The sequence below is a fragment of the Streptomyces sp. NPDC059092 genome, from assembly GCF_042756365.1.
GTDB lineage: Bacteria > Actinomycetota > Actinomycetes > Streptomycetales > Streptomycetaceae > Streptomyces.
Genome location: NZ_JBHZEJ010000002.1, coordinates 57,672 through 173,014, shown reverse-complemented (window position 1 = coordinate 173,014; position 115,343 = coordinate 57,672). Strand labels below are relative to the sequence as shown.

The 115,343-nt window shown below is 71.6% G+C and carries 93 protein-coding genes and 2 pseudogenes (2 of these 95 cut by a window edge); 49 read left to right on the top strand and 46 right to left on the bottom strand.

Going from position 1 to position 115,343, the window contains the following annotated elements:
* On the top strand, positions 1-81 hold the final stretch of the coding sequence (locus tag ACFXPL_RS02220) for an ABC transporter ATP-binding protein (protein ID WP_384911029.1). 843 nt of this gene lie to the left of the window's left edge; 81 of the gene's 924 nt are visible here — the last part of the coding sequence; the start codon falls outside the window, past its left edge; its stop codon occupies positions 79-81.
* A complete protein-coding gene (locus ACFXPL_RS02215; protein WP_384911026.1) occupies positions 41-922 on the top strand; it encodes an ABC transporter permease in 882 nt (293 codons plus the stop codon). Before ACFXPL_RS02220 ends, ACFXPL_RS02215 begins: the two co-directional genes overlap by 41 nt.
* 96 nt (positions 923-1,018) lie before the next feature.
* Here the strand turns inward: ACFXPL_RS02215 and ACFXPL_RS02210 are convergent, their stop codons facing one another.
* Entirely contained in the window at positions 1,019-1,654 is a 636-nt protein-coding gene (locus ACFXPL_RS02210; RefSeq protein WP_384911023.1) for a TetR/AcrR family transcriptional regulator, read from the bottom strand.
* Between the two features lie 164 nt (positions 1,655-1,818).
* Between ACFXPL_RS02210 and ACFXPL_RS02205 the strand changes: the two genes are divergently transcribed.
* The 4 genes from ACFXPL_RS02205 to ACFXPL_RS02190 all read left to right on the top strand — a co-directional run bounded on the left by ACFXPL_RS02205 (position 1,819) and on the right by ACFXPL_RS02190 (position 6,169).
* Entirely contained in the window at positions 1,819-2,802 is a 984-nt protein-coding gene (locus ACFXPL_RS02205; protein WP_384911020.1) for a tetratricopeptide repeat protein, read from the top strand.
* Between the two features lie 650 nt (positions 2,803-3,452).
* The gene (locus tag ACFXPL_RS02200) at positions 3,453-4,088 is read left to right on the top strand and encodes a DUF6230 family protein (RefSeq protein ID WP_384911017.1); all 636 of its coding nucleotides are present in this window, start codon (positions 3,453-3,455) and stop codon (positions 4,086-4,088) included.
* Between the two features lie 97 nt (positions 4,089-4,185).
* Positions 4,186-4,764, top strand: coding sequence for a DUF6114 domain-containing protein (locus tag ACFXPL_RS02195; RefSeq protein ID WP_384911014.1), 579 nt, complete (start codon positions 4,186-4,188; stop codon positions 4,762-4,764).
* Entirely contained in the window at positions 4,754-6,169 is a 1,416-nt protein-coding gene (locus tag ACFXPL_RS02190; protein ID WP_384911011.1) for a hypothetical protein, read from the top strand. Before ACFXPL_RS02195 ends, ACFXPL_RS02190 begins: the two co-directional genes overlap by 11 nt.
* A 96-nt stretch (positions 6,170-6,265) precedes the next feature.
* On the opposite strand, the gene pyk is transcribed toward ACFXPL_RS02190, so the two are convergent.
* From pyk to pta, 3 genes are all read right to left on the bottom strand, one after another.
* Positions 6,266-7,693 carry a pyruvate kinase gene (gene pyk, locus ACFXPL_RS02185; protein WP_384911008.1) on the bottom strand — a complete coding sequence of 476 codons (1,428 nt, stop codon included), beginning with the start codon at positions 7,691-7,693 and terminating at the stop codon, positions 6,266-6,268.
* A 99-nt stretch (positions 7,694-7,792) separates the two neighbouring features.
* Positions 7,793-9,034: an acetate kinase gene (locus tag ACFXPL_RS02180; RefSeq protein WP_384911005.1), complete on the bottom strand. Its 1,242-nt coding sequence runs from the start codon at positions 9,032-9,034 to the stop codon at positions 7,793-7,795.
* A 50-nt stretch (positions 9,035-9,084) separates the two neighbouring features.
* The gene (gene pta / locus ACFXPL_RS02175; RefSeq protein ID WP_384911002.1) at positions 9,085-11,214 is read right to left on the bottom strand and encodes a phosphate acetyltransferase; all 2,130 of its coding nucleotides are present in this window, start codon (positions 11,212-11,214) and stop codon (positions 9,085-9,087) included.
* Positions 11,215-11,765: 551 nt separating this feature from the next.
* Between pta and ACFXPL_RS02170 the strand changes: the two genes are divergently transcribed.
* Positions 11,766-12,791 carry an ATP-dependent 6-phosphofructokinase gene (locus ACFXPL_RS02170; RefSeq protein ID WP_384910999.1) on the top strand — a complete coding sequence of 342 codons (1,026 nt, stop codon included), beginning with the start codon at positions 11,766-11,768 and terminating at the stop codon, positions 12,789-12,791.
* A gap of 30 nt (positions 12,792-12,821) precedes the next feature.
* Here ACFXPL_RS02170 and ACFXPL_RS02165 read toward each other — a convergent pair whose 3' ends face one another.
* From ACFXPL_RS02165 to ACFXPL_RS02145, 5 genes are all read right to left on the bottom strand, one after another.
* Positions 12,822-13,685 (bottom strand): carbohydrate ABC transporter permease, encoded by an 864-nt coding sequence (locus ACFXPL_RS02165; RefSeq protein ID WP_384910996.1) that lies wholly within the window; start codon positions 13,683-13,685, stop codon positions 12,822-12,824.
* Between the two features lie 92 nt (positions 13,686-13,777).
* A complete protein-coding gene (locus ACFXPL_RS02160; RefSeq protein ID WP_384910993.1) occupies positions 13,778-14,719 on the bottom strand; it encodes a carbohydrate ABC transporter permease in 942 nt (313 codons plus the stop codon).
* Positions 14,716-16,101: an ABC transporter substrate-binding protein gene (locus ACFXPL_RS02155; RefSeq protein ID WP_384910991.1), complete on the bottom strand. Its 1,386-nt coding sequence runs from the start codon at positions 16,099-16,101 to the stop codon at positions 14,716-14,718. The genes ACFXPL_RS02160 and ACFXPL_RS02155 overlap by 4 nt, the downstream gene beginning before the upstream one ends.
* Before the next feature lie 197 nt (positions 16,102-16,298).
* A complete protein-coding gene (locus ACFXPL_RS02150; RefSeq protein WP_384910988.1) occupies positions 16,299-17,009 on the bottom strand; it encodes a response regulator in 711 nt (236 codons plus the stop codon).
* The gene (locus tag ACFXPL_RS02145; protein WP_384910985.1) at positions 17,006-18,661 is read right to left on the bottom strand and encodes an ATP-binding protein; all 1,656 of its coding nucleotides are present in this window, start codon (positions 18,659-18,661) and stop codon (positions 17,006-17,008) included. Before ACFXPL_RS02145 ends, ACFXPL_RS02150 begins: the two co-directional genes overlap by 4 nt.
* A gap of 134 nt (positions 18,662-18,795) precedes the next feature.
* On the opposite strand from ACFXPL_RS02145, the gene ACFXPL_RS02140 reads away from it, so the two are divergent.
* Positions 18,796-20,196, top strand: coding sequence for a cation:dicarboxylate symporter family transporter (locus tag ACFXPL_RS02140; RefSeq protein WP_384910982.1), 1,401 nt, complete (start codon positions 18,796-18,798; stop codon positions 20,194-20,196).
* A gap of 173 nt (positions 20,197-20,369) precedes the next feature.
* Here the strand turns inward: ACFXPL_RS02140 and ACFXPL_RS02135 are convergent, their stop codons facing one another.
* Positions 20,370-21,917: an FAD-dependent monooxygenase gene (locus ACFXPL_RS02135; RefSeq protein WP_384910980.1), complete on the bottom strand. Its 1,548-nt coding sequence runs from the start codon at positions 21,915-21,917 to the stop codon at positions 20,370-20,372.
* A 57-nt stretch (positions 21,918-21,974) separates the two neighbouring features.
* Here ACFXPL_RS02135 and ACFXPL_RS02130 point away from each other — a divergent pair, with 57 nt between their 5' ends.
* Complete coding sequence (locus tag ACFXPL_RS02130) at positions 21,975-22,619, top strand: TetR/AcrR family transcriptional regulator C-terminal domain-containing protein (RefSeq protein ID WP_384910977.1); 645 nt, start codon at positions 21,975-21,977, stop codon at positions 22,617-22,619.
* Positions 22,620-22,684: 65 nt separating this feature from the next.
* Here ACFXPL_RS02130 and ACFXPL_RS02125 read toward each other — a convergent pair whose 3' ends face one another.
* Positions 22,685-23,899, bottom strand: coding sequence for a cytochrome P450 (locus tag ACFXPL_RS02125; RefSeq protein WP_384910974.1), 1,215 nt, complete (start codon positions 23,897-23,899; stop codon positions 22,685-22,687).
* 237 nt (positions 23,900-24,136) lie between these two features.
* Between ACFXPL_RS02125 and ACFXPL_RS02120 the strand changes: the two genes are divergently transcribed.
* The 3 genes from ACFXPL_RS02120 to ACFXPL_RS02110 all read left to right on the top strand — a co-directional run bounded on the left by ACFXPL_RS02120 (position 24,137) and on the right by ACFXPL_RS02110 (position 27,409).
* Positions 24,137-25,177 carry an NAD(P)/FAD-dependent oxidoreductase gene (locus ACFXPL_RS02120; RefSeq protein ID WP_384911253.1) on the top strand — a complete coding sequence of 347 codons (1,041 nt, stop codon included), beginning with the start codon at positions 24,137-24,139 and terminating at the stop codon, positions 25,175-25,177.
* 71 nt (positions 25,178-25,248) lie between these two features.
* Positions 25,249-25,905: an SAM-dependent methyltransferase gene (locus ACFXPL_RS02115; RefSeq protein WP_384910971.1), complete on the top strand. Its 657-nt coding sequence runs from the start codon at positions 25,249-25,251 to the stop codon at positions 25,903-25,905.
* Between the two features lie 268 nt (positions 25,906-26,173).
* A complete protein-coding gene (locus ACFXPL_RS02110; protein WP_384910969.1) occupies positions 26,174-27,409 on the top strand; it encodes a protein-L-isoaspartate(D-aspartate) O-methyltransferase in 1,236 nt (411 codons plus the stop codon).
* Here the strand turns inward: ACFXPL_RS02110 and ACFXPL_RS02105 are convergent.
* Positions 27,374-28,594 carry a Cmx/CmrA family chloramphenicol efflux MFS transporter gene (locus ACFXPL_RS02105; RefSeq protein ID WP_384910966.1) on the bottom strand — a complete coding sequence of 407 codons (1,221 nt, stop codon included), beginning with the start codon at positions 28,592-28,594 and terminating at the stop codon, positions 27,374-27,376. The genes ACFXPL_RS02110 and ACFXPL_RS02105 overlap by 36 nt on opposite strands.
* 349 nt (positions 28,595-28,943) lie before the next feature.
* Between ACFXPL_RS02105 and ACFXPL_RS02100 the strand changes: the two genes are divergently transcribed.
* Complete coding sequence (locus tag ACFXPL_RS02100) at positions 28,944-29,264, top strand: hypothetical protein (protein WP_384910963.1); 321 nt, start codon at positions 28,944-28,946, stop codon at positions 29,262-29,264.
* An 81-nt stretch (positions 29,265-29,345) separates the two neighbouring features.
* Positions 29,346-30,392 (top strand): zinc-dependent alcohol dehydrogenase family protein, encoded by a 1,047-nt coding sequence (locus ACFXPL_RS02095; RefSeq protein ID WP_384910960.1) that lies wholly within the window; start codon positions 29,346-29,348, stop codon positions 30,390-30,392.
* 32 nt (positions 30,393-30,424) lie between these two features.
* Here the strand turns inward: ACFXPL_RS02095 and ACFXPL_RS02090 are convergent, their stop codons facing one another.
* Complete coding sequence (locus tag ACFXPL_RS02090; RefSeq protein WP_384910957.1) at positions 30,425-30,997, bottom strand: TetR family transcriptional regulator; 573 nt, start codon at positions 30,995-30,997, stop codon at positions 30,425-30,427.
* A 115-nt stretch (positions 30,998-31,112) separates the two neighbouring features.
* On the opposite strand from ACFXPL_RS02090, the gene ACFXPL_RS02085 reads away from it, so the two are divergent.
* On the top strand, positions 31,113-32,141 hold the full coding sequence (locus tag ACFXPL_RS02085) for an NAD(P)-dependent alcohol dehydrogenase (RefSeq protein WP_384910954.1): 1,029 nt from the start codon (positions 31,113-31,115) through the stop codon (positions 32,139-32,141).
* Positions 32,142-32,472: 331 nt separating this feature from the next.
* Here the strand turns inward: ACFXPL_RS02085 and ACFXPL_RS02080 are convergent, their stop codons facing one another.
* A complete protein-coding gene (locus tag ACFXPL_RS02080) occupies positions 32,473-32,946 on the bottom strand; it encodes a hypothetical protein (RefSeq protein WP_384910951.1) in 474 nt (157 codons plus the stop codon).
* On the bottom strand, positions 32,943-33,386 hold the full coding sequence (locus ACFXPL_RS02075; RefSeq protein WP_384910949.1) for an ATP-binding protein: 444 nt from the start codon (positions 33,384-33,386) through the stop codon (positions 32,943-32,945). The genes ACFXPL_RS02080 and ACFXPL_RS02075 overlap by 4 nt, the downstream gene beginning before the upstream one ends.
* 260 nt (positions 33,387-33,646) lie before the next feature.
* On the opposite strand from ACFXPL_RS02075, the gene ACFXPL_RS02070 reads away from it, so the two are divergent.
* From ACFXPL_RS02070 to ACFXPL_RS02060, 3 genes are read left to right on the top strand one after another with little or no spacing between them, the layout of a single operon-like run.
* Positions 33,647-34,522 carry a helix-turn-helix domain-containing protein gene (locus ACFXPL_RS02070; RefSeq protein WP_384910946.1) on the top strand — a complete coding sequence of 292 codons (876 nt, stop codon included), beginning with the start codon at positions 33,647-33,649 and terminating at the stop codon, positions 34,520-34,522.
* The gene (locus tag ACFXPL_RS02065; RefSeq protein ID WP_384910944.1) at positions 34,519-34,734 is read left to right on the top strand and encodes a DUF397 domain-containing protein; all 216 of its coding nucleotides are present in this window, start codon (positions 34,519-34,521) and stop codon (positions 34,732-34,734) included. The genes ACFXPL_RS02070 and ACFXPL_RS02065 overlap by 4 nt, the downstream gene beginning before the upstream one ends.
* Positions 34,735-34,783: 49 nt before the next feature.
* The gene (locus ACFXPL_RS02060; protein ID WP_384910941.1) at positions 34,784-36,442 is read left to right on the top strand and encodes a protein kinase; all 1,659 of its coding nucleotides are present in this window, start codon (positions 34,784-34,786) and stop codon (positions 36,440-36,442) included.
* 105 nt (positions 36,443-36,547) lie between these two features.
* Here the strand turns inward: ACFXPL_RS02060 and ACFXPL_RS02055 are convergent, their stop codons facing one another.
* Positions 36,548-37,399 (bottom strand): helix-turn-helix domain-containing protein, encoded by an 852-nt coding sequence (locus ACFXPL_RS02055; RefSeq protein ID WP_384910938.1) that lies wholly within the window; start codon positions 37,397-37,399, stop codon positions 36,548-36,550.
* A 367-nt stretch (positions 37,400-37,766) separates the two neighbouring features.
* Here ACFXPL_RS02055 and ACFXPL_RS02050 point away from each other — a divergent pair, with 367 nt between their 5' ends.
* From ACFXPL_RS02050 to ACFXPL_RS02040, 3 genes are all read left to right on the top strand, one after another.
* Positions 37,767-38,186 (top strand): cupin domain-containing protein, encoded by a 420-nt coding sequence (locus ACFXPL_RS02050; protein ID WP_384910935.1) that lies wholly within the window; start codon positions 37,767-37,769, stop codon positions 38,184-38,186.
* Between the two features lie 29 nt (positions 38,187-38,215).
* Positions 38,216-39,202 (top strand): zinc-binding alcohol dehydrogenase family protein, encoded by a 987-nt coding sequence (locus tag ACFXPL_RS02045; RefSeq protein WP_384910932.1) that lies wholly within the window; start codon positions 38,216-38,218, stop codon positions 39,200-39,202.
* A gap of 98 nt (positions 39,203-39,300) precedes the next feature.
* Positions 39,301-40,335 carry an alcohol dehydrogenase catalytic domain-containing protein gene (locus ACFXPL_RS02040; protein ID WP_384910929.1) on the top strand — a complete coding sequence of 345 codons (1,035 nt, stop codon included), beginning with the start codon at positions 39,301-39,303 and terminating at the stop codon, positions 40,333-40,335.
* A 196-nt stretch (positions 40,336-40,531) separates the two neighbouring features.
* On the opposite strand, the gene ACFXPL_RS02035 is transcribed toward ACFXPL_RS02040, so the two are convergent.
* Positions 40,532-42,001: a glycoside hydrolase family 16 protein gene (locus tag ACFXPL_RS02035; protein WP_384910927.1), complete on the bottom strand. Its 1,470-nt coding sequence runs from the start codon at positions 41,999-42,001 to the stop codon at positions 40,532-40,534.
* 211 nt (positions 42,002-42,212) lie between these two features.
* On the opposite strand from ACFXPL_RS02035, the gene ACFXPL_RS02030 reads away from it, so the two are divergent.
* On the top strand, positions 42,213-42,677 hold the full coding sequence (locus ACFXPL_RS02030) for a MerR family transcriptional regulator (protein WP_384910924.1): 465 nt from the start codon (positions 42,213-42,215) through the stop codon (positions 42,675-42,677).
* A 23-nt stretch (positions 42,678-42,700) separates the two neighbouring features.
* Entirely contained in the window at positions 42,701-43,057 is a 357-nt protein-coding gene (locus ACFXPL_RS02025) for a thioredoxin family protein (RefSeq protein ID WP_384910922.1), read from the top strand.
* A 160-nt stretch (positions 43,058-43,217) separates the two neighbouring features.
* On the opposite strand, the gene ACFXPL_RS02020 is transcribed toward ACFXPL_RS02025, so the two are convergent.
* The gene (locus ACFXPL_RS02020) at positions 43,218-44,045 is read right to left on the bottom strand and encodes a hypothetical protein (RefSeq protein WP_384910919.1); all 828 of its coding nucleotides are present in this window, start codon (positions 44,043-44,045) and stop codon (positions 43,218-43,220) included.
* 371 nt (positions 44,046-44,416) lie between these two features.
* Between ACFXPL_RS02020 and ACFXPL_RS02015 the strand changes: the two genes are divergently transcribed.
* From ACFXPL_RS02015 to ACFXPL_RS01995, 5 genes are all read left to right on the top strand, one after another.
* Complete coding sequence (locus ACFXPL_RS02015) at positions 44,417-45,181, top strand: DeoR/GlpR family DNA-binding transcription regulator (protein WP_384910916.1); 765 nt, start codon at positions 44,417-44,419, stop codon at positions 45,179-45,181.
* Between the two features lie 121 nt (positions 45,182-45,302).
* A complete protein-coding gene (locus ACFXPL_RS02010) occupies positions 45,303-47,141 on the top strand; it encodes an amino acid permease (RefSeq protein WP_384910913.1) in 1,839 nt (612 codons plus the stop codon).
* Positions 47,138-48,580, top strand: coding sequence for an FGGY family carbohydrate kinase (locus ACFXPL_RS02005; protein WP_384910911.1), 1,443 nt, complete (start codon positions 47,138-47,140; stop codon positions 48,578-48,580). The genes ACFXPL_RS02010 and ACFXPL_RS02005 overlap by 4 nt, the downstream gene beginning before the upstream one ends.
* Positions 48,577-50,223 carry an FAD-dependent oxidoreductase gene (locus ACFXPL_RS02000; protein ID WP_384910908.1) on the top strand — a complete coding sequence of 549 codons (1,647 nt, stop codon included), beginning with the start codon at positions 48,577-48,579 and terminating at the stop codon, positions 50,221-50,223. Before ACFXPL_RS02005 ends, ACFXPL_RS02000 begins: the two co-directional genes overlap by 4 nt.
* Positions 50,220-51,533 carry an FAD-dependent oxidoreductase gene (locus ACFXPL_RS01995; RefSeq protein WP_384910907.1) on the top strand — a complete coding sequence of 438 codons (1,314 nt, stop codon included), beginning with the start codon at positions 50,220-50,222 and terminating at the stop codon, positions 51,531-51,533. The genes ACFXPL_RS02000 and ACFXPL_RS01995 overlap by 4 nt, the downstream gene beginning before the upstream one ends.
* 221 nt (positions 51,534-51,754) lie before the next feature.
* Here ACFXPL_RS01995 and ACFXPL_RS01990 read toward each other — a convergent pair whose 3' ends face one another.
* Together ACFXPL_RS01990 and ACFXPL_RS01985 are read right to left on the bottom strand one after the other, a co-directional pair.
* Positions 51,755-52,270, bottom strand: coding sequence for a hypothetical protein (locus ACFXPL_RS01990; protein ID WP_384910904.1), 516 nt, complete (start codon positions 52,268-52,270; stop codon positions 51,755-51,757).
* Between the two features lie 190 nt (positions 52,271-52,460).
* Positions 52,461-53,186 carry a response regulator transcription factor gene (locus tag ACFXPL_RS01985; protein WP_384910901.1) on the bottom strand — a complete coding sequence of 242 codons (726 nt, stop codon included), beginning with the start codon at positions 53,184-53,186 and terminating at the stop codon, positions 52,461-52,463.
* Positions 53,187-53,479: 293 nt separating this feature from the next.
* Between ACFXPL_RS01985 and ACFXPL_RS01980 the strand changes: the two genes are divergently transcribed.
* On the top strand, positions 53,480-55,894 hold the full coding sequence (locus ACFXPL_RS01980) for a HelD family protein (RefSeq protein ID WP_384910898.1): 2,415 nt from the start codon (positions 53,480-53,482) through the stop codon (positions 55,892-55,894).
* 111 nt (positions 55,895-56,005) lie between these two features.
* Here the strand turns inward: ACFXPL_RS01980 and ACFXPL_RS01975 are convergent, their stop codons facing one another.
* The 6 genes from ACFXPL_RS01975 to ACFXPL_RS01950 all read right to left on the bottom strand — a co-directional run bounded on the left by ACFXPL_RS01975 (position 56,006) and on the right by ACFXPL_RS01950 (position 67,506).
* On the bottom strand, positions 56,006-57,910 hold the full coding sequence (locus ACFXPL_RS01975; RefSeq protein WP_384910894.1) for a glycoside hydrolase family 97 catalytic domain-containing protein: 1,905 nt from the start codon (positions 57,908-57,910) through the stop codon (positions 56,006-56,008).
* A 178-nt stretch (positions 57,911-58,088) separates the two neighbouring features.
* Positions 58,089-58,919, bottom strand: a complete 831-nt coding sequence (locus tag ACFXPL_RS01970) for a Tat pathway signal sequence domain protein (protein WP_384910891.1) — start codon at positions 58,917-58,919, stop codon at positions 58,089-58,091.
* A 447-nt stretch (positions 58,920-59,366) separates the two neighbouring features.
* Positions 59,367-61,541: a 1,4-alpha-glucan branching enzyme gene (glgB, locus tag ACFXPL_RS01965; RefSeq protein ID WP_384911250.1), complete on the bottom strand. Its 2,175-nt coding sequence runs from the start codon at positions 61,539-61,541 to the stop codon at positions 59,367-59,369.
* A gap of 393 nt (positions 61,542-61,934) precedes the next feature.
* Positions 61,935-63,374, bottom strand: coding sequence for a phosphotransferase (locus ACFXPL_RS01960; RefSeq protein ID WP_384911247.1), 1,440 nt, complete (start codon positions 63,372-63,374; stop codon positions 61,935-61,937).
* Between the two features lie 392 nt (positions 63,375-63,766).
* Complete coding sequence (gene treS, locus ACFXPL_RS01955) at positions 63,767-65,503, bottom strand: maltose alpha-D-glucosyltransferase (RefSeq protein WP_384910889.1); 1,737 nt, start codon at positions 65,501-65,503, stop codon at positions 63,767-63,769.
* Entirely contained in the window at positions 65,500-67,506 is a 2,007-nt protein-coding gene (locus ACFXPL_RS01950) for an alpha-1,4-glucan--maltose-1-phosphate maltosyltransferase (RefSeq protein WP_384911244.1), read from the bottom strand. The genes treS and ACFXPL_RS01950 overlap by 4 nt, the downstream gene beginning before the upstream one ends.
* A 608-nt stretch (positions 67,507-68,114) precedes the next feature.
* On the opposite strand from ACFXPL_RS01950, the gene glgP reads away from it, so the two are divergent.
* Both glgP and ACFXPL_RS01940 read left to right on the top strand, forming a co-directional pair.
* Positions 68,115-70,802: an alpha-glucan family phosphorylase gene (gene glgP / locus ACFXPL_RS01945; protein ID WP_384910886.1), complete on the top strand. Its 2,688-nt coding sequence runs from the start codon at positions 68,115-68,117 to the stop codon at positions 70,800-70,802.
* Positions 70,803-71,137: 335 nt separating this feature from the next.
* On the top strand, positions 71,138-72,367 hold the full coding sequence (locus ACFXPL_RS01940) for an alginate lyase family protein (RefSeq protein ID WP_384910883.1): 1,230 nt from the start codon (positions 71,138-71,140) through the stop codon (positions 72,365-72,367).
* 181 nt (positions 72,368-72,548) lie between these two features.
* On the opposite strand, the gene ACFXPL_RS01935 is transcribed toward ACFXPL_RS01940, so the two are convergent.
* Positions 72,549-73,529, bottom strand: a complete 981-nt coding sequence (locus ACFXPL_RS01935) for a threonine/serine dehydratase (protein WP_384910880.1) — start codon at positions 73,527-73,529, stop codon at positions 72,549-72,551.
* 52 nt (positions 73,530-73,581) lie between these two features.
* Here ACFXPL_RS01935 and ACFXPL_RS01930 point away from each other — a divergent pair, with 52 nt between their 5' ends.
* Positions 73,582-74,235: a TetR/AcrR family transcriptional regulator gene (locus ACFXPL_RS01930; protein ID WP_384910877.1), complete on the top strand. Its 654-nt coding sequence runs from the start codon at positions 73,582-73,584 to the stop codon at positions 74,233-74,235.
* 79 nt (positions 74,236-74,314) lie between these two features.
* On the opposite strand, the gene ACFXPL_RS01925 is transcribed toward ACFXPL_RS01930, so the two are convergent.
* The 4 genes from ACFXPL_RS01925 to ACFXPL_RS01910 form a co-directional block, all read right to left on the bottom strand.
* Positions 74,315-76,345, bottom strand: coding sequence for a M4 family metallopeptidase (locus ACFXPL_RS01925; RefSeq protein WP_384910874.1), 2,031 nt, complete (start codon positions 76,343-76,345; stop codon positions 74,315-74,317).
* Positions 76,346-76,728: 383 nt separating this feature from the next.
* A complete protein-coding gene (locus ACFXPL_RS01920) occupies positions 76,729-77,814 on the bottom strand; it encodes a bile acid:sodium symporter family protein (protein WP_384910871.1) in 1,086 nt (361 codons plus the stop codon).
* The gene (locus ACFXPL_RS01915; RefSeq protein WP_384910868.1) at positions 77,807-78,427 is read right to left on the bottom strand and encodes a hypothetical protein; all 621 of its coding nucleotides are present in this window, start codon (positions 78,425-78,427) and stop codon (positions 77,807-77,809) included. Before ACFXPL_RS01915 ends, ACFXPL_RS01920 begins: the two co-directional genes overlap by 8 nt.
* An 18-nt stretch (positions 78,428-78,445) precedes the next feature.
* Positions 78,446-79,321: an oxaloacetate decarboxylase gene (locus ACFXPL_RS01910; protein WP_384910865.1), complete on the bottom strand. Its 876-nt coding sequence runs from the start codon at positions 79,319-79,321 to the stop codon at positions 78,446-78,448.
* 360 nt (positions 79,322-79,681) lie between these two features.
* Here ACFXPL_RS01910 and ACFXPL_RS01905 point away from each other — a divergent pair, with 360 nt between their 5' ends.
* Entirely contained in the window at positions 79,682-80,125 is a 444-nt protein-coding gene (locus ACFXPL_RS01905; RefSeq protein ID WP_384910863.1) for a hypothetical protein, read from the top strand.
* 235 nt (positions 80,126-80,360) lie between these two features.
* On the opposite strand, the gene ACFXPL_RS01900 is transcribed toward ACFXPL_RS01905, so the two are convergent.
* Both ACFXPL_RS01900 and ACFXPL_RS01895 read right to left on the bottom strand, forming a co-directional pair.
* Entirely contained in the window at positions 80,361-82,352 is a 1,992-nt protein-coding gene (locus tag ACFXPL_RS01900; protein WP_384910860.1) for an ABC transporter ATP-binding protein, read from the bottom strand.
* Positions 82,349-84,190 carry an ABC transporter ATP-binding protein gene (locus tag ACFXPL_RS01895; RefSeq protein WP_384910857.1) on the bottom strand — a complete coding sequence of 614 codons (1,842 nt, stop codon included), beginning with the start codon at positions 84,188-84,190 and terminating at the stop codon, positions 82,349-82,351. Before ACFXPL_RS01895 ends, ACFXPL_RS01900 begins: the two co-directional genes overlap by 4 nt.
* 152 nt (positions 84,191-84,342) lie before the next feature.
* Between ACFXPL_RS01895 and ACFXPL_RS01890 the strand changes: the two are divergent.
* A pseudogene (locus tag ACFXPL_RS01890) lies at positions 84,343-84,492 on the top strand (ATP-binding cassette domain-containing protein); the annotation flags it as partial.
* A gap of 192 nt (positions 84,493-84,684) precedes the next feature.
* Here ACFXPL_RS01890 and glgX read toward each other — a convergent pair.
* Complete coding sequence (gene glgX, locus ACFXPL_RS01885) at positions 84,685-87,009, bottom strand: glycogen debranching protein GlgX (RefSeq protein WP_384910853.1); 2,325 nt, start codon at positions 87,007-87,009, stop codon at positions 84,685-84,687.
* A 151-nt stretch (positions 87,010-87,160) separates the two neighbouring features.
* Between glgX and ACFXPL_RS01880 the strand changes: the two genes are divergently transcribed.
* The 8 genes from ACFXPL_RS01880 (at position 87,161) to ACFXPL_RS01845 (ending at position 95,718) form a co-directional block, all read left to right on the top strand.
* A complete protein-coding gene (locus ACFXPL_RS01880) occupies positions 87,161-88,393 on the top strand; it encodes an Ig-like domain-containing protein (RefSeq protein ID WP_384910850.1) in 1,233 nt (410 codons plus the stop codon).
* A 310-nt stretch (positions 88,394-88,703) separates the two neighbouring features.
* A complete protein-coding gene (locus ACFXPL_RS01875; protein WP_384911242.1) occupies positions 88,704-89,963 on the top strand; it encodes an Ig-like domain-containing protein in 1,260 nt (419 codons plus the stop codon).
* Positions 89,964-90,074: 111 nt separating this feature from the next.
* A complete protein-coding gene (locus tag ACFXPL_RS01870) occupies positions 90,075-90,845 on the top strand; it encodes an enoyl-CoA hydratase/isomerase family protein (protein ID WP_384910847.1) in 771 nt (256 codons plus the stop codon).
* A gap of 251 nt (positions 90,846-91,096) precedes the next feature.
* Entirely contained in the window at positions 91,097-91,621 is a 525-nt protein-coding gene (locus ACFXPL_RS01865) for an ATP-binding protein (RefSeq protein WP_384910844.1), read from the top strand.
* A 163-nt stretch (positions 91,622-91,784) separates the two neighbouring features.
* Positions 91,785-92,597, top strand: coding sequence for a polysaccharide deacetylase family protein (locus ACFXPL_RS01860; RefSeq protein WP_384910842.1), 813 nt, complete (start codon positions 91,785-91,787; stop codon positions 92,595-92,597).
* Positions 92,597-93,802, top strand: a complete 1,206-nt coding sequence (locus tag ACFXPL_RS01855) for a hypothetical protein (RefSeq protein ID WP_384910839.1) — start codon at positions 92,597-92,599, stop codon at positions 93,800-93,802. Before ACFXPL_RS01860 ends, ACFXPL_RS01855 begins: the two co-directional genes overlap by 1 nt.
* Positions 93,803-93,909: 107 nt before the next feature.
* Positions 93,910-94,614 (top strand): ADP-ribosyltransferase, encoded by a 705-nt coding sequence (locus ACFXPL_RS01850; RefSeq protein ID WP_384910836.1) that lies wholly within the window; start codon positions 93,910-93,912, stop codon positions 94,612-94,614.
* A gap of 90 nt (positions 94,615-94,704) precedes the next feature.
* The gene (locus ACFXPL_RS01845) at positions 94,705-95,718 is read left to right on the top strand and encodes a CopD family protein (RefSeq protein WP_384910833.1); all 1,014 of its coding nucleotides are present in this window, start codon (positions 94,705-94,707) and stop codon (positions 95,716-95,718) included.
* 24 nt (positions 95,719-95,742) lie between these two features.
* Here ACFXPL_RS01845 and ACFXPL_RS01840 read toward each other — a convergent pair whose 3' ends face one another.
* Positions 95,743-96,786, bottom strand: a complete 1,044-nt coding sequence (locus ACFXPL_RS01840) for a L,D-transpeptidase (RefSeq protein ID WP_384910830.1) — start codon at positions 96,784-96,786, stop codon at positions 95,743-95,745.
* Positions 96,787-97,053: 267 nt separating this feature from the next.
* On the opposite strand from ACFXPL_RS01840, the gene ACFXPL_RS01835 reads away from it, so the two are divergent.
* Entirely contained in the window at positions 97,054-97,929 is an 876-nt protein-coding gene (locus ACFXPL_RS01835; RefSeq protein WP_384910827.1) for a family 16 glycosylhydrolase, read from the top strand.
* Between the two features lie 40 nt (positions 97,930-97,969).
* Here ACFXPL_RS01835 and ACFXPL_RS01830 read toward each other — a convergent pair whose 3' ends face one another.
* The 8 genes from ACFXPL_RS01830 to ACFXPL_RS01795 all read right to left on the bottom strand — a co-directional run bounded on the left by ACFXPL_RS01830 (position 97,970) and on the right by ACFXPL_RS01795 (position 106,814).
* Positions 97,970-99,175: a condensation domain-containing protein gene (locus tag ACFXPL_RS01830; RefSeq protein WP_384910824.1), complete on the bottom strand. Its 1,206-nt coding sequence runs from the start codon at positions 99,173-99,175 to the stop codon at positions 97,970-97,972.
* A 254-nt stretch (positions 99,176-99,429) separates the two neighbouring features.
* The gene (locus ACFXPL_RS01825) at positions 99,430-100,500 is read right to left on the bottom strand and encodes a hypothetical protein (protein WP_384910821.1); all 1,071 of its coding nucleotides are present in this window, start codon (positions 100,498-100,500) and stop codon (positions 99,430-99,432) included.
* On the bottom strand, positions 100,497-101,552 hold the full coding sequence (locus tag ACFXPL_RS01820) for a phosphotransferase family protein (RefSeq protein ID WP_384910818.1): 1,056 nt from the start codon (positions 101,550-101,552) through the stop codon (positions 100,497-100,499). Before ACFXPL_RS01820 ends, ACFXPL_RS01825 begins: the two co-directional genes overlap by 4 nt.
* Positions 101,549-102,547 (bottom strand): Gfo/Idh/MocA family protein, encoded by a 999-nt coding sequence (locus ACFXPL_RS01815; RefSeq protein WP_384910815.1) that lies wholly within the window; start codon positions 102,545-102,547, stop codon positions 101,549-101,551. Before ACFXPL_RS01815 ends, ACFXPL_RS01820 begins: the two co-directional genes overlap by 4 nt.
* Positions 102,537-103,955: a hypothetical protein gene (locus tag ACFXPL_RS01810; protein ID WP_384910812.1), complete on the bottom strand. Its 1,419-nt coding sequence runs from the start codon at positions 103,953-103,955 to the stop codon at positions 102,537-102,539. Before ACFXPL_RS01810 ends, ACFXPL_RS01815 begins: the two co-directional genes overlap by 11 nt.
* Positions 103,952-104,221, bottom strand: coding sequence for an acyl carrier protein (locus ACFXPL_RS01805; protein WP_384910810.1), 270 nt, complete (start codon positions 104,219-104,221; stop codon positions 103,952-103,954). Before ACFXPL_RS01805 ends, ACFXPL_RS01810 begins: the two co-directional genes overlap by 4 nt.
* A gap of 8 nt (positions 104,222-104,229) precedes the next feature.
* Complete coding sequence (locus ACFXPL_RS01800; RefSeq protein WP_384910807.1) at positions 104,230-105,405, bottom strand: radical SAM protein; 1,176 nt, start codon at positions 105,403-105,405, stop codon at positions 104,230-104,232.
* An 11-nt stretch (positions 105,406-105,416) separates the two neighbouring features.
* Positions 105,417-106,814, bottom strand: coding sequence for an MFS transporter (locus tag ACFXPL_RS01795; RefSeq protein WP_384910805.1), 1,398 nt, complete (start codon positions 106,812-106,814; stop codon positions 105,417-105,419).
* 198 nt (positions 106,815-107,012) lie between these two features.
* On the opposite strand from ACFXPL_RS01795, the gene ACFXPL_RS01790 reads away from it, so the two are divergent.
* From ACFXPL_RS01790 to ACFXPL_RS01775, 4 genes and pseudogenes are all read left to right on the top strand, one after another.
* Positions 107,013-108,179: a hypothetical protein gene (locus tag ACFXPL_RS01790; protein WP_384910803.1), complete on the top strand. Its 1,167-nt coding sequence runs from the start codon at positions 107,013-107,015 to the stop codon at positions 108,177-108,179.
* Positions 108,180-108,392: 213 nt separating this feature from the next.
* On the top strand, positions 108,393-108,839 hold the full coding sequence (locus tag ACFXPL_RS01785; protein ID WP_384910800.1) for an Asp23/Gls24 family envelope stress response protein: 447 nt from the start codon (positions 108,393-108,395) through the stop codon (positions 108,837-108,839).
* 89 nt (positions 108,840-108,928) lie between these two features.
* On the top strand, positions 108,929-109,474 hold the full coding sequence (locus ACFXPL_RS01780; protein WP_384910796.1) for a hypothetical protein: 546 nt from the start codon (positions 108,929-108,931) through the stop codon (positions 109,472-109,474).
* Positions 109,475-109,480: 6 nt separating this feature from the next.
* Positions 109,481-110,380: pseudogene (locus ACFXPL_RS01775) on the top strand (SRPBCC family protein); the annotation flags it as partial.
* Positions 110,381-110,527: 147 nt separating this feature from the next.
* Here ACFXPL_RS01775 and ACFXPL_RS01770 read toward each other — a convergent pair.
* Complete coding sequence (locus tag ACFXPL_RS01770; RefSeq protein ID WP_384910793.1) at positions 110,528-111,856, bottom strand: NtaA/DmoA family FMN-dependent monooxygenase; 1,329 nt, start codon at positions 111,854-111,856, stop codon at positions 110,528-110,530.
* 191 nt (positions 111,857-112,047) lie between these two features.
* The gene (locus tag ACFXPL_RS01765) at positions 112,048-112,497 is read right to left on the bottom strand and encodes a flavin reductase family protein (protein ID WP_384910790.1); all 450 of its coding nucleotides are present in this window, start codon (positions 112,495-112,497) and stop codon (positions 112,048-112,050) included.
* 24 nt (positions 112,498-112,521) lie between these two features.
* Here ACFXPL_RS01765 and ACFXPL_RS01760 point away from each other — a divergent pair, with 24 nt between their 5' ends.
* Together ACFXPL_RS01760 and ACFXPL_RS01755 are read left to right on the top strand one after the other, a co-directional pair.
* Positions 112,522-113,115 (top strand): TetR/AcrR family transcriptional regulator, encoded by a 594-nt coding sequence (locus ACFXPL_RS01760; protein WP_384910787.1) that lies wholly within the window; start codon positions 112,522-112,524, stop codon positions 113,113-113,115.
* Positions 113,116-113,238: 123 nt separating this feature from the next.
* Complete coding sequence (locus ACFXPL_RS01755) at positions 113,239-113,991, top strand: NADPH-dependent F420 reductase (protein ID WP_384910784.1); 753 nt, start codon at positions 113,239-113,241, stop codon at positions 113,989-113,991.
* 160 nt (positions 113,992-114,151) lie between these two features.
* Here ACFXPL_RS01755 and ACFXPL_RS01750 read toward each other — a convergent pair whose 3' ends face one another.
* Positions 114,152-115,343, bottom strand: the 3' portion of a protein-coding gene (locus ACFXPL_RS01750; RefSeq protein ID WP_384910781.1) for an MFS transporter. 347 nt of this gene lie beyond the right edge of the window; the window shows 1,192 of its 1,539 coding nt (coding positions 348-1,539); its start codon lies beyond the right edge, outside the window; its stop codon occupies positions 114,152-114,154.

Below are 115,343 nucleotides of genomic sequence, written 5' to 3'. Positions count from 1 at the left end.
GCCGGCAGCGGTCTGGACGAAGAGGGAGGCGACTTCCGTGATGTCAGGTCCACCCGCCGCACCGCGTCCCGCGTCGGCTGAGACGGCCAGCGGCCGAGGCACGGGCCCCGGCCCCGAGCGGTTCGCCCTGCTGCTGTCCCCGCCGCACGCCCGTACCGGCTGGCGCGTCCTGCCGGCCCGGGTCCTCGCGATGTGCGCCGTGGAGCTGCAGAAGCTGCGCCACGACCGCACGGAGCTGTACACCCGGGCCGTTCAGCCGGCCCTCTGGCTGCTGATCTTCGGCGAGACGTTCACCCGGATCAAGGCCATCCCGACCGGCGGCATCCCGTACATCGACTTTCTCGCGCCCGGCATCATCGCCCAGTCCGCGATGTTCATCGCGATCTTCTACGGCATCATGATCATCTGGGAGCGTGATGCCGGCATCCTGACCAAACTGCTCGTCACACCCACCCCGAGAGCCGCGCTGATCAGCGGCAAGGCGTTCGCGTCCGGGGTGAAGGCGCTGATCCAGGCGGTCGTGGTGATCGTCATCGCGGCGGCCCTCGGGGTGGGGATGACCTGGAACCCGCTGCGGCTGCTCGGTGTGGCCGTCGCGGTGGTCCTCGGCTCGGCCTTCTTCTCCTGCCTGTCCATGACGATCGCGGGCATCGTGCTGACCCGCGACCGGCTGATGGGCATCGGCCAGGCCATCACGATGCCGCTCTTCTTCGCCTCGAACGCCCTCTACCCGGTGGCGATCATGCCCGGCTGGCTCCAGACGGTCAGCCGGATCAACCCACTGAGCTACCAGGTGGACGCCCTGCGCGGGCTGCTGCTCGGCACACCGTCCCATCTCGCCCTGGACTACGGGGTGCTGCTGCTGGCGGCGGTGCTGGGCATCGCGGCGGCCTCGTCGCTGCTCGGCCGACTGGCGAGATGACGCCGGGGGCGGGGCCTCGGGGGCCCGGGGTCCTCCGGGGCGCCAGGGCGGCCACCGGGCGGGCTTCCCGGCTCGATCCGGAGCGCCCCGCCGGGGTCACCTCGGGCTCAGGCCGCCCAGCAGCAGTTCCGTGAACGCGCGGGCCCACTCCTCGTCCACCGGCTCCGCGCTCACCAGCGTGCGGTTGACGACCGCGCCGGCGATCACGTCGAAGATCAGGTCCGCCGTGCGGGCCGCCGCCGCGGCGTCCGGCTCGTACGGGAGTTCGCCGCGGGCCTGGGCGCGCTCGCGGCCCAGCAGTACCAGCCGTTTCTGGCGGTCGACGATGGAGACCCTGATCCGCCGGCGCAGCGCGTCGTCCCGGGTGGACTCCGCGATCACCGCCATGAGCGCGGTCTTGGTCTCCGGCCGCTCCAGCAGCGCCGCGAACTGGAGGACGGCGCTCGCGACGTCGGCCGCCAGACTGCCCAGGTCGGCCAGTTCCATCGAGTCGAAGGGGGCCGCGACGGCGTCCACGACCAGCTCGCTCTTGGACGGCCAGCGCCGGTACAGCGTCGTCTTGGCGACGCCCGCGCGGGCCGCCACGTCGCCCATCGTCAACTTCGTCCACCCCAGCTCACCCAGGGCCGCCCTGGTCGCCTCCAGGATCGCGGCGTCGGCCTCGGCGCTGCGGGGGCGTCCGCGCGGCCCGGAGCGGCTGTCACGGGTGCCGGGGCGGCTGTCGCTGCGCATGCCCGCGACCATACCGGCCGGTAGGCGTGTGAGCCGGCTCACCGGGGGAGTCTGTACACGTCACTCACGCGACAGTTACGCTACGACCCGTAGCGGAAGCGGTGTGCGGCCGGAGCGGGCCCACCGCTTTTCTCAAGTGCGCGCCGAGGGGGGAGGATGTACTCATGCAGCCTAGGAACATGTCCATGAGCGGCGTCGTCGACCTCGCCGCGGTGAAGGCGGCCGGTGAGGCCAAGGCGAAGGCGGAGCAGGCCCGTGCCGAGACCGCCCGGCAGGGCGGCACCGGTGCCGTACCCCCGTCCAGCCTGGTGATCGACGTCGACGAAGCCGGCTTCGAGCGCGATGTCCTCCAGCGTTCCACCGAGGTACCGGTCGTCATCGACTTCTGGGCCGAGTGGTGCGAGCCGTGCAAGCAGCTGAGCCCCGTACTGGAGCGGCTGGCCCGTGAGTACAACGGCCGGTTCGTTCTCGCCAAGATCGATGTCGACGCCAACCAGATGCTGATGCAGCAGTTCGGGATCCAGGGCATCCCCGCGGTCTTCGCGGTGGTGGCGGGGCAGGCGCTGCCGCTCTTCCAGGGCGCCGCCCCGGAGACCCAGATCCGCGAGACGCTGGACCAGCTCATCCAGGTCGGTGAGGAGCGCTTCGGGCTCACCGGGATCGCGGTCGACGCGGGCGCCGAGGGCGCGGATGACGACTCCGCGGAGCAGGAGGCCGCCGTACCGGAAGGGCCGTACGACGCCCTGCTGGAGGCGGCCGTACAGGCGCTGGACGCCAATGACTTCCCCGCCGCGGCCGAGGCGTACCGCAGTGTGCTCGCCGACGACCCCGGCAACACCGAGGCCAAGCTCGGCCTCGCCCAGGCCGAACTGCTCGCGCGGGTCCAGGGGATGGACCAGGCGCAGGTGCGCAAGGACGCGGCGGACCGGCCGGCCGATGTGGCGGCGCAGATCGCCGCGGCCGACCTGGATCTGGTCGGCGGGCACGTGGAGGACGCGTTCGGCCGGCTCGTGGAGGCCGTACGCCGTACCGCCGGTGACGACAGGGAGGCGGCGCGGCTCCGGCTGCTGGAACTGTTCGAGGTGATCGGCGGTGACGACCCGCGGGTGACCGCGGCGCGGTCGGCGCTGGCCCGGGTCCTCTTCTGATTCCGGGCGTTTGACGAGGCGTCCGTCGTGCCGGCGAACCGGGGGACCGGTGAGTGGTGTGCGCCGGCACGGCCGACTCCGCGGTCACCTTGCGGATTTGGCGACTTGACGCCAACAGAACCGCGTTTTACCAAAACTTGGTAAAAGCGATTACTGTTACCCGCAGTAAATCAACTCCCTTGGTCTGTCCCGCTATGGGGGGCAATCACCGCTTCTGACGCATCGGCACGCCCCACCCTGTGTGGTCGCGCGATATCACCTGGTCGTATACCGGTTATCTGGCCGTTACCAGCGAGTAACGAACCCCTTGTGTCAACAGCGCGAATGCACCACGATCGGCGACGCTCGGTCCATTTCCGTATCAGCACGGCAGCCAGTCGCGCCCTCGGTCCGTGGGTCCCCACCGAGCGGTCCGGCGGCGCTGCCGCCGGCCCGGACAGGGGGGTTCCTGCCCACCCGGCAGGGCCTGTCCAGAGGTTGCGCGAACGCGTGGCCAGTGGTTTGTCGCTCGGGGGTGATCGCCGGTGATTTCGGACGCGGTTGGCGCCTCCGGAGGCAGGCGCTCTCCTTCCCGAGGACGTAGCACTTCTCCCATCCCAGGACGGGCTCCCACCCGATCCGGAGATGTACGTCCGAGAAGGAGGACATTCATGGAGTCCCAAGTTCGTGGCGGGACCAGATGGAGGCGGTTCGCCGTCGTCATGGTGCCCAGTGTGGCCGCGACGGCGGCGATAGGTGTCGCGCTGGCACAGGGCGCGCTCGCCGCCTCGTTCAGCGTGTCGGGCCAGAGCTTCAAGGTCAGCGCGGACCAACTGGTCGGTTACGACTTCATTCAGTACGGCAGCATCGACACGGGGACGGACCTCAAGGGGAACAAGACCGCCAACCCGGTCGCCGTCTCCGGGTTCAGCCGGGCCACGATCACCAACATGTGCCAGTCGGTGGTCACGCCGAACGTGCCGGTCTTCGGCTCCGTCAGCCTGGAGCTACGGGCTGGTACGAAAGCGGACAAGCCGGTCAAGGCGACCAACATCTACATCGACATCGCCCAGTTGGACGCCGACGCCGAGTTCGAGAAGATCGACATCGGTGTGGCGGCCGGCGACAAGAACAACAAGACCGGCATCAACCCGGGTGACCAGGCCAACGAGTTCGGCTTCGCGCAGCGTGCCGAGAAGGCCACGCTCACCAACGTGGAGCAGACGGCATGGGCTACCACGGCCGGCACCTTCACGCTGAGCAATCTGAGCCTGAAGCTGCACAAGGGCGTCAAGGAGTGCTACTAGGCACCGCCCGGGCGGGCGGGTTCCGTTACGGCACGGGCCCGTCCGCCCACTCCGAACTCTTTCTCACAGCAACACCGGTACCAGGGAGCTGTTTTCCATGAGCGCCGAGTCTTCAGATCTCCGAGGCTCCTCGGATTCCCCCGGTTCTCCCGGCCCATTCACGTACTGGCGGCTGCGCTTCCGGGCCTGGCGCGGTACCCGGCCCTTCTGGGCGGGGCTGTTCACACTGCTCAGCGGATTCCCGATCGCGTACTTCCCCTACGCGGAAGTGAAGATCGGGGGACTCACCCTCGCGATGGCGACCACGGCCGGCGCCGGGTCGCTGATCATCGGCGTCCTGCTGGTCACGCTCGGCCTGACGATGTGGTTCCACTCGATCGTCAGGGTGTTCGCGGGCGTCGCCACGATCCTGCTGGCGCTGGTGTCGATCCCGGTCTCCAACCTCGGCGGCTTCCTCATCGGCTTCCTGCTCGCCCTGATCGGCGGCGCGCTCTCGATCTCCTGGATGCCCGGCGTACCGGCCGCACCCGGCCCCGAGGGCCGCACACCGCACGAGGCTCCGGGGCCCGACGGCGCCGGTGACCGCCTCCCCTTCCCCGGTTCACGGGACGGGGAGGACCCGAACGTGACGGATACGAAGGCCCACGCCAACGGCGGGAGGAACAGTGCGGGGTGACGACGCACAGCGCAGCGCGGCGGGTGGCGATGGCCCCAGGGTGAGAAAAGGGCCGCGGCACGCGGCCCCGAAGAAGTCCCTTCTGACGAAGCTCCAGATACCCGCCGGCAAGGCGATGGCGCTGGCGGCGATGCCGACGGCGGTCTTCGTGGGGATGGGGCTCACGCCGCGCCTCGCGATGGCCGCGGGCGGCGACGACATACCCTTCGCGCCCGGCCCGTGCGTGACCCGCTCGGACGAGCCGTCCGCGTCGGCCTCGGAGTCGCCGTCACCCTCGGCGTCCGCGACGAAGCCGGGTACGGGTACGGAGACGGAGGAGCCCGGCACGTCCCCGTCGCCCTCGGCCTCGGAGACCACGCGGCCCGAGCCGTCGGAGTCAGGCTCCGACTCGGGGTCAGGACCCGACTCGGGGTCAGGACCCGACTCGGGGTCAGGCTCCGGCTCCGGCTCCGGGGCGGACGACGCGCAGAAGCCCGTCGACCCGGACCCCACCTCCACCGAAACCTCCGGCCCGACCCCCACCCCCACGAAGTCCACGAACCCGCTGGACCCGCTGGGGCTGGGTGACGCGCTGGACGACCTCCTCGGCGTACCGGGCAAGGACGCGACGAGCAGTCCCGCGCCGGGCTCCAGCGCCTCCGCCACGGAGAAGCGGGACGAGGCGAAAAAGGACAAGGCGAAAAAGGACGAGGCGGGGAAGGACGAGGCGGGGAAGGGCGACGGGAAGCCGTCCGCCGGCGAGGACACCTCGGACGGCGACAAGGGGGCCGAGGACGACCCGGCCGCCGAGAAGGCCAAGGAGGCGATCGAGGAAGCGGCCCGGAAGGCCGGCGCCGAGGTCGAGGAACTCGACGACGACGCCAAGGGGCTCAAGACCCGCGAGGACGACGACATTCCGGCGGGCGCGCGGGGCAAGGAACCGTACCCCTGCCCGACGGCCGACCCCGACGCCCTCGCCGCGGCCACGGAGGAGCAGGGCCTTCCGCTGCTCCCCGACGACCCCTGGACCCTGCACAGTTCGCTGCTGACGCTGAACGGCCTCGACTACAAGGGCATCGTCGAGGTACGGACCTACAGCGGCAAGGTCAAGAAGGTCCTCAAGTTCACGGCCTCGTCCCTGGACATCAGGGACCTGGACCAGACCGTCGTCTACCCCCAGGGCCGGACGGCCCATGTGGAGGCGCGCAAGGGCTCCACGTCCACGATCCGCGAAGGCGAGGTGACGATGTACACGGAGGAGCTGAAGGGCAACCTCTTCGGCCTGATCCCGATCACCTTCAGCCCGCAGACCCCGCCCCCGCTGAACATCCCCTTCGCCTTCTTCACGGACGTCAAGGTCGTCCAGGCGGGTCAGTTCGGCGGCACCCTGACCATCCCGGGCCTCCACAACTACATCACCGGCTGACCCCGGGCCTCTCGTGCGGATCCCGCCCGGCGCTCGCGCCTCGCGCCACGGCCCCGCCGGCAGAGCGCCGACGGGGCCACGGGAACAGCGGGTGGGTCAGGCGGAAGCGCCGCCCAGGTGGTGGACGCGGACCATGTTCGTCGTACCGGGGACGCCGGGAGGCGAGCCCGCGGTGATGATCATGGAGTCGCCCTCGCTGTAGCGCTGGAGCTTCAGCAGCTCCTCGTCCACCAGGTCGACCATCTCGTCCGTGCTGTGCACCCAGCGGACGATGAAGGACTCCACGCCCCAGCTCAGCGTGAGCTGGTTACGGGTCGACTCGTCCGTCGTGAACGCCAGGATCGGCTGCTCCGCGCGGTAGCGGGAGAGCCGGCGGGCCGTGTCGCCGGACTGGGTGAAGGCGATCAGCGCCTTGCCGCCCAGGAAGTCCGCGATCTCGCACGCCGCGCGGGCCACGGAACCGCCCTGTGTACGCGGCTTCTTGCCCGGGACCAGCGGCTGGAGGCCCTTGGAGAGCAACTCCTCCTCCGCCGCGACCACGATCTTCGACATCGTCTTGACGGTCTCGATCGGGTACGCGCCCACCGACGACTCGGCGGAGAGCATGACCGCGTCCGCGCCGTCCAGGATCGCGTTCGCGACGTCGGACGCCTCGGCGCGCGTCGGACGGGAGTTGGTGATCATCGACTCCATCATCTGGGTCGCCACGATCACCGGCTTGGCGTTGCGGCGGCACAGCTCGATGAGGCGCTTCTGCACCATCGGGACCTTTTCGAGCGGGTACTCGACGGCCAGGTCACCGCGGGCCACCATGACGCTGTCGAAGGCCGCGACGACGGCCTCCATGTTGGCGACCGCCTGGGGCTTCTCGACCTTGGCGATGACGGGGACCCGGCGGCCCTCCTCGTCCATGATCTTGTGGACGTCCAGCACGTCGTGCGCGTCGCGGACGAACGACAGCGCGACCATGTCGCACCCCATCCGCAGCCCGAAGCGCAGGTCGTCGATGTCCTTCTCGGAGAGGGCCGGGACGTTGACCGCCGCGCCGGGCAGGTTGATGCCCTTGTGGTCGGAGATCACACCGCCCTCGATGACGATGGACCTGACCTCGGGGCCCTCGATTTCGACGACCCGCAGCTCGACGTTGCCGTCGTTGATGAGGATCTGGTCGCCCTTGGAGACGTCGCCGGGCAGGCCCTTGTAGGTGGTGCCGCAGATCGACTTGTCGCCGGCGACGTCCTCGGTGGTGATGGTGAACTCGTCACCGCGCACCAGCTCGACCGGTCCCTCGGCGAAGGTCTCCAGGCGGATCTTGGGGCCCTGGAGGTCGACGAGCACGCCGACCGCGCGGCCGGTGTCCTCCGCGGCCTTGCGGACGCGGTGGTACCGCTCCTCGTGCTCCGGGTGGCTCCCGTGGCTCATGTTCAGACGGGCCACATTCATGCCGGCCTCGATGAGCGACTTCAACTGCTCGTACGAGTCGACGGCTGGGCCCAGGGTGCAGACGATTTTGGAACGGCGCATGAGGCGGATCCTATCGGTTTGTTTCGATGCGGAATATTCCGTCTGGTGGAAAGTACAAATGGGCGGGTGTGCGCTCAGGCGATAAGCGTTCGAGTCGGTTCACGTGGCGGACACCCGGTCGCCGTCCGCCTGCCCCACCAGGGCGAAGGTCCCCCGCGCGATCTCCAGCTCCTCGTCGGTCGGCACCACGGCCACCACCACCCGGGCACCGTCCGGAGAGATGACGCGCGGTTCGTCGGAACGTACGGTATTGCGCTCGGCGTCCACCGCCAGGCCCAGGTTCTCCAGGCCCGCCACCGCAGCTTCCCGTACCGCCGCCGCGTTTTCACCGACACCCGCCGTGAACACCACCGCGTCCACCCGGCCGAGTACCGCCGTGTACGCGCCGATGTACTTCTTCAACCGGTGGATGTAGACGTCGAAGGCGAGCCGCGCCCGCTCGTCGCCCTCTTCCACCCTGCGGCGGATCTCGCGCATGTCGTTGTCCCCGCAGAGACCGACCAGACCGCTCTTCTTGTTCAGAAGTTCATCGATCTCGTCCACGGACATGCCCGCCACCCGCTTGAGATGGAACGTGACCGCCGGATCGATGTCCCCGGAGCGCGTCCCCATCACCAGCCCCTCCAGCGGCGTCAGCCCCATCGACGTGTCCACGCAGCGGCCCCCCTCGACCGCCGACGCGGAGGCGCCGTTGCCGAGGTGCAGCACGATGACGTTGACCTCGGCCGGGTCCTTGCCCAGCAGCTCGGCCGTCCTGCGCGAGACGTACGCGTGCGACGTGCCGTGGAAGCCGTAGCGGCGGATACGGTGCGCGTCGGCCGTCGCCGTGTCGATCGCGTACCGCGCGGCGTACTCCGGCATCGTCGTGTGGAACGCGGTGTCGAAGACGGCGACCTGCGGCAGGTCGGGGCGGAGCCGCTGGGCGGTACGGATCCCGGTGAGGTTGGCCGGGTTGTGCAGCGGCGCGACCGGCACCAGCCGCTCGATCTCCTCCAGTACGCCGTCGTCCACGACCGTCGGCGCGCTGAACTTCAGCCCGCCGTGCACGACCCGGTGGCCGATCGCCGCCAGCTCGGGGGAGTCCAGGCCGAGCCCGTCCCGCGCCAGCTCCACCGCGACGGCCTCCAGCGCCTCGGCGTGGTCGGCGACCCTGTCCGTACGCTCGCGCTTCCCGCCGAGGCCGGACCCCAGCGGGGTGTGCACCAGGCGGGAGTTCTCCTCGCCGATGCGCTCGACCAGCCCGACGGCGAGCCGGGAGCCGTCCGCCATGTCCAGGAGCTGGTACTTCAAGGACGAGGAACCGGAGTTGAGGACGAGGACACGGGTGGCGCGGGGAGTCACTGGCTGCTGGCCTTCTGCTGGACGGGGAGGGGACGGGGAGTGCGGCGCGGTCATACGGGGGCGTCCTGCGCCTGTATCGCGGTGATGGCGACGGTGTTCACGATGTCCTGCACCAGCGCGCCGCGCGACAGGTCGTTGACCGGCTTGCGCAAGCCCTGGAGGACCGGGCCCACGGCCACGGCGCCCGCCGAGCGCTGCACGGCCTTGTAGGTGTTGTTGCCGGTGTTCAGGTCCGGGAAGATCAGCACGGTCGCCTGCCCGGCCACCTCCGAGTCCGGCAGCTTGGTCGCGGCGACGGACGGCTCGACCGCCGCGTCGTACTGGATCGGGCCCTCGATGCGCAGCTCGGGGCGGGCCTCGCGCACCAGCTTCGTCGCCTCGCGCACCTTGTCGACGTCCGCGCCCGAGCCGGACGTGCCCGTCGAGTACGAGAGCATCGCGATCCGCGGCTCGACCCCGAACCGGGCGGCGGTGACGGCGGACTGGACGGCGATGTCCGCGAGCTGCTCCGCGTTCGGGTCCGGGTTGACCGCGCAGTCCCCGTACACCAGCACCTTGTCGGCGAGGCACATGAAGAAGACCGACGAGACGATGGACGCCTCGGGCTTGGCCCTCCCGTCGCCCGCCGCCACCCTGTCCGACGCGCTCCGCGCGGAAGCCTTTGTTCTGATGATCTCGAAGGCCGGGCGGATCGTCGCGGCCGTCGAGTGGACCGAGCCCGAGACCATGCCGTCCGCGAGGCCCTGCTCGACCATGAGCGTGCCGAAGTAGTTCGGGTCGGCCACCACGTCGTACGCCAGCTCCACGGTGACGCCCTTGTGTGCGCGCAGCTCCGCGTACCGCTCCGCGAAGTCCTGCCGAAGCTCGGAGACGGCCGGGTCGATGAGCTGGGTCGCCGACAGGTCGATGCCGAGGTCGGCGGCCTTCTTGCGCAGGACGTCGACGTCGCCGAGCAGCGTCAGGTCGCACACGTCGCGGCGCAGCAGGACATCGGCGGCGCGCAGCACCCGCTCCTCGGTGCCCTCGGGCAGCACGACACGGCGGCGCAGGGAGCGCGCCTGCTCCAGCAGATCGTGCTCGAACATCATCGGCGTGACATGGCCGCTGCGGGCCACCGACATCCGCGCCAGCAGATCGGCGGTGTCCACGTGGCGCTCGAAGAGGCCGAGCGCGGTCTCCGCCTTGCGGGGCGTCGCCGCGTTCAGCTTCCCCTCCATGCCGAAGAGTTCGGTGGCGGTGGGGAAGGAGCGGCCCGGTACGGAGACCACCGGGGTGCCGGGCGCGAGCCGGGCGGCCAGGGTGAGGACCGTGTCGTCGGGCCGCTCGTCGAGGGTGAGCAGGACGCCCGCGATGGGCGGGGTGCCGGCCGAGTGCGCGGCGAGCGCGCCGACCACCAGATCGGCCCGGTCGCCGGGGGTGACCACCATGCAGCCGGGGGTGAGGGCGCCCAGGAAGTTGGGCAGCATGGCGCCGCCGAAGACGAAGTCCAGCGCGTTCCGCGCCAGCCCCGAGTCGTCGCCGAGCAGCACGGTGCCGCCCAGCGCCTGGGTGATCTGGGCGACGGTCGGGGCGGCGAGCGCGGGCTCGTCGGGCAGGACGTGGCAGGGCACCGGGAGCTGCGCGGCCAGGCCCTCGGCGATGGCCGCCCGGTCCTCGGCGGCGACCCGGTTGACGACCACGGTCAGTACGTCGCAGCCGAGCACCTCGTAGGCGCGGTGCGCGTTGCGCGCCTCGGCGCGTACGGACTCGGCGCTCTGGCCCTTGCCGCCGACGACGCCGATCACGGAGGCGCCGAACTCGTTGGCCAGCCGCGCGTTGAGCGACAGTTCGTCGGGGAGCTGGGTGGCCGCGAAGTCCGTGCCCAGGACGAGGACGACCTCGTACCCCCGCGCCACCCCGTGGAACCGCTCCACCAGCCGCGAGACCAGCTCGTCGGTGCCCCGCTCGGCCTGGAGCGCGGCGGCCTCGTGGTAGTCGAGGCCGTAGACGGAGGACGGGTCCTGCGACAGCCGGTAGCGGGCCCGCAGCAGGTCGAAGAGGCGGTCGGGGCCGTCGTGGACCAGCGGCCGGAAGACCCCCACCCGGTCCACCTGGCGGGTCAGGAGCTCCATGACTCCCAGCTCGACGACCTGGCGGCCGTCCCCGCGATCGATCCCGGTCACGTACACGCTGCGCGTCACGCGTGCTCTCCCGTTCCTGCTCATGGTCCGCCCCGCGGCGCGCCGGTCGGGGGATCGTCCCCGTGGCCCGCGGGATGCGTCCCGGTCCGTGTGGAACCACCGGGGGAGTTCGCGCCCCCGGTGCCTGGCGCATGAATGGCGCGATCCCGTTGGGGTGGCCATGTCCTCTTGACAATACCTCCGGGGGTCGTTAAAGCACCCGGGCAAGTCCCGGGGCATACGGTGGTTCCGCGGCGGGAAAAGCCCAGGTAGGAGCGTTTCTGCCGACCACTGGAGGGGCGTGGAGCGGCTACCCCGGCACCCCCGTACGAAACGAACAGTGACGCGGTCAACAAGGCGGATGGCCGGTACGTGGCCCCGATCACCCGTGGGAGGATCGGAGGTGCAGGAGGATGCGCTCGAAGGCGCGCGCGACGGCGCGTACGAAGAGGGCGCGTACGAAGAGGCGCGTACGGACAGATGCGTACGAAGAAGCGCGTACGAAGAGGTGCGTGCACCAGGCGGGCCCGACGCGGCATGCGGCACGACGAGCGAGCAGGAGACACAGCACGATGCGTATCGGAGTTCTCACGGCAGGCGGCGACTGCCCCGGCCTGAACGCGGTGATCCGTTCGGTCGTGCACCGCGCCATGACCGGCCACGGCGACGAGGTCATCGGTTTCGAGGACGGCTTCAAGGGGCTGCTCGACGGCCACTACCGCCCCCTCGACCTCAACGAGGTCAGCGGCATCCTCGCGCGCGGCGGCACGATCCTCGGCTCGGCCCGGCTGGAGCGCGGACGGCTGCGCGAGGCCGCCGAGAACTGCGCCGAGCTGGCCCGTCAGTACGGCATAGACGCCCTCATCCCGATCGGCGGCGAGGGCACGCTGACCGCGGCCCGGCTGCTCTCCGACGCGGGGATGCCGGTCGTCGGCGTACCGAAGACCATCGACAACGACATCCACTCCACGGACCGCACCTTCGGCTTCGACACCGCCGTCACGGTCGCCACGGAGGCCATCGACCGCCTCAAGACCACCGCCGAGTCCCACCAGCGGGTGATGGTCGTCGAGGTCATGGGGCGCCACGCGGGGTGGATCGCGCTGGAGTCCGGGATGGCGGGCGGCGCGCACGGGATCTGTCTGCCGGAGCGGCCCTTCGAGGTCGACAGCCTGGTGAAGATGGTCGAGGCGCGCTTCTCGCGGGGCAAGAAGTTCGCGGTGATCTGCGTCGCGGAGGGCGCGCACCCCGCCGAAGGCTCCATGGAGTACGGCAAGGGCGAGATCGACCAGTTCGGGCACGAGCGGTTCCGCGGTATCGGCAATGTCCTCGCGTCGGAGCTGGAGCGCCGGCTGGGCAAGGAGGCCAGGCCGGTCATCCTGGGCCACGTCCAGCGCGGCGGCACCCCGACGGCGTACGACCGGGTGCTCGCGACGCGGTTCGGCTGGCACGCGGTGGAGGCGGCGCACCGCGGCGAGTTCGGCCGGATGACGGCGCTGCGCGGCACGGCGATCGAGATGGTGCCGCTGGCGGAGGCGGTCACGCAGCTCAAGACCGTGCCGGAGGACCGGATGTTCGAGGCGGAGTCGGTCTTCTGACCGGTCTTCCGGTCCTGCGGCGGGGAGGCTTCAGCCTTTCACCGCGCCGCCGAGGGTGAAGCCGCCGCCGAGCTTGCGCGAGATCAGGACGTAGAGCGCCAGCACCGGCACCGAGTAGAGGACGGAGAAGGCCGCGAGCTGCCCGTAGATCACCGAGCCGTAGTTGCCGAAGAAGGTGAAGATCGATACGGACGCGGGCAGTTGCTCCGGGGTGAGCAGCAGCATGAACGGGACGAAGAAGTTCCCCCAGAGCTGGATGAACGTGTAGATCGTCACCACGGTCAGCCCCTGGCCCATCAGCGGCAGCACCACCCGGGTCAGCGTCTGGAGGTTCGACGCCCCGTCCGTCCACGCGGCCTCCTCCAGGACGACCGGGACACCGTCCATGAAGTTCTTCATCAGCCAGATGGAGAAAGGAAGTTGGGAGGTGGCCAGGAAGAGCGCGGTGCCGTGCAGGGTGTCGATCAGATCGACCTGCACGAAGAGCCCGTACACCGGCACCATGATCGCGGTGATCGGCAGACACGTCGTGAACAGGATCGTCAGCAGGTACGGGCGGTTGAAGCGCGAGCGGTAGCGGGAGAGCGGATACGCCGCGAGCGCCGCGCAGACCACCGTCAGCAGGGTCGCGCTCCCGCACAGCAGCACACTGTTGACCATGGGTGTGAAGGTGATCTCGTCGGTGAGGACCGCGTCGAAGTTCTCCGCCGTGGGCGCGGCCGGGACCCGTACGCGCAGGTCGGCCTCCGTGTCCACGGACGCCAGGACCAGCCAGACGAGGGGGAGCGCGAAGGCCGCCGCCGTCAGCAACAGGGCAGCGTCGGCGGCCAGCCGGCGGCGCGTACGGAGCGAGGGCGCGCGTCCCGTCCGCGGCGCGCGTCCCGTCCGGCGCACGGGCGGTACTCCGGTACCGCGCGCGGGCGGTACCCCCGTACGTGCCGCCGGCGCACCTTCCGTACGCCCCGCACGACCGGCCCGTAGCCGCATCACACCTCCACCTTCATCAGCCTCAGATAGACCACCGAGAAGAGCGCCCCGACCAGCAGCAGGAGCAGCGCGACCGCCGTGCCGTAGCCGATCAGGCTCTTCAGGAACGCCTGGTCGTACATGAACACCGGCAGGGTCTGGCTGCGGTTGCCCGGGCCGCCGCGGGTCATCGCCCAGATCAGCCCGAAGACGGAGAGCGTGGAGAGGGTGTTGAGCATCAGGTTGGTGCCGATGGAGCGGCGGATCATCGGCAGCGTGATGTGCCACAGCCGCCGCACCCCGCTCGCGCCGTCGACCTGCGCCGCCTCCGTCACGTCCTGCGGGATCTCGGCGAGCGCCGCCGAGTAGATCAGCATCGAGAACGCCGTGCCGCGCCAGACGTTGGCGAACGACACCGCCAGGATGGGCAGGGTGAACAGCCAGTTCTGGGCGGGGAGATGGAGCGCGTCCAGAATCGCGTTCAGGGTGCCCTCGCGGCGGAAGAAGGCGTAGAGCAGAAACGCGGCGACGATCTCGGGCAGCACCCACGCCGCGATCACCAGCGCGCCGGTGAGGGTACGGACCGGGCGCGACGCGGCGCGCATCAGCCCCGCGAGCGCCAGCCCCAGGGTGTTCTGGCCGAGGACGGCCGAGACGATCGTGAAGACGAGTGTGAGCCACACGGCGTTGCGGAACGCGTCGTCCGCGAAGGCCCGGCGGAAGTTCGCGAGTCCGACGAAGTCCGAGGACGCCGAGCCCGTCAACTGAGTGTCGGTGAAGGCGATCCAGGCGCAGTAGCCGATCGGACCGGCGAGGAAGAGCAGCAGGAGGGTGGTGGCCGGGGCGAGCGGCAGCCACCGCCACACCCCTCCCCGCCGCCGTTCCCTGCGGAGGACCGCGGGCGCCCGACCGACGGCCCCGTCCGGTGCCCGGTCACCGGCCCGGAGCCCCGCCGTACTCACTCGCCGGTCACCGCGCTGCCGCCGGTCGTCACCGCACCGTCGACGATGGTCCGCAGCTGCTCGTCGTACGCCTTCGCCGCCTCGGCGGGGGAGGCGTCGCCCGTCGTCACCGTCTCCATCGCCTCGCCGATCGCCGTCGACACCTGCGGATAGACCGGCAGCGCGGGCCGGTAGTGGGTGAACTCCACCAGCCCGGTGAAGAACCGGATGCCGGGCATGGACCTCAGATAGCGCGGGTCGGCCGCCACGTCCTCGCGTACGGCGATCTGCGCGGCGGCGACGTCCCACGCGACCGCGTTCCGCGCCGTCTGCAAGGTCTTGACGAACTCCCAGGCCAGATCAGGGTTGCCGGACTTCCGCGGGATCGCCCACGTCCAGCCGCCCGACATCGACACCGAGCCCGGCGCCTGCCCGTGCTGGGTGGGCATCGGGGTCTGCGCCAGCTCCCGCGACCACGCGGGCCACCCCTTCGGCCCTCCGTTGATCCAGTTCTGGCCCATCCAGGAGCCGTCCAGGGAGATCGCCAGCTTCCCCTCCGGGAGGAGTTCCGTGGCGACCCGCGTCGTGATGTTCGGGTCCAGCGCGTCCGAGACGTCCGGGCCCAGCTTCTCCGCGTACACCGTGCGGACGAAGCCCAGCGCGTCCCGGAACCCCTGGCCGCCCGCCACCCACTTCTTCGCGGCCGGGTCGTAGAGCGGGTCCGCGCCCGTCCCGTACAGCAGCATCTCGAAGCCCTGCATCACCGCCGCCTCGCCGGGGCCCTTGCCCGTGTAGACGTTCAGCGGGACGACCCCGGGGACCTTCTCCTTGACCGTACGGGCCGCGTCCAGGACCTCCGCCCAGTTCTTCGGCGCCCAGTCGGCGGGCAGCCCGGCCCGCGCGAAGATCTTCTTGTTGAACCAGAGCCCGCGGGTGTCGGTGCCGTCCGGGATGCCGTAGGTCCTGCCGTCCTCGGCCTTGGCCGCCGCCTTCGCCGTGTCGACGAACCGGTCCCAGTCGTCCCACTTCGCCACGTAGTCGTCCAGCGGACGCAGATACCCCGCCTTGATGTCGGCGTTGATCAGGAAGGTGTCCTCGTAGACCAGGTCCGGGGCGGTCTTCGCGGAGCGCATCATCTGCTGCGCCTTGGTCGCGTAATCGTTGTCCGGCGCCTGGATCGGGATCAGTTCGACCTTCTTGCCCGGGTGGGCCTTCTCGAACTGCCGCTTCACCGAATCCAGATGCCGGTCCTTGAAGCGGATCTTGTTGTCGGTGGAGCGGTTGTACACGACCTTCACGGTGTCCGGATCGCTGCCGGAACCGCCGCCGCACGCGGTGAGCGAACCGGCCGCGAGGACGGTGGCGAGGGCAGAGGCGAGGATGAGCGGGGCGGTGGGGCGCACGGGCACGACCTCCTCATGAGCCACGGGGGCTGCCCGGCGACCGTAGGACCGGCCCAATCGCAAGGTCAATCCCCGTGCAGGGGCCAGTAGTTGGCTCCCCCCGGCGCGACCCCGGCGCGGCCCGCCGCGCCGCCCACCCCGACGCCTGCTCCGACGCCCGCTCCGGCCCCCCGTGCGGAGCTGTCCCGGACGCGCGCTCAGCGGGACGCGGACAGCCAGCGGTACTGGAGCTCGGGCCGCCCCACCTGTCCGTACTGCGGACTGCGCACCGCCCGCCCATTGGTCACCAGGTGTTCCAGATAGCGGCGCGCCGTGATCCGCGAGATGCCCACCTCGGTGCCCAGCTCACTGGCGGTCAGCCCGGTCGTGGACGCCCGGAGCGTACGGGTCACCGCCTCCAGCGTCGGCGCGCTCAGCCCTTTCGGCAGCGAGGAAGGCTGCGGCGCCCGCAGCGCGCCCAGCGCCCGGTCCACCTCCTCCTGGCCGCTGGCCTCGCCCGCCGCCGCACGGAACTCGGCGTACCGGGCGAGCCGGTCGCGCAGCGTCGCGAACGTGAAGGGCTTCAGGACGTACTGGACGACCCCGAGGGAGACGCCCTCCCGCACCACCGTGAGATCGCGCGCCGAGGTGACCGCGATGACGTCCGCGTGGTGCCCTGCGGCGCGCAGGCTGCGCAGCAACTGGAGACCGTGCCCGTCGGGGAGGTACAGGTCGAGCAGGATCAGATCGATCTCCGTACGGTCCAGCAGCCGCCCCGCCTCGGCGCGCGAGTGGGCGACGCCCGCGACCGTGAAGCCGGGCACGCGGCCCACGTAGAGCTGGTGCGCGTCGGCCGCGACCGGGTCGTCCTCGACGACCAGCACCCGGATCGCCGGTCCTGCCGGGCCCGTGGGGGGCAGCGCGGTCACCGGTCCACCTCCGTGGTGGTGGCGGGCGCCTGGGAGGAGGCGGGATCCGCCTTCGACGTCTCCGAGCCGTCCGGCCGCGGGCCCAGCGGCAGCCGTACGGTGAACTCCGCGCCGCCCTCCGCGCCCCGCGTCAGCTCCACCGTCCCCCGCGCGCGGTGCACCGCCTGCCGTACGAGGCCGAGCCCGAGCCCGCGCCCGGGACCCCGGGTGGACCAGCCGCGCCGGAACACCTCGTCCCGGTCGTCCGGATCGACCCCCGCCCCGGTGTCCCGTACCCCGAGCAGCAGCTCGTCACCGTCGACCAGCGCCGTCACGGTCACCCGCGCGCCCTCGCCGCCCTGCGCCGCGTCCACCGCGTTGTCGATCAGATTGCCCAGGATGGTCACCAGGTCACGGGCCGGCAGCGTCGGCGGCAGCACCCCGTCGTCGATCCGGCTGTCGTCGGCGAGCACCAGCTCCACACCGCGCTCGTTCGCCTGCGCCGCCTTGCCCAGCAGCAGCGCGGCGAGCACCGGCTCGGCGACCGCCCCGACGACCTTGTCCGTCAGCTCCTGGGCCAGCTCCAGCTCCGCCGTGGCGAACTCCACCGCCTGCTCCACCCGCCCCAGCTCGATCAGCGACACCACCGTGTGCAGCCGGTTGGCCGCCTCGTGCGCCTGGGAGCGCAGCGCCTGCGTGAAACCGCGCTCCGAGTCCAACTCACCGGACAGCGCCTGGAGTTCCGTATGGTCGCGCAAGGTGATCACCGTACCGCGCTGCTCCCCGCCGACCACCGGGCGCGTATTGACCACCACGATGCGGTCGGCGGTCATGTGCACCTCGTCCACGCGCGGCTCCGAGGCGAGCAGCGCGCCCGTCAGTGGCGAGGGCAGCCCCAGCTCCGTGACGGGGCGGCCCACGGCGGACTCGTCCAGGCCCAGCAGCTCCCGCCCGCCGTCGTTCATCAGCGCGATCCTGCGCCCGCCGTCCAGCATCAGCAGCCCCTCGCGTACCGCGTGCAACGCGGCCTGGTGGTAGTCGTGCATCGCGCTCAGCTCCGCCGCGTTCATCCCGTGGGTGTGCCGGCGCAGCCGAGCGTTGATCACGTACGTACCGAGCCCGCCGAGCGCCAGCGCCGCGCCCGCCGCCAGCGTCAACACCCTGACCTGCTGCGTCACCTCGCTGGAGATCCGCTGCACGGTGATCCCGACGCTGACCAGACCGGTGATCCTGCCGCCGTCCCGTACCGGCACCACCGCGCGTATGGAGGGGCCGAGCGTGCCCGTATAGGTCTCCGTGAACGTCTTGCCGTGCAGCGCGGGCGCCGTACGGCCCAGGAAGCGCTGGCCGATCTGCCCGGGGTCGGGGTGCGTCCAGCGGATGCCCCGGGGGTTCATGATCGTGATGAAGTCGATGCCGGTGTCGTGCCGGACCCGCTCCGCGTACGGCTGGAGCGCGGCGGTCGGATCCGGCGTCCGGATGGCCTCCCGTACCGAAGGCGAGTCGGCCAGCGCGTGCGCGGTGGCCAGAACCTGCTTGCGTGCGGTCTCGTCCGCGTGGGTACGGCTGGTCACGTAGGCGAAGACCGAGCACCCCACGACGACGGCCGCTACCAGGACGACCTGCATCGCGAAGAGCTGCGCGGCGAGACTGCGGGGGCGGGGCAGATGCATGAAACAAGAATGCCTGGCCTGATTCATATGAACGAAATGAACGTAAGGGTGACCGGCGTCACACGGTGGTGGATAGTCACCGGGACCCCCTGGACAGGGACGGGGGAAGCGCAGGGACGAGTCAAGGAGGACCCGTGGCCGCAGCAAAGCGGGACCGTACCCACTTTCTGTACATAGCGGTGATCGCAGCCGTACTGCTCGGCATCACGGTGGGCTTCGCGGCTCCCGGGGTGGCCGTGGAGCTGAAGCCGCTCGGTACCGGCTTCGTCAACCTCATCAAGATGATGATCTCGCCGGTCATCTTCTGCACCATCGTGCTCGGCGTCGGATCGGTCAGGAAGGCCGCCAAGGTCGGCGCGGTCGGCGGCCTCGCCCTCGGCTACTTCATGGTGATGTCGACCGTCGCCCTGGCCATCGGCCTGGTCGTCGGCAACATCCTGCAGCCCGGTTCGGGTCTCCACATCACGGAGGCCACCAAGGGCGCGGGCGCGGCCCAGGCCGAAGGTGCCAGCGAGTCCACCGCGGACTTCCTGCTCAGCATCATCCCGAAGACGATGGTCTCGTCCTTCACCGAGGGCTCGGTCCTCCAGACCCTGCTGATCGCCCTGCTCGCGGGCTTCGCGATCCAGGCGATGGGCAAGTCGGGCGAGCCGATCCTGCGCGGGGTCGGGCACATCCAGCGCCTGGTCTTCCGCATCCTCGCGATGATCATGTGGGCCGCTCCGGTCGGCGCCTTCGGCGCCATCGCCGCCGTGGTCGGCGAGACCGGCGTCGACGCGCTGAAGTCGCTCGCGATGATCATGATCGGTTTCTACGTCACCTGCGCGCTCTTCGTCTTCCTGATCCTCGGCGCACTGCTGCGCCTGGTCGCCGGGATGAACATCTTCTCGCTGCTGAAGTACCTGGGCCGCGAGTTCCTGCTGATCCTCTCCACCTCCTCCTCCGAGTCGGCGCTGCCGCGTCTCATCGCGAAGATGGAGCACCTGGGCGTCAGCAAGCCGGTCGTCGGCATCACCGTGCCGACCGGCTACTCCTTCAACCTCGACGGCACCGCCATCTACCTGACGATGTCCTCGCTCTTCATCGCCGAGTCCATGGGCGACCCGCTGTCGATCGGGGAGCAGATCTCGCTGCTGCTCTTCATGATCATCGCGTCGAAGGGCGCGGCGGGTGTCACCGGAGCGGGTCTGGCGACCCTGGCCGGCGGACTCCAGTCGCACCGCCCCGAGCTGGTCGACGGCGTCGGCCTCATCGTCGGCATCGACCGCTTCATGAGCGAGGCGCGCGCGATGACGAACTTCGCGGGCAACGCGGTCGCCACCGTACTGATCGGTACGTGGACGAAGGAGATCGACCAGGCCCAGGTCGCGGAGGTCCTGGCGGGCAAGCGGCCGTTCGACGAGAAGACGCTCGTGGACGACGGGCACGGCGGCGGTCACGGTGACGCGGACGGCGACGGCGACGGTACGGCCGGGGACGCCGCGTCCAAGGCGTCGGCACCGGCCCCGCGCGACGGCGAGAAGGCGGGCGTCTGACCCCCGTCCGGTAGGGCCGCGAGGCCCTGACGGCGACCGGGCCTCGCGGCCCGGTCGCCGACGTGAGAGACCCCGGCCGGGGCACCCCCCACTCACCATCGACCCCGGCCCCGCGAAAGACCGGCCCGTACGGAGACGCCTTCCGTACGGGCCGGTCCGCTGTGTTCCGGCGCTCAGCGGGGTGCGGGCAGGGCGGCGCCGAGCGCCCAGGCCACATGGCCGTCGGGGCGTACGAGCGCCGTGCGGACGCCGGACCAGCCGGGGTGGGCGGAGACGAGGCGGGCGCGGTACGGGATGGTGCCGGACGGCAGGGCGGGCGCGCCCTCACCATCGGCGGGTCCTGCTCCGGCCCCCGGTCCTGCTCCGGCGCCCGATTCGGGTTCGGCCCCCGGTCCTGCTCCGGTGAGGTCGAGCAGGACGTGCCGCCCCTCGCGCAGCAGCGTGAAGAGGCCGGCCGCCCCGTCGGCGCCCGTACGGTCCAGGTCGAGTGCCAGATCGGGGGCGCGGCGCCCGGCCAGCGGGTGTGCGGCTCCGCCCGGCGCGGGCGGATAGGCCACGGCCAGCCCGGACAGCCGCTCGGCGAGATCCTTCGAGAAGGCCGGTACGGACGCGATCCGCCCCCCGATGAACGCGCGCAGCGCCTGCCCCTCGGCCGAGAACGCCGTCATCAGCGCGGTCTGCGCCCGTGTGCTCTCCAGCAGCTCGGCCCCGACCGGGTGCCGCTCGTCGTGGTAGCTGTCCAGCAGGCCCGCGGACGCCGTGCCCCGCACGGTCGCGGCCAGCTTCCACCCCAGGTTGGTGGCGTCCTGAAGGCCCACGTTGAGCCCCACCCCGCCGGCCGGGAAGTGCATGTGCGCTGCGTCGCCCGCGAGCAGCACCCGCCCCGCCCGGTAGCGCGCGGCCTGCCGGGTCGCGTTGCCGAACCGGGAGAGCCAGACCGGGTCGCGCATACCGAAGTCCCGCCCGATGATCCCCGTGACCGTGGCGCGCAGCTCCTCCAGCGTGGGATCACCGGCCGGCGCGGTCCCGATGCCCTCCGGGGCGACCCCGACGAAGCGGTGCACCCCGCCGGGGAGCCGCACGGCGAGCAGCCCGCCCCGGGGCCCCGACACGCTGAGGCCCACGTCCGCGGGCGGGTCGTCCAGCACCACGTCGCCGAGCCAGCCCCAGACGTTGGCGTCGCTGCCGGGGAAGTCGATGCCCGCGGCGCCGCGCACCGCACTGCGGGTGCCGTCGCAGCCGACGACGTACGACGCCTCCAGCGCGTAGGGACCGTCGGGCCCCGTCACCCGCACGGTCACCCGGTCCGCGTCCGCCTCCTGGGCGAGCCCCGTCACCTGGTGGCCGCGCAGGATCCGCGCCCCGGCGGCGCGTGCGTGCGCCTCCAGCAGCTCCTCCGTACGGGCCTGGGGGATGGCCAGGGTGAACGGGAACGGTGTCTCCAGCGCCGAGAAGTCCATCAGCTCCGGCAGCCCGCCGAAGTGCCCGCGCGGGATCCGTACCCCTTCCGAGAGGAAGGGCTCCGCGGCCCCGCGGAAGGCCAGGTTCTCGATGGTGCGCGGATGGACGGTGAGCGCCCTGGAGTGCGGGCCCCTGACCTCCCGCGCCTCCAGCACGGTGACGGACACGCCGCCGAGCCGCAGCTCCGCCGCCAGCCACAGCCCGACCGGGCCGCCACCGACGACGATCACCTCTTCCTCGGTCCCTGCACGGTTCCCCATGGTTCCCCTCGCTTCCTGGTCACTGACCAATAGCCTCATGACGAGTAGACTAGGTCAGTGACCAAAAAGCAACCGGGCGATCCCCACCGGACCCGGCTCGACCCCGCCGCCGTGGCGGACGCCGCACTGGAACTGCTCGCGGAGAAGGGCGCCGACGCGGTCTCGGTGCGCGCGGTCGCCGACCGGCTGGGCGTCCGCATGAACACCGTGCTCTGGCATGTGAAGACCAAGGCCGGACTGCTGGAGCTGATGGCGGACGCGATCGTCGCGGGAATGTCCCTGGAGGGGCTGCCGGAGGCCGGTGAGGACCGGGTGCGCGAGCTGACCGTCCGCTACCGCCGCGCGCTGCTCGCGCACCGCGACGGAGCCGCCGTCGTGGCGGGCACGTACGCGGCGGAGCCCGCGACGCTGCGCAGCGCCGAGGCGATGGTCGCGGCGCTGCGCGCGAGCGGGCTCCCGGAGCGCGAGGCGGTCTGGGCCTGCTTCACCCTCGTCTACTACGTGCTCGGGCTGACGCAGGAGGAGCAGGCGGCCCCGGACGGGATCCCCGCCCGCCTCGCCCGGTCGCTGGCGAGCGGGGAGTACCCCGAGCTGAGCCGGAGCGCGCCGCACCTGACGGAGACGACCTTCGACGAGCGCTTCGCCTACGGGCTGGAGCTGATCCTGCGCTCACTGATGGCCGGGCGGCGGGACGGGGGATAGCCCCGCGCCCCGCGCCCGCCGGCCCGCGCCCGCCGGCCCATGCCCCACGCCCGCCGGCCGGTCGGCTACCAGGCCACCGGCAGCGTGTGCGGGAAGCGCCGGATGGTCTCCGTGTCCCACGTCAGGTCCTCGGCCCGCGCCGCCAGCCGCAGCTCGGGGAAGCGCGCCAGCAGCCCCGTGAACGTCGCCTCCAGCTCCACCATCGCCAGCGGGGCCGCGATACAGCGGTGGCCGCCCCAGCCGAACGTCATGTGCGGGGTCGCCGGGCGGTCCGGATCGATCACGTCCGGCTCCGCGAACCGCTTCGGGTCGCGGTTGGCCGTCAGATACGCGACCTGGACGTAGTCGCCCGCCTTGATCGTCACCCCGCCCAGCTCCACGTCCTCCAGCGCGATGCGCGGCAGGCCGACGCCCTTGCGGAACGGGATGTAGCGGAGCAGTTCGTCCAGCAGCCGGGACAGACTCTCCGCGCCGCCGCGCGCCCGCTCCATCAGCTCGGGGCGGGTGAGCAGCAGGAAAGCGATGTTGCTGATCTCGCACGTCGCCGTGTCGTGGCCGCTCAGCATCAGGGTCACCGACATGACCGCCAGATCCTGGTCGTCGAGGACGTCCTCCCCGTCCTTCGCGGCGGCCAGGGCGCTGATCAGATCGTCCCCCGGGACGCGCCGCCGCTCCCTGACCAGATCGCTGAAGTACGCGCGCAGCTCCCGCTTGGCGGTGGCGGCGTCCTGCCCCTTCTCCGGAGCCGTCGACAGCAGGCTGTGGGCGTGACGCTGCATGGCCGGCCGGTCGGCGGGCGCGATCCCGAGCAGCGAGCAGATGGTCTGCTGCGGAAGCTCGTCCGACAGGTGGCGCACCAGATCGGCGGGCGACCCCTGCGCGGCCATGGTGTCGAGCAACCGGTCCACGACGCCCTCGACCGCGGGCCGCATCCGGTCCACGTGGCTCTTCGTGAACGCCTGGGAGGCCAGCCGGCGCAGCCGGGTGGAGCGGGGCGGGTCCAGCACGTTGAGCGATTCGGCGAAGACCATCGGCTCCGGGGTCATCCGGGGATAGTCGCGCCCCACCACACCGGCCCGGCTGAGCCGCTGATCCATCGTCACCTGCCGTACCTCGTCGAAGTCGGTGACGAGCCAGGCCTCGTCGTCGCCGTACGGCAGCCGGATCCGGGTGACGGGCCCCCGGCTCATCAGCTCCGCGAGCGAGGGATCGAACTCCAGGCCCTCGCTGAAGTCGAACGGGCAGGTCGGGGTCGTACCGGTCGTACCGGTCTCGGTCATCACGTACTCCAGCACGGGCGTGTCGGTGTTCCGGGCGGGTTCGCGGAACGGGGGATACGTACCTCCGCCCTGCCGGGGATATGCCTGCTATGAGGTAAATGACGAGGATCTGCCGTTCTCGTATTTTTGCGCTATCGGCAAGTATGTTTGCCGGATTGTCGGGTGTGGGTGGAGCATCTCCGGTGAACGGGGGTAGTGCACATGACTGAGGCGCAGAACAGGGACGAGGCGCAGAACATGACCGAGCCACAAGGACAGACGGAACGGACCGGGCGGGCACGACGGTACGAGGTCGTGGTCATCGGGGGAGGAGCCGCGGGACTGAGCGGCGCCCTGACCCTGGCAAGGGCGCGCCGCTCGGTGCTGGTGATCGACTCGGGGCGCCCGCGCAACGCGCCCGCGTCCCACATCCACAACTACCTGGGGCGGGAGGGAACGGACCCGGCGCGGCTGCTGGCCCTGGGCCGGGAGGAGGCCACGGCGTACGGGGCCGGGATCCTGGACGGCGAGGTGGCCACGGCGGAACGCCTCCCGGCCCCGGACCCGGAGTCCCCGGCCACGCTGTCCCCCACGGGAGGCTTCCGTGTCGTCCTCACCGACGGCACCGAGGTCGAGGCCGACCGGCTGCTGGTGACCACCGGCCTGGTGGACGAGCTGCCCCCGGTCCCCGGGCTGGCCGAGCGCTGGGGGCGCGACGTCCTGCACTGCCCGTACTGCCACGGCTGGGAGGTCCGCGACCAGCCGGTCGGCATCCTGGCCACCGGCCCGCTCGCCGTCCACCAGGCGCTGATGTGGCGGCAGTGGAGCGACGACGTGACCCTCTTCCAGCACACCAGGCCCCAGCTCGCCGACGAGGAGTACGAGCGCCTCGCGGCCCGGGGCGTCGCCGTGGTCGAGGGTGAGGTGACCGGCCTGGTGGTGACCGACGACCAGCTCACCGGCGTGACCCTGGCCGGCGGCCGGGTGATCCCCCGCACCGCCCTGGTGACCGGGCCGCGCTTCACCGCACGCGCGGGCTTCCTCAAGGGGCTCGGCCTGGAGGTGACCGACCAGGAGATGGCCGGAGAGGTCATCGGCGCCACCGTGCCGTCCGACCCGTCCGGCGCGACCTCGGTCCCCGGGGTGTGGGTGGCCGGCAACGTCACCCAGATGGCGGAGACCGTCATCGGGGCCGCCGCGGCGGCCGTACGCGCGGCGTCGGCGCTCAACGCCGACCTGATCGCCGAGGAGACGGACCGCGCGGTCGCGGAGCGCAGGGCCCTGGCCCCCAGCGCGTGACGGCCCGTCCCGCCTTTCCCGTCCCTTCTTCCTGCCCTTTCCAGCGGTGACGATCAAGAGGAGCCACACGCATGCAGGACCACACCATCGCCCCGGGCCGGTCCCACGAGGAGTTCTGGGACAGCCGTTACGAGGTCAGTGAGCGGATCTGGAGCGGCAACCCCAACACCGTCCTGGTCCGTGAGACAACCGGTCTGACACCCGGCCGCGCCCTGGAGCTGGGCTGCGGCGAAGGGGCCGACGCGGTCTGGCTCGCGGAGCGCGGCTGGCACGTCACGGCCACCGACATCTCGCGCGTCGCCCTGGGCCGCGCCGCCCGGCACGCGGCGGACGCGGGGGTGGCCGACCGTATCGACTGGCAGTGGCACGACCTCACGGCGACCTTCCCCGAGGGCGGCTTCGGCCTCGTCTCGGCCCAGTTCCTGCACGCGCCCACCGACGACTTCCCCCGCGCACGGATCCTGCGCTCCGCCGTGGCGTCCGTGGCCCCGGGCGGCACGCTCCTGATCGTCGGCCACGCGGGCTTCCCGTCCTGGGAGCAGAACCCGCCGACGCACGTCCACCTCCCCACCCCCGACGAGGTCCTGGCCTCCCTCGAACTCCCCGAAGGCCAGTGGGAGGTGGTGCTCGGCGAGGAGTACGAACGCGTCCAGGCCGGCCCGGACGGCGAGCCGGGCACCCGTACGGACAACGTCCTCAGGCTCCACCGGCGGGTGCTTGGCGAGTAGTCGCCAACTCCCCCTCCGAGGGGCCGGGTCCTGCTTCAATTCAGGAGCGACGTGGCAGCGACATGTCTCTTCTGAATGTCTCTTCCGATGGTGTGTGAGGGGAGTGGCGGGGGATGCCGGGACCGCAGCACAGGCGCAGGGGCAGGCACCGGGACGGCGACGACGGGGACGATACGAACGAGGACCGTCTCCCCGGGCAGCCGTACGAGCCGCTTCCGCCGCCCTCCCCGGACGGCGGACCACCACCGGGCGACGGAAAGCACCGCAAGTGACCCTCGGCACCGGCCGGGCGAGCCGCCCCGGCCGGCAGAGCCGCGCCCACGACGGACTGGTGCGGTACCTCCGCGAGGCGGGAGTCCTGACGTCCGACTGGGCCGGGGCGTTCCGGGCGGTTCCCCGGGCGTGGTTCCTGCCGGATCTCTTCTGGGCGTACGACATGGAGACCGGCCACAGCCGCTTCCACTCCCGGAGTGCGGATCCCGGTGGCTGGGAGCGGGCCGCGTACGACGATGTGCCGCTGGTCGTCCAATGGGACGACGGGCGGCACACGGGCGACGAACCGGGCCGCATGGGGACCAGTTCGGCGACCATGCCGTCCGTCATGGCCGCCATGCTCGGTGACCTGGACGTGGCCGACGGCATGCGGGCGCTGGAGATCGGCACCGGCACCGGCTGGAACGCCGGCCTCCTCGCCCACCGCCTCGGCGCGGGCAACGTCGTCAGCGTCGAGATCGACCCGGCCGTCGCCGTCCGCGCGACCGGCGCCCTGCGGCGGGCCGGGCTCGGCCCCGGGGCGGTCGAGGTGGCCGAGGGGGACGGCGGGGCCGGACGCCCCGGCCGGGCGCCGTACGACCGCGTGATCGTCACGGCGGGCGCACGGGCCATCTCCCCTCACTGGCTGGAGCAGACGCGGCCCGGCGGGATCATCCTCGCCCCCTGGGGCACCCACTACAGCAACCAGGACGCCCTCGTCCGGCTCACCGTCGGTCCGGACGGGCGCGCGAGCGGCCCGTTCCTGCGCATGGTCGAGTTCATGAAACTCCGCGACCAGCGCCTCGACTGGAGCCGGTTCCGGGACCACGTCGAGGAGTTCCCCGGCGACGCGGAGGTCTCCCGGACGTCCGTCACGCTCGCCGATCTGGGGGGCCGGTACGCGACCTCCTCCTTTGCCGTGGGACTCTGCGTGCCGGACTGCGCCCATGTCGTCAACCGTTCGCCCGACGGCACCGCGAAGGCATGGTTCCTCGACCTCCGCAGCCGGTCCTGGGCGGCCGTCGTCTTCGGCGGCGACACCGGCCTCGGCACCGAAACCCCCTTCGGTGCCGTCCACCAGTCAGGGCCGCGCCGCCTCTGGGACGAGGTGGCAGCGGCCCTGACCTGGTGGAACGACCGGGGAAGGCCCGCGCTCAGCCGGTTCGGGCTGACCGTCGAACGCGACGGCAGGACCCGCCCCTGGCTGGACGACCCGTCAGACGTACTCCCGTCCGCCGTCCCGCGCCGCTGACGACCCGGCGGCGGTACGGCGACGGGCCGGCACCCTCGCCACGGCCGCGACCACACCCGCCACGGCGAGCGCCAGAGCCACCAGCGCCGCGCTCACCCACACCGGCGCGCGGAAACCGTGCCCCGCCGCGATGACCAGCCCACCGCACCACGGCCCGGCGGCCGCACCCACGTTCAGGGCCGCCGTAGCGAACCCGCCCGCCAGGGTCGGCGCACCCGTCGCCGCGTACAGCACCTGCGAGACCAGGGTGGAGCCGACCGCGAACGACAGCGCCCCCTGGACGAGGACGAGCACCGTCACCGCCGCCGGGCTCCCCGCCGTCACCGCGAGCACGACCCAGCCGACCACCAGCGCGAGCCCGCCCGCCACCAGGAGCGGCACCGGCCGGGCATCGGCGATCCGGCCCCCGACGGTGACACCGACGAACGAGCCCACCCCGAACAGCGCCAGCATCACGGGCACCCACACCGCGCCGAGCCCGGTGACAGAAGTGACCAGAGGGGACAGATAGGTGAACGTGCAGAACGTCGCGCCGTTCACCAGAGCGCCCAGCACCAGCGTGACCAGCAGCCGCGGCTCGCGCAGCGACCGCAACTCCGCCCACGCGCCGACATCCCCGGCATCGGTGCCAGGAGCGGCACCGGACGCCGGCACGGCCCGCAGGATTGCGAAGACGGCCGGCACCGACACCAGAGCCACCGCCCAGAACGCCGAGCGCCACCCCCACATCTGCCCCAGCACCGCACCCGCGGGCACGCCCACGACACACGCCATGGTCACACCGCCGAGCAGCGCCGAGGTGGCCCGCCCCGTCTTCGTGCGGTCGACCATCCCGACCGCCGTCACCAGCGCCACCGCCAGAAACCCGGCATTGGCCAGCGCCCCGACGACCCGCGTGACGAGCAGCACCGCATAGCTCGCGGTGAGCGCCCCGACGACATGGACGACCAGGAAGGTCACCAGAAAGAGAAGCAGCGCGCGGCGGGGGGACCAGCGCCGGCTCACCACCGCCATCAGCGGCGCGCCGACCACCATGCCCACGGCGAACGCCGAGGTCAGTGAGCCGGCGGCCGGGATGGACACCTGTAGATCGCGCGCGATGTCCGGCCCGAGGCCGGAGAGCATGAACTCGGACGTCCCCTGGGCGAAAACCGCCAGTCCGAGCAGGTGGAGAGCAAAAGGCACAGCGAGACTCCGTCACCACTTCGTGGAAAGCGTGGAATTGACCGCACAACGTCGCGCACCGACGTCCGAACGGAGAACAGGGAACGGAGAACGGCGGATGCGCGGGTGGCCCGGCGGATCCGGTGAGGTGTGGAGCTGCGGGAGTCGCAACAGCATCCGTACGCACAGGTACAGGGGCGCATGGAGGCGCGCCGGCGCTACGGCCGGGCAACACGCGAACTCGCCACCGGACGGCCGGTGGCTAGAGTCTTGACGCCTCGGGGCTGGACATGATCGCACCGTAACCAGCACGCGTGCGCGGCGTCCACCTCATTTCCGGCGGACCGGCCGGCTGGCCATACTGAGCCCCATGTGGAAGTGGTCGTTGACGTCCGTGGCGCTGAACCTGCTGCTGGGCATTCCCGGCGTCGTTCCGGTGTGGCTGATGTGGTACTTCGCCGTGAACGGGCCACTTGCCGACCTCGGATGGACCCGGCGGGAGCCGACGGAGAACGACGGCATGCTGCTGTGGCTGGTGATCATCGTGCCCGTGGTGGCCGGGTTCGGCCTGCTCTGGTGGCTCGCCAACTACCCGGTGTGGCGCAGGATTCCGCTGGACTCCCGGCTGTACTGGCCGGCCAGTGTGCTGCTGACCCTGGCGCCGGCCTTCGTCCTCATGGGTGTGCTCTGAGACGGGCGGCGGTACGGCACGGGGGCACCGCCGGGTGGTCCAATGGACGTCCGGGACCATCGGGAAAGGTGAGTGGTGCGCGTGCGGGCCGTGGTGTTCGAGGAGTTCGGGCGGCTGCCCGAGGTACGGGACGTACCCGACCCGGAGCCCGCCCCGGCCGGAGTGGTGGTACGGGTCGAGGCGACCGGCCTGTGCCGCAGCGACTGGCACGGCTGGATGGGCCACGACGAAGGGATCGCCCTGCCCCACGTACCCGGCCACGAACTCGCCGGGCGGGTGGTGGCGGTGGGGCCGTCCGTCACGAACTGGCGTGTGGGGGACCGGGTCACGGTCCCCTTCGTCTGCGCCTGCGGTACGTGCGCGGCCTGCGCCGCCGGTGACCAGCAGGTCTGCGAGCGCCAGGAGCAGCCCGGGTTCACCTACTGGGGATCCTTCGCCGAGTACGTCGCCGTGCCCCGCGCGGACACCAACCTCGTCGCCGTTCCCGACACCCTGGCGTTCATCACGGCAGCCGCCCTCGGCTGCCGCTTCGCCACCGCCTACCGCGCAGTCGTCGCCCAGGGCCGCACCCGCCCCGGTGAGTGGGTCGCCGTCCACGGCTGCGGCGGGGTCGGCCTCTCCGCCGTGATGATCGCCGTGGCGGCGGGCGCGCGCGTGGTCGCCGTCGATCTCGCCCCGGAAGCACTGGAGCTGGCGAGGAAGTTCGGCGCGTCGGTGTGCGTGAACGCCGGCGCGGTCCCCGATACGGCCGCCGCCGTGCGGACGGCGACCGGCGGCGGCGCGCACGTCTCCCTCGACACACTCGGTTCGGCGGCGACCTGCGCGGCGTCCGTGAAGGGCCTGCGGACCCGGGGCCGGCACGTACAGGTCGGCCTGCTCCCCGCGGACCGTACGCCCGTACCGATGGCCGACGTCGTCGCCCGCGAACTCGAAATCCTCGGCAGCCACGGCATGGCCGCCCGCGCCTACCCGGAGATGATGCGCCAGATCGACGCGGGCACGCTCCGCCCCGACCTGCTCGTGTCCACGTCCATCCCCCTGGACGCCGCCCCGGCCGCCCTGGCGGCGCTGAGCGACGGCTCGGCCGCGGGCATCACGGTCATCACCCCGCACAGCCCCGCGCGCTGACCCCGTTCCGTACCGTCCCGCCCGGTGTCACCTCACACCGCGAAGGCCCTGGACACCACCTCGGCCAGCGCCCGCCTGCGCCGCTCGTGCTCGGCGGGCGGCGCGTCCTCCGCGGTGGCGCCGGACAGGCCGGCGGACGACCAGGTCAGCGCCATGGAGATCACCAGCGCGAGTGCGTCCTGCGGGTCGACCGAGGCGACGACGAGGCCGTCGCGCTGCGCCTCGCCGATCGCCCGCAGCTTGGCGGCGCCCGCCGGCGTGTGGATCCCCCGGTTCTCGGTGGTCACGCCTTCGAGCCTCGCCCACGTGACCAGCCTGACCAGCTCGGGCCTCCGGACGGAAGCGTCGTACAGTCCCACGGCATAGCCGGGGAGATCGTCGGCCGTGAACGGCACGGCGTCGACGACGGCGTCGGCGTGCGCGCGGAAAACGGCGTCGAAGAGGGCGAGCTTGTCGCCGAAGTAGGCGTAGAGCTGGGCCTTGTTGACCCCTGCGGCTGCCGAGATGCGGTCGACACGGGCGCCCGCGACGCCGTGGGCGGCGAAGTCGGCGGTGGCCGCGTCGAGGAGACGACGACGCGTCGCGTCAGCTTTGGCAGGGGACATGCGGGGTAGTTTACCAACCGGTTAGTTGCTTCCTGGGGCGGTCCGCGTCTACTGTCCACTGCTGTCCACTGAAAACCAACTAGTTGGTTTCTGATTCCGATGGAGGTGGCGACCGATGACGGTTCCGGCGGTCACGACGGTGCGCGGTTACGCGGTGGAACGGCCCGGCGGTCCGGTACGGATACGGGAGTACGAGCCGACGCCCCTCGGTCCCCTGGAGGTGGCGGTCGCCGTGACCCACTGCGGCGTCTGCCGCACGGACGTGGACATGATCGACGACGCACACGGCATCACCGGAGACCCGCTCGTCGCCGGGCACGAGGCGGTCGGCGTCGTCCAGGCCCTGGGCAGCGCGGTCGACGGCACGCGGCTGGAGGTCGGGCAGCGCGTGGGCGTCGGCGCGGTCGCGGGGTCGTGCTTCGCCTGCGAATGGTGCCTCAGTGGGCGGCAGTACCTCTGCCCCGACAAGGACCGGACGGTGACCCGGGGCGAGCGGGGCGGGTTCGCGACCCAGGTACGCGCGAGCGACTGGCGCCACGTCCACCCCCTCCCCGACGCCATCGGCTCCGCCCAGGCCGCGCCCCTGCTGTGCGCCGGCGCGACGGTGTTCGCACCCCTGCTACGGCACGGTGTGCGCCCGACCGACCGCGTCGCCGTGGTCGGAGTGGGCGGCCTCGGCCACCTCGCGATCCAGTTCCTCGCGAAGTGGGGCTGCCACGTCACGGCCATCTCCTCGACCCCGGAGAAGGCGGCGGACGCCCACCGCTTCGGCGCACACGCGTTCGTCGCGGCAAGCGAAGGACTCGACCGGATCACGGACGCGTTCGACTTCATCCTCTCGACCGCCACGGCCGACCTGCCGTGGGACGCCTACCTCGCGACGCTGCGCCCGCACGGGACACTGAGCGTCGTCGGCCTCCCGCCCGGGGCCATCAGCGCCCACCCGCTGAGCCTCCTGCCGGGCGAGAAGAAGCTCGTCGGCGGCATCCCCGGCTCGCCCACGGAGATCCGGCAGATGCTCGACTTCGCGGCACGCCACGGCATCCGGCCGGAGGTCGAGTCCTTCCCGGTCGCGCGCATGGACGAAGCACTCGACCACGTCCGACACGGGCACGCGCGCTACCGCGCCGTGCTGGAACTCTGACGCCCCTCGGGGTCGGCCAGGGTAGGGGTTCGGGCGGGTGCGGGTTCGGGCGGTGGCCTGTCTGGGCGGCCCCGCCCGCCACAACGAACCACCGGCCCACCCCGAACAGCCCCGCCCGAACCCGTACTCGAAACAAACAGTGACCAGCGGGGCATGAATCCCAGCCAACAACCGGTGGGCGGACGCTTGACGAGAGCCGTCACCGCCCCACTCCACTGTCGCGCGCCCCGCAGGGCCGACCCACCCGCCAGTCTGGAACCGACCCCAGTGGCAACGGTGATTTCCAGGGAGCGGTCGGGCCCCAGGATGCCCAACGCGCCACCGGACAAGGCTAATCACCCAAGGCCAGCGCTTTCCGGTGCAGCGCGAGAAACGCGTGGGCGGTGGTGGCCAGGGCGAGCATCAGCTCGTAGAGGTGGAGGGGCGGTGTGTCGGCATCGAACCTTCTGCCGAGTTCGAGCAACTTGTAGGCGTCGCGGTGTAGTTGTCGTACCGCATGCGTGTGGGTCGTGCCCCGGTACTCGCGGACGAGTAATTCGAGGTGGCCGCGCAGAAGAAACACGGTGGCGTCGACCCATTCCCGCTCGGGGAGTACGAGCCGCTGGTCAAGGGCCTCGTTCACGGTGCGGGAGATGGTCACCACGTCGATCAGGGGCGCCCCCGGGGCGACGGTGGCCGGCCGTTCCCGGAGACGCCACCGGCTCAGCGCGGCGCGCAGCCGTCGCAGTGTGTCCGCGTCGGACGCGAAGCGCGGATCGACCCGGTCGCGCCAATGGGCTCCGGGGGTACGGGGTGTGAGCGTCATCCGGCCGCCACCTCCCGCGTGGCAACGGTGCACCACGTACAGGAACCGCTCCTGCCCCACGCCCGCGCCAGCTCGGACACCAGGAACATCCCCCGCCCGCTCTCCTCGTCGGGGCCGGACAGCCGCACGGTGACGGGGGAGGGGGAGTGGTCGTCCACCTCGATCAACACGATGCCGGCCCGGTCGTACGACAGCGAGAACCGCACCCGCTCGGCCGTCCCGTGCACCACGGCGTTGGTGACGATCTCGCTGACCAGGAGCTGCACGGTGGCGATCGCCTCGTCGCCGATGTCGTCCTGGCGGAGCACCGTGCCGGCGATGCGCCGCATGTGTGCGACGCGGTGGGGGTGGGCGCGGAAGGTGAGGCTCAGCCGCAGAGCGTCCCGTATCTCGACGGAGGTGACGGGAGGGGTAGTTGCGCTCTGGGTGGAGGGAGGCATCGAGAGTCCTTACGGTCGAACCTTCGGGGTGCCGTCGCAGGGCCGGGCGTGCTCACGTTATGGAGTGAAACGGCTGCGCTGCGTGAGTGGCGGGTATAGCCTCGCATCGTGGCGGTAGCCCCGGAAGTGTTCTGGCGAAAGTGCGCGAGCAAGTTGTGTCGTGAATTTCCCCCTGCGTGCGAGTCGTTCACCCGGTGTCGGCGACTCCCGCTGTCACGCAGAACGTTCCACCAGGCAGTGTGTGGAGAGGACGGCAGGCAATGACGGACACGCAGGCGGCAACGCCCACTCTGTGTCGACTGCAACTGGGCAGTGAGCTGCGGCAAATCCGGCTCAAGAGGGGGCTGACGTCGACTCAGGTGGTCAAGAAGCTTATTTGGAGCCCGTCCAAGCTGACTCGACTGGAGACGGGGGAGAACGTAACCGTCGAACCCGCAGATGTCATGGCGCTGTGTCAGATCTACGAGGTCGAAGAGGAGGCCGCCGACCAGCTCAAGGAGTACGCGGCGGTCACCAAGACGAAGCGGGACTGGTGGCAATCGCCTGAGTACCGCCCGGTCATCGGTCCCGGTCCCAAGGCGTTCCTCGGCTTGGAGTCTTCAGCCTCCGCCCTGCACACCTACGGCTCCGAGTACGTTCCAGGTCTGCTTCAGACAGCGGATTACATTCGCGTGCTGCATCGACATGCTCATGGCCGCTGCTCCGACGAGGACATCGACCTCATGGTCGAACTGCGGCTGAAGAGGCAGGAGGTGCTTCTCCGCGATCCACCTCTGAGGTACGCCGTCGTCATCAATGAGGCGGTACTACTCCGGCAGGTGGGCGGTCCATCGGTCATGAGGGCGCAGCTCACCCACATCATGGAGGCTGCTTCCGCGCCCCATGTGAACGTCCAGGTCGTTCCGTTCAAGGCCGGTGTCTACCGGGCGATGAACGGAGCATTCACGATCATGCGGTTCCCGGACAGCTTCGCTCTCAAGCCGATCACGTACCTGGAGCACCTGGTCGGCAATTGGGTTCTGCGACGTGAGGCTGATGTGGATTCGTATGAGGAGGCGTTCAATGAACTGCGAGCCTTGGCCCCGGGGCCACAGGAGTCCTTGAGCCTGATCGAGAAAGCCATGGAGGAGCTTTGACACCAACGACAACCACCTCAGACGCGCTGATCGGCGCGCAGTGGTTCACCGCGAGCTACAGCAACGACGACAACGGCATGTGCGTCGAAGGCGCCCACCTCCCCGGTGGCCGCATAGCCGTACGGGACTCCAAGAACCCACACGGCCCCGCCTTCGTCTTCACCGGCCCCGCGTGGGCCGCCTTCATCGGGGCCGTGGGCGCCCGGCCGTAGGCACCGTCCACCCTTCGGCCGGGTGTCGAGGTCTCGTATGCTCCCCGCCATGAGCGACGGGGCGAGCGACAGACGGGTCATCGACGGGCGGTTCGAGCTGGAGGCGCGGCTCGGCGGGGGCGGGATGGGGACCGTGTGGCGGGCGCGCGATCTCGTGCTGGACCGGGTCGTCGCGCTGAAGGAGGTCCGCCCGCTCGATCCCGCGCTCGCCGAGTACGACCCCGAGGCCGCGCACCTGTTGCGGGCCCGGGTGTTGCGGGAGGCCCGTGCGCTGGCGCGGGTCAGCCATCCCAATGTCGTGACCATTCACCATGTCGTGGACGGTGACGAGTACCCGTACCCCTGGCTCGTGATGGAGCTGGTGACCGGCGGGACGCTTCATGACAGGCTGGCCCGAGGGCCGATGGAGCCGGTCGAGGCGGCCGGGCTGGGGCGGGAGTTGCTGGCCGCGCTGCGGGCGGCGCACGGTGCGGGCATCCAGCACCGGGATGTGAAGCCCGCGAACGTCCTGCTGCGGCCGGACGGCAGGCCCGTTCTCACCGACTTCGGGATCGCCGCCATCCGGGAGGCGACCGCGCTGACCGCGACCGGGGCCCTCATCGGCACCCCCGACTACATGGCCCCCGAGCGGATCAGCGGGGACGACGGCTGGCCCGGCTCCGACCTGTGGTCGCTGGCGATGATGCTGTACGTGGCCGTGGAGGGCCGGCATCCCCTGCGGAGGGCATCGACTCTGGCCACGCTCGCCGCCGTACTCAAGGAGCCGCTGCCGCCGCCCGTCAAGGCCGGGCCGCTCGCCGGTGTCCTCGACGCCGTGCTCGTCCGGGATCCGGCCGCGCGGCCGGACGCGGAGGCCGTGGAGGGCATGCTGGCGGCCGTGGCGCGCGGGGCGGCGGACCCGGGTGGCGGGGCCTCCCCGGACTCCGGCGGGGTCTCCCCGGATTCCGGGGCGCCCGTGACGACGTCGTACCGCCTGGCCCCTCCGGGGGCGGTTCCGCGTACCACCGTGCCGTACGGCGACGGCGGTGGCGACGTACCGCGACCGGCCGCGCCGGTGCCGGGGGAGGGGCGGTCCCGGGTGGCCCGCCGGGTCGCGGTCGGCTCCTCGCTCGCCGGTACGGCGTTGACGGGCGTGCTCCTGTGGACGCTGTTGCCCGACCTGCCGGGCCTGGGCGGCATCACATGGCCCGACTCGCCAGGATCGACCGCGCAGCCGGGGACCCCACCGTCGTCGGCGGGGTCGCCGGAGGCCGCGAAGGATCTGCTGACGCCGGCCGCTATCCGTACCGCGGTCAAGGCGCTCAAGGCGGAGATGGGTACCGACCGGGTGGGCGGCTTCTCCGTGTACGCGGACTTCGTGTCCGCGCAGGGCATGGCCAAGGGCAGCGACAAGCGGTACGACGCGTACACCTACCGTGTGGGTGAGGGCGTGACCAAGGGGCCTGCCGGTGGGACGCTCATCGGCGGCCAGCTGCCGGTGAGCCTGGACGCGTTCGACTGGGACGCGGTCCCAGCGCTGCTGAGGCGTGCGACGGAGGACCTGAACGTCGAGAAGCCCACCTCGCGCTACCTCCTGATCAAGCAGCCGAACTCGCTCTTCGGCTCGTCGGCGGGTATGACGCTCTATCTGACGAACGCGTACGGCGGCGGCTATCTGGAGGCCGACAGCAAGGGCAAGGTCACGAAGGTGAACCCGGCGATCTCCTGAGCCCCGTTCCCTGGTCGTGGTGGGGCGGTGCCTCCGGCCCTGACCGGGCCAGGCCGGGGCCGGAGGCAGCTCGATCGGGCCTGTCGTCTCGCTCGGGCCTGTCCGTCAGGTGCGCGAGGTGTCGGCGGTCCAGGAGGCGAGCAGGCGCAGCCGTTCGTCGGTGGGGGAGCCGATCTCGGCGGTCCAGACGACCAGTTGCTGGTCGGGGTCGGTGGTGGCGGTCAACGTGTCCCATTCGAGGGAGAGTTCGCCGACCACCGGATGGTGGAGAACCTTCATTCCGACGCTCAGGGTGGCGACGTGGTGCGCGGCCCACCACTGGCGGAAGTCCGCGTCCTGGACGGACAGTTCACCGACGAGGGCGGTCAGCCGGGGGTCGTCAGGATACTTCGCCGCCTCCATGCGCAATTGCGCGACGCTGGTGCGTGCGACGCCTCTCCAATCGGCGTACAGCGTGCGCATCGCGGGATCGGTGAACAGGATGCGGACGTAATTACGGTGTTTCTCCGGGACGGCGGAGAAATCGGTGACCATCGCCGCCGCGAGCGGATTCCAGGCGATGACATCCATGCGGCGGCCCATCACGACGGCCGGTGTGGCGGTGAGGTCGTCCAGCACCCTGCGCAATTGCGGCTGCACCTTCTGCAGGGCGCGGCGGCGGGGCTTCGCGGTGTCCTTCCCGGCCAGGCCGAACAGGTAGCGGCGCTGATCGTCGTCGAGGTGCAGTGCCTCGGCCAGCGCGCTCAGTACGGGAGCCGAGGCGGGCATACGGCCCTGCTCCAGCCGGGTGTAGTAGTCCGTGGAGATCGCCGCGAGCCGGGCGACCTCCTCCCTGCGCAGCCCGGCGACCCTGCGCGGACCGGAGCTGTCGGGCAGGCCCACGGCGCGAGGGCTGAGCTCCGCCCGGCGGGCCTTGAGGAACTCGCCCAGCTCGTTGAGATGCGGTGTCGGACTCATGCCCCCAGTGTGACAGTGAGCGCCCTTCGCGTGAGGGGGAGGAAACCCTCCCAGGATGTTCTCATCCCAGGAGGAAACTCTCCTCTGCACGGCGGCCCGCGCACGTGCCAGCCTGAGGAGGAGAACACGTGGAGACCCTGCACGCCATGGGCCGACCGGCGAATGGATGCCGGTGCGTGGGTGCCGGTGAATCGGCATCGATGAATGGACATCGCCGAATGCGCGCCGCCGAATGCACGGCTCTGAAAAGGGAGGGAACAAATCCTCCGGGCCGGAAATGGAGTGGCGTCTCCCGCGTGAAGGCGCCGGGGGATGTGACACCGACGAGGTGCCGTCCCCCGCGAAAGGACGAGAGGAACAGCGCGAGATGAAGTTCGTGGAGCAGCAGGCCACCGGGAAGGGCCCGGAGGACTGGTTCACCGGCGATGTGTGGTTCGACGCCCTGTACGCCGGCACCGGGCCGTCCCGGATGCGCGTCAACATGGTGCGCTTCGCACCCGGTGCCCGTACCGCCTGGCACCACCACGCCGTCGGCCAGACCCTGCACGTCGTCGCCGGCGCCGCCCTGATCGGTACCCGTGACGGCACGGTCTTCGAGGCCCGTCCCGGCGAGACGGTCACCTGCCCGCCCGGCGAGGAGCACTGGCACGGCGCCACCGAGGACCGCTTCATGGAGCACCTGGCCCTGTGGGAGGCCCCGGCGCCCGGCGACGACCGGCCGGAGACCACCTGGCTGGAGAAGACCACCGACGAGCAGTACACCGGCCCGCGCACCCGCGCCCACTGACCCCGTACGACACGCGAAGGAGACGGTTCATGCCGCCCACGATGACCGCCCTGTTCGGCGGCGCCGGACCGGAGTGGACCACGCGCCGGATTCCCGTACCCCGACCGGGCCCCGGGCAGGTCGTGGTGCGGGCCCGCGCGGTGGCGCTCAACAACGCGGACGCCGTCATGCTCGCCGCCGCCGACCCGTCCTCCGGAGGCAGCGGCGAGGAATACCGGGCGGGTTTCGAGTTCGCCGGTGAGGTCGCCGCCGTCGGCGACGGCGTCGGGACGCCCGCGGTGGGGGACCGGGTGATGGGCACGACACCGGGCAGCTTCGCCCAGTACGTGCTGGCCGACCACCGGCACACCCTGCCCGTCCCCGGTGGGCTCGCCCACGGGACGGCGTGCGCGCTGCCCACCGGACTGCTCACCGAGCACGGCGCCCTCGCCGTGGCCGGCTTCCGCGCAGGGCGGTCGGTGCTGATCACCGGAGCCACCTCCGGCATCGGCCTGATCGGCGTGCAGGCCGCCCGGGTCCTGGGCGCGAGCCGGATCATCGCGACCACTCGGGACGCGGGCAAGGGCGACCTGCTCAAGGAGTGCGGAGCGGACACCGTCGTCGTCACCGGCGAGCGGGACCTGACCCGGGCGGTGCTGGACGCCACCGGCGGAGAGGGCGTGGACCTGGCGCTGGACCATGTCGGCGGCCAGACCTTCGCCGCCTGCCTGCCCGCCACCCGTACCGACGGCGCCGTGATCAACATCGGCCGCCTCGACCGGCCCGCCACCACCCTTGACCTCGACGTCCTGTCCTACCGCCATCTGCGCGTCCAGGGCGTGTCCTTCGGGTTCTCCCGGGCCGCCGAACTCGGCGGCGTCATCGCCGCGGCCGGTCGGGACCTGCTGCCCGCCGTCGCCGACGGGCGGATACGACCGCTGATCGACACCACTCTGTCCTTCGACACCGCGACCGAGGCCGCCGGACGCCTCCGTTCCCACCGGGCCCACGGAAAGATCGTCCTCACGGTCCCCTGAACGAGCGCCGACCGACCCGGTACCGCGCCCCCTCCCTCCCCCAGTCACGAGCCGCGAGCCACGAGCCACGAGCCACGAGAAGAAAGCGAGTTGTCCCCATGCGGGCCACCTACATGTACAAAGCCGGCGACGTACGCGTCCAGGACGCCCCCGACCCGGTCATCGAGCAGCCCACCGACGCGATCGTGCGGGTCGTACGGTCCTGCGTGTGCGGCAGCGACCTGCATCCGTACCACACCATGACGGCGGCCGACGGGCCCGCGCCCATGGGGCACGAGTTCCTCGGCACCGTCGAGGAAACCGGCTCCGAGGTCACCGGTCTTCAGCGCGGTGACCTGGTGGTGTCGCCGTTCGCCTTCGCCGACAACACCTGCGAGCTGTGCCGTGAGGGCCTGCACACCTCCTGCCCCAACGGTGGCTTCTTCGCCGCCGGAGTGGGCGGCGCCCAGGCCGAGGCCGTCCGCGTACCCCAGGCCCAGGGCACCCTGGTCAAGCTCCCCAAGGACGTCGACGAGGCGTTGCTGCCCGGGCTGCTGACGCTCGCCGACGTGTACGGCACCGGCTACCACGCCGCCCGCCAGGCCCACATCAAGCCGGGCGACTCGGTCACCGTCATCGGTGACGGCGCGGTCGGACTGCTCGCCGTCCTGTCCGCCAAGCAGCTCGGCGCCGAGCGGATCATCCTCATGGGCCGGCACAAGAACCGCACCGACCTCGGACGTTTCTTCGGCGCGACGGACGTCGTCGCGGAACGCGGCGAGGAAGGCATCGCCAAGGTCCGCGACCTGACGGGCGGCTTCGGCACCCGCGCCGTACTCGAAGCCGTCGGCCACATGCCCGCCTACGAGATGGCCATCGGCGCCGTCCGCCCCGGCGGGGTCATCAGCCGCGTCGGCGTCCCCCAGTACGAGGACGCCCCCGTCGGTTTCGGCAGTCTCTTCGGCCCGAACGTCACCCTGACCGGCGGCCCGGCCCCCGTACGCGCCTACATCGACGAACTGCTCCCCGGCGTCCTGGACGGCACGGTGGAGCCCGGCCGCGTCTTCGACCGCACCGTCACCCTGGAGGAGACCCCCGAGGGATACCGCGCCATGGACCAGCGCGAGGCCCTGAAGGTCCTCGTCGCGCTCTGACGGGACCGAGCCAGGTGGCCCCGGAGGGTCACGCGCGCGCACGCCGGTGTCCGGGGACGGGCAGGAACCGCCCCCGGACACCGGCGAGCGCCGGACTGCGAGCAACGGGCGCCCGACGGCGGACGCCGGACGCCGGGCGCCCGACGGCGGACGGCGGACGCCGGATGCCGGACGCCCGACGTCCGGCGAAGCCGTGTCAGCCGAACGGGATCCGCACCACCGACTGGTTGCCGATACCGAGTGTGCCGGCGGCGTTGCCGATGGCGTTCCAGACCTCCACGCGCACCTTGCCGTTGACCAGGTTGCCGTGGGATCCGGTGGCCGACTTCAGCCCCTTCGCCTGGGTGTAGTGCTCGTACCCGGCGACGGGGTCGGTCGCGAAGTACTGGTACGTCTCCGTACGGTCCCAGGTGCCGTCGCCGGTACGGTCGTAACTCACCCGCACCTGCTGGCCGTTGGCGACCGCCGTGCCCGCGTCGACGAAGAGGTCGAACTGCGTGGCGCCGCCGTTGTACGTCCGGGTGATGGCGCCCGAGGTGAAGACCTGCGGGTTGTTCGCCGTACCGTCGTAGTTGCCGCCGCCGGCCGAGGCGATCGTCGCCGTGGCGGCGGAGCCGGTGGAGTCACCGAGGCCGCCGCCCGTACGCGGGTACAGCGTGGAGGAGCCGGTCGGCGGATCCGTGGGTGTCGAGCCGCCGCCGCTGGTCCAGACGGCCACGTAGTCGACGAGCATCGGGTGGCCCGGAACGGTCGCGGCGGTCGGTGTCTGGCCGCCGAGCGCGTTGGGGAACGCCCCGCCGATCGCGACGTTCAGGAGAATGAAGTACCCGGCGTGATCGGTCATGCTGGACCAGGTCGCCGCGTCCATCTGATTCTGGCTGACGGAGTGGAAGAGCTGGTCGTCCACGTACCAGCGCAGTTGGTTCGGCGTGGCCGAGCGGTCCCACTCGAAGCGGTAGGTGTGGAAGGCGGACTGACAACTCGACCCGGGGCAGGCCCGGTTGGCGCCGAGGCCCGTCGTCTCGTTGCAGGGGCCGCCCGGGTTCACCCCGCAATGCAGGACGCCCCAGACCGAGTTGAGGCCGTTGACGTTCTCCATGATGTCGAACTCGCCGGTGCCGGGCCAGTTCCAGTAGTTGCCCCGGTACGGGGAGCCGAGCGCCCAGAACGCGGGCCAGTAGCCGAGCGCGGCGTTGCCCGTCACGTTCGGCATCTGGATACGGCCCTCCATACGGAGTGTGCCGCCCGCCGGAGCCTTGAAGTCGGCGCGCTGGGTCTCGATCCGGGCCGAGGTCCAGTTGCCCGCACCGTCCCTCAGCGGGGTGATCCGGAGGTTGCCGTTGCCGTCGAGGCTGAGGTTGCCGGCGTTCGCGGTGTAGTTCTGGACCTCGCCGGTGCCCCAGTTGGCGGGCCCGCCGGGGTAGCTGGTGCCGGTGTCGACCTGCCAGTTGGCGGCGGAGGGCGAGGCGCCGGCCGCGCCGTTGAAGTCGTCGCTCCACTGGAGGTTCCAGCCGGGCGCGGGCGGGATGGCACCCTGGGCGGGGCCGGCGCCGGTGACCCCGACGAAGCCCGCCAGGGCGACGACGAAGGCGGCGAGCGCGGCGACGACGGGCGTGCGGGAGGTGCGGGGCGTGCGGGGCGTGCGTCTTATGTGGCTCGTTCTCAAGGAACACCTCCGGTGCGGATGGTGCCGAGGATGGTGCCGGGAATCGTGCCGAGGGGGAATGAGAGCGCTCTCAGTACGTCTTGTAGCGGCACCCCGGCCGCTCGTCAATGGCGCGGACCTGTTCCCTTCCCGGCGCCCTGCGGGCCGTGCCGAGGCCGGGGCGGACCCGGGCTTTGCCTTCACGTCGGGGTCAAGGATTACGGTCGGCTTCATGCGCATCGGTGAGCTGGCGAGGCGGGCCGGGACCACCACCCGGGCCCTGCGGTACTACGAGTCGCGCGGGCTGCTGCCCGCCCGGCGTGCGGTGAACGGCTACCGCGCGTACGACGAGAGCGACCTGCTGCTCCTCCGGCAGATCAGGACCCTTCAGGACTTCGGGTTCGACCTTGAGGAGACGCGGCCGTTCGTCGAGTGCCTGCGCGCCGGGCATCCGGCCGGGGACTCCTGCCCCGCCTCGCTCGACGTGTACCGGCGCAAGCTCACCGAGCTGGACGGTCTGATCGACCAGCTCGTCTCCGTACGGGCCCAGGTGGGCGAACAGCTCGCGCGGGCCGAGACGTTCAGGGCGGAGACGGAGCCGCTGTGCGAGATGGCGTCCGTACCCGTGGACGAGTGCGCGGAGCGGATGAGAAATGAACGAAGCGGTAACGGCCGAGAGATGAACCGAAGCCGATGAGAGACGGACGAAGGGGACGAGGAATGATCGAGATCGAGGGCGTCGACTCCGTGACCGACGCGGACTTCGACGACACGGTCCTGCGCGCGGGGAGCCTGCCGGTCCTGGTGGAGTTCACCGCCGACTGGTGCCCGCCGTGCCGCCAGATCGCGCCCGTCCTGAGCGCGGTGGCCGAGGAGGAGCGCGGCCGGATCAGGATCGTCCAGCTCGATGTGGACGCCAATCCGGCGATCACGGCGCGGTACGGCGTCCTCGCGATGCCGACGCTGATGGTGTTCCGCGCGGGTGAGCCGGTGAAGTCGATGGTCGGCGCCCGCGCGAAGCGCACGCTGCTGCGGGAGCTGGAGGACGTACTCCCGCCGGTCGCCCACCGGATCTGACCGGACCGGCCGGACCGACCCGGCCCCGTCCGGCCGGCAGGAGTCCGGGTAGGAGTCGGTATGCGAGTCCGCGTACGGATCCGCGTACGGATCCGCGTACGGATCCGTACGAGCCCACCCACCCGTACGGATCCGCGGCTTCGGCCACGCGTCGCCGACCTCACATGGCCGGCGGGATGTGGCCGGAGCTGAGCATCTCGATCATGTCATCGGTAGCGTCGCTCCTCTGGTCGCCGTACGCCTCGCGCAGATCACGTTCGGTTTTGATCGAATCCAAGGTGGATGCCGGGTTGGAGATGAGCAGGCCCGTCGGCAGCGGCCTGCCGGTCATGGACTCCCAGACGTCGGAGGCGAAGCTGGCGCAGTTGTACATGGTGAGGTTGTACTTGGCGTCCTTCCTGGCGAACGCCGCGTGGTACCCCATCAGCACCTGTTCGAGTCCGACGCTCGCCGTCTTCTGCTCCTTGTCGCCCCCGTGCCGGTCCGGGCAGATGATCTCCCCGGGAACGCTACGGACGGGGGAGGGCGTCTGCGGGTAGAACCCGAACTCCGTCGAGTCACCGAGCGGAGAGGTGATTTCGAGCCAGACGTGTCCCACCTCGCCCTCGTCGCGGAACTCGCTGCTCGTCCACGGCGCACCGGGATCGATCTTCGCCTTGACGGTCCACTTCTTGTCGCGTGCTTCCGGCGCGATCTTGCCCTTCCGGATCACCGTGCGCAGCGCCCTCAGGCTTTTGTGGTACGGCAGATCGGGGTCCTGCTCGGGCGCCGGGGCGTTGGCGGCGGGCTCCGGCTCCGACTCCGACTCCGAGTCGGAATCGAAGTCGAACACCGATCGCAGCTCCGGAGCCGCCGACTCCGTCGCGGGCATGCGCTGGACGGCCGGTTCCGCGGCGGAGGACTGGCCGCCGCCGCGCATCATGAGCGCCGCGACCCCGTTGCCGGCGGTGGACTGGACGTACGACAGAGCGGCCCGATCGGTTGCCACCGCCCGCGGGCCGGACAGCGGCTCCGGGGACTGGGCGCGGGCGGGCGGCCGGACAGGCCCACGCCCTCCGCGCCTTCCGTTGCCCTGCCATTCTTCGTGGGTACGATCAGTCGCTCTCATCCCGCCCCACCCTTATCCACAGGCGACGCCCGGCGGAACGGTCGCCCGTACCTGCCTGAGGGCAACCGTTGTGCCCGAAGGGGCGTCCGGGAGGGGCGTTCACTCCCATGAGCCGGGCGCCGCGCTCCCACCGAGATTAATTCATGGTTACGAGGCCTCAGTTGGGCTGTACGAGCCTTGACGTGTCTCAACGGCACCCTCCACACTCATCCTCGTGAACGGTCAGCAATCCACAGGAACGGGCATTCACCGTGCTGCCCGCTGAGCGGCATCGCCGTATTTGTGAGGCGTTGCGCGCCCAGCGGATCGTCTCCACGGAGGACTTCTCCCGCATGCTGGACGTCTCCCAGGAGACGGTCCGCCGCGACCTGGTCACCCTCGAACGCCGCGGCCTGCTGGTGCGGGTGCACGGCGGGGCGACCAACACCGCGGGCGGGTTCGGCGAGGAAGCGCCGTTCGACGAGAGGTCCGGGATGGACCGGCAGGCCAAGGCGGCCATCGGGGCCGCCGCGGCGGCGCTGGTGCGCCCGGGGCAGACCGTGGTGATCGACATCGGTACGACGGCGGTGGAGGTGGCCCGCGCGCTGCCCTCCGACCACCGCGGCATCGTCGCCACCTGCTCGCTGCTGGTGGCCGCCGAACTGGCCGGCCGCCCGCATGTCGAAGTCCTCGTCAGTGGCGGCCGTCTGCGCTCGGGCGATCTCGCCTGCTCCAACGCGCAGGCGCTGGCGTTCTTCGCCGACATCCGCGCCGATGTGGCGTTCCTCGGCTCCGGCGGGGTGGACGCCTCGGCCGGGCTGACGGACTTTCACCTCGACGAGGTGGCCACACGGCGGGTGATGCTCGCCAACACCGTCCGCTCGTACATCCTCGCGGACTCCAGCAAGTTCGGCCGCGTGGCGCCGTACCGCGTCTGCGGTCTGGAGGACGTCGACGGGCTGATCACCGACGCCCGCCCCTCCCCGACGCTGGAATCGGGCATGGAGCGCTCCGGTGGTGTGGTCGTCGTCGCCTAGGGCGGAACGCGAAAGCGTGAGCACATGCAAGAGAGCACATGCGGGAAAAGCGGTCAGGTGACGCGGCTACGTCACCTGACCATGACCGAAATCCCCACCTATCAACGTAAAGGAGTCGATCGTGCCCCAGTCTTCCACACCGGCGGAAAATGCGGCGGTTTCCCCTCTCGCCCCCGGCACATCCACAAGAACTGACGGAAACGCCGCCGCGTCGGTTGCGTCTTCGGCCGCCTCGGCCACGTCGGCCGCCTCGGACACATCGGCCGCCCCGGACACGGACACCGGCAACGCCGACCCGGCCACCGCCGCCGCGGTCGCCGCCGCGTCCGCCGTGGACGGCCACGCGACCGGCTACAAGCCGCAGTTCGCCCGTACCCTCAGCCGCTTCGAGTCGTTCGCCGTCGCTTTCTCCTTCATCTCCATCACCACCGGCCTCTTCACCACCTACGGCACGGTGCTGGGCTCGGCGGGCCCCGCCGGTATCTGGACCTGGCCGCTGGTCACCCTCGGCACGGTCCTCGTCGCCCTCGTGTACGGCATGCTCGCCAGCCGCATCCCGATCTCCGGGTACAGCTACCAGTGGGCCAGCCGGCTCGCGTCGCCCGTGCTGGGCTGGTGGTTCGGCTGGGTGTCGTTCGCGTTCCTCGCGATCGTCGTCGTCGCCGTCGACTACGGGCTGACCCAGGTCGCGCTCTTCCCGCTGCTCGACATCACGTACACCGCGACCGGCGGCGCCATCGGCACCGTCATCGTCCTGCTCCTGCAGATGTCGCTGATCATCTGGTCGACCCCCATCACCACTAAGGTCAACAACATGGCGGTGGGCGCCGAGGTGATCGCCATGGTCGGTCTGACCGTGCTGATCGCGGGCGCCGTCCTCTTCTTCGGCAAGGGCGACTGGAGCAACCTCGGCTCGTACGGCACGATCCCGACCGACGGGTACTACGGCTTCCTCGGCCCGTTCATGCTCTCCGCGCTGCTCGGCGCCTTCACCCTCGTCGGCTGGGAGTCCGCGGCCAACCTCGCCGAGGAGACGCACAACCCGAAGAAGGTCGTCCCGCAGGCCATGGTCCGCGCCATCCTGCTCAGCGGCGGCATCGGCATGCTCTTCCTCATCGTGATCACCGCGGGCGTCGGCGACAACGTCGCCGCGCTCACCGCCGACTCGGCGCCCGTCGCCTCCATCATCGAGTCGACCGTCGGCAGCGCCGTGGCCACCGCCATGCTGGTCGTCGTCTGCATCGCCATCTTCGCCTGCGGCCTGGTCATCATGGTGAGCAACAGCCGCCTCGTGCACTCCATGGCCCGTGACGGACGCCTGCCGTTCTCCGAGACGCTCAGCCAGGTGCCGCGTCCCACCGGCGGTCCGACCTGGGCCACCCTGACCGTCGCCCTCGCGTCCATCGCCATCGTCGCGGTCTTCTCCGGCAACGCCGACGCGCTGCCGCAGCTCCTCGGCGCGGGCACGCTGATGCCCGCCATCCTGTACGCGGGAACGGTCACGCTCTTCATCTTCACCCGCCGCACGTACACGCCGGGCCCTGACGACTTCCAGCTCGGCAAGTGGGAGAAGCCCGTCGTGGCGGGCGCGGTGATCTGGCTCGTCCTGGAACTCTGCATCTTCATGATCCCGTCCGACTTCCGCGGCGCCCAGCAGTACGCCCTGGCCACCCTGGTGGTCGGCGGTCTGCTCTTCGCGTCCGTCTGGTTCACCCGCCGCGAGAAGCTGATGACGCAGCCCGGCCTGGACGGCGAGGGGCTGGTCGGCGACGAACTGCCCGCCGGGAGTGAGGACAAGGCCACCGCGAACGCCACGGCAGCTACGACAGCTACGGAGGCCGAGACCGCCACGGAAGCCACGGCTGACACGAAGACCGATGTGAAGTCCGACGCGAAGTCCGATGTGAAGTACGACGCGAAGACCGACGCGAAGTCCCGTCCGGAGGCCGACTCGCTGTGACCGTGCTCGCCATCGATCAGGGGACCTCGGGCACCAAGGCCCTCGTCGTCGACCCGGTGGACGGTGTCGTCGCCGTCGCCGAGGTGCCCGTCACCCCCGTCCACCTGCCCGGTGGCGGCGTGGAGCAGGACCCCGAGCAGCTCCTGGCCTCCGTCCTGGAAGCCGGCCGCCAGGCCGTCGCCCAGGCCGGGGGCCGCCCCCTGCGGGCCGTCGCCCTCGCCAACCAGGGCGAGACGGTCCTCGCCTGGGACCGGCGCACCGGACGGCCCCTCTCCCCGGCCATCGTCTGGCAGGACCGCAGGTCGGAGAAGCTCTGCACGGACCGCGCCGACGCCAGGGAGTGGGTGGCACGGCGGACGGGGCTGGTCCTCGACCCGTACTTCTCCGCCCCCAAGATGGCCTGGCTGCGCGAGAACCTGACCTGGGACGGGGTGGTCACCACCACCGACACCTGGCTGGTGCACCAGCTCACCGGTGCCTTCGTCACCGACGCGTCGACCGCCAGCCGCTCGCTGCTGCTCTCGATCGACGCCGTCGACTGGGACCCGGAGCTGACCGCGCTCTTCGGGCTCGACGGGGAGGAGCTGCCCCGTATCGTCGCGTGCGACGAGATCGTCGGTACGACGGACGCGTTCGGCGGGCAGCGGCTACCGCTGGCCGGGCTGATCGTCGACCAGCAGGCCGCCCTCTTCGCGGAGGGCTGCCTGACCCCCGGTACGGCCAAGTGCACCTACGGCACCGGCGCCTTCCTCCTCGCCCACACCGGCGACGCCGCGCTGCGTTCCGCCTCCGGCCTCACCTCGTCCGTCGCGTGGCGGGCCCGCGGCGAGACCCCGTACTGCGTGGACGGGCAGGTCTACACGGCCGCCTCAGCGGTGCGTTGGCTCCAGGACCTGGGCTTCGTCTCGTCCGCCGCCGATCTCGACCAGGTGGCGGCGGGCGACGCGGACGGCGTCCTGTGCGTACCGGCCCTCGCCGGGCTCGCCGCGCCCTGGTGGCGCCCCGACGCCACCGCCTCGCTCACCGGTATGACACTCTCGACCCGGCGGGAACACCTCGTCACCGCCGTGCTCCAGGGCATCGCCGCCCAGGTCGCCGAGGTGGCCGGGCTGGTCGCCGCCGACCTGGGCGCCCCGCTGACCCGGCTGCGCGCGGACGGCGGGCTCACCCGGTGCACCACACTGATGCAGGCACAGGCCGACCTCGCCCGGATGCCCGTCGACGTCTACTCGTCGCCGCACGCCACGGCGCTCGGCGCGGCGGCGATGGCGCGGCTGGCGGTCGAGCCCGGGCTGACCCTCGAACAGGCGGTACCGGAGTGGACGCCCGGCACCACCTACGAACCCCGCTGGTCCGAGGACCGGGCACAGGAGTTCCGCGCCCGCTGGCTGGCGGCGGTGGACGCGACTGTGCCGCCGGCCGCAGGAGGAACCGTATGACCGACCTCGACGACAACGACATCACCGACACCAACACCCACTCCGTTGACAACACCAACTCCGTTGGCAGCACCGACAGACCGCCGGCCGGAGCCCCCTACGACGTCGCCGTCATCGGCGCCGGCGTCGTGGGCTCCGCCATCGCCCGTGAACTGGCCGGACACGCGCTCTCCGTGGCGCTCCTCGACGCCCGCGACGATGTCGGGGACGGCACCAGCAAGGCCAACACCGCCATCCTGCACACGGGGTTCGACGCCAAGCCCGGCACTCTCGAATCCCGTCTGGTCCGGCGCGGCTACACGCTGCTGTCCGCGTACGCCGGGGCCACCGGCATCCCCGTCGAGCGCACGGGGGCGCTCCTCGTCGCCTGGACGCGGGAGGAGCTTGACGCGCTCCCCGGGCTGCGCGAGAAGGCCGTCGCCAACGGGTACGAGCAGTGCGAGCCCGTCACCGCCGAGGAGGTCTACCGCCAGGTCCCGGCGCTCGGTCCCGGAGCGCTGGGCGGCCTCACCGTCCCCGACGAGTCGATCATCTGTACGTGGACGACCACGCTGGCGCTGGCCACCGACGCCCAGGCGCGCGGCGCGCGGGTGCTCCTCGGCCACCGGGTGGAGTCCGTGCGGCACGACGAGCACGGCGAAGACGCCGGTACGGGCCCCACGACCACGCTGGTCACCTCGGGCGGCCCCGTCACCGCCCGCTGGGTGGTCAACGCGGCCGGTCTGGGCGCCGACGTCCTGGACGGTCTCTTCGGCCACCGGCGGTTCACCGTCACCCCGCGCCGCGGTGAACTCCTCGTCTACGACAAGCTGGCCCGGCCCCTCGCGGACCGTATCGTGCTGCCCGTGCCGAGCAAGGCCGGCAAGGGCGTCCTGATCAGCCCCACCATCTACGGCAACGTCATGCTCGGCCCCACCGCCGAGGACCTGACCGACCGCACCGACACCGGCACCTCCGAGTCCGGCTTCGCCTTCCTCCTCGACAAGGGAGCCCGGCTGATGCCCACGCTCCTCCAGGAGGAGGTGACCGCCTCGTACGCGGGGCTGCGCGCCGCCATCGACCACGGGGACTACCTGATCGAGCCCGACCCCGGGCAGCGCTACCTGCTGGTCGGCGGGATCCGCTCCACCGGCCTCACGGCGTCGCTCGCCATCGCGGAGCACGTACGGGGCGTCCTGGCCGGGGCCGGTCTGGCCCTGGAGCCGCGCGCCGACCTGCCGGAGCCGCCCGTGATGCCCAACCTGGGCGAGGCGTTCACCCGGCCGTACCAGGACACGGCGCTCATCGCGGAGGACGCCGCCTACGGACGCGTCGTCTGCTTCTGCGAGCGGGTGACCGAGGGCGAGATCAGGGACGCTTTCCTCTCCCCGCTGCCGCCCGCAGGACTCGACGGGCTGCGCCGCCGCACCCGCGTGATGAACGGACGCTGCCAGGGCTTCTACTGCGGGGCGCGGACGGAGGCCCTGCTCGCCGGGCGCGGCACGACCGCGCCGGGCGCCGGGTGCGGTACGCGGCAGCCGTGCCCGCAGGGCGGCCCGTCCCCGCAGGACGAGCCGGTACGGGACGAGCCGGTACGGGACGAGCCGACACAGTACGAGCCGACGCGGGACCGGTCGGCGCCGGACCAGGAGACCTCCACATGACCACGCCCACGCCCGATCCCGCTCCCGGCACCGGTGTGCCCACAGCCCCCCTCGCGGCCACGCAGGCCGCACCCGACGTGCTCACCCCCGACGTCGTGATCGTCGGCGCGGGCCCGGCCGGTCTCACCGCCGCCGCCGAACTCGCCCCGCACCTCCGCGGCGGCGTACTCGTCCTGGACCGCGAACCGTCGGCCGGCGGCATCCCCCGCCACAGCGACCACACCGGTTACGGCGTCCGCGACCTCAAGCGGTGCGTCACCGGCCCCGCGTACGCCCGTACGCTCGTCGGCCGCGCCCAGTTGGCCGGGGCGACGATCCGTACCGAGGCCACCGTCACCGGCTGGGCGGGGGACCGCTCGCTCGACGTGACCACGCCCCAGGGGCGGGTACGGGTCGACGCGCGCGCCGTCCTCCTCGCCACCGGCGCCCGGGAGCGGCCCCGCTCCGCGCGGCTCATCCCCGGCGACCGGCCCGCCGGCGTGTACACCACGGGGCAGCTCCAGAACCTCGTCCACCTGCACCACCGAGAGGTCGGGCGGCGCGCCGTCGTCGTCGGCGCGGAACTGGTGAGCTGGTCCGCCGTACTCACCCTGCGCGAGGCGGGATGCCGTACGGAGCTGATGACCACCGCGTACCCGACGCCCGACTCGTACGCCGCGTTCCACCTGCCGGGGCGGGCGCTGCTGGGGGTCCCGGTGGCGACCGGTACCCGGGTCACCCGGATCATCGGTCACGGCAGGCTGCGGGCCGTGGAGATCGAGGAGATCGCCACCGGCCTGCGCCGCACCGTCGCGTGCGACACCCTGATCCTCACCGGCGACTGGATCCCCGACCACGAACTCGCCCGCTCCGCCGGGCTCGACATCGACCCGGGGACGAAGGGGCCACTGGTGGACACCGCGCTGCGGACCAGCCGCTCCGGGGTGTTCGCCGCCGGGAACCTGCTGCACCCGGTCGACACGGCCGACATCGCCGCGCTGGACGGGCGCCACGCCGCGCGGCAGGTACGGCTCTGGCTGGACGGCCTCGTCCCGGCCGCCGTCACCGTGCCGATCGTCGCCGACGAGCCGTTCCGCTGGGTGGCACCCGGACTGCTGCGGGTCGGTGACCCGGCGCCGCCGCGTGGCCGCCTGCTGCTCTGGACGGACCGGCTGGTCCGGGCACCCCGGGTGACGGTCCGGCAGGGCTCCCGGGTCCTCAACCGGCGGATGGTGCCGTGGCCGGCGTCGCCGGGGCGGGTCTTCCGCGTGCCGTGGAATCTGCTGCGCGGTATCGACCCGAAGAACGGGCCCGTACGGATCGGACTGTGAATTCGGCTCCTGGATTTCCCTGAGAATTCGCTCATGCCTCCCGTGGCCGACCCACGGAATCTGCCGATTTCCCCGCTCGGGAAGCCCGCTCGGTATTTCTTCCGTCGAAGCCGGCGGCTCCGGCGTGCGAAGAAAAAGCGAGCAGACCGAGCGGAGGGAGAATCCCATGAGCCCGCGCAGGATCATCCCTCCTGAAGTCCGTGCCCGCGCGGCGCGGGAGGCTATTTGCTCAGCACGTTCGCGCCCACGATGAAGAACCCGAGCAGCATGTCCACCCCGCCGGCCCGGCAGGACGAGACCCACCCCCGCCCCGCGACCCGCGCCGCCCACAGCCCCCATCCGAACAGTGCGACGGTGTTGACGAACAGCGCGGCATCGATCGCGGCGTCCTCGCTCCACCAGCCCCCGTACGCGCCGAGCAGCACCGCCACCGTGGGTACCACGGCGGCCACCAGCGGCCACTCGGTCAGCACCGACCGCGCGGTGCCGGCGGTGACCGTGGTCTCCCCGGCCGTGCGGTGCGCGATCGCGTGCGCGTAACCGTGCGCCGCCGCCGAGGCGAGGGCCGCCAGCAGCACCCACACCGCGTCGTACCCGGGATCCGGCCGCCCGCTGTCGTGATCCAGGGCCGCCACCAGCACACTGGCGAGCACGGTCCCGTACACCCCGCCGAACAGCAGCCGTTGCAGGGGCTCCGCGCGGCGCCGGGGAGGGCGAGGGACGGAGGGACTGGACAAGGGGCCGCCTCTCGAAGGGGTGGGAACGGGGGCGGAACGGCGGGAGACGCGCGCCGTCACCCGCTCCGGGAGATGTAACAGCATCCGGCATCGGCCGCCGGTCAGGCGCTCCAGCGGGGCCGCGCCCGTGACCTCGCCGGACGGACGGACGGACGGGCGGCCCCGCCCAGGGCGTGCCGCGGGCCTCCAACTACCCCGCCCGCAGCAGGTATCCCACACCGCGCACCGTGTGCAGCAGCCGGGGCAGGCCGCCCGCCTCCGTCTTGCGGCGCAGGTACATCACGTACACGTCGAGCGTGTTGGAGGCCGGCTCGAAGCCGAGCCCCCACACGGCGCGCAGGATCGCCGGCCGGGGGAGCACCTGGCGCGGGTGGGAGACGAAGAGCTTCAGCAGCGCGTACTCGGTCCTGGTGAGGTCCAGCCGGCACCCGGCACGGGTGGCGTGCCGGGCACGCGCGTCGAGGGTGAGGTCCTCGTACAGGAGCCGCTCCGGGCCGGTGGCCCCGGCGGCCGTCGCCGCACCGCCGCCGTCACCCGCGCCGTACGCGCGCCGGCGCAGCAGCGCCCTGACCCGTGCGAGCAGTTCCTCCGGCGCGAACGGCTTCGTCAGACAGTCGTCGGCGCCGTTGTCGAGCCCGACGATACGGTCACCGACGGAGCCCCGCGCGGTGATCATCATGATGGGGACGGTGTCGCCGCTCGCGCGGATGCGCCGCGCCGTGGCCGGCCCGTCGAGGCCCGGCATGGCGACGTCGAGGAGGATCACGTCGTACGGCAGGTCCTGGGCGGCCCGGAGGGCGTCGAGGCCGTTCTCCGCGGTGCCGACGGCGTACCCCTCGTACGTCAGCGTCCGCTTCAGGGCGTCGCGCACCGCGCGCTCGTCGTCCACGACCAGGATCCGGGCGGTGGTGTGCATGCGCGCCAGCCTCGTCCGCGAGTCTGTGTGCGGGCTGGGCCCGGCGTAGGAGTGGGCTGGGAAGCCGGGCGCGCGCGGGGAGCCGGGGGTCCGTGCGCGGGGGAGCGGGTGGGCACGGGAAATGCGGCATAAAAAATACCCCGCTACCGAATTGACGGCCGGGGTGGGACTCTGGGTATATTGCTTGTTTCCGTGTCTCGTGCGCTCCAACTGGCCGAGACGGGAGATCAATTCATCAAGGATCAGCGTATCGGACAGGGGCTGCATTGTCAACCGAGGCATCTTCCGGGGAATTGCGGAACGAGCAGCAATTCGTCTCCCTCCTCTATGACCGGCTCGACGCTCTGAGGGAGCAGGCCGAATCGGCGATGGACGCGTCGGCCGGCCAGGTCAGCACCGTACGGCAGGCCAGGGTCGAGCGGGACGTCAGCGTCGCGGAGTACGCCGGCCGCATGTCCACCCTCAATGCCGTGGAGTCCGGGCTGTGCTTCGGCCGGATCGACCTCCACGACCGGACGTCCGAGGGCGCGGACCGGGGCGAGGGCGAGGACGCGGACCAGGGCGAGGACGCGGAGACCCCGGCCACCGTGACCCACCACATCGGACGCATCGGCATGCGCCGCGACGACGCCGAGCGGACCCCGCTGCTGATCGACTGGCGGGCCCCCGTGGCACGCCCCTTCTACCTCGCCACCGGTCACACCCCGATGGGGCTGCGCCGCCGGCGCCACATCACCACCCAGGGGCGCACGGTCACCGCGCTCCACGACGAGATCATGGATCTCAGCGACACCACCCGCACCGGATACGAGGACCCGGACGGCGACGCCGTCCTCCTCTCCGCGCTCAACTCCGCGCGTACGGGCCGGATGAGCGACATCGTCCAGACCATCCAGGCCGAGCAGGACCGCATCATCCGCGCCCCGCACCGCGGCGTCCTGGTGGTCGAGGGCGGCCCCGGCACGGGCAAGACGGCCGTCGCGCTGCACCGTGCCGCGTACCTCCTCTACGCCTACCGTGAGCAGCTCGCCCGCCGCGCCGTCCTGATCGTCGGCCCGAACCCGGCCTTCCTCGGCTACATCGGCGAGGTGCTGCCCTCGCTCGGCGAGACCGGTGTGCTGCTGGCCTCGACCGGCGAGCTGTTCCCCGGCGTGCACGCCACCGGTACGGACACCCCGGAGGCCGCCGAGGTGAAGGGCCGGGCCGCGATGGCGCGCGTCCTGGCCGAGGAGCTGCGGGACCGGCAGACCCTGCCGGACTCCGTCATGGAGATCCCGCACGAGGAGTACGGCACCCTGCCGCTGGACCGTGCCACGGTGTACGAGGCCAGGCAGCGCGCCCGCGACACCGGCCTGCCGCACAACCTGGCGCGGCCCACCTTCGCCTTCCGGATCATCGACGTGCTCACGGCCCAGCTCGCGGAGCGGATCGGCACCGACCCGCTCGGCGGCGACAACCTCCTCGACCCTACGGACGTCGCCCAGCTCGGCAAGGAGATCGCCACCAGCCGTGACGTCCAGGCCGCGATCGACACGCTCTGGCCGGGCCTCACCCCGCAGCGGTTCGTCGCGGACGTCCTCGCGGCGCCCGTACGGCTCGACTCGCGCGACGCCGCCGCCGTACGCCGCCCCGGCCCCCGGACCGGCGCCGACGCCCGGATCGACTGGACCCCCGCCGATGTGCCGCTGCTCGACGAGGCGGCGGAACTCCTCGGCGAGGACGACGCGGCGGCCCGCGCCGCCGCGGCGCTGGAGCGCCAGGAGCGCGTCGCCTACGCGCAGGGCGTGCTGGAGCTGTCGTACGGCTCCCGTACCCAGGAGTTCGAGGACCAGTCCGACGAGGACTCGGAGGTCCTGGCGGCGCACGACATCATCGACGCCGAGCGGTTCGCGGAGCGCCACGAGGAGACCGACACCCGCAGCGCCGCCGAGCGGGCCGCCGCCGACCGCACATGGGCCTTCGGCCACATCGTCGTGGACGAGGCGCAGGAACTCTCCGCGATGGCCTGGCGGTTGCTGATGCGCCGCTGTCCGAGCCGGTCGATGACCCTGGTCGGGGACCCGGCCCAGACGGGCGACGCGGCGGGCTGCGACTCCTGGGGCCAGATCCTGGAGCCGTACGTCCAGCAGCGCTGGGAGCTGACGAAGCTCGGCGTCAACTACCGTACGCCGGCCGAGATCATGGAGGTCGCGGCCGAGGTACGACGGCTGACGGACCCGCTCTTCGAGCCGCCGAGGTCCGTACGGTCGACGGGCACCGGCCCGGTCGTCCGCGCCGTGGACCGGGCCGAGCTGGCCCGTACGGCCGCGCGGCTGACGGCCGAGCGGCCGGGCGCGGAGCCCGGTGAGGGCCGGCTCGCGGTGATCGCCCCGACCGCTCTGCTGCCCGCCCTGGCGGCCGAACTCCCCGACGCCTCCTGGGGGGTCGCCCCCGACCTGACCCGGCCGGTGGTCCTCCTCGACCCGCGTCAGGCGAAGGGGCTGGAGTTCGACACGGTGATCGTCGTGGACCCGGAGGCCATCATGGACGGCTCACCGCGCGGCACGAACGACCTGTACGTGGCGCTGACGCGGTCGACGCAGCGGCTCGGGATCGTCAGGGACAGGGCGGTGCCTTCCCGGCTCAGGACGGCGTCGGCCGCACAGGAGCTGGACGGGCCGGCGGCGGCCGCACAGGAGCCGGACGGGCCGGCGTCGGGCTCACGGTAGGGCGGTGCCTCCCCGCCGCGAAGGCCGCCCGCCGACGTCCACCCCGCCGGCGGCCCCCGGCGGGCGGGCGCCCGCGACCGGGGCCGCCCGCCGCCGGGGGCTTCGCGCCGCTTACGAGCCGCAGCCGGTGCGCCCCGGTGCGGCCGGGCAGATCCGGGCGGCGAAGCCTCCGTTCGCGGGTACGCCGACCGTCAGGCGGGAACCGGCGGTCACCTCGCGGGTCTCCACGGCGAGCCCGCCACCGGGGGCGTCGGTGTAGAGGTCGACGAGCCACGTCCCCGGGCCCAGGAAGCGCAGCGGCTCGTCCAGGGCGCGCGCCGTGCCGGAGGTGATCGCGCCCAGGAACCACTCGCCGTCCGACTCGCGGGCCAGTACGGCCCGGTCCCCGGGGGCGCCGTCGACCAGCCGGGTGTCGTCCCAGACGGTGGGGACGCCGCGCAGGAAGCGCCGGGCGAGGGGCTTCTCCTCGTACGACTCGACGCTGTCGGCGAGGTGCTGCACCCCGGACTCGTACACCACCGACAGCGCCAGTTCGGCGGCGTCACTGGTGGGGCGTACCCCGGTGAAGGTGACCGGGGTGAAGTCCATCGGGCCGATGAGGTTCCGGGTGAACGGCAGGGTCGTGTAGTGCGCGGCGGGGAAGGGCTGGCGGCCTGGCTTGGGCCGGGTGCCCTCGGCGCCCCGGACGGCCTCGACGCTCATCAGCTGGGGCCAGGTCCGCTGCTGGCCGCGCGGGACGGTCCCGCCGTGGAAGTTGAGCATCAGCCGGTTCTCCGCCGTCGCCCGGTAGACCGCGTCGTACCAGCGCATGCGGTCCTGGCCGTCGGACTCCATGAAGTCGATCTTCAGGCCGACGACTCCCCAGGACTTCCAGAGCGGGAGCAGCCGGTCGAGTTCGCTCTTCGCGTCGATGGTCTGCCAGCGCGCCCACAGCCAGATGCCGACGCCCTTCTCCTCGGCGTAGGCGGTCAGTTCGGGCATCCAGTCGTTGCTCCAGCCCGAGTCGACCAGCACGTACTCCCAGCCCTCGCGGGCCGCGAAGTCCACGAACTTCTTCTGCTTGTCGAGGCTGGCCGGGCTGGAGCCGTCGGACCACCAGGACCAGGCGGCCCTGCCGGGCTTGATCCACGAGGTGTCGGCGACCTTCGAGGGTGCGGCGAGGTCCGTGGTCAGATCGCTCTCGGTGACGGTGGCGAGGTCACCGATGACCATGGTGCGCCACGGGGTGGCGAAGGGGGCCTCGCTCACCTCCGCCGGATCGGGGAGGGTGAGCCGGAAGCGGTCCTGCCCGGCGCCGAGGGTCAGCCGGGATCCGCCGTAGGAACGGTCGAGCCCGGCCTCACCGATCAGCAGCCAGCTGCTCTCCACCCGGAACAGCGACGGGTAACCGTAGTCGCCGGTCTTCGCCGCCGCGACCGTGGTGTGCCGGTGGACCGACTCGTAGTCCTGGCGCCCGTTGTCGTACGGCAGCAGATACGCGTCGGCGGTGCCGGGTACGGCGTACTCCGAGGCCTCGCCGAGCACGGTGACCGTGCCGCTGCCGGGCAGGGCGTAGCGGTAGGCCACCCCGTCGGGGGAGATCCGCAGGGTGACCCGGAGTTCGCGGCCCCGCTTGCTGAAGGTGAAGACGGACTCGGCCGCGTCCGCGGTGTGCCGGGTACGGCTGCCGGTGGTCGTCGTGTACGTCTCGTGGACCCGCCGGTCGCGCCGGCCCTCGTAGCGCAGACCGCCCGTGAAGTCGGTCTCCGCCGTGCGGATGCCCAGCGCCGAGGGGCGCAGGACGGTCGTACGGCCGTGCCGTGCCGTCAGCGTCAGCCCGCCGGAGGTGGTGAGTGCCAGGTCCGCCCCGACCTGGTCCCGGCCGCCGCCGGGCGCCTCAAGACGCCAGGAACGGGCCTGTTCCGCCGCGCCGTCGCGCCCCTGCGAGGCGGCCCCGGGGGACGCCGGGACGAGTAACGCGGCCACACAGGCCGCCCCCGTCAAGGCTCTCGTGACAGTGGATCGTACGAAGCGCATCGTGCCTCCTGTGAAGTCGGCTCGCCATGTCGTGCGCCAAGTCATCGGATATATCAGGGATGTTGACGCCAGATTGACGCTTTCCTGCGCTGCTGTCCAGTCAAAGCATCGGATCAATCTGCATGTGGCCCGATGACAACGACGGCCGCCCCGGCCCCCGGGGCGGCCGTCTCCGTACTCAGACGAGCTGGTAGCCGCGCATGTTCGTCAGCAGCAGGTGGCAGTCCCGCAGCGAGTCCGACGTGTCCCCGAGCGAGCGGTAGATGCCCCACTTCGGCCGGACCCGGTCGGCGAGGAAGGTGTCGACGCCGGTCTTCCGCGCGTCGATCAGCGTGCTGCCGTTCTTGCGGAGGATCCACCGTACGGTCCCGCTCGTACCGTTGCCGATCTTGAGCTGGAAGTCCACGTCGACCCACGCGTTGTGCAGGGGCGACAGGGCGGTGCGGCCGACGAGGATGTCCTGCTCGAAGATCTTCAGCTCGATGGTCTGTGCGCCGTCGACCCGGCGCAGCGACTGCACGATGATCGGGGAGGTCCCGGTGCCGGGCTGCTTCATCTGCATGATGTGGGTGAAGCTGGTGGTCGCCCGCAGCGTGCTCGGGATGTACATCGAGTACGTCACCCGCCAGCTCTCGCCCTGCTGCCACCTGAGGTACGAGCCGCCGGCCGGGGCGCGCATACCGGTGACCTCGTGGCGCTGCCGGTCGGTGGAGGTGTCCCGGTCGGCCAGGTGCATGGCGAAGCGGTAGTTGTCGCCCTCGGTGAAGATGTGCGGAGATGCGGAGGTGTGGGAGTCCGCCCGGTCGTCCTCGATCGTCTCGAAGGCGGCCAGCCCGTCGTTACGCGCCGAGGGCGCCCAGCGCTGCTGCCAGGAGGCGGCCGCGGCCGGGCCCGCGAGCTGCGGCAGCCCCGTGGCGACGGCGCCGCCGAGCGCCGCGCCCAGCAGGGTGCGCCGGTTCGGCCACGGTAAGGAGCCGGTGCCAGGAACGGGGCGGGGGAAGTCGGTCATCGCGATTCACCTTGTCCTGTTGTCGTCGGCCGGCCGCGGCCGAGGCGCCGCCGGACGGTGTGGAGGTCGCGCGGGGTGACGCCGTGGGCCCGTGGGCGTCGAGGCGGGCGTGCACGGGCCCCGAAAGCCGGGCGGGTCGATCCGGCCGGACGGGGTGGCCTCGGAGGTCCCCACGGTGCGCTGTGCGGGCCATGTCATGTATATGAATGGCGTTCAGGTGTGCATCCCTGGGGGAGAGTGCCACGGGCCCGCGAAGCAGGGAAGAGGTCTCCGGCAAGATTTTCGCGGCGGAGATCATCCGGGCGGTCCGGAGCATCCGGGCGCGGAGGAGGCCGTGGGCGTGGCCCGGAACCCGGCCGTGAGCGCGCCATGGCCCCGCCGGCGAGCGGATCCGGCGGGGCCACGTCCTCCTGATGGTACGTCAGTTCAGCAGGTCAGTTCCGCACGTCAGACCGGCCGCAGCCAGACCGTGGCGAGCGGCGGCAGGGTGAGCTGGACGGACACCGGCCTGTGGTGCGCGGCCACCGACTCCGGCTTCAGCGGCTCCGGGTTGAGGATGTCACCGCCGCCGTACCGGGCCGCGTCCGTGTTCAGTACCTCGGTCCAGGCCGTGAACTCCTCGGGGACGCCCAGCCGGTACTGATGGCGGACCACCGGCGAGAAGTGTGAGACCGCCAGCAGCGGCGCGCCCTCGGCGTCGAAGCGCAGGAAGGCGAAGACGTTGTCCTCGCCCGCGTCGCCGTCCACCCAGGCGAAGCCCTCGGGTACGGTGTCCCGCTGCCAGAGCGCGGGCGTCGCGCCGTACACCCTGTTGAGGTCGCGGACCAGGTCGCGCACGCCCCGGTGGTCGGCCTCGGCCCCGTACGACGGGTCCAGCAGCCACCAGTCCGGGCCGTGGCCCTCCTGCCACTCCGCGCCCTGGGCGAACTCCTGCCCCATGAAGAGGAGTTGCTTGCCCGGGTGGGCCCACATGAAGCCGAGGTACGCGCGCTCGTTCGCCCGCTGCTGCCACCAGTCGCCGGGCATCTTGGCGACCAGCGCGCCCTTGCCGTGCACGACCTCGTCGTGCGAGATCGGCAGGACGTAGTTCTCGCTGTACGCGTACACCATGGAGAAGGTCATCTCCCCGTGGTGGTACTTGCGGTGGACCGGTTCCTTGGAGACGTAGTCCAGCGAGTCGTGCATCCACCCCATGTTCCACTTCAGCCCGAAGCCCAGCCCGCCGAGTCCGTCGGGGCCCACCTGGTGGGTGGCGCGGGTGACGCCGTTCCAGGCCGTGGACTCCTCGGCGATCGTCACGACGCCGGGACAGCGGCGGTAGACCGTCGCGTTCATCTCCTGGAGGAACGCCACCGCGTCCAGGTTCTCCCGCCCGCCGTGCTCGTTCGGTGACCACTGGCCCGGCTCGCGCGAGTAGTCGAGGTAGAGCATCGAGGCGACCGCGTCCACCCGCAGCCCGTCGATGTGGAACTCCTCGCACCAGTACACCGCGTTGGCGACCAGGAAGTTCCGGACCTCCGTACGCCCGTAGTCGAACTCCAGGGTTCCCCAGTCAGGGTGCTCGGCCCGCTGCGGGTCCGCGTGCTCGTACAAGGGCCGGCCGTCGAAGCGGGCCAGCGCCCAGTCGTCCTTCGGGAAGTGCGCGGGCACCCAGTCGACGAGCACCCCGATGTCCGCCCGGTGCAGGGCGTCCACCAGGAACCGGAAGTCGTCGGGCGTCCCCATGCGGGACGTCGGCGCGTAGAACCCGGTGACCTGATACCCCCACGAACCGCCGAACGGATGCTCGGCGACCGGCATCAGCTCGACATGCGTGAAGCCCAGATCCTTCACGTACGCGGGGAGTTGCGCGGCCAGTTGGCGGTACGTCAGGCCGGGGCGCCAGGAGGCGAGATGAACCTCGTAGACGGAGAACGGCGCCTCGTGCACCGGGCGTTCCCCGCGGCGCGCCAGCCACGTCTCGTCGCGCCACACATGGTGGGACTCGGTGACGATCGAGGCCGTCGCGGGCGGCACCTCCGTACGCCGGGCCATGGGGTCGGCGCGCAGGGTGTGCGAGCCGTCGGGGCGGGCGATGTCGAACTTGTAGAGCGCGCCCTCCCCGATCCCCGGCACGAACAGCTCCCACACCCCCGAGGAGCCGAGCGACCGCATCGGCAGACTCGTACCGTCCCAGTAGTTGAAGTCACCGGCGATCCGCACCCCGCGCGCGTTCGGCGCCCAGAGCGTGAACCGGGTCCCGGTCACCCCCTCGTGGGTCATCGGCCGGGCGCCGAGCGCCTTCCACAGCTCCTCGTGGCGGCCCTCGCCGATCAGATGCAGATCGAGCTCCCCGAGCGAGGGCAGGAACCGGTACGGGTCCCCCACCTCCAGCTCGTCCGGCTCGGCGGCGGGGTCACCGGCGTCGCTGTAGCGGACGAGCAGGGTGTACGCGGGCACCGTGCGCAGCGGCAGGACACCGGAGAAGAAGCCGTCGCCGTCGTCGGTCAGCTCCGCCCGCAGGTTCTCGGCGCGTACGGTGACGGCCCGCGCGTACGGCCGCAGCACCCGGATGGCCACACCGTCCGGCACGGGGTGCGCCCCCAGCAGCCCGTGCGGATCGTGGTGGGTCCCGCTGAGCAGCCGGTCCCGGTCGCCCGCGTCCAGCGGCGGCGCGACGCGCCCCCGGGACGCCGGCGCGGCAGGGTCCCCGGCGGTGACGGGTGCCGTCGCGGGGGCGGGGATCGGGAGCGTGGCGGCGGGCTGCGCGGTCTTCGGCGCGGTCTTCGGCTTCGCCTTGGGCTTCGTCTTCGCCGTGGACTTCGACGTGGCCTTGGGCTTGGGCTTGGGCTTGGGAGCCCGGTCGGACGAACGGTCGGACGGCGTGCGGGCGGTCACGGGGGCTGCCTCCTCTAAGGGGCTGTGAAGGGGCTTCGTCGTAGAGCAGGGGAGGGGGAGGAAAGGAGGGAGGGGGAGGAAAGGAGGGAGAGGGGGAGAGGGGGGAAGGAGGAAAGGGGGAGCCGGCGGCGGCGCCGGTCAGGCGCCCGCGGCCAGCCGGCGGATCGCCGCCATCGGGACCGGGAGCCAGTCGGGGCGGTGCCTCGCCTCGTACAGGACCTCGTACACCGCCTTGTCCGTCTCGTACGCGCGCAGCAGCTCAGGCTCCGCGCGCGGATCGGTGCCCGCTTCCGCGTACCCCTCGCAGTACGCGGCACGGCAGCGCGCCGCCCAGTCGGGGCGCCACGGCTCGTGGGAGCGTGCCGCGTAGTCGAACGACCTGAGCATGCCCGCGACATCGCGGACCGGTGGCTGCGGACGGCGTCGTTCCGCGAGCGGCCTCGCCGGTTCGCCCTCGAAGTCGATGACCGACCAGCGGCCGTCCGGTGTCCGCAGGGTCTGGCCGAGATGGAGATCACCGTGCACCCGCTGCGCGGGCCTGCCCCGCCCCGCCTCGTCGAGTGCGGCGAGCGCGTCGAACGCCGCGCGCAGCCCGGGGACGTACGGCAGCAGCGCCGGTACCGCGCGCGCCGCCACCTCCAGGCGTTCGGTCATCCCCTCGGCGAGGTGCGCGGTCTGCCGACGGCCCAGTGTCACGGTCGGCAGGGCGGCGGCGAGCGCGGTGTGCACCTCGGCGGTGGCCCGGCCCAGCGCCCGCGCCTCCGAAAGGAACTCCCGGTCGCCGGTGAGCGCGGCCAGTGCCAGGCGCCAGCCGTCCCGGGAGTCGCGCAGATAGGGCTGGAGCACACCGAGGGTCAGGGCCTCCCCGCTGCCCGGCAGTCCGCCGCCGGACGGGTCGGCCGCCTCGATCCAGCCGACCGGCGCGGGGACGCGCTCGCACCCCTCGGCGGCCAGGGCGAGCGGCAGTTCCAGATCAGGGTGGGCGCCGGGGTAGACCCGGCGCAGGATCTTCAGGATGTACGCGTCCGAGCCGCCGGCCCCGGCCCCGTACACCAGGGACGAGTTCGACTGCTCGGCATCGAGCAGGCGGCCGGTGAGTCCGGCCGGCACGGTCGCCGCGCGGCAGAACCGCAGCGGCCCCCGGGTATCGGTCGCGCGCAGCCGCTCCAGCAGCAGATCGGCGACGCGCGGGTCGTGCAGGCCCTCGTAGACGGTACGGCCGGCCAGCGGCCCCTGGTCCACCCGGCCGATCGCCGCGCCGGCCAGCGACGCGGGCAGGGTGTGGCGTACGCCGAGGAGGAGCTGGTAGCAGTCCTGGTAGCGGCCGTTGGCGGGGGCCGGGTCGGCGGCGCCGTGCTGTTCCACCCGTACGAGCAGATGGAGCAGGCCGGGCCCGGCGGCGCTCTGCGCCTGCAGTTCCGTGACGGCGACCGGCACGAAGCCGGTGACGGGGCTGCCCTTGCCCGCGAACCAGCGCTGACGGGGCAGCCACGCGTGGAGCAGTGGCGCGAGGGAGCCGACCAGGGTCCGGGCCTCGGTGTCGGAGAGAGCGGGGGCGGGGGGCTGCGCGGGGGACAGAGCACTCCTGAGTCGCGGGACACCGTGGTCAGGACCGGCGTCCTGGGCCGGGGGCACGACGGGGTCCTGTGGAGGGTGGCTTCTGTCGGCGAGACCCGGAACAAACCGGGTGGATGCAGCCTTCGACATGGCATCGCGTCCTTTCCCCGGGCACACCACAGGATGCGCAGAGTGTCCCGGATTGCGGCAACGGCTGTCCGGCTGTGCGGGACGTGTCGGGTGAGGATGATCCGTACGGATCGATTCCGTACGAACTCAATACGAATTTGATCGAATCGATCGAACTGGATGTGGAGGAGAGTGCCCCGTGCGGGGCGGTGGAAACCGCCCCGCACCGCGACACGGGTCAACACCGTGTCACGAGGGCTCCCCTGACGGGAGAGGCGCGCGGCTCACGCCGGGGGCGCGGTGGCGGCGGTGTCCTTGCGCAGTCTGAACCAGTAGAAGCCGTGTCCCGCCAGCGTCAGCAGGTAGGGCCACTCCCCGATCGCCGGGAACCGCACCCCGCCGATCAGCTCCACCGGATGCCGGCCGCTGAACGTCCGCAGGTCCAGCTCCGTCGGCTGCGCGAAGCGCGAGAAGTTGTGCACGCACAGCACCAGGTCGTCGCCCTCGCCCTCCTGGGAGGGCGCCTCGCGCAGGAACGCCAGCACCGCCGGGTTGGACGACGGCAGCTCCGTGTACGAGCCGAGCCCGAAGGCCGGGTTCTGCTTCCGGATCTCGATCATCCGCCGCGTCCAGTGCAGCAGCGAGGACGGCGACGCCATCGCCGCCTCCACGTTGGTGACCTGGTAGCCGTAGACCGGGTCCATGATCGTCGGCAGATAGAGCCGCCCGGGGTCGCTGGACGAGAAGCCCGCGTTCCGGTCGGGCGTCCACTGCATCGGCGTCCGTACGGCGTCCCGGTCGCCCAGCCAGATGTTGTCGCCCATCCCGATCTCGTCCCCGTAGTAGAGGATCGGGGAGCCGGGCAGCGACAGCAGCAGCGCCGTGAACAGCTCGATCTGGTTGCGGTCGTTGTCGAGCAGTGGGGCGAGGCGGCGCCGGATGCCGATGTTGGCGCGCATCCGGGGATCCTTGGCGTACTCCGCGTACATGTAGTCGCGCTCTTCGTCCGTGACCATTTCGAGGGTCAGCTCGTCATGGTTGCGCAGGAAGATGCCCCACTGGCAGCCGGTCGGGATCGACGGGGTCTTCGCGAGGATTTCCGAGACCGGGTAGCGCGACTCGCGCCGTACGGCCATGAAGATCCTCGGCATCACGGGGAAGTGGAACGCCATGTGGCATTCGTCGCCCCCCTTCGCGTAGTCGCCGAAGTAGTCGACGACGTCCTCCGGCCACTGGTTGGCCTCGGCGAGGATCACGGTGTCGGGGTAGTTCGCGTCGATCTCAGCCCGGACCCGCTTCAGGAACTGGTGGGTGGCCGGCAGGTTCTCGCAGTTGGTGTTCTCCTGCTGGTACAGGTACGGCACGGCGTCCAGCCGGAAGCCGTCGATGCCCAGGTCCAGCCAGAAGCGCAGCGCGGAGACGATCTCCTCCTGCACCTTCGGGTTCTCGTAGTTGAGATCGGGCTGGTGGGAGAAGAACCGGTGCCAGTAGTACTGCTTGCGCACCGGGTCGAAGGTCCAGTTCGACGTCTCCGTGTCGACGAAGATGATCCGCGCGTCCTGGAACGCCTTGTCGTCGTCGGCCCAGACGTAGTAGTCGCCGTACGGCCCTTCGGGGTCCTTGCGGGACTCCTGGAACCAGTCGTGCTGATCGCTCGTGTGGTTCATGACGACGTCGATGATCACGCGCATGCCGCGCTGGTGCGCGGCGTCGACGAACTCCACGAAGTCGGCGAGGTCGCCGAACTCGGGGAGCACCGCCGTGTAGTCGGAGACGTCGTAGCCGCCGTCGCGCAGCGGCGACTTGAAGAACGGCGGCAGCCAGAGGCAGTCGACCCCGAGCCATTGCAGATAGTCCAGCTTGGCGGTGATGCCCTTGAGGTCACCGATGCCGTCGCCGTTGCTGTCCTGGAACGAACGCACCAGGACCTCGTAGAAGACGGCGCGCTTGAACCAGTCGGGATCGCGGTCCTTGGCCGGGGTGTCCTCGAACGTGTCGTGGACCGGCTCGTTGACGATCATGATGTGGGTGACCCTCCGATCGGCGGGGACGGTCGCAGCACCACGATGTGCGCGGGCCTGACGCCCGGCTCAAGGCGCACATAGGTGGAGCTGCCCCAGTGATAGGTCTCGCCGGTGAGCTCGTCGCGCACCGGAACGGTCTCGTGCCCCTCCATCGATGTGGGGCCGAGCCGTTCCATGTCCAACGAGACCGTCGCCTCCTGGGTGTGGTGAGGGTCGAGGTTGACGACCACCAGAACGATGTCCGTGCCCGCCCTCTTGCTGTACGCGATGACCGCGTCGTTGTCCGCGTGGTGGAAGTGGATGTCGCGGAGCTGCTGCAGGGCGGGGTGGCGTCGTCTGATCCGGTTGAGCGCCGTGATCAGGGGCGCGATCGTACGGCCCTCACGTTCGGCCGCCTCCCAGTCCCGGGGTCTGAGCTGGTATTTCTCCGAGTCGAGGTACTCCTCGCCGCCTGGTGCCGCCGGGGTGTTCTCGCAGAGTTCGTATCCCGCGTACACCCCCCAGGAGGGCGCCATCGTCGCCGCGAGCACCGCCCGCGCCTCGAAGGCGGGCCGGCCGCCGTCCTGGAGAAAGGCGTGCAGGATGTCGGGGGTGTTGACGAAGAAGTTGGGCCGCATGGACCAGGCCGACTCACCCGACAGCTCCGTCAGGTAGTCGGTCAGTTCCTGCTTGCTGTTGCGCCACGTGAAGTACGTGTACGACTGCTGGAAGCCGACCGCGCCGAGCGTCCGCATCATGGCGGGCCGGGTGAACGCCTCGGCCAGGAAGACGACGTCCGGATCCGTCCGGTTGATGTTCGCGATGACCTTCTCCCAGAAGAGCACCGGCTTGGTGTGCGGATTGTCGACGCGGAAGATCCGTACACCGTGCGCCATCCAGTGCCGCAGCACGCGGGTGGTCTCCCGGACCAGTCCGCGCAGATCGGTGTCGAAGGCGATCGGATAGATGTCCTGGTACTTCTTCGGCGGGTTCTCCGCGTACGCGACGGAGCCGTCCGCGCGGTGGTGGAACCACTCCGGGTGCCTCTCGACCCACGGGTGGTCCGGCGAGCACTGGAGCGCGAAGTCGAGCGCGATCTCCATCCGCAGGGTGCGGGCCGTCTCCACGAAGTGGTCGAAGTCCTCGATCGTGCCCAGGTCAGGGTGGATCTCGTCGTGGCCGCCCTCGGCCGAGCCGATCGCCCAGGGCACCCCGACGTCCTCGGGCCCTGGTGTGAGGCTGTTGTTGGGGCCCTTGCGGAACGTGGTGCCGATGGGGTGGATCGGCGGCAGGTAGACGACGTCGAACCCCATCGCGGCCACGGCGGGCAGCCGTTCGGCCGCCGTCCTGAAGGTGCCGCTCACCGGCGGCTCGCCCTTCCTCACGACGGCGCCCTCGGAGCGCGGGAAGAGTTCGTACCACGATCCGTACAGCGCACGCCGGCGCTCGACGAGCAGCGGGACCGGACGCGAGGAACTGACCAGTTCACGCAGCGGATGGCGGTCGAGGGCGGCGGTGGCCTCGGGGGCGAGCGCGGCGGCCAGCCGGGCGGCGGCGGGCAGCGCGGTGTCCCGCAGGGTGTCGGCGGCGGCGAGCACGGCCTCCCGGCCGTCGCGCTTGGGCACACCGGCGGCGGCGCGTTCGTACACCTCGGCGCCCTCCGCGAGGACGAGGGCGATGTCGTTCTCGTCGGTGCCGGCCGGGACCTTGATGCCCGCGGCGTGGCGCCAGGTCGCGACGGGGTCGCTCCACGCCTCGACGGTATACGTCCACCGGCCTTCCTCGGTGGGGGTGACCTCCGCCCCCCAGCGGTCGGTGCCGGGGGCGAGTTCACACATCGGGGTCCACGGGCCGGGGCGTCCGCCCGGGTCCACGAGGACGACATTGGCGGCGACGGCGTCATGGCCTTCACGGAAGACGGTCGCGGTGACCTGGAAGGACTCACCGACCACCGCCTTCGCGGGGCGTCTTCCGCAGTCGACGAGAGGGCGTACGTCCAGGACGGGAATGCGTCCGATCAGCGGTTTCACGGGATCACCTGAGGGCTGTGCGGGCTTGACAGGCAGGGCGGGTGAAGCGGGTGGAGCTGCGCAGTGCCGTGGAGAGGAAAGGTTTACGCGTTTTTTGTGGTTTTAGTGCTCTTTGTAGCTGCTCTGTGGGCGACTGCGAGGCTGCGAGCATGGCCGCTCCTGTCCGCGTTCACTCGAATAGCGCTGGAAATCGGGACGAGACGCGCTCGTGTGCGGTAGGTACCGCTGGAGCCTTCCCACCGGTTTCGGGGCGGTAATCCAGCGGTGTGTTAACTCCTCCTACTCCGGCCGGGTCCGGTCATGCGTGGAGCGAGGGGGTGGGTTTCGGCCGATACGGGCGGTGGCGCGTGTCGCGACCAGGGCCGCGTCGGTGTCCCCGCGCGACGTCGCCACCACGTCCCCGATATCACCGACGGAACAACGGGGGAAACCACCGGGGAGGGAGCGAATGGAGTGCATTCACCGTCATGAGTGCGCCGTGGCCCCGCCCGTCGGGGTAGGGCTACCTTCGAGAAGAGGCGGGCGCACCGTGACGGTGTGTCCGCTCCGGCTCTTCTGCTGTCGGCTGTCCGCCCCCCCCGGTTGCGAAGGTGGAACACGTGAAGGCAATCCGTCGGTTCACCGTCCGCCCCGTCCTGCCCGAACCACTCCAACCGCTCAGCGACCTCGCCCGCAATCTGCGCTGGTCCTGGCATACCGAGACCCGCGAACTCTTCGAGGCCGTCGACCCCGCCGGATGGCGCGCCTCGGGAGCCGACCCGGTACGGCTGCTGGGCGGCGTCTCCGCGACGCGCCTCGGAGAGCTGGCGGCCGACCGCGCCTTCCTCGACCGGCTCGGCGCCGCCGCCGCCGACCTCGACACCTATCTGCGCGGTGCCCGGTGGTACCAGGAGCGCGACGGTGACACCGGCGGCGCGGGCGCGGAGGGGGGCGTGAGCGGGGGCGTGGAGCTGCCCGCCGCCATTGGCTACTTCTCGCCGGAGTTCGGGGTCACGGCCGCCCTGCCCCAGTACTCCGGCGGCCTCGGCATCCTCGCCGGAGACCATCTCAAGGCCGCCAGCGACCTCGGCGTCCCCCTCATCGGCGTCGGCCTGCTCTACCGGCACGGCTACTTCCGCCAGTCGCTGTCGCGCGACGGCTGGCAGCAGGAGCAGTACCCGGTCCTCGACCCCAACGAGCTGCCGCTGACCCTGCTGCGCGAACCGGACGGCACCGCCGCCCGGGTCAGCCTCGCCCTGCCGGGCCACCGCACACTGCGCGCCTGCGTCTGGCAGGCCCATGTCGGACGCGTACCGCTGCTGCTGCTCGACTCGGACGTCGAGGAGAACGGCCCCGGCGAACGCGAGGTCACCGACCGGCTCTACGGCGGCGGCAGCGAACACCGGCTTCTCCAGGAGATGCTGCTCGGCATCGGCGGCGTCCGCGCGCTCCGTACGTACTGCCGGCTCACCGGCCACCCCGCGCCCGAGGTGTTCCACACCAACGAGGGGCACGCGGGCTTCCTCGGCCTGGAGCGCATCCGCGAACTCGTCAGCACACCGGCCGACGCCCTCCGAGGTACGGAGTCCGGTACGGCGATGGGGTTCGAGGCCGCGCTGGAGGCGGTACGCGCCGGGACCGTCTTCACCACGCACACCCCCGTCCCGGCCGGCATCGACCGCTTCGAACGCGACCTGGTCGCCCGGCACTTCGGCGACGACGGCGAACTGCCCGGCGTGCCCGTCGAACGGGTCCTCGGCCTCGGCGCGGAGAGCTACCCCGGCGGCGAGACCAACCTGTTCAACATGGCGGTCATGGGGCTGCGGCTCGCCCAGCGCGCCAACGGTGTCTCCACCCTGCACGGCGCCGTCAGCCGGAAGATGTTCGCCGGGCTCTGGCCGGGCTTCGACCCGGCGGAGGTGCCCATCGGCTCCGTGACCAACGGGGTGCACGCACCGACCTGGACCGCGCCCGAGATGGCTCGCCTCGGCGCCCGGCGGAACCCGGGCGGCCGACCGGACCCCGTCGGCCTTCCCGACTTCACCGCGACCCCCGCCGCCGCGCTCTGGGACGTACGGCGCGCGCTGCGCGCCCAGCTCGTGACCGAGGTGCGCGGGCGGCTGCACGCCTCCTGGCGGCTGCGCGGCGCCGAGGACGCCGAACTGGGCTGGATCGACGGCGTTCTCGACCCGGACGTCCTGACCATCGGCTTCGCCCGCCGCGTCCCCTCGTACAAGCGCCTCACCCTGATGCTGCGCGACCGGGACCGGCTCACGGAGCTGCTGCTCCACCCCGAGCGGCCGATCCAGATCGTCGTCGCGGGCAAGGCGCACCCGGCGGACGACGGCGGGAAGCGGCTGGTGCGGGAGCTGGTGCGGTTCTCCGACGACCCGCGCGTACGCCACCGCATCGTCTTCCTGCCCGACTACGGCATGGGCATGGCGCAGAAGCTCTACCCCGGCTGCGACGTCTGGCTGAACAACCCGCTGCGCCCGCTGGAGGCGTGCGGCACCAGCGGGATGAAGGCCGCGCTCAACGGCTGTCTCAACCTGTCGGTCCTGGACGGCTGGTGGGACGAGTGGTTCGAGCCCGACTTCGGCTGGGCGATCCCCACCGCCGACACCGGGACCGCCGACGAGAACCGCAGGGACGACCTGGAGGCGAACGCCCTCTACGAACTCATCGAGGACCGCGTCGCGCCGCGCTTCTACGACCGGGGGACGGACGGACTGCCCGACCGCTGGATCGAGATGGTCCGGCGCACCCTGGTCACCCTGGGGCCGAAGGTGCTCGCGGGGCGGATGGTGCGCGAGTACGTGGAGCGGCTCTATGCCCCGGCCGCCCGTGCGCACCGCTCGCTCGACCCCGGCCGGGCGGCGGAGCTGGCCGCCTGGAAGTACCGGACGCGCACGCTCTGGCCGTACGTCTCCGTCGACCACGTGGAGGCGGTGGCGGCCACCGGCGCCGGTGGCAGCACGGAGCTGGGCTCCACGCTCACCCTGCGGGTGTGCGTCGGCCTCGGCGAACTCCGGCCCGACGACGTCGAGGTGCAGGCCGTCGCGGGCCGGGTCGGCCCGGACGACGCGCTCGTGGACGCGCGGGCCTTCCCGCTCAAACCGGCGGGCGGCCCCGACCTGGAGGGCCGCTGGGTGTACGAGGGCCCGCTCGCCCTGGACCGTACGGGCCCCTACGGCTACACCGTCCGCGTCCTGCCCGCCCACCCGCTGCTCGCCACCAGTGCCGACCTGGGGCTGGTGGCGCTGCCGACGGAGGCGACCGGGGAGGGTGCGGGCGTCCTGATGCGCTGAGCGCCGTCACCGGACGGCGGCCCGTCGACGCCGCCGTCCGGTGCCGGAGATCGGTCCGTAGGGGGATTGGTCCGTACGGGGATCGGTCCGGACGGGGATTGGTCCTACGGGGATCGGTCCGGACGGGGATTGGTCCGTACGGGGATCGGTCCGTGCGGGGATTGGTCCGTGCGGAGATCGGTCCGTGCGGGGATTGGTCCAGATCTTGACGTGTCCATGTGGTGGTTCTAGGTTCCACGGTCAGCCCCCGGTTCACAGACCCACCCCACGTTCATGTGGGTGATCGGAACGGGGGAGCGCAGAAGCATTCCTCGCCGACCGGAAGGCACCCCCACATGCGCCCCGGATCCATCGCCCGCGTCCTCGGACTCTCCGCCGCACTCGCCGCGCTCACCGCCGCGGCCCTCGCGGCACCGGCCTCCGCGGAGCAGGCCCCCGACGCCACCGTGCCGCACACCGCCCCCGTCGCCGCCGCGCCCGCGGACTTCACCCACCCCGGCGTGAACCTCGGCACCGCCCAACTCGACTTCGTACGCGGGAAGGTGCAGGCCGGGGCGCAGCCCTGGAAGAGCGCGTACGACACGATGGCGGCGAGCAGGTACGCCTCCCTCTCCCGCACCGCCAAGCCCCGCGCGGTCGTCGAGTGCGGCCCGTACTCCAACCCCAACAACGGCTGCACGGACGAGCGCGAGGACGCGATCGCCGCCTACACCGACGCCCTCGCCTGGTACATCACCCGTGACGACCGCTACGCGCAGAAGGCGATCCAGCTCATGGACGCCTGGTCCGCCACGCTCCAGGACCACACCAACAGCAACGCCCCGCTCCAGACGGGATGGGCCGGCTCGTCGTGGCCCAAGGCCGCCGAGATCATCAAGCACGTGTACGGCAACTGGCCGAACTCCGGGCGGTTCGCGACGATGCTCCGCACCGTCTACCTGCCCGAGATCATCAACGGCTCCCACTCCAACGGGAACTGGGAGCTGACGATGATGGAGGCGGCGGTCTCCCTCTCCGTCTTCCTCGACGACAAGGCGAGTTACGACAAGGCGATCAACACCTACCTGGTCCGCGTGCCCGCGTACATCTACCTGTCCTCGGACGGCGACCTGCCCAGGACCGTGCCGAGCCAGAACCTCAACACCCGTGCGAAGATCGTCAGTTACTGGCAGGGCCAGTCCACGTTCGTCACCGGCCTCACTCAGGAGACCTGCCGCGACTTCGTCCACACCGGCTATGGCATCTCGTCCGTCGCCCACGTCTACGAGACCGCGCGCCTCCAGGGCCAGGACCTGTTCCCACAGGTCGGCGAGCGGCTGCGACAGGCGCTGGGCTTCCAGTCGAAGTACGAGCTCCAGGCCGAGCCCGTACCGTCCTCGCTCTGCGGCGGCAGTGTGAACCGGGGGCTCGGCCCGGTCACCGAGGTCGGCTTCAACGCGCTGAACACCCGGCTGGGTTACGCGATGACCAACACGCAGCGCCTGACGGAACAGCAGCGCCCGGCGGGCACCAACAACCTCTTCGTGGCCTGGGAGACGCTCACGAACGCGAGCAATCCGAACTAGGCCCTGTCTGACAAATCCCGCCTGGCTCGCGACGCCTGGCACGCACACTCGCTGCGTTGTCGGAGTCGCCCGAGTACGTCCAGTACACGGGCGATCCTCCGCCTTGCGATTGCACGCGCCAGACACCGCGAGCCCCGCCCTGCGGGCGGACGGCGCTATTTGTCAGACAGGGCCTAGTGGGTCAGGGAGCCGGAGAGACGGCCGCGGAGGCCGAAGCCAGCGAGTGGAGGTCGGTGTTGGCGCCGCACAGCACCACGCACACCCGCTCGCCCGGCTCGGGCCGATAGCCGTAACTCCCGTCCTCCTGACCGGAGGTGAGGGCGGCCAGCGCCGTTGACGCCGCGTGCTCCACCGTGATGCGGTGGTCCTCCCACAGGGCCTCGCGGGCCGCCGTGATCGCGGTGTCCGTGACCAGGACCGAGCGCACCCCCTCCCGCCCGGCGGTGTCCAGGGCCATGGCGGAGGCGCGGGAGGCGCCCAGCGAGTCGGCGGCGACCGAGTCGACCGGGACGTCCACCACGTGGCCCGCCTCCAGCGCCGCGTTCAGGGCGCGGCAGTTCTCCGGCTCGACGGCGACGACCCGTACGCCGTGGTGGAGGGCGGCGGTGGCGACGCCCGTGAACAGGCCGCCGCCGCCCACCGACACCACCACCGTGTCCAGCTCGGGGAGCCGGGAGTGGATCTCCTCCATCAGGGTGCCCGCGCCGGCCGCGATCAGCGGATGGTCGTACGCGTGCGAGGCCAGCGCGCCCGTCGTGGCGCCGAACTCCTCGCACGCCGCCAGCGCCTCGCCGTACGTGGCCCCGACCAGCCGCACGTCGGCGCCGTACGACCGGAGACGGCCGACCTTCACCGGCGGGGCCGTCTCCGGCAGGAAGACCGTCGCCCGTACGCCCTGCTGCCGCGCCGCCCACGCGCAGGCGAGCCCGGCGTTGCCGCCCGAGGCGATGGTCGCGCCCGCGTCCGGCAGGGTGCCGGAGGCGCGGTGGGCACGGAGGAAGTTCTGGGCGCCGCGGGCCTTGAAGCTGCCGGTGTACTGGAGGTGCTCCAGCGCCAGCCACGTCCCCGTACCGGGGTCCACCGGCGCCAGTGACACGGGACGTACGTGCCCGGTGACCCGGTCCACCGCCCGCTTGACGTCGTCGTAGGTGATTCCGGACATGTGCTGCTCCTGCCGACGGCCGATGGATACGGTGTACCGTACGCTGGCTCGCATGCCCAGGCAATCCGCTTCCCTCGACGCCGCCACCCCCGAGCGCATCGCCGCCACCGCCCTGGCGATCATCGACACCGACGGCCCCGGCGCGCTGAGCTTCCGCACGCTGGCCGCCCGCCTGGGCGTCGCCCACGCCACCGTCCAGCGCCGCTGCACGGACCTCGCCGGACTGCTCGACCTCTGCGCCGACCACCTCGCCGCCGAACTGCCCGGCCTTCCGCCCGGCACCGACTGGGCCGAGGCGACCGAGACCCGCTTCCGGGCCCTGTACACGGCGCTCACCGCGCACCCCGGGCTGCTCGCGCTGCGCGGCAGCCGCCCATGGCTCGGCCCCCGGCTGCTGGGCAGGCTGGTGGAGCCGCAGCTCGCCGACAGCGTCGCCGCCGGGATGACACCGGGCGAGGCGATGACCGCGTACCGCCGGATGTATCTGCTCACCCTCGGCAGCGCCACCTTCGTCGACCACCGCGACCCCGGAGGGAGCATGGCGCTGACCCGTAGGGCGCTGGCGGCGCTGGACCCCGAGGAGTTCCCGGTCCTGACCGGACATCTCCCGGAGATCCTGCCCGCCGTCGTGGACCACGAGGTCTACCACGGCGCCCTGCGCCAGCTCGTCCTTGCGGCCGGCCCCGGGCTCCGGGGGACGACGTGAAGCCCCTCGGTGAGCCCCTCGACGACAGAAAGCCGCCCGGGGCAGGCACACCCCGGGCGGCTTCCGGTGGAACGAGGGCTCAGAAGGTGAGCTTGAAGCTGTTGAGCCGGCCCGTGTCCTGCGACGCGACATCCTGGACCTTCAGCGTCCAGGTGCCGTTCGCCACCTCGGACGAGGCGTTGACGTAGTACGTCTCGATCACGTTGTCCGCCGAGTCACCGCTGCTCGACGCCTTCAGCCGGTACGAGGTACCGCTCGGCCCCACCAGGTCGACGACCAGGTCACCGCGCCAGGTGTGCGTGATGTTCACGTCGACCTGGAGGGTGGACGGGGCGTTGCCCGTGACACCCGAGACGACGAGCGGCGAGGTGATCGCCGCGCCGTTGTCCGGGATGGCGATCGACGTCGTGGACTCGAAGGCCTGGCCCGTGCCGCCGCCGCCCGGACGGGGGCCGACCGCGATACCGGCCCAGGCGTTCTGCACGGCCGTGTACTCGGCGCTGGTCGTGCCGTACAGCTCACCGGCGACCGCGAGCGTGCCGGTACGGGCCGCCGCGTAGTTGGTCGTGGTGGTGAACTTCGTGGAGAGCGCCTTGAACCAGATCTGCTCGGCCTTCTCCCGGCCGATGCCGGTCACCGGCAGCCCGTCGGAGGTCGGGGAGTTGTACGAGACCCCGTTGACCGTCTTGGCGCCGCTGCCCTCGGAGAGCAGGTAGAAGAAGTGGTTCGCCGGACCCGAGGAGTAGTGGACGTCGACCCCGCCGATGCCGGAGTACCAGTAGTCCTTGGAGGCGCCGTCCTTGCTCGGCTGGTCCATGTAGCGCAGCGGCGTGCCGTTGCCGTTGATGTTGATCTTCTCGCCGACGAGGTAGTCGCCCGGGTCGTTCGGGTTGTTGGCGTAGAACTCGACGGCCGCCGCGAAGATGTCGGAGGTGGCCTCGTTCAGACCGCCGGACTCGCCGCTGTAGACCAGGCCGGCCGTGTTGGCGGTGACGCCGTGCGACATCTCGTGGGCCGCCACGTCGATGGAGGTCAGCGGCCTGGCGTTGCCGGAGCCGTCCCCGTACGTCATGCAGAAGCAGGAGTCCTGCCAGAAGGCGTTGACGTAGCCGCTGCTGTAGTGGACGCGGGAGTACGCGCCGACGCCGTCGCCCTTGATGCCGGTACGGCCGTGCACGTTCTTGAAGTAGTCCCAGGTGAGCCCGGCCCCGTACGCGGCGTCGGCGCCCGCCGTCTCCAGGTTGGCGGGCAGGCCGTTGCCCCAGACGTCGGTGGAGTTGGAGAAGAGCGTCCCGGTGCCCGACGTACCGCGGTTCAGGTTGTACGTACGGTGGTTGCCGCGGCCCCCGTCGGTGAGGTTGTACGTCGAGCCCGACGCGGTGGAGCCGAGGGTGACCTGGCCGCCGTACTGGGTATTGCCGACGCCGTTCTTGACGGCCTGCCACTCGTACAGCTTCTTGCCGGAGGCCGCGTCGGTGACGACGTGCAGCTCGTTCGGGGTGCCGTCGTGCTGGAGGCCGCCGACGACCGTCTCGTAGGCGAGGGTGGGGGAGCCCTGCGCCATCCACACGACCTGGCGCGGCGCGCGCTCGGCCTCGGTCTTCTTCGAGCCCTCCGCCGCCGCGGCGCTCAGCGCCTGCTTCTCGGCGGCCGAGGGCGCCACGCCCGCCGAGGTGGCGACGTTCGTGAGCGCGGCCTTGGACGCCTTGCTCACCGACTGGGTCGCGCCCGCCTTCGAGGCGGCGACGACGAGGTCACCGCCGAGGACCGGCAGGCCCCGGTAGGTGCGCTCGTACCGGGTGTGCGTGGTGCCGTCGACGTCCTGGACGACATCGCGTACGACCAGCTTCTCCTGTGCTCCGAGGCCGAGTTCCCCGGCGGTCTCCGCCTTGGCCGCGTCGGCGTCCCGCAGCAGCGCGGCGCGCTGGGCGGGGGAGAGCGAGCGCGGCAGCGCACCGGGGTCGGCCTTGCCCGCGACCGGCGCCGCGGGCGCGCTGTCCGGCTGCGCGGCGGCGGTGCCGGCCTGTACGCCGACGGTGAGAAGGGCTGCTGCGGCGATCAGTGCGCCGGTGGCGGTGGCGCGCCGGCGGGGTCTGTGCGTGGGTCTCACGCGAACTCCTTCTGCGAGGGGGGACCGGGCGGGCTCGGTGGGCCACCCGGACAGTGCACGCGGAGCTGTATGGGGCTGGGTGGAGCCTGGTGGTGCTCGGGTCGGGCTCGGTGGTGCGGAGAACGGGGGAAGAGTGGCAGCAGTGGCGCACATCTGTCAGGAGCGCGTCAAAAAGTTGGCCGGAATTCGTTCGCTGCCCGAAATTGCCTGTTCGTTAAGCGGACGTTTCACCGATCATCGGGGCGCCGTGGCCAGGCGTTCGTCCGGACACGACGGTGTGAACGGAAGGTCAACCGGACCGGGGCGCTCGCCCGCCCGGGTCCGGTCGCAGTGTGGCGCGTTCCCGATGTGTTCCCGCCGTGTTGTGCCGGAGGTGCCCCGGCTCAGACCGCCGTACTCCGCGCGGACGGCCTGGACGGCCTGGACGGGTGAACGGCCGTCGCCGACTCCGTCTTCCCGGTCGTCTCCATCGGCTCGGGGGCCTGCCGGGACCAGCGGGCCGCGATGACCGCGCACACCATCAACTGCAGCTGGTGGTAGAGCATCAACGGCAGGATCACCGGTCCCGCCGACGCGCCGAACAGCACCGCCGCCATGGGCAGCCCCGTCGCGAGGCTCTTGTTCGAGCCGCAGAAGACGATGGCGATCCGGTCCGCCCGGCCGAAACCGAGCCGCCGCGCCGCGTACGCCGTCGTCGCGAGCGCCAGCGCCAGCAGGGCGGCCACCACGCTCACCAGGCCGACCAGCCGTGAGGGAGTGATCTGCTGCCAGATGCCCTCGGCCATGCCCCGGCTGAAGGCGGTGTAGACGACGAGCAGGATGGAACCGCGGTCCAGCAGGGCGAGCCGCTTCTTGTGGCGCGCCACGAACCCGCCGATCCAGCGGCGCAGCACCTGCCCGGCGAGGAACGGCAGCAGCAACTGGACGGCGATGGCGAGCAGCCGGTCCGCCGAGAAGCCGACGGTGGAGCCGATCAGCCAGGCGGCGAGCAGCGGCGTGGCGACCATTCCGGCCAGGCTGGAGTACGTACCCGCGCAGATGGCGGCCGGCACATTGCCCCGCGCGGTGGAGGTCAGCGCGATCGAGGACTGGACGGTGGAGGGGACGACGCAGAGGAAGAGCAGACCGGTGTGCAGCTGCTCGGTGAGCAGATACGGTACGACGCCGCCCGCGGCCACACCGAGCAGCGGGAAGAGCGCGAAGGTGCTCGCGCCCACGACGAGATGGAGCTTCCACCCGCGCAGGCCGTCCAGGGCCTCGCGGGTGGAGAGCCGCGCTCCGTACAGGAAGAAGAGCAGCCCGATGGCGAGGTCGGCGGCGCCCCCGACGGCCGTGGCGGCGCCGCCGGTCGCGGGCAGCAGCGCGGCGAGGACGACCGTACCGAGGAGGGCGGCCACGTAGGGGTCGACCGCCCTCCTCAGCCGGCCCGGCCAGGACGGCGGCCGGGACTCCTGTGTCACATCAATCACCTTCGCCGTCGTCGCCCTGCCACGGGGGATGGCCGATCTGCGGGATCCACCCGAGGAGGGAGGGTGCGGGGGCGGCGGCCCGTGCGGGGGCCGTCGCGGGTGGGGCTGGTGGGGGCGCGGGCGCCGCTGCCGGTGCTTGCGCCTGTCCGGGGCCGGGGTTCGGGCCGGGCGCGGGGACGGGTGTGGTCGGTGGTGCGGGTGGAGCGACGGCCGCGGGTGCCGGTGCGGGTGGAGCGACGGGTGCGGGTGCCGGGGTCGGTGCGGGTGCCGGTGTGGTGCCGGTGTCCCCGGTCCGTACGTCGATCGCGCCGCCGCCCCCGTCGTGGTCGCTGCCCGCCGTTCCCTTGCTGCTGATCAGGGTGTTGAGCGTGCGGTCGACCTCCAGCCAGGAATCGGCGTGGGAGTTGTCGATCACGACGAGTCCGACGTTCCGTCCGGCGACGGGGCCGGACGCCGACGCGTCGGCGTCGTCGGCCTGTGCGACGGAGCCGCCGCACAGGATGCTCGCGCCCGCGACCGCGAGGACGCCCGCGGTGGAGCCGAGCGTCAGGCGGGATCCACCGGTGGTGCTCCGGTGCCGGCCGGTGCCGGCCCGGAAAAGGTTCGACGACACGGGGTTCGGCAGCCCGGCTCAGACGGTGACGGGAACCGGTACGGAATTCCGGAGGTCGTGATGTCTGCTGATGTTCTTCTCCAGCAGTTCCGTGGCGCCCTTCACTCCGATGGCGCCGGTTTCCCGGGTATCGGGCAGTCGCCCGTCCTCCATTTTCAGATCGATGAGCGCGCTGTCGATCGCACCGTGCGCCGCGAAAAGACAGGGCGTGCTGTAGATGGCGACATCGACGCCGAGTTCCGTCAGTTCGGTGAGCGAGAGCCGCGGTGACTTGCCGCCCGCGATCTGGTTGAACAGCAGGGGCTTGTCACCGACGACGGAACGGATCTTGCGGATCCATTCCACACTGCGCACCCCGTCGACGAGGATGACGTCCGCGTCGGTCTCCGCGAGCGCCTCGGCCCGCCGTACGATCTCCGCCTCCTCCGTGGCGTCCGTACGGGCCACCACGAGCAGCTCCTCCCGGCTGCGCAGCACCAGGTCCAGCTTGGCCAGGTACTCCTCCAGGGGCAGGATCAGCTTGCCGTCCGCGTGCCCGCAGCGGCGGGGCCGCTTCTGGTCCTCAAGGATCACCCCGGACGCCCCGGCGCGCTCCAGCCGCTGTACGACGTGGCAGGCGACCTCGGGGTCGACGTAGCCGTCGTCGATGTCCACCAGCATGTGGTGCCGGGGAAAGGCCAGCCGCAGCCGTTCGGCGAAGGCCACCATGTCGGGCCACGCGATGTATCCGATGTCGGGGAGACCGTAGTGCGAGGCGGCGAACCCGAATCCGGAGACGAAGAAACCGTTGTAGTGCTGGGCCGCGATGGAGGCCGAGTACATGTCGTAAATTCCGATGAGCGGTGTGGTGCGCGGCGATTGGACCGCTTCTCGCAGGGCGTTGCCGTAGCTCATGACTCTCCTCTGTCCGGAATGAATTCCTCGACGGATTCCGGGACGGGGTGTGTGGGGAATACGGGAGAAGATTTACAGAACCCAAAGGGCTGGTAACGCGACACACCGGAGTATTCCCCGATTTGGCAAAATGTGGCCATCCGTCCTGTCCGGATATAGCCGTCCCGATGAATCCGGCAGGTCTGGAAGCGGCCCCTGGGGCCCATGACGTGTCCCGGTCAGCGGTTGTACTGTCGCGCCCACGGGGGGCGGGGCGAGGTGCGCCACCATGAACAGCCCTTTGACCGGGGCGGTTCGAGGTCTGACACGTCTTTCCACGGTGGAGTGCGAGCAGAGCGCGATGGAGTACCTGAGGGTGCCGTGACGACGACGGACGACGACGGGAACCACAGGAACCACGGGGCGCCGCCGCTCCCCGAGGCGGTGCGGGCCGTCCCGTACTCCTGGGCGACCGGCTTCGGCCGGCCGCCGGACACCCCGGAGAGCGCCGGGAACCTGGCGCTCGCCCGCGCCGTCCTGGAGGCCTGCCTCCCGGCGGCCCCCTTCGCCGTACCGGAGCCGCCCCCCGAGGTCCGCGCGAAGGACCTCGGCGCGGGCGAGGCGCTGCCCGACTGGATCGAGGCCAGAAGCGTGCCGCGGGCCCTCATGCCGTACGCGCGCGACGTGACCCGGGAGCGCATGGCCGAGGCCGAGGCGCGGTGCGGGCGGGCCTGGACACCACGGACTTCACGGACTTCACGACGCGGTGGACCCGCCGTATCTCCGCCTGGATCGCGGAGGAGACGCTGCGCTGGTGCGGCCTGATGGCCGACGCCACCACGGCGCTCACCCCCTGGGCGACCGGCCTCGCGGAACGGTACGCACACCGGGGCATGGCCGCGGAACGGGCCGTCCGGCTGCTCCGCCCCACGACCGAGCTACCGGGCAGCCACCAGGCCCTGGCCCGGCCGGCACACGACGAGGACCTGCCGGCCGAGGTACGCGAACTGGCCGCGGAGGCGGCGAGCGGAGCCGTGCCCGACCACCCCGTGCGCGCGTATCAGGCCAGGCTGTCGCGCCACGCGCGGTGGAGGCCCGCGAAGCGGCCCGTGCCCGCGATCAGGTCGGCGGGGGCGCCGTCCTCGACGATGCGGCCGTGCTCCATCACCAGGACCCGGTCCGCGATCTCGACCGTCGACAGACGGTGGGCGATGACCACCGCCGTACGGCCGTGCAGCACCGTGTCCATCGCGCGCTGCACCGCACGCTCGCCCGGGATGTCCAGCGAGCTGGTCGCCTCGTCCAGGATCAGCACCGCCGGGTCCGCGAGCAGCGCGCGGGCGAACGCGACCAGTTGGCGCTGGCCCGCCGAGATCCGGCCGCCCCGCTTCCGTACGTCCGTGTCGTAACCGTCCGGCAGTCCGCTGATGAAGTCGTGCGCGCCGATCGCCTTCGCCGCCGCCTCGATCTCCGCGCGGCCGGCGTCCGAGCGGCCGATGGCGATGTTCTCCGCGACCGTGCCGGAGAAGAGGAACGCCTCCTGCGTCACCATCACCACCCCGCGCCGCAGCTCGGGCGTGTCCAGCTCGCGCAGGTCCACGCCGTCCAGCAGGATCCGGCCCTCCGTCGGGTCGTAGAACCGGGCCAGCAGCTTGGCCAGGGTGGACTTGCCCGCGCCCGTCGAGCCGACGACCGCGACCGTCTGGCCCGCCGGGATGGTCAGATCGAAGCGGGGCAGGACCTCGCCGCCCGTGCGGTACGCGAAGCGCACCCCCTCGAAGACGGCCGCCCGGCCGGGGATTCCCCGCTCCGTCGCGGGCAGTTCCCTCGGCTGCCCCGCCTCGGGCACGGACGGCGTCTGGGCCAGCAGGCCCGCGATCTTCTCCATGGAGGCGGCGGCCGACTGGTACGAGTTGAGGAACATCCCGAGCCGGTCGATCGGGTCGTACAGCCGCCGCAGATACAGCGCCGCCGCCGCGAGCACCCCCAGCGGCAGGGTGCCCTCCGCCACCCGGTAGGCGCCCCAGAGGACGATTCCGGCGACGGCCGTGTTCGCGACGAGCCGGGAGCCGGTCACATAGCGGGCCATCTCCAGGATCGCGTCGCCGTTGCTGCGCTCGTGACGGTGGTTGAGCGCCCGGAAGTCCGCGTCGTTGGCCCGCTCGCGGCGGAACGCCTGCACCGGCCTGATGCCGTTCATCGTCTCCGCGAACTTCACGATGACGGCCGCGATCGCGGTGGAGCGCCGGGAGTAGGCCTCGGCGGCGCGCCGCTGGTAGAGCCGTACCAGCAGATACAGCGGTACGAAGGACACCACGGCCACCGCGCCGAGCCCCACGTCCAGGTAGAGCAGCATCGCCGAGATGTAGACGAACGCCAGCACCACGGCGATGAGTTCCTGAAGGCCCTCGCTGAGCAGCTCGCGCAGCGACTCCACGTCCGTCGTCGACCGTGAGATCAGCCGTCCCGACGTGTACCGCTCGTGGAAGTCGACGCTCAGCGCCTGGGCATGGCGGAAGATACGGCCGCGCAGATCGAGGAGCACGTCCTGGTTGATCCGGGCGGAGGCCCGGATGAACGCGTACTGCAGGGCGCCCGACCCCACCGAGCAGATCAGATAGCCCGCGCCGACCGCGTACAGCGGCCCGTACTCCCCGTCGCGGAACGCCGGCACACCCCGGTCGATGGCGTACGCGACGAGCAGCGGCCCGGCCTGCATCGCCGCCTGCTGGAGCAGCAGGAGCAGCGCGGCCACCGCCACCCGCGTACGCCGCGCGCGCAGCAGGGAGCGCAGCAGCGCGCCGGTGGCGCCCGGAGGCGCGGGAAGCGCGTCCTTCCCGAAGGGGTCGTCCGTGCCGGTGCCCGGGTCCGTTCCCTGTTCAGCTCCCGGACCGGCCGGATCGGGGGCGGTCCGTGACGGCGAGGGCGGCGACGGCGGTGCGGGGGGTGCCTCGAACGGATCCAGGGACACGGACCGGACGGCGCCCGCTTCCCACTCCGCCTCCCGCTCCGGATCCGGGCCGTGCGCGCCCGTCGTCGTCGACGTCGTCATCGGACACTCTCCTCGACGTGCTCCGAGGCCCCGGACATCAGCCACGCGTACTCCGCGCTGCTCCGCAGCAACTCCTGATGCGTCCCCACGGCGGCGACCCGGCCCCCGGAGATCAGCGCCACCCGGTCGGCGAGCAGCACCGTCGACGGCCGGTGCGCCACGACCAGCGCCGTCGTCTCCCGCAGGACGCGCCGCAGCGCCGCCTCCACCCGCGCCTCCGTGTGCACGTCCAGTGCGGAGAGCGGGTCGTCCAGGACGAGGAAGCGCGGCCGGCCCGCCACCGCTCTGGCCAGGGCGAGCCGTTGGCGCTGGCCTCCGGAGAGGCTGTGGCCCTGCTCGCCCACCTCGGTCTCCGTCCCGTGCGGCAGCGCCTCGACGAAGTCGGCCTGCGCCACGTCCAGCGCGCGCGGCAGCGTGTCCTCCCCGGCGTCCGCCGCGCCCATCAGGACGTTCTCCCCGACGGTGGCCGAGAAGAGCGTGGGCTCCTCGAAGGCCACGGACACCAGCTCCCGCAGCCGCCGTCTGGGCAGCTCCGTGATGTCCTGCCCGTCCAGCGTGATGCGCCCCGCCGTCGCCTCGTGCAGCCGGGGTACGAGCGCGGTCAGCGTCGTCTTGCCCGACCCCGTGGCGCCGACCAGCGCCATCGTCTCGCCGGGTCTGATGTGCAGATCGATCCGGTCGAGGACCGGCACCGAGTCCGCGGCGGCGTCGGGGTAGCGGAACGAGACCCCCTCGAAGCGCATCCCTCCGGCGGCGCCTCCCGAGGTGCCCCCCGGGTCCACCGCGCGGACCGTGGTCTCCGGCGCCTCCGCCTCCGCTTCCTCCCGTACGTCCATCACCTCGAAGTACCGGTCGGTCGCGGTCGCCGACTCCTGGCTCATCGCCAGCAGGAACCCGATCGACTCCACCGGCCAGCGCAGCGCCAGCGCCGTCGACAGGAACGCCACCAGCGTGCCCGCCGAGAGCCCGCCGTCCGCCACCTGGATCGTGCCGAGCACCAGCGCCGCGCCGATGGCCAGTTCGGGAACGGTCATGATCACGGCCCAGATGCCGGCCAGCAGCCGCGCCTTGCCCAGCTCCGTCGTACGCAGCCGCCGCGTCAGCTCACGGAAGGCCAGCGCCTGGCTGCGGTGGCGGCCGAACCCCTTGATGATCCGGATGCCGAGCACGCTCTCCTCGACCACCGTCGTCAGATCGCCGACCTGGTCCTGCGCCTTCCGCGCGACCAGCGAGTACCGCGTCTCGAAGAGCGAACAGACGATCACCAGCGGCACGACGGGCACCAGCAGCACCAGACCCAGCGACCAGTCCTGGAGCATCAGAATGACGAAACCGACCAGGATCGTCGTCGCGTTGACCAGCAGGAAGGTCAGCGGGAACGCCAGGAACATCCGCAGCAGCATCAGGTCCGTCGTGCCGCGCGACAGCAACTGGCCCGACGGCCACCGGTCGTGGAAGGCCACCGGCAGCCGTTGCAGATGGCGGTAGAGATCGGCGCGCATCGCCGCCTCCACGCTCGCCAGCGGCCGGGCCACCAGCCACCGCCGCAGCCCGAAGAGCAGTGCCTCGGCGACCCCCAGCACCAGCAGAGCCAGCGCGCCGAGCCAGACGCCGCCCGGATCCCGGTCCTTCACCGGGCCGTCCACCATCCACTTCAGGACGAGTGGCATCACCAGCCCCAGGCACGACGCCACGATCGCGACCAGCGCCGCGGTGACGAGACGCCTGCGTACCGGTCGTACGTACGGCCACAGCCGCAGCAGCGAACGGACGGAGGAGGACCGCTCCCCGGGGCGTTCCCCGGGGCGGTCCTTGGCGGGTGCATCTGTCTCGGTCATCAGAGCGAGCCTACGGTCCGCCACTGACAACGCTCATGTGGTTTTCCTGCCACTCTGGTCCGGTCGTACCAGCGCATCAACTGATCGGATGACGGCAGGTTGAGCGTGATGGCCGATGGTGCGTACCCCCGCCGCGCGGAACCCTCGTCCGCATGGCGATCATCGAAGTGAACGGCCTGCGCAAGGCGTACGGCTCCCGAACGGTGGTGGACGGTGTCTCCTTCACCGTGGACGAGGGAGAGATCCTCGGGATCCTCGGGCCCAACGGCGCCGGCGGGACGACCACCGTCGAATGCGTCGAGCCGTACGGGGCCGCGGCGCTCCGCTCCGCCTTCCTGGTGATCGTCGTGGGCAGAACGGTCTTCGGTGTCAAGCCGCCGGGTCGGCTCGCCGGTCACGCGGCGGCCCTGGTCGGTCCTGGCCACGGTGACCGCCCTCGCCCCGGGCGCGGTCGCTGACCGAACGGGCCCCCCGGTCCCCCGACGGGCCGCCCGTCACGCGACCACGCGGAACAGCAGCACCGCCCGCGCCGGGACCCGTACCACCGCACCCCCCTGGTGCGCCGTCCCCGGCGCCTCCCGCTGGTCCGGCCGCGCGGTGTCCACCACCAGTTCGTACGCGCCCGCCCACGGCGGGCCCGGCAGTGTGAACTCCACCGGGCGCGCGCCCGCGTGCAGGACCGTCAGGAAGCTGTCGTCGGTGATCTTCTCGCCGCGCTCGTCCCGCCCCGGGATGTCACGTCCGGAGAGGAAGAGCCCGAGGGCCGACGCCGGGGCGTACCAGTCCGCCTCCGTCATCTCCGCGCCGTACGGGGTGAACCACGCCAGGTCCCGCAGCCCGTCCGGGGCCTGACGGCGGCCGGAGAAGAAGGCGCGGCGGCGCAGTACGGGGTGGGCGCGGCGCAGGGCGAGCAGCCGGACCGTCAGCCGGTGCAGCCCCGGCGGGCCGTCCGTACCCCCGGCCGGTCCGGCCCCGTCCCCGGCCTCCTCGTCGAGCAGCGACCAGTCGACCCAGCTCACCTCGTTGTCCTGGCAGTACGCGTTGTTGTTGCCGCCCTGTGTACGGCCCATCTCGTCGCCCGCGACCAGCATCGGCACGCCCGTCGACACCAGCAGCGTGGTCAGCAGGTTGCGGAGCTGGCGCCACCGCAGGGCGTTGACCTCGGGTTCGTCGCTCCCGCCCTCGGCCCCGCAGTTCCAGGACCGGTTGTCGTCGGTCCCGTCCCGGTTGCCCTCGCCGTTCGCCTCGTTGTGCTTCCGCTCGTACGACACCAGGTCGCGCAGCGTGAAGCCGTCGTGCGCGGTGATGAAGTTGACGGAGGCGTACGGCCGCCGGCCGCCCCACGCGTACAGGTCGCTGGATCCGGAGAGCCGGTAGCCGAGGTCCCGTACGTCGGGCAGGGCGCCGCGCCAGAAGTCCCGTACGGCGTCGCGGTAGCGGTCGTTCCACTCCGTCCACAGCGGTGGGAACGCGCCGACCTGGTAGCCGCCGCTGCCCACGTCCCACGGCTCGGCGATCAGCTTCACCCGGCGCAGCACCGGGTCCTGGGCGATCACGGCGAGGAACGGCGAGAGCATGTCGACGTCGTGCATGGAGCGGGCCAGGGCCGCCGCGAGGTCGAAGCGGAAGCCGTCCACGCCCATCTCCGTCACCCAGTAGCGCAGCGAGTCGGTGATGAGCCGCAGGACGTGCGGCTGCACCACGTGCAGGGTGTTCCCGCAGCCGGTGTAGTCGGTGTACCGGCGGGCGTCGGCGGGCAGCCGGTAGTAGCCGCGGTTGTCGATGCCGCGCAGGGAGAGCGTCGGGCCCCGCTCGCCGGCCTCCGCCGTGTGGTTGTAGACCACGTCGAGGATGACTTCTATCCCGGCCGCGTGCAGCGCGCGCACCATCCCCTTGAACTCCTCGACCTGCTGGCCGCGGGTGCCGCTCGCGGCGTACCCGGCGTGCGGGGCGAAGTAGCCGATGGAGTTGTAGCCCCAGTAGTTGCGCTGTCCGCGCCGCAGGAGGTGGTCCTCGTGCGCGAACTGGTGAACGGGCAGCAGCTCGACCGCTGTCACCCCGAGGCGCCGGAGGTGGCCGATCGCCGCCGGGTGCGCGAGGCCCGCGTACGTACCGCGCAGCTCCTCCGGGATCCCCGGATGGAGTTTGGTGAAGCCCCGTACGTGCAGCTCGTAGAGGACGGAGTCGGCCAGGGGCGTCTTGGGCCGCCGGTCGTCCGCCCAGCTGTCGCCGGGCGCGTCGTCGTGGACGACGACCCCCTTGGGGACGAACGGGGCGGAGTCGCGGTCGTCGCGCACGGTGTCGGCGACCTGCGGCTGCGGCCAGTCCCGTACGTGGCCGTAGACCTCAGGGGGCAGCGTGAACTCCCCGTCGACGGCGCGCGCGTACGGGTCCAGCAGCAGCTTCGCCGGGTTCCAGCGGGCCCCCGTCCAGGGGTCCCAGCGGCCGTGGACGCGGAATCCGTACCGCTGCCCGGGGCGTACGCCGGGCACGAAGCCGTGCCAGATCTCGTGGGTCAGCTCGGTCAGCGGCAGCCGGGTCTCGGTGCCGTGGTCGTCGTACAGGCAGACCTCTACCGCCTCGGCGCCGCCCGCCCACAGCGCGAAGTTGGTGCCCGCCACGCCGTCGGGGCCGACCCGGTAGCGGGCTCCGAGGGGGGTCGCCGCGCCGGGCCTGACGACGGGCGAGGGGGTGCCGGGCGGCTGCCCCTCCGTGACGGGTTCCGTGACGGGTTCGGTGGCGTGTGCGGTGACGTGCTGCGCGATGTGCTTCGTGGCGTGTTCATGGTGGGCTGTTTCCTGCTCGGCTGCGCTCGCCACTGACCGGCCTCCCGCGGCTCATGGGCCCCGCTCCCCGGCGCGCACGGCGTCCCGGCCGTGGGCTGCTCCTCGCGGTGGTCCTCCTCCTGTTCTGCCCCCAAGAGGCCCTGCCCTCACGTTTCCCCGGGAGGGGGGTGGTCGTTGGGCGGTCATGAGAAACATGACAAAGCGGGCAGAGGCCCATCCGGCGGCTCTCCTGACACGGGTGGGACTGTTCGCCGCACTGACCGGTCTGGCGGCCCTGACCGGGTGCGCGGGCGGTCCCACCGCCCTTCTGGAGAGCAAGGCGGGAACCCCCGTGGACACCATCACCGTCACCCCGCGGGATGGTGCGAAAGAGGTCGCGCGCACGGACCGGATCGCGGTGCGGATCCCGGACGGCAGGCTCGAACGGGTGAAGGTGACCCAGGTGGAGGACGCGCGGCCGGCGGAACTGCCCGGACGGATCTCCGCCGACGGCCGTACGTGGGCCCCGAGCGGCGGCGCGGTCGTCGCGCTCGCGGCCAGGTACCGCGTGGACGCGGTCGCCGTGGACGGCGCCGGGCACCGCTCGGCCCGCCGCACCACCTTCACGACCGCGGTGCCCAAGGGCCGGTTCACCGCCTACTTCTCGCCCGAGAACCGCGCCACCGTCGGCACCGGCATGATCATCTCCGTCGACTTCAACCGGGCGGTCCAGGACCGCGCCGCCGTCCAGCGCGCCATCAGGATCACCTCGGACCCGCCGGTGGAGGTGGCGCCCCACTGGTTCGGCAACGAGCGGATCGACTTCCGCCCGCGCGAGTACTGGGAGCCGGGCACCGAGGTCACCGTCGAGCTGGGGCTGCGGGATGTCCAGGCGGCGCCCGGGGTGTTCGGCATGCAGCACAAGACCCTCGGCTTCACGGTGGGCCGCTCGCAGGTCTCGCTGGTCGACGCGGAGGAGCACACCATGGAGGTACGGCGCGACGGCGAGCCGCTGTCCACCCTGCCGGTCACCGCGGGTGACGCCAAGAACCCCACGTACAACGGGAAGATGGTGGTCACGGAGTTGCACGACGTGACGCGCATGAACGGCGGTTCGGTCGGGTTCGGCGCCGAGTACGACATCAAGGACGTCCCGCACGCGATCCGGCTGACCACCACGGGCACGTTCCTGCACGGCAACTACTGGGAGTCCGCAGGCACGTTCGGCTCCGACAACGTCAGCCACGGGTGCGTGGGGCTGCGCGACACCAAGGGCGGTGACCCCGACTCGCCGGCCGGCTGGTTCTTCGAACGGACCCTGGTCGGCGATGTGGTGGAGGTGGTCAACTCCCGTGACCGTACGGTCGCTCCGGACAACGGCCTCGGTGGCTGGAACATGGAGTGGAACAAGTGGAAGGCGGGCTCGGCGGTCCGCTGAGTCCCACGAGCCGCACCGCGTCCCAAGGGCCCCGCCGCACTCCGGCGCGGGACCGCAAGCCCCTCCGTACGCCCTCCGCGTGTGCCTCCGCCGCCCCCGAAAGCCCCTCCGCCGACCCCAGCACACCGCCCGGCCATGCCCCGTACCACCGCCATGACCTGCGCCGTCACCGCCTGTTGGGACGGAATGGTGACATGAGAGAGATCTACGCCGCGCTCGCCGTGTGATTATCTATCGGTATGCGCGTGCACTCGACGCGCGGGGGTGCGGGCCGTGGCGGGGCCAGGCCGTGCGAGGGGAGACGACCATGGTGAACAAGCTGCCGATATCGGCCACATCGGCCGCGTCGTCCGCGTCCGGTGGCGGACGCGGACGCGGGAGTACGGGGCTGCTCGCCCTGCTGCTGGGAGCCCTGCTCCTGATGGTGACGGCGTGCGGCGGGGGCTCCGGGGCCGGTGACGACGGCGAGAACGGCGGAAAGGGCGCGGCGGAGGTGAAGAACGCCGCCTCCGTCGCGGTGGTGACGATCGAACCCAAGGACGGCGCCGAGGCGGTGGGAACCATGGGCGCGCTCAAGGTCTCCGCGGCCAAGGGCAAGCTCACCACCGTCACCGTCCAGGACGACAAGGGCGGCCCGGTCGAGGGGAAGCTCTCGGCCGACGGCGCCGCCTGGGAGCCGCTCCAGCACCTGGCGTCCGGCACCAGGTACAAGGTGCACGCGATCGCCAAGGACGCGGACGGGCGCGCGTCCGCGAAGGACACGACGTTCACCACGCTCGTACCGGAGAACACCTTCATCGGCACCTACACACCCGAGGACGGTTCGACGGTCGGCGTCGGCATGCCGGTCTCGGTCAACTTCACGCGCGGCATCACCGAGCCCGAGGCCGTGAAGAAGGCCATCACGGTGACGGCCGAGCCGTCCGTCCCCGTCGAGGGCCACTGGTTCGGCAACGACCGGCTCGACTTCCGCCCCGAGAAGTACTGGGCGCCGGGCACCAAGGTGACCGTGAAGCTCAACCTGGACGGCGTCGAGGGCCGGCCCGGGGTGTACGGCAAGCAGGTCAAGACCGTGTCGTTCACCATCGGCCGCAGCCAGGTCTCCACCGTCGACGCGAGCGCCAAGACGATGAAGGTCGTCAGGGACGGCAAGCTGGTCAAGACGATCCCGATCACCGCGGGCGCCCCGTCGACCACCACGTACAACGGACAGATGGTCATCAGCGAGAAGTACGCGGTGACCCGGATGAACGGCGCCACGGTCGGCTTCGGCGGCGAGTACGACATCAAGGACGTGCCGCACGCGATGCGCCTGTCCACCTCCGGCACCTTCATGCACGGCAACTACTGGGCGTCCTCCGGCACCTTCGGCTCCGCGAACGTCAGCCACGGCTGCGTCGGCCTCCGGGACATCCGGGGCGGCGGGAACAACGGCACCCCGTCGGCGTGGATGTACAACGCCTCGATCATCGGGGACGTGGTCGTCGTGAAGAACTCGAAGGACAAGCAGATCGCCCCGGACAACGGCCTCAACGGCTGGAACATGTCCTGGTCGGAGTGGACCGAGTAGTCCGGGACGGGGCCGGGCGGGCCCCGTACGCCGAGCCCTCCGGGCCCGGTCGCGCACCGCACAGGTGCGTGGCCGGGCCCGTTGTCGTGAGCGCCGGTTAACCTCTTCGGCATGGCATTCGTGAATCTTGAGGTCTCCGGCGGCGTCGGTACGATCCGGCTCGACCGCCCCCCGATGAACGCGCTCGACGTCTCCGTCCAGGACCGGCTGCGCGAGCTGGCCGTGGAGGCCGGCGCGCGGGACGACGTGCGCTCGGTGATCCTGTACGGCGGCGAGAAGGTCTTCGCGGCGGGCGCCGACATCAAGGAGATGCGGGAGATGGACCACGCGGCGATGGTCGTGCGCTCCCGGGCGCTCCAGGAGTCGTTCACGGCCGTGGCCAGGATCCCCAAGCCCGTCGTCGCCGCCGTCACCGGGTACGCGCTGGGCGGCGGCTGCGAGCTGGCGCTCTGCGCGGACCACCGGATCGCCGGGGACAACGCCAAGTTCGGCCAGCCGGAGATCCTGCTCGGGCTGATCCCGGGCGCGGGCGGCACCCAGCGGCTCGCGCGGCTGATCGGCCCGTCCCGCGCCAAGGACCTGATCTTCACCGGCCGTCAGGTACGGGCGGACGAGGCGCTGCGGATCGGTCTGGTCGACCGGGTCGTCCCGGCGGCCGAGGTGTACGAGCAGGCGCACGCCTGGGCGGCGAAGCTCGCGCAGGGGCCCGCGCTCGCGCTGCGCGCGGCGAAGGAGTCGGTCGACACGGGGCTCGAAACGGACCTGGAGAGCGGACTCGCCGTCGAACGCACGTGGTTCGCGGGCCTGTTCGCCACCGAGGACCGCGAGCGCGGTATGCGTTCGTTCGTGGAGGACGGTCCCGGCAAGGCGAAGTTCCTCTGAGAATAGCCCTGTTGGACATGCGTGGCCGTTACGTCAACCCTGTGCACCGCCTGCGGGGACCTTAAGACAGCCTTAAGGCAGTCTTGGTGATCACATTGGGGGATCTTTCAATCGCTTCTCGTCATCGCAGGTCAGGATAGGCGACCAAGCTTAATTTCTGCCAAGGGCATATGCCGATCACGCCCCCCGGAATGCTTCGTTCCGGGGGGCCGAATACCCTGGAACGCCCACGGGGAAGGCGCTGTACGGCCATGATGGGGGGCATGGCGGGCCTGGAAGGTACGGAGCAGCCGCGGCAGCGCGGAAACGCCGCCGCCGAGCGGTGGATACCGTCCGTCGACGACGAACAGGCGCTCAAAGCGCTGGAATTGTTCGGCAATCCGACGGAAGCGGAGGTGCGGCTGCCGTCCCGCCCCGAGTCCGCCGCCGCCGCCCGCCGGATCACCCACAGTGTGGTGCTGCGCCAGTGGCAGCTCTCGCCGCAGACCGCCGAGTACGCCGTCCTGCTCGTCTCGGAACTGGTCGGCAACGCCGTACGCCACACCGGCGCCCGTGTCTTCGGATTACGGATGCTGCGCCGCCGCGGCTGGATCAGGATCGAGGTGCGCGACCCCTCGCGCGGGCTGCCGTGCCTGATGCCGGTGCGTGACCTGGACACCAGTGGACGCGGGCTCTTCCTGGTGGACCGGCTCTCCGACCGGTGGGGCGTGGACCTGCTGCCGCGCGGCAAGACCACCTGGTTCGAGATGCGCGTCGCGGACCGCCAGGTCCCGTAGCCGTGGACCGCAAGGACCCCGTGGCCGCGGACGGCCGGGGCCCGTGCACGCCGGGCGGTCCGCGTAGCAGCGCGTAGCCGCCGAGCGGGACCCGGCGACCCGCGAAAGGCTCCGTAGCGGGTCAATCGCCACCTTTCACCTCCTTTCCCCCTTAAATGGGGTCGTGATCCCGATCGACCGCCGCAGCGCACTGCGCGCAGCAACCGGCGCTGCCGTCACGGGCGCCCTCGCCACCGGCTGTTCCGACACAGCACCCCCTTCTGTAAAGCAGTCCGCACACCCGTCCGAGACCGGTCAGGGGACGAGCGCCGGCGCCCGCCCCGGCACCGCGCGCCCCGCCACCCGTACCGCCCCCGCGCCCCGGCGCTTCCCCGGGCAGCCCGCCGAGATCGAGCACGGCCCCCGCGACCGCGCCCGGGTCGCCCTCACCTTCCACGGCCAGGGCGACCCAGCCACCGCCACCGCCCTGCTCGCCGAGGCGGAACGCGCCGGAGCCCGGGTCACTGTCCTCGCGGTCGGCACCTGGCTCGACGAACACCCCGCACTCGCCCGCCGGATCCTCGACGGCGGCCACGACCTCGGCAACCACACACTGCACCACACCGACATCTCCGACATGGACGAGACGGAGGCGTACGCGGAGATCACCGGCTGTGCCCAGCGACTGCGCCGGCTCACCGGTTCCATCGGCACCTGGTTCCGGCCCTCCCGCACCCAGCACGCCACCCCGCTCGTCCAGCGGCTGGCCCGACGGGCCGGCTACCCGCACGTCCTCTCGTACGACGTCGACTCCCTCGACTTCACCTCGCCCGGCGCCGCCGCCGTCGTCCGTACCGTCACCGGAGAGATCCGCGACGGCTCCGTGGTGAGCCTGCACTTCGGCTACGCGGACACGGTGGCCGCGCTGCCCGCCCTCCTCGACGCACTGGAACGCCGCGGCCTGCGCGCGGTGACGACCACGGAGCTGCTGACCTGATGCACCCCACTGCCCGCCGTGCCCCGCGCCCCGCCGTCCGGCTCGCGACCGCCGCCGCCGCCCTCGCTCTCGCCGCCCCGCTCGCGGGGTGCGGCGACTCCGGGACCCCCGCCCGTACGGAGGCCGCCGCCACCAAGGCCGCGCGCCCGGCCGTCCCCGCGCGGTCCGTGCCCGCCGGCCTGCCGGGCATGCCCCCCGTACAGGACCCCAAGGACATCTACGCCGCCGACCGCCCCGGCATGCTCTCGCCCGTCGTACGGGGCTTCCCCTCCCGCGTGTACGTGCCCAACACCAACTCCGACACCGTCTCGGTCATCGACCCGGCCACCTACGAGGTCATCGAGACGATCCCGGTCGGCCGGCAGCCGCAGCACGTCGTGCCGTCCTGGGACCTGAAGACCCTCTGGGTCAACAACAACCGGGGACACACCCTCACCCCGATCGACCCGGCCACCGGCAAGGCGGGCGAACCGGTCGACGTGCACGACCCGTACAACCTGTACTTCACACCCGACGGCAAGTACGCGGTCGTCATGGCCTCCCTCGACCGGGAGCTGGTCTTCCGGGACCCGCACACCATGAAGATCCTCAAGACCGAGCCGGTCACCTGCGCGGGCGTCAACCACGCGGACTTCTCGGCGGACGGCCGGTACTTCATCGTGTCCTGCGAGTTCTCCGGCGAACTCCTCAAGGTCGACACCGCGAAGATGAAGGTCGTCGCCGAGCAGAAGCTGCCCTTCGAGGGGGCCATGCCGCAGGACGTGAAGATCTCGCCGGACGGCGGCACGTTCTACATCGCGGACATGATGGCCGACGGCGTGTGGGTGCTGGACGGGAAGAAGTTCTCCACCCCGAAGCTGCTCCCCACCGGCAAGGGCACCCACGGCCTCTACGTGAGCCGCAATTCCCGCGAGATGTACATCTCCAACCGGGGCGAGGGCACCGTGTCCGTCTTCGACTTCCCACGCAAGAAGCTGACGAAGAAGTGGGACCTGCCGGACGGCGGCAGCCCCGACATGGGCGGCGTCTCCTCGGACGGCAAGGTCCTCTGGCTGTCGGGGCGTTACGACGAGGAGGTGTACGCGATCGACACCACCAGCGGCAAGCAGCTCGCCCGGATCCCGGTCGGCAGCGGCCCGCACGGACTGGCGGTCTACCCGCAGCCGGGCCGCTACTCGCTCGGGCACACCGGCGTCTTCCGCTGACCGGTCCGGCCGGTGGTACGTCCGCGGGCGCGTCCGCGGACCGCAACTCGCCCCCGTCCGGGTGACGGTCCACGGCCCGTCGCCGCACAGCGTGGAGGGTGCTCCCCATGACCACTTCTCGCCTGTGGCGCCGGGCCGCGGCCGTCGCCCTCTCCGCCGCCGCCGTGCTCGTCCCCGCCGCGGCCACCGAGGCCGTGTCCGGCCCCGAGCCGGCCCCGTCGGCCGTCGTGCGACCCGCCGGCCCCGCGATTCCGGCCGCGGGACCCGCCGTCCCTGCCGCGAAGCCCGTTCCCGCCGCCGAGCCCGCCCCGGCCGCCGACCGGTGCCCCCTCGTCGAGGACAGGATGTTCGCCGCGGTGGACCACGGGGTCGAGGTCGCGCGGATCACCCCGGCGCCCTACTGGCGCACCGACTGCAAGCAGCTCTACCGCGCCGACAGCCGGGCGCCACGGCTCGTCTTCGAGCAGGGCCTCCACCCCGACGCGCCGCTGGGCGGCCGGTACGACCTCGGCCGCCACACCCTGGCCGGCCAGGGCTCGCCGTACGTATCGGCCAGCTACGACCACGACCTCTACAAGGCCACGGTGGGGGACAAGGCCGTCTACAACTACTACATCGACGCCCCCGGCGGCGTCGACGTCGACAGGACCCTGGGCGCCGCCCGGCCCTTCGCGGGGGACGACGAGGTCGCCTTCCCCGGCGGTGTCTCCCGGGAGCGCGTCGTCGGCGCCTGCCCGGTGGACACGGCCAAGAAGACCGAGACCATGGCGCTGTGCGAGGACAACCCGCACTACCAGCCCTGGCGCGGCTGACCCACCCCCGCCGTCCGCCCCCCTGCCGACCGTCCGCGTCGCCGTTCTTCCGCGTTGCCGCTCTCCGCGATCGGCGGAGATGATGAGCGGGTGATATTTCCAGGCCCGTCCGTCGATGACACCGCCCGTGTCCCCGGCCGCGGCTCCGGCCGGGGAACCACGCGGACCGCCGCGGGTCTCGTGGCGGGCGGCGCGCTGGCGGCCCTCCTCGTCGCACTGCTGGGTGCGAGCATCGCCGCGCGGGGTACGGGAGAGCTGCGCATACCCGGCGCGGGCGTCACCACCGTGCTGCGCGCGGCCGTCCTCGCCGCGCTCGCCGTCCACCTCGGCGAACTCGCGGGAGGCCGGCTCGCCCGTACCGGACCCGCCCGTACCGGAACGCCCGGCGCCGGATCCCCCCGTACCGCACCCGAGCCGCGCCGTTGGGCGGTCGCCGCATCGCTCGTCGGGGCCGGCGCCTCGGCCGGCCAGATCCTGCTGCTGGCCCAGGTCAGCGGACTCGACCTCACCACCGTGTACGGCACCTCGGACGGCCGCTTCCTGCTCGTCATGGCCAACGGCTTCCTGCTGGCGGCCGGCTGCGCCACCCTGACCCGCCCGGCCCTCGCCCTCGCCCCGCTCGCCGCCGTCATCGGCGCGGAGGCCATGCGGGCCCACCCCGAGCCGTACACCCCGATGCTGGGCGTCGCGCTCACCGTCGTCCACCTCACTGCGGCGTCCCTCTGGACCGGCGGGCTGCTGTACGTGCTGCGCGCCCTGTGGCTGCGGCGCGCCGACCCGGCCGGTTCCGGGGACCTGCTCGCCCGGTACGCCCGCCACGCGGCCCGGCTCCTCGCCGCGCTGGCCGCCACCGGCACGCTCTCGACGCTGCGCAGGCTTCCCGTGGACGTCGTCCTCACCTCGGCGTACGGCAGGGTGCTGATCACCAAGCTCGTCCTGGTGGCCGTGGTGTGCGTGCTGGCGCTGACGGCCAGGAACCGGCTGCGCCGGGGCGGCGACGCCGTCCGCCCCGCCCGCGCCGAACTGGCCGTACTGGCCCTGGTCGTGCTGGTCTCGGCGGTCCTGACCGTGGTCCCCGACCCGCACTGGCTCAGCACCCGCTGACGGTCCGCGCGGACCGTACCGCGCTCACCTCAGCGCGCTGCCGGCCACCCACTCGCTCCAGGGGACGTTCCAGTCCCCGTAACCGTTGCCCGGATCGACCGTCTCCGGCGCCCCCGTCACCCGTACGACGTCTCCGGGGATCACCTCCTCGAAGAAGCGGCGCGCCGTGCCGTCCGTGGGGAGACCGACGCAGCCGTGGGTGACGTTCCGGTGGCCCGCGTGGGCGTCGGCCATCGGGTTCTCGTGGAGGTAGGTGCCGGAGGACGTCAGGTGGACCGCGTAGTTGTAGTAGCCCTTGTACTCGTCGCCGAAGCCCACGGTGCTGGAGTCCATCAGCAGCCGGCGCTCCTTGCCGGCGACGACCATGACGCCGTTCCAGGTCTCCATGCCGGGGGCCCCGGCGGTGATCGGGACGCGGGTGGCGACGCCCTCCCTGACGACGGTCATGGAGTGGTCGCGTACGTCGACGGTGGCGACGAGGGAGCGGCCGACCGTGAAGCGCCGGTTCAGTGAGTCCCCCGGACCGGGGGCGGAGCCGGACCGGGAGCCCGCGCGGAGGGTGACCTTCGTGCCGGTGGGCCAGTAGTCACGGGGGCGGTAGTCGAGGCGCCCGCCGTCGAGGAGGTCGCGGTCCTTGACCCAGCTCCAGGCGCCGGTCACGCGCGGGCTGCTGGAGACGTTCAAGGCCCTTTCGACGGCGGCCCGTTCGGTGACGGGCACGGGGCGATCGAAGACCAGCGACATCGGCATCCCGATCCCCACCACGGCCCCGTCGTCGACGTTGACGCGTACGTCCTCCAGCGCGGCGGGCACGGGCGCCGCCGGCCGCGGTCGCGCGGGGCGGGCGGCGGCGGGCGTCACGGCGGTCGTGGAGGCCTTGTCGTCCGAGGCCTCGTCGGGCCGCACGGCGTCCAGGACGGAACAGCCCGTCAGCGCCGCGAGGGCGCACAGGCCCGCGGCTCCCCAGGCGTACGGGAGACGCGCGCGGACGGGGACACCGGCACGGGCTCGGAGGCGGGCACGGGTTCGGGTGGTGTGGTCGGTCTTGATGGTCGCTCCCGAAATCATCGGGTCCCCCTCGGCAGGGTTCCGGGCAAGGGCACGGCACACGGGCAGGGCATAGGACATGGGAACGGGTCGGTCGCGCTGGAGAGTGAGTTCGACGCCTTCTACGGCGCGACGTTCCCCCGAATGGTCGGCCGCCCTACGCCATGACGGGTGATCCGGACGAACCGGAGCGCCGGCCCCGGGGCCTGCCGCAGCCGTTGACGCCTCATGATCCCCTTGGGAATGTGGTGAGTCCTGATGCTTTCTGTTCCATCGTGGGGAGACGTCATGCGGGACGTACCGGCACGGAACGAGTCGCACGGCAGCCACGGCGACGGGCCCGAGGCCCGCGCGGGCCGCAGGAGATTCCTCGGCGGGGCCGCCGCGCTGGGCGGGGCGATGGCCCTCGGCGCCGCCCTGCCCCGTACGGCGCGGGCGGCGACGGCGGCCGCGTGGGAGGACGTGATCAACGGGTCCTTCGGCAGCTACGCCGCCTTCGAGGCGTCCTGGCGCTACCTGTACCCCTGGGGCAGCGACCACAACGGCAGCGCCCGGATGTACGGCAGCTCGACCGACCACAACCACATCCATCTCGCCTCCGGTGTGCTCACCCTCCAGGCGACCCGGATCACCTGGGACGAGGGCACCAGCAGCTCCACGCCCCACCTCCCGATCCGCTACCACTCGGGCGCGGTGCACGCCAAGAACCAGATCGTGGTGACCGACCAGTTCCCCGACTACGAGGTCAAGGGCGAGTTCCAGGCCCCGAGCGGCGCGGGCACCTGGCCCGCGTTCTGGCTGACCGGGGTCAACAGCTGGCCCCCGGAGAGCGACATCCTGGAGTTCAAGGGGAACACGAACAACTGGTTCAACACGTTCCGTACGTCCTCGGACGTGTCCAGCACCGTCGTCGGCGTCCCGACGCCCGGCTCGTGGCACACGTACCGCGCCTGGATCACCAAGGTGAACGCCACGGACGTGGACATCCACTACTACCTCGACGGCACCTGGAAGGCGGTCCACCGAGGGGCCGGATTCGTCGGCAAGCCGCTCTGGCTGATCATCAACCTCCAGATGGAGGGCTCGTCGGGTTCGTCGGGACCGGGCGGCGACACGTTCTACCGGGCCCGCAACGTCTACGTGGGCCGCAACCGCGCGGCTTAGGGCCTCTCGTTCGGATCCGGCCGACGGGGCCTCGCGTGACTCAGGGGGACGGGGCGCCCCCGTGCTCCGCCGCGCGCGCCGCGTCGACCAGGAGGCGTTCGACCGCGAACAGGGCTTCGGTGATGGCGCTCCTTGAGAGGAGGGAGGTGTCGGCCGCGATGTCCAGCAGGGGGCGGCCCGCGCTCCCCGTGACGCGTACGTGCAGCTTGATGTCGCTGTTCGCGGTGTGGAGGAGTTCCCAGCTCACCTCCGGGGCGTGGGCCGGAGGCCGGGGTGCGGCCGGCTGTTTGTGGGGGCGGCTCCGTACGTCGTTGAAGAGGTACGTCAGGTCGAGCGGGGCGCCGCGCCTGGACTCGATCTCCGTGGTCGCCTCCGCCAGTTCCGCCGGGTCGTACCGGGCGTGGAAGTAGGCGCGCATCAGGTCGCGTTCGACGCGACGGGCCAGTTCGGGGAAGGTGCCGGAGGCGGTGTCGACCGTGACGACCGTGTGCTGGGAGAGGTTGCCGACGTATCCGTCGAGCGTCTGGTCGAAGCGGTTGCTGACCGGCAGGCGGAAGGTCATCGCGGGGTGCCCGGTGCGGGCGGCGAGGACACGGGCGACGGCGCTCAGCCAGAGGGCGCCGGAGCCGAGCCCGGAGCGTACGAGCGTCGCCTCGGCCTCCGCGAGCGCCCCGGAGGCGAGCCTGCCGCACCAGATCGGCGCGGACGGGCCGCCGGGCGCCGGTGCGGTGGGGGACGGGAAGAGGGCGGGCGGGGCGTCGGCGAGCGTGGCGCGCCAGTAGGCGACGGAGCGGGCCGAGGTACGGCGGCTCTTCGCTCGGGCCTCCACGCCGGCCTGTTCGGCGGGCCCGTGCACCACCGGAGGGAGCACCGTACGGGGATCCGTCGCCGCCGGGGCGTTCGCGTGGGCCAGCAGCGTCCTCGCCTCCGCGGCGAGCACCCGCTCGCTGCGCCCGTCCAGCACCACGTGCGAGCAGACCAGCACGAGGTACGCCGCGGCCCCGCCGCGGACCACCACGGCGAGCCGTGGCGCGAACTCGCTCTCCAGCAGCGGCTCCTCGGCCTGGAAACCCTCCACCAGCGCGGCGGCCGTCGCCCGCTCCCGGCCCTCCGGCGCCTCCTCGATCCGGACGGGCAGCACACCGTCCCGGTGGATCACCTGGTAGAGCCCGCCCGCGTCCTCGTGGAAGGTGGTACGCAGCGACGCGTGCCGGACGACGAGGTGTCGCAGACAGCCGAGGACCATGTCGAGGTTTCCAGGAGACCCAGGAGACCCAGGAGACCCAGGAGACCCAGGAGACCCAGGAGTCCGAGGGGCCCCGGGTTCCCCGACCGGGATGATCTGGGAGAGCTGGTAGAAGCCGCCCGGACGGTGCCTGGTGATCGTGCGCCACATCTCCCGCTGGCCCCACGTGGCCCCGTACACGCCCTCGGCACCGCCGGGAGGGGCGGTGAACGCCAGGTCGACCGTCGTACGGAGCGAACCGGGCGGGCCGGCGGTCATGACGCGGTCTCTTCCGCGAGCAGCCGTGAGTAGTCCGGGAGGTGCGCGGCGGCCTCCCGGAGCGTGTGGTGCAGTTCCTCGATCACGGCCATGTCGAACCCCGTCTCCTCCCAGCGCGCGAACGTGATGCCGAAGCCGAGTTCCTGCCACAGCTCGGTGTTGCGCTCCTCGTGTCCGCCGTACGGTTCGAGCAGTACGGCCGGGGTCGCCGACCAGAGCGAGTCCAGCAGGGTCCCGCCCCCCGGTTTGCTGACGGTGGCGACCGCGGCCCGGGTCAGGTCGAAGGAGCCGTGGTGTCCGGCGCCGCGGGTGAAGCGGGGCGGCTCGCCCGGTACGACGCGGCCGAACGGCGGATAGCCGTCGTCCAGCCACGGATGCCACCCCGGGTCGACCATGAAGGAGCGGACGTCCGGGTCGTCGCCGGACACGTCGGCCTCCTCGTACGCCACGACGTCCAGCGCGAAACCGTGCGCGCGCAACTCCCGCGCGCGCTCCCGGTAGGTGCCGATGCCCCAGCCCCCGCCGTGCACCAGCAGCCGCCGGTCCCGCTCGGCCCAGGGGAGCGCGGGCGCACGGGTGACGGGGATGCTGTACGGAATGCGCCCGCGCGCGGAGTCGGCCAGCCACACATGGCGTACGCCGGGCGCGGGATGCCCGGTCTTCACGAAGGACGGCGAGGCCACCGAGTCCACATGGCAGACGTCGACCGGGGGCGCGTCCGCCCCGTACCGGGACACGTACCGCTCGACGATCGGCAGCCAGAAACCGGAGAACACCACGAACCGGTCGATCCGCTCCGTCCGCCAGACGGCCATCAGCTCCTCGACGGCCCGGTCCGCCACGGTGGCCGACGGGTCGGTCGCCACCCGCTGGCCGGTCAGCGCGAACCGGAAGTCCCGGTGGAACGCCCACTTCATGGCCGCCGTGGTCGTCAACGTGCGCTCCGGCAGCAGCCGTTCCAGTACCCGGACCTCGGCGTCGGCGCCCTGTTCGCGGAGCCGGTCGGCCAGCAGCAGCCCCGGTACGTGCACGCCGAGCGCCACCCCGGAGGTGAGGATCTCGATCACGGCCGGCCCCCGGCCCTGGCCCCTGACAGGGTCGCCAGCTCGGCGCGCAGATGGCGGGCCACGTAGCGGTCCCTGGCCTCCTGCTCGGGACCGGAGAAGCCCCTCGGTACCGCCTCGACCAGCATGATCAGGTAGAGGTAGCAGCGGTAGAGGGCGAGCCGCTGCCGGGTGTCCTCGTCGAACCCGACCCGGCCGCCCGCCGACCGGTACCCGCCGAGGAACGCCTCGTCGCGCTCGATGTCGTCGAACAGGGCCAGGGAGACCAGCTCCGCCAGCGGGTCGCCCCAGAAGGCGCGTTCACCGTCGACGAGCCCGCTGATCCGGGGCGCTCCGGCCGGGGCGGGCCGGTCCACGAGGACATTGCCGTCCCAGAGGTCGAAGTGGACGAGGACGGGCGTCGTCACGGCGTCGAGCGGATCCGCCGCGGCCCGCACCGTCTCCCGGACCCGCGTGACGGGCTCCGGCAGGCGCGCGCCGAAGGTGTCCGCGTCGGCGAGGACGGCGTCCACCATGGCGAGGAACACGGATCGCCAGCCCGGCGGTGACGAGGGAAGAGGGCCGGGCCCCGACGTGGCCCCGGGGTAGCCGAAGGTGGTGCCCGTCACCCGGTGCAGCGCCGCCACCAGCCCGCCCAGCTCACCGCGGAGCGCCGCCCGCTCGCCGTCCCCGATCTCCTCCCGCGCCGCGTGCCAGTTGGTGCCGGGCAGATCGGACATCAGCAGGAAGTCGGTGTCGATCAGCTCGCGGGAGAAGTCCGCGTACACCACCTCGGGCACCGGCGCCCGGCCCGCGGCAGCCGCGTAGAACAGCCCCTCGGTCCGCATGATGCCGCGTTCGTAACTCAGCGTCGGCGTGCCCGGATCGGGCGCGATCTTGAGTACGAGGCTGGGGTGGCCCGGCGTCCCGTCGGCCAGCCGGACGCGGTAGACCGTGTTGAACGTCGCGTCCGACAGCTCGGTGCGCGAGCGCACCAGGCCGGGGTCGACGCCCGCCGCCGCGAGCATCCGGTCGAACTGCCGCTCCCCGGGGCGCCGCTTGTGCAGATTGTTCACCGTGTCTGCCTTTCCGACGCGCGGACCGCGTCCTGGTAGATCGAGGCCATCAGCTCGACGCGCGCGCCGGCCCGCTCCAGCGCGCCGCCGTCGTCAGGACGACGGTCCGACAGCGTCGCCCGGACGCGGTCGAGCTGGGAGTCGTAGTACGCCACCGGGGGGAACGCCCGCACCTGCCTGGCCCCGTCGGCGCGCCGGACCACCAGGTTCAGCGGCAGCGCGCCCCTCGTCGGCAGCAGGAAGTTGCGCAGCCGGACCTCCGCCGTCTCGAAGACGAACGTGTGGCGGGCCTGATGGACCTCACCGACCTCGCAGTGGAGCACCGCCTCCAGGCCGTCCTGCCGGTCGAGGCGGGCCTCGAAGGAACGGTCGCTCCCGTAGGGGCCACCGAACAGCCCGGTGCCGCGCCCCGTCATGCCGCCCAGACCCACGGTCGCCTGGACCGCCTGGAGCCAGTAACTCGCGCAGTCGCGGAAGATCCCGCCGCCCAGCTCCGGGCGCTCCCGGTAGCTGCCCGCCGCAGGAACACCGAAGCGTATGTCGGTCCGCACCGAGCGCAGCCGCCCGTACCGGCCGTCCTCGACCATGGCACGGACGGCGCCCTGCCACGGATGGCCCGCCGTGGGCACCGCCTCCACCACCCGCGCCCCACCGGCCGCCGCGGCCTCCCGGATCGCGGCCAGTTCGGCCGGGCCGAGACAGAGCGGCTTCTCCACGATCACATGGAGCCCGGCCCGCGCCGCGCGCTCCACCCACGGACGGTGCGCCGAGTTGTGCAGCGACACATACACGGTGTTGACGCCGGGGTCCGCCAAGAGGGCCGCGTAGTCGGCGTGCACCTTGGGGATCCCGTGCCGGGCGGCGAACGCGGCGGCACGCTCGGGGTCGCTCGCGGCCACGGCACGCACCCGTACGTCGTCGTACCGTGAGCTGGGCCCCACCACCGCGCGCCCGGCGATCGCCGTCGCCCCGATCAGGCCGATGTCAAGCCGCATCGGCCACCCCGGTCGCTCCGCCGGGCAGGCCACGGGGCGTCATCCCGGCGTCGGCCGCCGCCGCCAGTACCCGGCGCCGCAGCGCGGGCGCGCCGTCGGGGCCGCAGAACAGGGCGTAGTACACCCGGCCGCCGGGGGCCGTCAGCGTACTGCCGCCCAGCAACGTCACTCCGGGGCGCGGGCCGCCTCCGTACAGCACACCGTCCCGGCGCAGCGCGGCGCTCAGATCGGCGATGCCCCGGCCCGGCGGTACGGCGAGGTCCACCTGCCGGAGATGGCCGCGCAGCCCGCCGCCGCTCTCCCGCACCCGCTGGTCGAGGCGGAGCGAGAGCAGGCCGAGGGAGCGGCGCGCGTTGATCTCCAGTACGGGGACGACGGTCCCGTCCTCGACGACCATGGAGTCGACGCCCACCGGCCCCCAGTACCCGGCGCCGGCCAGGGCGTCGGCCACCGCCGCGAGGGTGCCGAAGTAGCCGTCCGCGTCGAGGCGGGCGAGGAAGGCCGGGTCGGCGGGGTGCGAACCGGCGTACCGGAAACGGTGGTTGGCCATCATCAGCACGCCCAGTACGGTGGCCTCGCCGGTGCGGGAGATCCGCAGATGCCCGGAGAAGTCGCACCGCTTGGCGTACCGGCGCTGCACCACCAGCTCGATCCGCCGGCCCGCCGCGACCTGCCGTCCCAGGGTGCGCAGGACCGCGCCGAGCACACCGGGCGCGGCGATCTCCAGGGTGTCCCGGCCCGACACCCCGTACGGGTCCTTCACCAGCACCGGGTACCCGAACTCGGCGACCGCAGAGGTCAGTTCGTCCACCGAGCGGACCACCCGGCCGGCGCCGGGCAGACCGAGCCGCCGGACGAGCGCGTTGGACCACGACTTGGAGTTGACCTCGGCGACCACCGCCACCGGCGGCAGCAGACCGGGTCTGCCGAGCCGGTCGGTGAGGGCGACGGTGTCGGGGAGCACGGCGTAGGGCAGGGCGCCAGGACAGGCCGCGACCCGTTCGCGCGCGGTGCTGTCGGCGGCGATCAGGGCGTCGGCGGTGCGGGGGCGGTCGTCGGCCGCCGCGGCCGGCCGCAGGACGTACGGCTCGAAGTCGATCCCGCACGCGCCCAGCCCCGCGCGCACCTCGGCCGCCATCGGCGTCCGGGTCACCAGCAGATCGCCCGGCGCGCAGAATCCGGCCAGCAGCTCGTCCATCGCGGCCACCGCGCCCGCACCGCCCGGCAGGGTGACCGCGGGCAGGGCGGCCAGCTCCGGGGCCCGCCACCACCGCTCCGCGTCGAACGTGCCCCAGTGCGCCGCCCGGCCCTCCGGAGCCTCCGTGGCCTCCGGGCCGGTCGGTTCCGACGGTTCCGCCGGTTCCGCCGGTTCCGCCGGTTCCGCCGGGGCGCCCCGGCCCGCCGTCACCGCGCCGCCACGCCCAGGCCGGAGACGTAGCCGACGAACTGCCGTACCGACCGCAGATCGTCCAGCCGCAGGTTCTCGTAGTCCAGCTCGATGTCGAAGGCGTCCTCGATCCCCAGCAGGAAGGAGATCACCTGGAGCGAGTCCAGGCCGTACTCGTCGATCAGATCGGTGTCGGGGCCGATCGCGTCCCGCGCGGCGCCGTCCGGCAGCACACCGGCGAGCACATCCTTGATCCTCAGCTCGATCTCGTCCACGGTCACACTCATCCCCACCCTCAGACTCCGTTGAGATACAGAAGAATGCATTTCGAGCAGACCGGCATCATTCCGCCCTCGGCGAGCGTCCGGCGCACCTGGCGGAAGGACTCGCTCTGCCACAGCTCCGTGACCGGCGTGTCGTACAGATTGCCCACGACGAACTCCGGGAAGAACTTGCAGGAGCTGACGTTGCCGTCGGCGTGCACCTCCATCCGGTTCGACACCGCGAGGCACTTGCTGCGCTGCTGCGCCGGACGGGACGTGCCGAGGATGAAGTCCTCGACCTCGTCGATGTCGAGCTGCGGCTGGTACCGCACCCGCACCCGCCAGGGCCGCGCGGCCAGCCGCCGCATGGACTCCCGCAGTACGGGCAGCTGCTCCGTGGGAAGTTGGTAGGTGTACGAGTGCCAGGTGGGCTTCTTCGTGCCGGTGTCCGGCTGGAGCCAGGCGAACGACTTCTCGTACAACTCGTCCATGGCGCCCGCCACTTCGGGGCTGATGTACCAGGGGAACTGGAAGTACACGGTGTTGACGCCGAGTTCCTCCGCCCACTCCATGAACTCGTACATCTTCCCGACGGTGGCGTGCGAGACCATGCACGACAGCGACAGCTCACCGCGGAACCGGCCCTCGCGCTGGAGCCGCAGCATGGTCTCGATGTTCTCCACGGTCCTGCGGAACGTGCCCTTGCCGCGCAGCGCCTCGTGGTCGTCGCCGAGACCGTCCAGACTGACCAGCAGGTTGAGGTTCTCGCCGATGCGGAGCAGATCGTCCAGCTTCCGCTTGAACAGCAGCCCGTTGGTGCACATGTTGACCGTACGGGGGTACCGCTCCAGCAGCGCCGCGACCTCGCCGAACTTGCTGTGCATCAGCGGCTCGCCGCCCCACAGGAACAGCTTGGAGCGTACGGGGGCGGTGGCGGCGAGCACGTCCTCGACGACGGACAGATCGAGTTCCGTACGCTGCCGGGCGGGGCTGAAGTCACGGAAGAAGCCCTGCTCGTTCCACTGGTAGCAGTGCGAGCAGCGCAGATTGCACCGGTAGGTGAGCTGGAGACTCACCTCCTGCGGCAGCGGGGCCGCGTAACCGGGGTCGGCCAGCAGGTTCTTGCGTGCGCGCGAGCGGATCGACACCGTGTGCTTGATGTCGGCGAACTCCTTCGCCGTCAGTGTCTTGGTGGTCGTCGGATGCATGCTTCATCTCCTCACTCCGGGCGCCCGGACTCGGTGAGCCCGGCCGGCGCCATCAGCGCGTCGTCGTTGAGCAGCGGTTCCTTTCTGAAGAGGAGGACGCTCGCCGCCGCGAGCAGGCCACCCGCGGCGATCACCACTCCGAGCCCGGCCGCCCAGCCCAGCCAGGCGCTCAAACCCCCGCCGGCGAGGCCGCCCGCCAGGGAGCCGAGCGGCACCGTGGAGAAGCTGAGCGTCCTGGTCACCGCGTGGACGGTCGACTGCCGGCCCGGCGGGGCCAGCGCCTGCCGCAGGCTCGCGTCCAGCACGCCCCAGACCGACAGCCACACCGCGGAGAAACTCCGCACCAGGACCAGCACGGGGACCGCCGCCGGCGTCCAGAGGAGACAGAGCGGCACGGCCAGCCACGACACACCCTCAAGGCCGGTGAGCAGCAGGGCGCGCCGGGTACCGAACCGGCCGATGATCCGGGACGCCAGCACGGCCCCGGCCAGCGCGCCGACCGCGCCGGACGCCATCAGCAGCCCGCCACCCACACTGGAGAGCCCGAGCCCCCGGTACGCGAAGAGCAGCAGTACGGCGTCCACCGCCCCCGTACCGAAGCCGCGCAGCGCGGCACGGCCCACCAGCAGCCGCAGCAGCGGATGGTCCCGGACGAAGCGCAGCTCCCGCCCGACCCGTGCCCACACCGGCTCGCGCGGATACGGCCGTACGGGCAGCTTCTCCACGGCGCGCACCGGCGCGCGGGCCGCGGCCGACAGCAGGAACGGCGCCGCGGCCAGCGCCGCCGCCGGGGTCGGCCCCACCACCCCGAAGACCACCCCGGCCAGCGCGGGACCGGCCAGCTTGGTCAGGCTGTCCGCGCCGGAGAGCCGGGAGTTGGCGGCGACCAACTGCTCGCGGCCGACCAGGGACGGCAGATAGGACTGGCCGCCGATGTCGAAGAACACGGTGGCCGCGCCCGCCACCGCGACGGCCACCACGAGGTGGGTCAGGGTGAGCCGGCCGGCCAGCGCGGCGACCGGCACACTGACGAAGGCGGCGAACCGGACCAGCTCCGCGGCGACCATCACACCCTTGCGGCGTACGTGCGCCAGGGCGACCCCGGCGACCAGCCCGAGCGCCGGATAGGCGAGCCAGCCCGTCGCGGACAGGATCCCCACCTGCGCGCCGGAGGCGCCGAGGCCCAGGATGGCGACGCTCTGCACGGTGAACGCGGTGAGCCGGTCCCCGAGCCCGCTCATCGTCTGCCCGAACCAGAACCACCGGAACCCGTCGGGCAGTCGGGCAGTCACGGACTCTGCCCGTACCCTCTCGGAGCCTCCGGCATCGGCGGCCTTCTCGGCGCGCTCGGTGTACTCGGCGTCCTTGGTGTGCTCGGCGCCGTCGGCCCGCGCCGTGAACCCGCTCATCCGCCCGCGGATCCGCAGGACGGCCCGTACAGGCATAACGCGGCGGGTGCGTCCACGCCTGTCCTCATGCCCCTCATGAACCCTCCGAACTGCCCCCGAGGGGGTGCTGCGGATGCGTGTGAGTGTGCGTGATCGTGAGCGCTGCCGAAGCTATCTGAGAGCGCTTCCAAGGGTCAAGGGTGCCTCAAGGGGCGGGAGTTGCACCGAAGCCGCCCCCGAGCCCGTGCGCCGGCGTTACGCGGGACGGGATCCGGCCGTTGCGTCGCCGGAGTCGGCGCACGACACTGGGAAAGCGGGGCCGCGCGCCCAGTGAGGAAGTGCCCTATGCGTCAGAACGACAACACCGGAGACGAATACGACCGGGACGAAAGCGGCCGGGACGAGTACGACGGGGAGGACGCGGAGGTCGTCGCCGCGGAATCGGACGACTACACCGAGGGCGACGTGGTCGACGAAGGGCCGTCGGATGTGTATTTGGACGTTCCGGTGCTCAACATCGACGAGATTCACCTGGATGTGCAGGACCTGCGCGCCCATGTCTCCCTTCAGGCCGAAGTCCTTGATCTGCTCAAGCTGAATGTCGGTGCCGATGTCGCGCTGGGTTCGGTCGATCTCGACATCAAGGGTGTTGAGGCGCAGGCGCAACTGAAGGTACGCCTCCATAATGTCGCGACCATCGTCAACCGTGTACTGACGACGGTGGACCGGAACCCGCAGATTCTGGAGCAGTTGAGCAGGGGTTTGGGGCAGGCGGTCGAGGAAGTCGGTACGGGAGCGGGGGACGCCGTCAAGGAGATCGGCGGGGGAGCGGGTGAGGCGGTGGAGGATGTCGGGCACGGTGCGGGTGAGGCGGTGGAGGATGTCGGGCACGGTGCGGGTGAGGCGGTGGAGGATGTCGGGCACGGTGCGGGTGAGGCGGTGGAGGATGTCGGACATGGCGCGGGTGGGGCCGTGCAGGACATCGGCGAGGGCGCCGAGGACACCGTCAAGACCGCCGGGAGGAGCGCGGGCGAAGCCGTCGAGGACATCGGCGGGGATGTGGGCGACACGGTGAAAGACGCTGGTCGGGACGTGGGGGACGTCGCGGGGAGCGCGGGCAGGAAGGCCGCCGACGACACCGCGGGCGCGGCTGAGGCCGCGACGCCGGACAGCTCCGAGGCGACCGCCCCGGCACACAGGCGCACCCGGAACCCCGCGGACGGCGGGTCTGCGGACGGCGGGCCCGCGCGGCGGAGTGCTGCGGCGACGAAGGACGGCCGGAAGCCGGTCAGGACCTCCGAGGCGCGTCGAGGCGAATCCGGCGACCGACGACGGAACACGCGGAGAGCCAGGACAGCCGCGCGCCGCGACGCGCACAAACGCTGATTTCCGCGGCGTTCGCCCGGCGGAACGCCCCGTCGAAGAGCGGCCGACGCGGGGTACGGGGAACGCGCTCACCCGAATGGCGTGATGCGGATGCGCGGAGGAGAGTGGAGAAAGGGGTGTGACCGCCCGGGGAGATTCTCATAATTTCCTCCCGACGGTGGCATTCCCCTCTGCTTGTCGGAAGCCCCTGTCTTCGGGAAGGTGAGTTGGGCCATGACAGTCAACGAAGCCAAATCGACAGCGATGTCGAGCGGCCACCATGGCGCCGTCGAGGGAAAGACGACGATCGCGGACTCGGTGGTGGCCTCCATAGCCGGTATCGCGACGCGTGACGCGTCCGGGGTCTATGCGATGGGCGGCGGAATCTCCCGGACGCTCGGAGCCGCCAGGGACAGGATGTCCCGGTCCGACGACGTCACGCGCGGTGTGCGGGTGGAAGTCGGCGAGAAGCAGGCCGCCGTTGATGTCGGCGTGGTGGTGGAGTACGGATACCCGATTCCCCGGACCACCGAGGAGATCCGGTCCGGTGTTTCCGACGCGGTCGAGAGGATGACCGGGCTGGATGTCGTCGAGGTCAACATCGGTGTCCTCGACGTCCACGTACCGGGTTCCGACGACAACGACGATGACGACAGAGGCGATTCGTCCCGCACGCGGTAACGGTCGGCTTCGCCGAGACGACTGACCGGAGAACGGCCGGGGTTCATGCGCCGGTCGTACGCCGAGACCTGGCGAAGGTGGATTGACCCATGGAAGATCAGACGAAACTGGCTCTGGGGGCTGCCGTCCTCGGCGGATACGTACTGGGCCGGACCAAGAAGGGCCGGCTCGCCCTGACGGTGGCCACCGTCGTGTCCGGGAGAGGGCTCGGTTTCAGCCCCCGGGAACTGGCCGCCGGGGGAGCGCGCCGCCTGGCGGAGATGGAGCAGGTCGCGGGGTTGAAGCAGCAACTCCGCGAGCAGGGCATGGCAGCCGCCGGCAGTGCGCTGTCCGCGGTCACCGACCGCGCGATGGGGTCGCTGGCCGACACGATCAGTGGGCGCACGACGCGCCTCGGCCAGAAGGACGAAGAAGCCGAGGGAGAGGACGAGGAAGAGGAGGAAGAGGAGGAAAACGAGAAGGACGAGGAAGAAGAACCGCCGCCCGCGAGGCGTCGGCGGTCCTCCCGCCCCTCCGGTACCCGATCGGCGTCGGCGAAGAAGGCCCCGGCCAAGAAGCCGGCCGGGAAGAAGGCCGCGGCGCCCGAGAAGAAGACGAAGAAGACCGCATCTCCCCGCTCCAGCCGCCGGAGGTGACTCGGTATGACCAGCACGCAGAAGGACACCGCCGAGGCCACGACCTCGAACGCCGGCCGGGTGCGTGAGGAACTCGCCCACTACGTCAGCGCCCGGCTGGAACGTACCGTGGGCCGGCTGGGCGACAAGCTGACCGGCCTGACAGGACAGTTGACGGACATCGCGGAGAACGGCGGACAACTGCCCGCGATCGGCTCCCGCATTCTGCACGGCGATTCGCCTGTCGGCTCCCTGCTCTCCGAGAAGGCGAAATCGGTCAAGGACTCCGTGGTGGACAAGGCCAAGGACCTGACGGGCAGCGGCGGCCGACCGGGCAGCGGGGACGTGAAGGTGACGAACATCGTCGAAGTCCTCGATGTGGGAGTGCCGTTGAGAACGGCGTACGACCACTGGACCGCGTACGACGAATTCGCCGGCTTCACCAAGGGCGTGTCACACGTGTCGAAGGACGACGACGACGACACGAGCAGCGACTGGAAGACCAAAGTGGGCCCGTCCACCCGGAGCTTCCAGGCGACCACCCTGGAACAGATCCCGGACGACCGGATCGTATGGACCTCCGAGGGCTCGAAAGGCACCGTTCAAGGGGCCGTCAGCTTCCATGAAATGGCGCCGAACCTGACCAGGATCGTGCTGGTGGTCGAGTACTACCCGTCGGGTTTCTTCGAGAAGACCGGCAACATCTGGCGGGCTCAAGGACGCCGTCTGCGGCTGGACTTCAAGAACTTCCAGCGGTACGTCACGCTCACCGACGAGGAGCCGGAGGCGTGGCGCGGCGAGATCCGGGACGGCGAAGTCGTCCGCACACACGAAGAGGCGATGGAAGAGGAGGGGACAGAGGAAGAAGGGCAGGACGACGACGAGCAGGACGAGGAAGAACAGCAGGACGAGGAAGAACAGCAGGACTAGTGAGTAGACCTCGGGGCCCGGGGACGGCGGGGCGCGGTGGGAGGCTTCGCGCTACGTCAGATTGCGACGACGCGGACACGGGGCCGCACAGCATGAGGATGTCCTCGGGGTCCGACGTCAGGACGGTCCTCGACGCCGGGCCGATCAGGACCCGGTCAGGAGCGCCCGGCCGTACCGCGGGGCGGCGTGCAGGTGGTCGCGCAGCGTCGGCCCCTCGTAGTCGAGGTGGAACAGCCCACGCTCCTGAAGGATCGGCACCACACCGTCGACGAAGGCGTCGATGCCGTCGTGGAAGGCGTCGATCTCCAGCGAGAACCCGTCGCAGGCGCCGGCCTCGAACCACTCCTGCATGTGGTCGGCGATCTTCTCGGGAGTGTCGGCGACGACGGGGTGGTAGTCGATGACGCCGTGCGCGATCACGTCGCGCAGTGTCCAGCCCTCGCGGACGATCTTGAGGGCGTGCCCGGAACGCGGGTCGGACCGGTTCGCCACAGCACGCTTCAGCATCGGCTGCGGCACGGGCTTGTCGATGTCGGCCCCGTTCAGGGGCAGGCCGATCATCGCGCCGAGGTAGCGGACCCGCTGGTCCAGGTCGATGGATTCGTCGAGACGGCGGCGTCTGGCCAGCGCCCCCTCCTTCGTGGCCCCGACGGTCGGCATCAATCCGGGGAAGAGCTTCACGGCGTCGGCCCCACGCCCCGCCTGCACAGCGGCCGCGCGCAGTGTCCGCCGGTGGGCGCGCGAGGCCTCGATGTCGTAGGGATTCGCATACACGCCATTGGCGTACCGTGCGGCGATCTCCAGCCCCGCCGCACCCCCTCCGGCCTGGAAGATCACCGGCTGACCCTGCTCCGACGGCGGTATGGGCAGGGGGCCGCGGGAGGCGACGTGCTGACCTTGAAGATTGACGGGCTGGATCTTCGAGGCGTCGGCGTAGACGCCGCTCTCGACGTCCGCGATCAGTGCGTCCTTCGCCCAACTGCCCCACAGCGCCTCGACGAGCTGGATCATCTCGTGTGCTCGGGCGTACTTTTCGGCCCGCGGCGGGATCGGCGCGCCGAAGTTCTCCGCCGCGGCCGGGTTCGAGGTCGTCACCGCGTTCCAGCCGATCCGGCCATGGCTCATCACGTCGAGAGCCTTGAACTGGCGAGCCAGATTATAGGCTTCGTTGAACGTGGTGGACGCGGTGGCGATCATGCCGATCCGGCTGGTCTCGCGTGCAATGGACGCCATGACCACGATCGGGTCGAGCGGCATCATGGTGGGCTGATGAGTCAGGTCGACGTCGAGCACGGGCGTGTCGGCCAGGAAGAGGAACTGAAGCTTCCCCCGTTCGGCGGCCTGAGCATGCCGCACCATCGCGTCCATGTCGACGTAGGAACTCGGGTCCGCGCCGGGCAGCCGCCACGCGCCCGGCTGGTTGCCGAAGCCGTTGGTCATCTGTACGCCGAGAATCATCTGCCGGTCTGCCATGATTCCTTCCTTATGCGGAGACAGTCTCCGTCTGTGCGGGTCGACTATACGGAGACCATCTCCGTATAGCGAATCGCGCGCCTGCCGCACGCCGCCGAGGGAGGGGTCTGCGGCCGTGCGGTCGGCGAACCCCGGGTTCGTCATGGCGGCAGCCGCGTGGAGCTCGGCGTTGTGGCGGGGGTCAGGGGATTTCAGGTGGGGAGCGGCGTGTGGATGCCGAATGAGCGCTGGTGGTACGTGAGAGGGCGCCCTTCGTCGACCTCGCCGACCTCGCCGGCGACGACGTGGGCGAGCGGAAGGCTGTGGTCTCCGGCGGTCGCGAAGTCGGTGACCTCGCGGGCGACCCGTCCCGGGGAGTGCGGCAGCCGGGGCAGGCCCGCGCTCGGCGTCCAGTCGGCCCCGTCGAATTTGTCGCTGCCCGAGCGGGCGAAGGTGGTGGCGAGGGCGGTCTGGCCTGCGCTCCTCGGGAGCCGAGGCCGGCCAGGAGTGTTGGATGGTGGCGAGGTCGCCGCGGTGGCGGCGTGAGGTTGCCGCCGCCGCGGGGTGTGTCCGTCGCCATGGAGTCTGTGGCGAGTGGCGCCAACGGTAATGAGGAGATAGTCTCCGTTTTGTGGAGCGGGTGATGCGGAGGCGATCTCCATATTGTCAACAGGAGGTGTGAGGGTATGAATGTCTCAGGTGTGGACGGACGTCGGCCGCGGACGGACAAGCAGCGCAATCGCACGCATATCCTTGAAGTGGCGCAGCAGTTCTTCGCGGAGCACGGCATCACCGGTTCCATGGACGCCATCGCCAAGCGGGCGGGTGTCGGCCCGGGCACGCTCTACCGGCACTTCCCCAACCGTGAGGCGCTGCTCGCCGCTCTCCTGCAGGCTCGTGACGAAGAGCTGGAGTTGCGTCGCGCCGCCATTCAGCGCGAGGAGACCGATTCCAGCGCCGCGCTCACCCAGTGGCTGGACTCGCTGGGCGAGTGGGTGACCGCTTTCGACGGCCTGCCCGAACCTCTGCGGGCCGCGCTGACCGAGAGCACCTCCCCGCTGGCGATCACCTGCCAGGGTTTCATCACGACCACCGAGGAGTTCCTCCACGCGGCCCAGCGCGACGGCGGCGCCCAGCCGTGGGTACGGGGAAGAGACTTGTTTCTCAGCACGCTCGCCACAGCGTGGGTGCGTAGTGCCGCCATGGCCGACGAGTCATCGCCCCAGGCACTCAAAACCCTCATGCGGTCCGGATGGCGGACATCCACGAACGGGCGGTGACGCTCCGGGCGCCCAGGCGGCTCTCTGAAGTCGGCTTGATGCTCGTCGCCGCTCGACGTGGCGTGTGCTGACCGCGGCCCGGCTCCCGTTTTCGCTGTATCAATCGGTACAAGGAGAGGCAATATGAAGATCGGCATTTTGGGCGTTGGTCACATCGGCAAAACGTTGGCCCAGCGGCTGAGCGAGGCCGGACATGGTGTGAAGGTGGCCAACTCGCGTGGCCCGGAAACGATTGGGGCCGACGTGCTGGCGTCGGGCGGACGCGCTGTCACGGCGGCGGAAGCCGTGGTGGACGTGGACGTGGACGTCGTCATCCTCTCGATTCCGATGAACCGTCTTCCACGGATCGCACCGCTCATCGCTGACCTGCCGGCCGGCACGGTCGTCATCGACACGTCGAACTACTATCCGGCTCGGGACGACCGGAACGAGAGCATCGACGCCGGCCAGGTGGAGAGCCTCTGGGTCGCCGAACAGTTGGGCCGCCCGGCGGTCAAGGCGTGGAACTCGATCGGCTCGGACTCGTTCGCGAACAAGGGCAAGCCTGCGGGAAGCCCGGATCGCATCGCCCTCCCTGTTGCCGCCGACGGGGACAGCGACCGCCAACTGGCCATGACACTCGTCGAGGACACCGGGTTCGACGCATTCGATGCCGGGACGCTCGCGGAATCGTGGCGCCAGCAGCCCGGTACGCCCTGCTACTGCACAGACCTCACCCGCGAAGAGATGCCCGCCGCGCTGGCGGCAGCAGACGCGAAACGATCGCCGAAACGGCGCGACCTGGCGGTTGCCGCGATCCAGGAGAGGGTCGGGGACGCCGCGACGAACCCCGACGCGGACTACAGCGTCCGTCTGAGCCGAGCGCTCTACATGTGACTCGTTGGACGCCGTGAGTGCCGCTACACCGGCAGGACAACGGGAGAAGAGCGGAACGCGGACGATCGGTTCCTTCTCGGGCCAAGCGGCCCGGGTCGGCGTGCGGGGGCCGCCACGGCGGCCGTCAGGGCGACGGCCGCCAGCAGGAGCGGACAGATGGTCACGCGGCGGGCTCCCTCTCCGGAACCACCCGCGTCCGGGCGGGCAGGGCGAGGCGGCGCGCGGTGAACACGCTGCCCGCGATCAGGGCCGCGGCGGTGATCAGCAGTGTGAGCATGTAGCCGTGGTCGAACGCGTTGTGGGCCGCGTCCAGCAGTGAGTCCGCCCGGTCGGCGGGCAGGTCTCCGGCGGTGGAGCGGGCAGCGTCCAGACTGTCCTTCGCCGTGTCCGGAACGCCGGAGGGCAGGTGGACCGTACTGGTGTAGAGGGAGCCGAGGACACTGCCGAGGATCGCGACACCGGACAGACTGCCGAGTTCGTACGAGACCTCCTCCACCGAGGCGGCCATCCCGGCCCGATGGGCCGGCGCGTTACCCATGATCGCGGCCGACGCGGCGGTCATGGCGAGGCCCATCCCGGCTCCGGCGACCATGAGACCGGGCACGATCCACACGGGGTGGTCGGGGTGGACGGCGACCACCGACACCACGCCCGGGGTCAGGATCAGAGTGAGCAGGACTCCGGCCGCGCCGGTCAGCAGGCCGCCGACGATCAGGGGACGGGGGCCGGTGCGGTACACGAGTCCGCCGGCGACGACTCCGGAGGGCAGACAGCCGGCCGCGAACGCCGCGACCAGCAGCCCCGCGTGCAGCGGGGTGAGATCGAGGACAAGCTGCAACCGCTGCGTGAGCACCAGTTGGATCCCGGCGGTCGCGAACATCGCCAGTGCGGCGGCCACCATGCCGGACAGGATCCGGGGGTCGCGCAGCAGCACGAAGTCGAGCAGCGGATGCGTCTGGTGGCGCTGGCGGCGTACGAACAGGGTGAACCCGACGGCCGCGGCCAGGAGCGCGATCACGATGTGCAGCGGGTCCGGGCCGGGCTTCGTGGCTTCCTTGACCGCGTAGACGAGGCCGACGAGGCCGACCATGATCTGTACGGACGCGATGAAGTCCCAGGGCTTGTCCGAGCGGCCCGACGCGCTGGGCGCGAGTACGGCGCCGGCGATCAGGGCGAGGACCACCACGGGCACGTTGATCAGGAAGACCGAGCCCCACCAGAAGTGCTCGATGAGCAGGCCGCCCAGGATCGGGCCGAGCGCGGTGCCGACCACCGACATCGTGCCCCACACACCGATCGCGATGTTCCGCTCGCGCTCCTCCTCGAAAGTGGTGCGGATCAGCGACAGAGTG

Bases quoted from the DNA above. Each gene is read 5' to 3' on its own strand.
- ACFXPL_RS01930 (WP_384910877.1), top strand. From the start codon at position 73,582: ATGCCCAGGCAATCCGCTTCCCTCGACGCCGCCACCCCCGAGCGCATC.
- ACFXPL_RS02030 (WP_384910924.1), top strand. From the start codon at position 42,213: ATGCGCATCGGTGAGCTGGCGAGGCGGGCCGGGACCACCACCCGGGCC.
- ACFXPL_RS01800 (WP_384910807.1), bottom strand. From the start codon at position 105,405: ATGCATCCGACGACCACCAAGACACTGACGGCGAAGGAGTTCGCCGAC.
- ACFXPL_RS02205 (WP_384911020.1), top strand. From the start codon at position 1,819: ATGCAGCCTAGGAACATGTCCATGAGCGGCGTCGTCGACCTCGCCGCG.
- ACFXPL_RS02170 (WP_384910999.1), top strand. From the start codon at position 11,766: ATGCGTATCGGAGTTCTCACGGCAGGCGGCGACTGCCCCGGCCTGAAC.
- ACFXPL_RS01760 (WP_384910787.1), top strand. From the start codon at position 112,522: ATGAATGTCTCAGGTGTGGACGGACGTCGGCCGCGGACGGACAAGCAG.
- ACFXPL_RS01755 (WP_384910784.1), top strand. From the start codon at position 113,239: ATGAAGATCGGCATTTTGGGCGTTGGTCACATCGGCAAAACGTTGGCC.
- ACFXPL_RS01995 (WP_384910907.1), top strand. From the start codon at position 50,220: ATGACCACGCCCACGCCCGATCCCGCTCCCGGCACCGGTGTGCCCACA.
- ACFXPL_RS02135 (WP_384910980.1), bottom strand. From the start codon at position 21,917: ATGGGGAACCGTGCAGGGACCGAGGAAGAGGTGATCGTCGTCGGTGGC.
- ACFXPL_RS01910 (WP_384910865.1), bottom strand. From the start codon at position 79,321: ATGAGCTACGGCAACGCCCTGCGAGAAGCGGTCCAATCGCCGCGCACC.
- ACFXPL_RS01970 (WP_384910891.1), bottom strand. From the start codon at position 58,919: ATGACCGACTTCCCCCGCCCCGTTCCTGGCACCGGCTCCTTACCGTGG.
- ACFXPL_RS01765 (WP_384910790.1), bottom strand. From the start codon at position 112,497: ATGGAGATCGCCTCCGCATCACCCGCTCCACAAAACGGAGACTATCTC.
- ACFXPL_RS02055 (WP_384910938.1), bottom strand. From the start codon at position 37,399: ATGAGTCCGACACCGCATCTCAACGAGCTGGGCGAGTTCCTCAAGGCC.
- ACFXPL_RS01850 (WP_384910836.1), top strand. From the start codon at position 93,910: ATGACCACTTCTCGCCTGTGGCGCCGGGCCGCGGCCGTCGCCCTCTCC.
- ACFXPL_RS02200 (WP_384911017.1), top strand. From the start codon at position 3,453: ATGGAGTCCCAAGTTCGTGGCGGGACCAGATGGAGGCGGTTCGCCGTC.
- ACFXPL_RS02000 (WP_384910908.1), top strand. From the start codon at position 48,577: ATGACCGACCTCGACGACAACGACATCACCGACACCAACACCCACTCC.
- ACFXPL_RS02120 (WP_384911253.1), top strand. From the start codon at position 24,137: ATGACCGAGCCACAAGGACAGACGGAACGGACCGGGCGGGCACGACGG.
- ACFXPL_RS01770 (WP_384910793.1), bottom strand. From the start codon at position 111,856: ATGGCAGACCGGCAGATGATTCTCGGCGTACAGATGACCAACGGCTTC.
- ACFXPL_RS01870 (WP_384910847.1), top strand. From the start codon at position 90,075: ATGGCATTCGTGAATCTTGAGGTCTCCGGCGGCGTCGGTACGATCCGG.
- pyk (WP_384911008.1), bottom strand. From the start codon at position 7,693: ATGCGCCGTTCCAAAATCGTCTGCACCCTGGGCCCAGCCGTCGACTCG.
- ACFXPL_RS01940 (WP_384910883.1), top strand. From the start codon at position 71,138: ATGCGCCCCGGATCCATCGCCCGCGTCCTCGGACTCTCCGCCGCACTC.
- ACFXPL_RS02090 (WP_384910957.1), bottom strand. From the start codon at position 30,997: ATGTCCCCTGCCAAAGCTGACGCGACGCGTCGTCGTCTCCTCGACGCG.
- ACFXPL_RS02060 (WP_384910941.1), top strand. From the start codon at position 34,784: ATGAGCGACGGGGCGAGCGACAGACGGGTCATCGACGGGCGGTTCGAG.
- ACFXPL_RS02045 (WP_384910932.1), top strand. From the start codon at position 38,216: ATGCCGCCCACGATGACCGCCCTGTTCGGCGGCGCCGGACCGGAGTGG.
- ACFXPL_RS02070 (WP_384910946.1), top strand. From the start codon at position 33,647: ATGACGGACACGCAGGCGGCAACGCCCACTCTGTGTCGACTGCAACTG.
- ACFXPL_RS02025 (WP_384910922.1), top strand. From the start codon at position 42,701: ATGATCGAGATCGAGGGCGTCGACTCCGTGACCGACGCGGACTTCGAC.
- ACFXPL_RS02195 (WP_384911014.1), top strand. From the start codon at position 4,186: ATGAGCGCCGAGTCTTCAGATCTCCGAGGCTCCTCGGATTCCCCCGGT.
- ACFXPL_RS02210 (WP_384911023.1), bottom strand. From the start codon at position 1,654: ATGCGCAGCGACAGCCGCCCCGGCACCCGTGACAGCCGCTCCGGGCCG.
- ACFXPL_RS02115 (WP_384910971.1), top strand. From the start codon at position 25,249: ATGCAGGACCACACCATCGCCCCGGGCCGGTCCCACGAGGAGTTCTGG.
- ACFXPL_RS01975 (WP_384910894.1), bottom strand. From the start codon at position 57,910: ATGCGCTTCGTACGATCCACTGTCACGAGAGCCTTGACGGGGGCGGCC.
- ACFXPL_RS01830 (WP_384910824.1), bottom strand. From the start codon at position 99,175: ATGGTCCTCGGCTGTCTGCGACACCTCGTCGTCCGGCACGCGTCGCTG.
- ACFXPL_RS01795 (WP_384910805.1), bottom strand. From the start codon at position 106,814: ATGAGCGGGTTCACGGCGCGGGCCGACGGCGCCGAGCACACCAAGGAC.
- ACFXPL_RS02215 (WP_384911026.1), top strand. From the start codon at position 41: ATGTCAGGTCCACCCGCCGCACCGCGTCCCGCGTCGGCTGAGACGGCC.
- ACFXPL_RS01895 (WP_384910857.1), bottom strand. From the start codon at position 84,190: ATGACCGAGACAGATGCACCCGCCAAGGACCGCCCCGGGGAACGCCCC.
- ACFXPL_RS01780 (WP_384910796.1), top strand. From the start codon at position 108,929: ATGGAAGATCAGACGAAACTGGCTCTGGGGGCTGCCGTCCTCGGCGGA.
- ACFXPL_RS01805 (WP_384910810.1), bottom strand. From the start codon at position 104,221: ATGAGTGTGACCGTGGACGAGATCGAGCTGAGGATCAAGGATGTGCTC.
- ACFXPL_RS01900 (WP_384910860.1), bottom strand. From the start codon at position 82,352: ATGACGACGTCGACGACGACGGGCGCGCACGGCCCGGATCCGGAGCGG.
- ACFXPL_RS01935 (WP_384910880.1), bottom strand. From the start codon at position 73,529: ATGTCCGGAATCACCTACGACGACGTCAAGCGGGCGGTGGACCGGGTC.
- ACFXPL_RS02145 (WP_384910985.1), bottom strand. From the start codon at position 18,661: ATGCATCTGCCCCGCCCCCGCAGTCTCGCCGCGCAGCTCTTCGCGATG.
- ACFXPL_RS02125 (WP_384910974.1), bottom strand. From the start codon at position 23,899: ATGACCGAGACCGGTACGACCGGTACGACCCCGACCTGCCCGTTCGAC.
- ACFXPL_RS02040 (WP_384910929.1), top strand. From the start codon at position 39,301: ATGCGGGCCACCTACATGTACAAAGCCGGCGACGTACGCGTCCAGGAC.
- ACFXPL_RS02080 (WP_384910951.1), bottom strand. From the start codon at position 32,946: ATGACGCTCACACCCCGTACCCCCGGAGCCCATTGGCGCGACCGGGTC.
- ACFXPL_RS01865 (WP_384910844.1), top strand. From the start codon at position 91,097: ATGATGGGGGGCATGGCGGGCCTGGAAGGTACGGAGCAGCCGCGGCAG.
- ACFXPL_RS01855 (WP_384910839.1), top strand. From the start codon at position 92,597: ATGCACCCCACTGCCCGCCGTGCCCCGCGCCCCGCCGTCCGGCTCGCG.
- ACFXPL_RS01835 (WP_384910827.1), top strand. From the start codon at position 97,054: ATGCGGGACGTACCGGCACGGAACGAGTCGCACGGCAGCCACGGCGAC.
- ACFXPL_RS02100 (WP_384910963.1), top strand. From the start codon at position 28,944: ATGTGGAAGTGGTCGTTGACGTCCGTGGCGCTGAACCTGCTGCTGGGC.
- ACFXPL_RS02050 (WP_384910935.1), top strand. From the start codon at position 37,767: ATGAAGTTCGTGGAGCAGCAGGCCACCGGGAAGGGCCCGGAGGACTGG.
- ACFXPL_RS01840 (WP_384910830.1), bottom strand. From the start codon at position 96,786: ATGATTTCGGGAGCGACCATCAAGACCGACCACACCACCCGAACCCGT.
- ACFXPL_RS01985 (WP_384910901.1), bottom strand. From the start codon at position 53,186: ATGCACACCACCGCCCGGATCCTGGTCGTGGACGACGAGCGCGCGGTG.
- ACFXPL_RS01785 (WP_384910800.1), top strand. From the start codon at position 108,393: ATGACAGTCAACGAAGCCAAATCGACAGCGATGTCGAGCGGCCACCAT.
- ACFXPL_RS02085 (WP_384910954.1), top strand. From the start codon at position 31,113: ATGACGGTTCCGGCGGTCACGACGGTGCGCGGTTACGCGGTGGAACGG.
- ACFXPL_RS01815 (WP_384910815.1), bottom strand. From the start codon at position 102,547: ATGCGGCTTGACATCGGCCTGATCGGGGCGACGGCGATCGCCGGGCGC.
- ACFXPL_RS02075 (WP_384910949.1), bottom strand. From the start codon at position 33,386: ATGCCTCCCTCCACCCAGAGCGCAACTACCCCTCCCGTCACCTCCGTC.
- ACFXPL_RS01880 (WP_384910850.1), top strand. From the start codon at position 87,161: ATGAGAAACATGACAAAGCGGGCAGAGGCCCATCCGGCGGCTCTCCTG.
- treS (WP_384910889.1), bottom strand. From the start codon at position 65,503: ATGATCGTCAACGAGCCGGTCCACGACACGTTCGAGGACACCCCGGCC.